This window comes from Rhizobium aouanii (genome assembly GCF_037002925.1).
Taxonomy (GTDB): domain Bacteria; phylum Pseudomonadota; class Alphaproteobacteria; order Rhizobiales; family Rhizobiaceae; genus Rhizobium; species Rhizobium aouanii.
In genome coordinates, this window is record NZ_JBAMYD010000014.1 from 112890 (window position 1) to 227471 (window position 114582).

Below are 114582 nucleotides of genomic sequence, written 5' to 3' on the forward strand. Positions count from 1 at the left end.
CCTGGACCGACGAGGAAATCGCCCGGCTCGACGCCGAGCTCGGCTTCAACGGCCGCATTCTGCGTGACGACTGGACCGGTCAGGCAAAAGTTCTGGCAGGGCGGGGCCGCAGGAAGAAATGAACTGTCCGGCCGTGTCAATCGGCCGGAAAAGATGGGCAAATCGGCGGACGGGCGGGGGCCTCAAGATGCCGGTGCGGGTTTCGGATCTCGAACACGCGACAGAGAATTTGGGCGACATCAGATGTCGGCAGGACGAAAGATCCCGCTTGGCAATGAGAGTGCTGCAAAAATAGGTTTGTTTGCCGTCATCAGGCAAACGGGAAACAGGACTGAGCGACGATGGCAAAACTGAAGATTGACGGCAACGAGATCGAAGTTCCGGATCATTACACGCTATTGCAGGCGTGCGAGGATGCCGGCGCCGAGGTTCCGCGCTTCTGCTTCCATGAGCGCCTGTCGGTTGCCGGCAACTGCCGCATGTGCCTTGTCGAGGTGAAGGGCGGCCCGCCGAAGCCGCAGGCTTCCTGCGCCATGAGCGTGCGCGACATTCGCGGCGGCCCGAACGGCGAACTGCCTGAGGTCTTCACCAACACCCCGATGGTCAAGAAGGCCCGCGAAGGTGTGATGGAATTCCTGCTGATCAACCATCCGCTCGATTGCCCGATCTGCGACCAGGGCGGCGAATGCGACCTGCAGGACCAGGCGATGGCCTTCGGCATCGACACCTCGCGCTATCAGGAAGACAAGCGCGCCGTCGAGGACAAGTATATCGGCCCGCTGGTCAAGACGGTGATGAACCGCTGCATCCACTGCACACGCTGCGTCCGCTTCACCACCGAGGTCGCCGGCATTTCCGAACTCGGCCTGATCGGCCGCGGCGAGGATGCCGAGATCACCACCTATCTCGAGCAGGCGATGACCTCCGAGCTGCAGGGCAACGTCGTTGATCTTTGCCCGGTCGGCGCGCTGACCTCGAAGCCCTTCGCCTTCACCGCGCGCCCGTGGGAGCTGAACAAGACCGAATCGATCGACGTCATGGATGCCGTCGGTTCGGCGATTCGCGTCGATACCCGCGGCCGTGAGGTCATGCGTATCCTGCCGCGCGTCAATGAGGCGATCAACGAGGAGTGGATTTCCGACAAGAGCCGCTTCATCTGGGACGGCCTGAAGACCCAGCGCCTCGACCGGCCTTATGTTCGCCGCGACGGCCGCCTGCAGCCCGCTACCTGGGCCGAAGCCTTCGGCGCCATCAAGGCCGCCGTCGGTGCCACCTCGGGCGAGAAGATCGGCGCGGTCGCCGGCGACCTCGCTTCCGTCGAGGAAATGTATGCGCTCTCCGAACTGGTGAAGTCGCTGGGGTCGGTCAATCTCGACTGTCGCCAGGATGGGGCGGCACTCGATCCGTCGCTCGGCCGTGCAAGCTATCTCTTCAACCCGACCATATCGGGCATCGACCAGGCCGACGCGCTGTTGATCATCGGCGCCAATCCGCGCTTCGAAGCAGCCATCCTCAACGCCCGCATCCGCAAGCGCTGGCGCCGCGGCAAGTTCCCGATCGGCGTGATCGGCGAGCCGGGTGAACTGCGCTACAGCTATGATTACCTCGGCGGCGGTCCGGACACGCTGAAGGATCTGATCGACGGTACCCACGCCTTCGCGGACGTGCTGAAGAATGCCGCCAGGCCGATGATCATCATCGGCCAGGGCGCCCTGTCGCGCACCGACGGCGCCGGCGTTCTCGCCAGTGCTGCCAAGCTCGCCGGCTCGGTCGGCGCGGTCGCCGAAGGCTGGAACGGCTTTGCCGTCCTCCACACCGCTGCCTCGCGTGTCGGCGGCCTCGATCTCGGCTTCGTGCCGGGCGCCAAGGGCGTCAATGCCGCCGAGATGCTGACGGCGATGGACGTGCTCTTCCTGCTCGGCGCAGACGAACTCGACTTCACCGCCAAGAAGGCCAAGCTCACCGTCTATATCGGCTCGCATGGCGATAACGGCGCGCACCATGCCGACGTCATCCTGCCGGCCGCAGCCTATACCGAAAAGTCCGGCACCTGGGTCAACACCGAAGGCCGCGTCCAGATGGGCAACCGCGCAGGCTTTGCGCCGGGTGACGCCCGCGAGGACTGGGCGATCATCCGTGCCCTTTCCGACGTGCTCGGCAAGAAGCTTCCCTTCGATTCGCTCAGCGAATTGCGTGTCCGGCTCTATGCCGCTTTCCCGCATTTCGCTGCCATCGACGAGATCGCCGAAACCGATAGCGCCCAAATTGCCGCAGTTGCGAAAAAAGCCGGCAAGATGAACAAATCCGGGTTTGCGTCGCCGGTGAAAGACTTCTATTTGACGAACCCGATAGCGCGTGCCTCGGCTGTCATGGCGGAGTGCTCGGCATTGGCCCGCAACAACTTCAAAGTCGCGGCAGAGTAAGGGCAGGGGACTATGGATTCTTTCTTTTCAAGCTATGTCTTGCCGGCGATCATCATGGTCGGCCAGTCGCTGCTGCTTCTCGTCTGCCTGCTCGTCTTCATCGCCTATGTGCTGCTCGCCGACCGCAAGATCTGGGCAGCCGTGCAGCTGCGCCGCGGCCCGAACGTCGTCGGTCCCTTCGGCCTGTTCCAGTCATTCGCCGACCTTCTGAAGTTCGTCTTCAAGGAGCCGATCATTCCGGCCGGCGCCAACAAGGCGGTGTTCCTGCTTGCCCCGCTGGTGACGGTGCTTCTGGCGCTGTCCACCTGGGCGGTGGTGCCGCTGGCCGACGGATGGGTGATCGCCAACATCAATGTCGGCATCCTCTATATTTTCGCGATCTCCTCGCTCGAGGTCTACGGCATCATCATGGGCGGCTGGGCTTCGAACTCGAAGTATCCGTTCCTCGGCGCGCTGCGCTCGGCGGCGCAGATGGTGTCCTATGAAGTCTCGATCGGTTTCGTCATCGTCACCGTGCTTCTCTGTGTGGGTTCGCTGAACCTGACCGATATCGTCAATGCGCAGCATACCGGCCTCGGCACTATGCTCGGCCTGCCGGCGTCGTTCCTCGACTGGCACTGGCTGTCGCTCTTCCCGATGTTCATCATCTTCTTCATTTCGGCGCTCGCCGAAACGAACCGCCCGCCCTTCGACCTTCCGGAAGCCGAATCCGAACTCGTCGCCGGCTTCATGGTCGAATACGGCTCCTCGCCATACATGATGTTCATGCTCGGCGAATATGCGGCCGTCTGCCTGATGTGCGCGCTGACGACGATCCTCTTCCTCGGCGGCTGGCTGCCCCCGGTCGATATCTGGATCCTCAACTGGGTCCCAGGCATCATCTGGTTCACGCTGAAGGCCTGCCTGGTGTTCTTCATGTTCGCGATGGTCAAGGCCTTCGTTCCGCGCTACCGCTACGACCAGCTCATGCGCCTCGGCTGGAAGGTCTTCCTGCCGCTGTCGCTCGCCATGGTCGTCATTGTTGCATTTGTGCTGAAACTGATGGGTTGGGCATGATGGTGCCTGCTCTCGTTTCTGGCAAAATTGGAGGTTGAAGATGGCAAGCTTGTCCGGCTCCATCAGCTCGCTGTTTCTCAAGGAATTCGTCGGCGCGTTCTTTCTGTCGATGCGCTATTTCTTCCGCCAGAAGGCGACGATCAACTATCCCTTCGAAAAGGGTCCGGTCTCCCCGCGTTTCCGCGGCGAGCATGCGCTGCGCCGTTATCCGAACGGCGAGGAACGCTGCATCGCCTGCAAGCTCTGCGAGGCGATCTGTCCTGCCCAGGCGATCACCATTGAGGCCGGTCCGCGCCGTAATGACGGCACGCGCCGCACTGTGCGCTACGACATCGACATGGTGAAGTGCATCTATTGCGGCTTCTGCCAGGAAGCCTGCCCGGTCGACGCGATCGTCGAAGGACCGAATTTCGAATTTGCGACGGAAACCCGCGAAGAGCTCTATTTCGACAAGGCGCGGCTTCTGGACAACGGAGATCGGTGGGAGCGGGAAATCGCCCGCAACATCGCGATCGACTCGCCGTACCGCTGATTGAGATTTTGAAATGCCGCGGTGGAGCTTAAGCGCTCCCTGTCGCGGTCAATATGCACAGGAGCTTTGCCGGTTAGCGCCAGGGAAAGCACCATCGGGCAGGGAAACTCCCGGCTGCCCGGGGGAAGATGAAAAAGGCACCAACATGGGTCTGCAGGCTCTATTTTTCTATCTTTTCGCCTTTGTCGCGGTGGCGTCGGCGTTCATGGTCATCTGGGCGAAGAACCCGGTTCACTCGGTTCTCTTCCTGATCCTGGTGTTCTTCAATGCGGCCGGCCTCTTCCTGCTGCTCGGCGCCGAATTCCTGGCGATGATCCTGCTTGTCGTCTATGTCGGCGCCGTCGCGGTCCTCTTCCTCTTCGTGGTGATGATGCTCGATATCGACTTCACCGAGCTGAGGGCCGGCGTTCTCGAATATGCGCCGATCGGCGGGCTGATCGGGGTGATCCTCGCAGCCGAACTGATCGTCGTCATCGGCGGCAGCGTCATCTCGCCTGAGATCGCCAAATCAGTCGCCATGCCGATACCGGCGCTGAGCGAGCGCACCAATACGGCCGCCCTCGGCGACGTGCTCTACACCAACTACGTCTATTTCTTCCAGATCGCCGGTCTGGTGCTTCTGGTCGCGATGATCGGCGCGATCGTGCTGACGTTGAGACACCGCACCAACATCAAGCGGCAGAATATTCCCAGACAGGTTGCCCGCACGCCCGCCACCGCCGTCGAGGTGGTTTCGGTCAAGCCCGGGCAGGGCGTCTAAAGGCAGGTCAAGGAACAAAGAACATGGTCATCGGACTTTCCCACTACCTGACGGTCAGCGCCATCCTCTTCACGCTCGGCGTCTTCGGCATCTTCCTGAACCGGAAGAACGTCATCGTCATCCTGATGTCGATCGAACTGATCCTGCTTGCCGTCAACATCAACATGGTCGCCTTCTCCTCCTTCCTGAACGACATCGTCGGCCAGGTCTTCGCGCTGTTCATCCTGACGGTCGCGGCTGCCGAAGCGGCGATCGGTCTTGCAATTCTCGTTGTCTTCTACCGCAACCGCGGCTCGATCGCGGTCGAAGACGTCAATATGATGAAGGGCTGAGTGGCTCATGTTCCTCTATAAGGCTATCGTCTTTCTTCCCTTGATCGGTGCGATCGTCGCCGGCCTTTTCGGCCGCGCCATCGGCGCCAAGGCTTCGGAATATGTCACCAGCGGCCTGATGATCATCGCCGTCATCCTGTCCTGGGTCGTCTTCTTCACCGTCGGCATGGGTCATGCCGAAGGCGGTCCGATCAAGGTCGAGGTGCTGCGCTGGATCCAGTCCGGCGGCATCGACGTCTCCTGGTCGCTGCGCGTCGATACGCTGACCTCAGTCATGTTGATCGTCGTCAACACGGTCTCGACGCTGGTGCATGTCTATTCGATCGGCTACATGCATACCGATCCGCATCGCCCGCGCTTCTTCGCCTATCTCTCGCTCTTCACCTTCGCCATGCTGATGCTGGTGACCGCTGACAACCTTGCTCAGATGTTCTTCGGCTGGGAAGGTGTCGGTCTCGCCTCCTATCTGCTGATCGGCTTCTGGTTCAAGAAGCCATCGGCGACGGCCGCGGCGATGAAGGCCTTCATCGTCAACCGCGTCGGCGACTTCGGTTTCGTGCTGGGCATTGCCGGCGTGTTCGTGTTGTTCGGCTCGATCAACTTCGACACCATCTTCGCCAATGCCTCGAACTTCGCCCCGCATGAAGGCGGCGGTGAGGCGAGCGAGGTGATCCTCAACCTCTTCGGCATGCAGCTCGACAAGGCGCATGCGCTTACCGGCATCTGCCTGCTGCTCTTCATGGGCGCGATGGGCAAGTCGGCTCAGTTCCTGCTGCACACCTGGCTGCCGGACGCCATGGAAGGCCCGACCCCCGTCTCGGCCCTCATCCATGCCGCCACCATGGTCACCGCCGGCGTCTTCCTCGTCGCCCGCATGTCGCCGCTCTTCGAACTGTCGCACGATGCGCTTGTCGTCGTGACCGTGATCGGCGCCATCACCGCCTTCTTTGCGGCAACCGTCGGCCTGGTGCAGAACGACATCAAGCGCGTCATCGCCTATTCCACTTGCTCGCAGCTCGGCTACATGTTCGTGGCGCTCGGGGTAGGGGCCTATGGCGCGGCGATCTTTCATCTCTTCACGCACGCCTTCTTCAAGGCGCTGCTCTTCCTCTGCGCCGGCTCGGTCATCCATGCCGTCGATGGCGAGCAGGACATGCGCTACATGGGCGGCCTGCGGCCGCATATTAAGTGGACGTTCCGTATGATGATTGTCGGTACGCTGGCAATCACCGGCGTCGGCATTCCTTTCACACCGGTCGGCTTTGCCGGCTTCTTCTCCAAGGACGTGATCATCGAGGCGACCTATGCCTCGCATTCGCCGGTCTCCGGCTTTGCCTTCGCGCTGCTGGTCATCGCGGCTCTCTTTACGAGCTTCTATTCCTGGCGCCTGATCTTCATGACCTTCTTCGGCAAGCCGCGCGCTTCGCACGAAGTGATGCACCACGTCCACGAGTCGCCCCAGGTCATGCTGGTGCCGCTCTATCTCCTCGCAATTGGAGCAGTTTTCGCCGGCTACTTCTTCGAAGGTCGGTTCTATGGTGAGGAATATGCCGAATTCTGGAAGGGGGCGCTCTTTACCGGCGCCGAGAACGAACTGGTCGAAGAGTTCCACCATGTTCCGGCGCTCGTGGCTTTGAGCCCGTTCATCGCCATGGTGCTTGGCTTCGTCACCGCCTGGTACATGTATATCCGCTCGCCGCAGACGCCGCGCATCCTCGCGCAACAGCACCGCGTGCTCTACAAGTTCCTGTTGAACAAGTGGTATTTCGACGAACTCTACGACTTCCTCTTCGTCCGCTCCGCCAAGGCGCTCGGCCGCTTCCTGTGGAAGAAGGGTGATGTCGGCGTTATCGACACCTACGGCCCGAACGGCGTCGCCGCTCGCGTCGTCGCCGTCACCGATCGCGTGGTCCGCCTGCAGACCGGTTACCTCTATCACTACGCCTTCGCCATGCTGATCGGCATCGCGGCGCTCGTTACCTGGATGATGCTCGGGAGTACCTTCTGATGACCGATTGGCCTATTCTTTCAACGGTCACCTTCCTGCCGCTCGTCGGCGTGGTGCTCCTGCTGTTGATGAACGGCGAGAGCGAAACCGGCCGGAAGAACGTGCTGTGGATCTCGCTGATCACCACCGTCTTCACCTTCATCGTCTCGCTCTTCATCTGGATCGGCTTCGACAATGCCAATCCGGGCTTCCAGATGGTCGAGAAGCATAACTGGCTCGGCACTGGCATCGGCTACCACGTCGGCGTTGACGGCATCTCGATGCTGTTCGTCATCCTGTCGACCTTCCTCATGCCCTTCTGCGTGCTGGCGAGCTGGCTCTCGATCGAGAAGCGCCTGAAGGAATACATGATCGCCTTCCTCATCCTCGAAACGATGATGATCGGCGTCTTCGTCTCGCTCGATATCGTGCTCTTCTACGTCTTCTTCGAGGCGGGCCTCATTCCGATGTTCCTGATCATCGGTGTCTGGGGCGGCAAGGACCGCGTTTATGCGAGCTACAAGTTCTTCCTCTACACGCTGCTCGGCTCGGTGCTGATGCTACTCGCCATCATGGCGATGTACTGGCAGGCCGGCACGACCGATATCACCGCGCTGCTCGCCTACAAATTCCCGCCGGCGCTGCAGACTTGGTTATGGCTTGCCTTCTTCGCCTCCTTCGCGGTGAAGATGCCGATGTGGCCGGTCCATACGTGGCTTCCCGATGCCCACGTTCAGGCGCCGACGGCTGGCTCGGTGATCCTGGCGGGCGTGCTTTTGAAGCTCGGCGGCTACGGTCTCATCCGCTTCTCGCTCGGCATGTTTCCGGTCGCGTCCGATTATTTTGCGCCGCTCGTCTTTGCCATGTCCGTCATCGCCATCATCTACACCTCTCTGGTGGCGATGATGCAGGACGATATCAAGAAGCTGATCGCCTATTCCTCCGTGGCCCACATGGGCTACGTGACCATGGGCATCTTTGCCGCCAACATGCAGGGCGTTCAGGGCTCGATCTTCCAGATGCTCTCGCACGGTATCGTCTCCGGCGCGCTCTTCCTCTGCGTCGGCGTCGTCTACGACCGCACCCACACCCGCGAGATCAACGCCTATGGCGGCCTGGTCAACAATATGCCGAAATATGCCGTGGCGATGATGGTCTTCACCATGGCCAATGTCGGGCTTCCCGGCACGTCGGGCTTTGTCGGCGAATTCCTGACGTTGATCGGTGTCTTCCGGGTCAATACCTGGGTAGCGCTCTTTGCCGCTACCGGCGTCATCCTCTCAGCCGCTTACGCGCTTTGGCTTTATCGCCGGGTGATCTTCGGTGCGCTGGAAAAGGAAAAGCTGAAGGCGCTGCTCGATCTTTCCAGACGCGAGCAGCTGATCCTTTACCCGCTGGTCGCGCTGACCATATTCTTCGGCGTTTACCCGGCTCCGGTCTTCGATGCGACGGCTGCCTCGGTGGATCTGCTGGTCAACAACTACACGGCCGCCGTGCACGCAGCGCAGAATGTTGCGCTGTCTATGAAATGATGACGGGACTTATTGGACATGACCGCTGAAACAATTCTCCTCAGTCTGCATCTTTCCGCGCCGGAGCTCATCCTCGCGGTCGGCGCCCTTGTCCTGTTGATGGTCGGCGTCTTCTCCGGCGAGCGGTCGGGCCTTCTTGTCACCGGCCTCGCCATCGTCCTGCTGCTGGCCTCCGGCCTGTGGCTGCTCTTCGTGCCGGCAGAGGGCCTTGCCTATGGCGGGGTCTACATGGCCGACGGCTTCTCGCGCTTCATGAAGCTGGTGGCGCTGATCGGTTCGCTGGTCGCCATATTCATGTCGATCGGCCACGCCCGCGAAAACCAGCTCGACAAGTTCGAGTTCCCGGTTCTCCTGGTACTTGCGACCCTCGGCATCCTGCTGATGATCTCGGCCAACGACCTGATCTCGCTCTATCTGGCGCTGGAACTGCAGTCGCTGGCGCTCTACGTCGTCGCAGCGATCAACCGCGACAGCCTGAAGTCGACCGAAGCCGGCCTGAAATATTTCGTCCTCGGCGCGCTTTCCTCCGGCATGCTGCTCTATGGCATGTCGCTGGTCTACGGCTTCACCGGCCACACCCACTTCTCCGAAATCGCCCAGGCGCTGTCCGTCGAGGGCGCGCGGTCGCTCGGCCTGATCTTCGGCCTGGTCTTCATCCTCGCCGGCATCGCCTTCAAGATCTCGGCCGTTCCCTTCCATATGTGGACGCCGGACGTTTACGAAGGCGCGCCGACGCCGGTGACCGCCTTCCTGGCCGCGGCACCCAAGGTTGCTGCCATGGCGATGATGACCCGCATCGTCATCACCGCTTTCCAGCCGGTTCTGGCGGACTGGCAGCAGGTCGTCGTCTTCATCTCGATCGCCTCGATGCTGCTCGGCTCGTTTGCCGCGATCGGTCAGAAGAACATCAAGCGACTGATGGCCTATTCCTCGATCGGTCACATGGGTTATGCGCTGGTCGGTCTTGCCGCCGGCAACCAGACCGGCGTCACCGGCGTCATGCTTTACATGGTCATCTACATGGTCATGACGCTCGGCAGCTTTGCGATCATCATGTCGATGCGCCGCAAGGACGGCACCGTCGTCGAAAATGTCGACGATCTCGCCGGCCTCTCCACAACGAACCCGTTCATGGCCGTGGTGCTGACGGCGCTGATGTTCTCGCTTGCCGGCATCCCGCCGCTCGCCGGCTTCTTCGCGAAGTACTTCGTCTTCGTTGCCGCCATCGAAGCCAAGCTCTATGCGCTCGCCATCATCGGTGTTCTCGCTTCGGTCGTCGGCGCCTACTACTATCTGCGTGTCATCAAGCTGATGTGGTTCGATGAGGCGACTGGCGAATTCGCCCGTGTCTCCGGAGCGCTGCGTCTGGTCTTCGGTCTCTCCGGTCTCTTCGTCACCGCCTATGTCCTCATCGGCGGCCCGATCGGCGGCGCGGCAGAGCTTGCCGCTGCGACGCTCTTTTGATGGCTTCCGACGGACGGCGCCGGATATCGCTCGGCGATTTCAGGCACGAGGCTCTGTCGGAAACATCGTCTACCAACAGCGAATGCCTCGCCCGGGCTCGGGCGGGCGATGGCGGCAATCTCTGGGTGACCGCCGAGAGGCAGACGGGCGGCCGCGGCCGCCGTGGCAGGCTCTGGGTTTCCGAGCGCGGCAATCTCTACGCTTCCCTTCTTCTGATCGACCCGGCGCCGATGGAGCGCCTGGGCTCGCTGCCGCTGGCGATCGCCGTTGCCGTGCACCAGGCGATCCGCAGGGTGCTGCCACTGGGCGCCGAGCCGCTCGAGGTCAAATGGCCGAACGATATCCTCATCGGTCGAAAGAAGACCTGCGGTATTCTCGTCGAAGGCGAGGGGTTGCCTGACGGCCGTTACGCGCTGATCGTCGGCATCGGCATCAATATCTCCGTGATACCGGACAATCCTCTCTACCCCGTCACCTGCCTGCGTCAGCAGGGAAGTGCGGCGTCACCGGAGGAACTCTTCGCGCATCTCTTCGCCGCCACGGCGGAAGTGCTTGAAATATGGGACAAGGGCCGCGGCATCGGCGAGATCACGGCGCTCTGGCGCGCGATCGCCTGCGGCATCGGCGAAAAGATTACGGTGAATTTGCCGGACCGATCGATTTCCGGACAATTCGCCGGAATTGATGATAATGGCTTGTTGATGCTCGATACCGGCGCTGGCAGGATAATGCCCATTGCTGCCGGTGATGTGTTTTTTGGATAGCGGAAAAAACAAAAATTATGGCGAAACAGGACGAACTGGTATTCCTGCCTCTGGGCGGTGTCGGTGAGATTGGCATGAATCTCGCTCTCTACGGCTACGGCCCGCCCGAGCATCGCCAGTGGATCATGGTCGATTGCGGCGTTACTTTTCCGGGGCCTGACCTACCGGGCGTCGACCTCGTATTGCCCGATATCCGCTTCCTCGCCAGCGAACGAAAGAACCTCAAGGCGATCATCATCACCCATGCGCATGAAGACCATTATGGTGCGCTCGCCGACCTTTGGCCCGGCCTCAACGTGCCGGTCTATGCCTCTGGTTTTACATCAGGTCTGCTCGAAGCCAAGCGCAATTTCGAGAAGGCTAAAATCGGCGAAGTGCCGGTGACGCCGTTCAAGGCAGGTGATACGATCAATGTCGGCCCCTTCAGCATCGAAGGTGTCGCCGTCAACCATTCGATCCCCGAGCCGATGTCGCTGATGATCCGCACGCCGGTCGGCAATGTCATCCATACCGGCGACTGGAAGATCGACCACGAGCCTTCGCTGGGCCCCCTGACCGACGAGACGCGTTTCCGCCAGCTCGGCGACGAGGGCGTGCTGGCGCTGATGTGCGACTCCACCAATGCGCTGCGCGACGGTGTCTCGCCCTCCGAGAAGGATGTGTCCGAAAGCCTGCGCAAGATCATCGAGGATGCCGAGGGCAGGGTGGCGATCACCACCTTCTCGTCGAATGTCGGGCGTATCCGCACCGTAACCGAGGCGGCCGAGGCGGCAGGCCGCGAAGTGCTGCTGCTCGGCAGTTCGCTGAAGCGCGTCGTCGACGTCGCCCAGGATGTCGGTCTGATGGAAGGCGTGAAGCCCTTCATCTCCGAGGAGGAATACGGCTATATCCCGCGTGACAAGGTCGTCGTCATCCTGACCGGCAGCCAGGGCGAGGCGCGGGCAGCTCTTGCCAAGCTCGCCCGCGACGAGATGCGCAATGTGGCCTTTGCGGCGGGCGATATCGTCGTCTTTTCCTCGCGCGCCATTCCCGGCAACGAGAAGGCGATCCAGGACATCAAGAACGGCCTCGTCGAGCAAGGCGTGCACATCATCACGGATACCGAGGCGCTGGTCCACGTTTCCGGCCATCCGCGCCGCAACGAGCTGCAGCGGATGTATGAGTGGACGCGGCCAAAGATCGTCGTGCCGGTGCATGGCGAGGCGATACATCTGACGGCCCACAAGGAGCTTGCCGAGCAATCCGGCATCGCGCTGGTGCCGCGGGTGCGCAACGGCGACATCCTGCGGCTGGCGCCTGGTCCCGTCGAGGTGATCGGCGAGGCGCCGCATGGCCGGATTTATAAAGATGGCACGCTGATCGGCGATTTCGACGAGATGGGTATCGGCGAGCGCAAGAAGCTCTCCTATGTCGGCCATGTCGCGGTTAACGTCGTGCTCGACGCCCGCTATGACATCGTCGGCGAACCCGACCTCATTTCGATCGGCCTGCCGACCTACGATGACGAGGGCGAGGATATGGAGGATACGCTCTTCGACGCGGCGGTCAGCGCCATCGAGAGCATTCCGCGCGCCCGCCGCAAGGATATCGACATGCTGCAGGAGGCCGTGCGCCGCGCCATCCGCTCGGCCGCGAACAACAGCTGGGGCAAGAAACCTCTTGTCACCGCCTTCGTTACCAAGGTCTGAGCATGCTCGGCCGGGTCAACCATATCGCCATCGCCGTGCCCGATCTGGCCGCGGCGACGGCGGCCTATCGCGATACGCTGGGCGCTGCCGTATCGCAGCCGCAGGCTCTGCCGGAACACGGCGTCACCGTCGTCTTCGTCGAATTGCCAAACGCCAAGGTCGAATTGCTGCAGCCGCTCGGAGCTAGCTCGCCGATCGCATCCTTCCTCGAAAAGAACCCGTCCGGCGGCATGCATCACATCTGCTATGAGGTGGATGATATCCTTCTTGCCCGTGACCGGCTGATCGAGGCGGGCGCCAGAGTGCTCGGCGACGGCCGGCCGAAGACCGGCGCGCACGGCAAGCCGGTGCTCTTTCTGCACCCCAAAGATTTCTTCGGCACGCTGATCGAACTCGAACAGGCCTGAGCCCTGCTGCGGCAGAGTGACCAGCAGGCGGCTAAACGCTTCGCTCGCTTTGAGTTGGTCGCCATTCTGCCGTATAAGGACGCGACATCAGCGCGGCATCAACGGGAACCATAATGCTCCAGATCTTTCTTCAGGGATTTGCCGTCTACTTCATCATCTGGTGGATGACGCTTTTTGCCGTTCTGCCGATCGGCCTGCGCACCCAGGCGGACGACAACGACGTCGTGCTCGGCACCGTTCCGAGTGCGCCCGCCCGGTTTCGCGCCGCTTTCGTGTTTTCGCTGACGACCCTGATTTCGGCCCTGGTTTACGGGCTCTGGTATGTCTGCGACACTTATTTCGGCTGGGGCTTCGATGCCCTGCCGCAACTCGCCCCCAGCTTCTATTGATCGTGGCTTTTGCTCAAACTTTGGGCAGATGTAAACCTATGGAACGCGAACTTCGTCATGCCAGCGTCATACTGTTTGCGGCAAAGAGCTCTCGTAACGGAATGAAGGTCATCCCCTAACGGAAGTCGGCCGGATTTTTGGATGGGATGGAGGCCGAAAAGCCAAAAAAAAACAAGGCTAAAAGCCTTGTTTTAAGTATCGCGTGATCTGTAACCGTTGCCGGGGCTGCGACGAGCGCGCCTAAGATCTGATCCTCCCAAGACTTGACCGCGAATTCGGCAAGAATTTAACTTCCTGCCTGTTTTGTGAGCTAAAACTAGCTCAAACATTGGGCTTTGTCATCTGCTTTTTTTGCATTTTTGCTACACTCTAGCAAAATTTTTCTGTTGACAAGATTTTCGTACAAGTCCTTATAAATACGCGCTTTTTCATGCCCTTTCATTTTGCGGGTGCGAACATGCGCTTCCGGGAGGTTGCCGGCATCCGTTGCGGGTTTCCTTCCTGCCGCGAAGCGGCTATGAACGCTCCCGACATTAACAATGGTCTTTCGATTCCGCCTGCTGCGGGATCTCAACTGCTCCGGAATCCGCCATGCGTCTGTCTCGCTATTTCATGCCCATCCTTAAGGAAAATCCCAAGGAGGCGGAAATCGTCTCCCATCGGCTGATGCTGCGCGCTGGCATGATCCGCCAGCAGTCGCAGGGCATTTATTCCTGGCTGCCGCTCGGCAAACGCGTGCTTGACAAGGTCAACGCCATTATCCGTGAGGAGCAGAACCGTGCCGGCGCCATCGAGCTTTCGATGCCGACCCTGCAATCGGCCGAGCTCTGGCAGGAGAGCGGCCGCTACGACGCCTACGGCAAGGAGATGCTGCGCATCAAGGACCGCCAGGATCGGCCGATGCTCTACGGCCCCACCAACGAAGAGATGGTGACGGATATTTTCCGCTCCTCCGTCAAGTCCTATAAGGACCTGCCTCTCAATCTCTATCATATCCAGCTGAAGTTCCGTGACGAGATCCGTCCGCGCTTCGGCACCATGCGCTCGCGCGAATTCATGATGAAGGATGCCTATTCCTTCGATCTGACGCGCGAAGCGGCGGAGCATTCCTACAACAAGATGTTCGCCGCCTATCTCAGAACCTTCGACAGGCTCGGCCTGCGCGCCATCCCGATGCGCGCCGATACCGGCCCGATCGGCGGCAAGCTCAGCCATGAATTCATCATTCTCGCCGATACCGGCGAATCCGAAGTCTTCTGCCACAAGGATTTCGTCGATTTCGATATTCCTGGTGAACACACCGATTTCGACAATGTCGAAGGCCTGCAGGCGATCTTCGACAAATGGACCTCGCTCTATGCGGCGACCTCGGAGATGCACGACGAGGCGGCTTTCAACGCCGTTCCTGAAGGCGACCGCCTGTCGGCGCGCGGTATCGAGGTCGGCCACATCTTCTATTTCGGCACGAAATATTCCGAGCCGATGGGCGCGAAAGTGCAGGGACCTGACGGCAAGGAACACTTCGTTCACATGGGTTCCTACGGTATCGGCCCGACACGCCTTGTTCCCGCCATCATCGAAGCATCGCATGATGATAACGGAATCATCTGGCCGGCGTCGGTCGCACCCTTCGATATCGTGGTGATCAACATGAAGGCGGGCGATCAGGCCTGTGACGATACCTGCGAGCTGATCTATGCCGCGCTGAGCAAGGCCGGTAAGGATGTGCTCTATGACGATACCGACGACCGGGCCGGCACGAAATTCGCGACCGCCGACCTGATCGGTGTACCCGTCCAGATCATCGCCGGCCCGCGCGCGGTCGCAAACGGCGAAGTGGAAGTGAAGGACCGCAAGACCGGCGCCCGCGAAACGATGACCATCGAAGCGGCGATCAATCGGTTCGTGGCTTAAGGAAACGGAGGCGAAATGGCAGAGGCAGCAGTGGACCGGAGTTCGAAATCCGGCTTGGGTCCGGCTGGCAAGCCATTTTCCACCTTCGAACGCCTTGTGGCGTGGCGTTATCTTCGCGCCCGCCGCAAGGAAGCGTTCATATCGGTCATCGCCGGTTTCTCCTTTGTCGGTATCATGCTCGGCGTTGCGACGCTGATCATCGTCATGGCCGTGATGAACGGCTTCCGCACCGAGCTCGTCTCGCGCATCCTCGGCATCAACGGCCACATGATTGTCCAGCCGGTCGACGGCCCCTTCACCGATTATCCTGTCCTCAGCAGCAAGCTCGCCGGCGTGCCCGGTGTCAAGATGGCGCTACCGCTCGTGGAAGGTCAGGTGCTCGCCTCCGCCCAAGCCGGCGGCAGCACCGGCGCTCTGGTGCGCGGCGCTCGCGCCGAGGATCTGACCAAGCTCAAGACGGTCTCCGACAACATCAAATCAGGCGACATGGTGGGTTATGCCTCCGGCGATGGCGTGCTGATCGGTAGCCGCATGGCCGATCAGCTTGGTCTGCGCGTTGGCGATCTCATTACGCTGACGTCACCAGATGGCGACATCACGCCGATGGGCGTCAGCCCTCGCATCAAGTCCTACAAGATCTCCGGCCTCTTCGAGATCGGCATGTCGGAATATGACTCCTCGATCATCTTCATGCCGCTCGAGGAAGCGCAGCTCTATTTCAATGCCGAGGGACTGGTGCAGTCGATCGAGCTCTTCGTCGATAATCCCGACGATATCGACGATCTGAGGCCCAAGGTGGAGGAAGCGGCCGGCCGCCAGATCGCCATCACCGACTGGCGCCAGCGCAACCAGACCTTCTTCTCGGCGCTGCAGGTCGAGCGCAACGTCATGTTCATGATCCTGACGCTGATCGTGCTCGTCGCGGCGCTGAATATCATCTCCGGCCTCATCATGCTGGTGAAGGACAAGGGCAGCGATATCGCCATCCTGCGCACCATGGGCGCCAGCGCCGGCGCGATCATGCGCATCTTTTTCATGACCGGGGCGGCGATCGGCATCGTCGGCACCATTGCCGGTGTGCTGCTCGGCGTCCTCGTCTGCGTCAACATCGAATCCGTCCGCCAGTTCTTCTCCTGGATCTCCGGCACCGTGCTCTTCAATCCGCAGGTCTATTTCCTCAGCCAGCTGCCGGCCGAGATGGATCTGAGCGAAACGATCTCGATCGTCGCCATGGCGCTGACGCTCTCCTTCATCGCGACCATCTTCCCGGCCTGGCGTGCCTCCAGGCTCGATCCGGTGCAGGCCCTGCGCTACGAATAAGGAATGCCGCCTTCATGAAACGCAACGTCGTTCTCCAGCTTACCGGCGTCCAGCGCCATTACGGGCAGGGCGGTACGCTGCTCTCGATCCTGAAGGGCGCGGATTTTTCGATATCGAAGGGGGAGATTGTCGCTCTCGTCGCCCCTTCCGGCACCGGCAAGTCGACACTGCTGCATGTTGCCGGCTTGCTGGAGCATCCGGACGGCGGTGAGGTCAATATCAACGGCCATGCCTGTGACGGTCTGAGCGACGAGAAACGCACCGCCATCCGCCGCAGCGAAATTGGCTTCGTCTATCAGTTCCACCACCTGCTGCCGGAATTCTCGGCGCTCGAAAATATCATGATGCCGCAGCTGATCGCCGGGCTTTCCTGGAAGGAAGCCGGAGAGCGGGCCGGCCAACTTCTCGATTATATGCGCATCGGCCATCGCGGCTCGCATCGCCCCGGCGAGCTTTCCGGCGGCGAGCAGCAGCGCGTTGCGATTGCCCGCGCCGTCGCCAATGCGCCGACACTGCTTCTTGCCGACGAGCCGACCGGCAATCTCGACCCTGAAACGGCAAGCTACGTCTTCGACGCGCTGGAAGCGCTGGTGCGCCAGTCCGGCCTTGCTGCCCTCATCGCCACCCATAATCACGAGCTCGCCCGCCGCATGGATCGGCGCGTGACGATATCCGATGGCAAGATCGTCGATTTCTGATGCATGTCGCCCAAAAGGGTGCAGCGGTTTTGGGATAACGTATGCACAAATCAAAGACTTAAAGCGCCTCGCATGAATCCGGATTGATGCGATACACTTTAAAGACTGCGGTCAGGGGATGACCAGCCCGCCGCGGTAGTCGAGCATATAGACCTTCTGGCCATCGACCATGATGCATTCGTGGCCGATGAACCGCTCGCAACCGCCTTCGCTGCTGTCGATATAGCGGCCGAAAGGATGGTCGAATTCCATCCCGCCAAGAAACCGGCCCTCGCGATACATCGCAGAAAGTGCCGTCTTGATCACCGTTCCTGCTGCTGCGCCGTCGATGAGCTTCGGGGCAATGACGCAGCCGAAATAATTCATCGCCCAGACGGGCTCGTCGGCAAGCCACACCACTTCCTGCCCGGCGAAATCGGTCCCGCCGAAATAACTGTCGAGATAGCGCCAGCCGCCGCGTTCGTAACCGATATCGTGGGAATTCGGCCGGCAGGACGTACGCGCCACGCCGCCGCCGACATAGGTCGCAGCCTTCGCCTCCACGACGAATTCGTTCAGCATCGTAATATCCAACATGTCGTTCTCCTCTCAGCCCGCCGATGCTGGCAAATATGCTGCGATGTGTAAAGAACGAAAGGGGAACGAAGACCAGAAATAAGCGGGCCGCCGTGGAGGCTGGCCGTCCAGGCGCCGTGACCGATCTGGGGCAGGCCGAGAAGGGAGCAACCTGCTGCCCGTCACGTCGAGTGCCGGCTCCCAGCAATCCGCAGGGGCACATTCCCGCATTTTTCGGACATAAGAAAGAAGGAAAAGATTCCTGTTGACAACGGAACATACATGGAACAAATTGAAAACATAACGAGTAAAGGAGAGCCCGATGACTGACATGATCCGTGATATCGCAGCATTCACCTCCATCGCAATGTTCGTTGCCAGCTTCTCGCTCATCGTGATTGCGCTCTAAACTTTTCAGGGGATCGCATGGTACTCATGCGGTCCGGCCGCGGGACTTCTTCTGGACATCATCGCCCTCTATGCCGACAATGCGTCCGATTCATTCGGGTGATTGGGAAGGCATGTCATGGCGGATACGGCAAAGGGTTCAACGGGTGAGGCGACCGGCGGCACGCCAGGCTTCATCCACCTGAGGGTCCATTCCGCCTATTCGCTTCTCGAGGGCGCACTGCCGCTGAAGAAGATCCTCTACAAGGCGACCGGCGACAGCCAGCCGGCGATTGCGATTACCGATACCAACAATCTGTTCGTCGCCCTCGAATTCTCCCAGAAAGCGATGGAAGACGGCCTGCAGCCGATCATCGGCTGTCAGGTCTCGATCGATATGGGAGACGGGTTGGAGACGGAAAAGCGCGGCAGCCAGCAGGCCCTGGTCAAGCTGCCGTCGATCGTTCTTCTCGCCGCGACGGATGCCGGTTACGAACGGCTGGTCGATCTCGTCAGCCGGGCCTATCTCGGCGGCGAAAGCAACCAGGCCGTTCATGTCAGCGCCTCCTGGCTGGAGGAGGCAGGCACGGAAGGGCTGATCGCATTGAGCGGCGCCTTGACCGGGCCGGTCGACGTGGCGATCAAGGAAGGCCATCCCGCTCAGGCGGAAGCCCGGCTGCTCACGCTGAAGCGCCTCTTCGGCGACAGGCTCTATGTCGAGCTGCAGCGGCACGGCACCTACGACAAGCGGCACGAGCAGAAGATTATCGGGCTTGCCTATGCCCACGACCTGCCGCTGGTTGCGACCAACGAGGCCTTTTTTCCGACCCGCGACGATTACGACGCCCATGATGCGCTAATGGCGGTCGCGCACAACGCCATCGTCTCCGACGACAGCCGCTTTCGCCTGACGCCGGATCACTATCTGAAGAGCCGGGCCGAGATGGTCAAGCTCTTCGCCGACCTGCCGGAAGCGCTGGAAAATACGATCGAGATCGCCACGCGCTGCTCCTTCGTGCTGAAGACGCGAAAGCCGATCCTGCCGCGCTTCACCGGTGCGACCGACGATGCCGAGGAGGCCGAACGCGCCGAGGCGAGCGAGCTGCGCCGCCAGGCGGTCGAAGGGCTGGACATGCGGCTTGCAACACTCGGCATGTCGCCGGGTTACGAGGAGAAGGATTATCGCGAACGGCTGGATTTCGAACTCAGCGTCATCGAGCGCATGCGTTTCCCCGGTTACTTCCTGATCGTTGCCGATTTCATCAAATGGGCCAAGCAGCATGACATTCCGGTCGGTCCCGGCCGCGGTTCGGGCGCCGGTTCGCTGGTCGCCTATGCCTTGACGATCACCGACGTCGATCCCTTGCGTTTTTCGCTGCTCTTCGAGCGCTTCCTCAATCCGGAACGCGTCTCGATGCCCGACTTCGACATCGACTTCTGCCAGGACCGCCGCGAAGAGGTGATCCGCTATGTCCAGGCCAAGTATGGCCGCGAGCAGGTGGCGCAGATCATCACCTTCGGTTCGCTGCAGGCACGCGCCGCCCTTCGCGATGTCGGCCGCGTGCTTGAGATGCCCTATGGCCAGGTCGACAAGATCTGCAAACTCGTGCCGAATAATCCCGCCAATCCGACGCCGCTGTCCAAGGCGATCGAGGAGGAGCCGAAGCTGCAGGAGGAGGCGGCAAAGGAACCGGTTGTCGCGCGCCTGCTCGACATCGCCCAGAAGATCGAGGGGCTTTACCGCCATGCCTCGACCCATGCCGCCGGCATCGTCATCGGCGACCGGCCGCTTTCCAAACTGGTGCCGATGTATCGCGATCCGCGTTCGGATATGCCGGTCACCCAGTTCAACATGAAATGGGTGGAGCAGGCGGGCCTCGTCAAGTTCGACTTCCTCGGCCTGAAGACGCTGACCGTGCTGAAGGTCGCGGTCGATTTCGTCGCCAAGCTCGGCATCAAGGTCGATCTCGCAGCCATTCCTCTCGACGACAAGAAGACCTACGAGATGCTGTCGCGCGGTGAGACGGTCGGCGTGTTCCAGGTGGAAAGTGCGGGCATGCGCAAGGCGCTGATCGGCATGAAGCCGGACTGCATCGAGGACATCATCGCGCTGGTGGCGCTCTACCGCCCGGGCCCGATGGAGAATATCCCGACCTACAATGCCCGCAAGCACGGCGACGAAGAGCTGGAATCGATCCATCCGATGATCGACCACCTGCTCAAGGAAACCCAGGGTGTCATCGTCTATCAGGAACAGGTGATGCAGATCGCCCAGGTACTTTCCGGCTATTCGCTGGGCGAAGCCGACCTTCTGCGCCGCGCCATGGGTAAGAAGATCAAGGCCGAGATGGACCAGCAGCGCGAACGCTTCGTCGTCGGCGCGGTCAAGAACGGCGTATCGAAACCGCAGGCCGACAATATCTTCGAACTGCTGGCGAAGTTCGCCAATTACGGCTTCAACAAGTCGCATGCCGCCGCTTACGCCATCGTCTCCTACCAGACGGCCTACATGAAGGCGCATTATCCGGTCGAATTCCTCGCCGCCTCGATGACGCTCGACATGTCGAATACGGAAAAGGTCAATGATTTCCGCCAGGATGCCAAGCGCCTCGGCATCGAGGTGATCGCACCCTCGGTGCAGACCTCCTTCCGCCATTTCGAGACCGGCGCCAACCGCATCTATTACGCGCTCGCCGCCCTCAAGGGTGTCGGCGAATCCGCCGTCGACCATATCGTCGAGGTGCGCGGCGACAAGCCCTTTGCCAGCATCGAAGATTTCTGCCTGCGCATCGATCCGCGTCAGGTCAATCGTCGCGTGCTCGAAAGCCTGATCTATGCCGGCGCCTTCGATTGTTTCGACATGGACCGCGCCCAGCTGGCAGCCGGCCTCGACCGTGTTCTCGGTTATGCCCAACGCGCCCAGGAGAACAAGCTGAGCGGCCAGTCGGACATTTTCGGCAGCACGCTGACGTCGGGGCCTGAGAAGATCTCGCTGCCGCCGTTCTCGCCCTGGCTCCCCTCCGAGCGGCTGCTCAAGGAATTCCAGGTGCTCGGCTTCTATCTGACAGCCCACCCGCTCGATTCCTACAACAACATCCTGCAGAAGATGCGGGTGCAGACCTTTGCCGAGTTTTCCGCCGCCATCAAACAGGGCGCGGCCAATGCCCGCCTTGCCGGCACCGTCATCTCGAAGCAGGAGCGCAAGACCCGCACCGGCAACAAGATGGGCATCATCGTCTTCTCCGATTCTTCGGGCCAGTTCGAAGCGGTGCTGTTTTCGGAAATGCTGAACCAGTATCGCGACGTATTGGAGTCAGGCAAATCCTTCGTGCTAACCGCGACGGGCGAGGAGCGGCCGGAGGGCATCGGCCTGCGCATCCAGACGATCCAGTCGCTGGAGGAAAAGTCACTGCAGATGCAGAAGGCGCTGCGCGTCTATGTCCGCGATTCCGGACCGCTGAGGATGGTCGCCGGCCATTTGAACGCCAAGGGTGATGGCCTCGTTTCCTTCATCGTCATCAAAGAGGATGGCAAGCGCGAGGTGGAAGTGGCGCTGCCGGAGAAATACCGCATCACGCCGGAGATTGCCGCCGCCCTTCGCGCCGCCCCCGGCGTCGTCGACGTTGAACTGGTCTGATCAGCCCCACGTCACCCGCGGGTGATGGTGATAAAATCCGTGCCTTCGCCGGTCTCCCGGCCGAGGCCGGTATCGGAGATCGTCAGCGTCGAGCCGGGCGCGATCAGGGCGTTGATCCTGCGGCGGGTCTCATCGGGGATGCTAATCCGGCTGAGCGAACGGGCGATCGGCTTGCCTGTGATGATCGAGCTTTCCTGATTGGTGATGCCGAGCCGCTTCATCGTTTCGCGGGAGAGATTGTTCGCGAGCGTGATGCTGAGCCATTCCGCTGTGCCGGCCTTTGCATCGACGGCATGCAACGTGAAGAAATGCGTGCCGAGCGCCAGTCCCGGATCGGCGATCGTCACCGGCGCTTCGAAGAGGGGCTTGAAGGCCTGCCGCACCATGATGACGCCGTTCGGCGGCTCGCCCTTGCCTGCCGCGGCATAGACTTCCCTGAGGAGCGTGTCTGAGACCAGGTTCCTGTCGGCGGCGAATTCCGTCGGCCGCAATGTCTTGAAAGCCTTGATCGCCTGCACGGTCGACGGACCGAGCAAGCCGTCCGGATTGCCGGCTGAAAAGCCGAGCTGGTTGAGCAGGGTCTGGATGTCGATCACCGTCTCGCGCAGTGTCCGTCGCGTAACGAGCATGCTGATCGGCTCGGACGGCGGCTCGGGTTCGGGCGCTGCAATCGGCGGCACGGCCGGCATCGGCATCGCAGCCGTGTCGTTCATCGCCACCTGTACCGGCTCCCCGAGGCCGTCGGGCATGGAGGGCCGCAGCTCGACATCCGAAAGCAGCGGCATCGCCGCCGGTCCTTGCCGATGGAAAAGCGTCGGATGGTCGATCGGTTGCGGCGCCAGTTCACCGTCGCTGATAATGACGGGGACACCGCGGTCGGTCATCCCATAGAGCATTTTTGCGAAGGTGCCGGGCATGCGCACGCAGCCATGCGAGGCCGGATAACGCGGCACCGAATTGGATTCGTGCAGCGCGATGCCGGACCAGGTCAGCCGTTGCATGAACGGCATCGGGGCGTTGGAATAGAGATTGGATTCGTGGTATTTCTGCTTTTCCAGCACCGAAAATATGCCGCTCGGCGTCGTGTGGCCGTCCTTGCCGGTCGAGACCTTCGAGGTCGCGACGACCTCGGTGCCATCATAGACCGCAAGCGACTGCTTGTCCTTCGAGACGATGATCTGCAGCGTGCGCCCATCCGCGGCAAGAGCGGGGTGCACGAGTGCGGTGGCCGACAGCAAGCCGAGGCCGAAGACGAGACGCGAGAACATGAGACCCAACCATACGCAATACTTGCCCGGCACATTATGGGACGAAGTTTAAGGAAGATTTTATAGGCCGGACCACCCGCAGGTTTCACGCGTTAGAGCGCCGCGCGTCTTCAGACGCGCTAAGGACGCTCTATCACTTTGAATCTGCGCATAATCCTTTCCGAAAATCGATTCCGATTTTCGGGGTTATGCGCTAGAACAGGATGATTTTAGGCCGGCTCGGCCTAAAATCTGAATCCTGTTCTACATTATATAGTTAGAGCATGATGTCGTCCGAAAACCGCTCACACTTTTCGGCATCATGCTCTAGCGATCGCGCTTGCCGCTGCCGAATGTATAGCCGGTCTCGACCGTCTTCTTGCCGAATTTGTCGCGCAGCTTGTCCATCGCCGCTTCGGCCGCCGCCCGCCGGCCCGATTGCCGGTCGATGAGATCGGGCGGATCGGCGCGGGCGGCATCGCCGAGATCGGTGACGCCGATGCCGATCAAGCGGAACTTCGTACCATCAGTCTCTTTTTCGAGAAGCTCGAGCCCGGTTCGGAAGATCCTGTCGGCAAGCTGGGTCGGGTCTTCGAGCTTGCGGTTGCGGGTGCGCGATTTGAAATCGGCGGTCTTCATCTTCAAGACCACGGTCTGGCCGGCAATGTCGTTTTTCTTCAGCCGCCAGGAGACCTTTTCGGAGAGGTTGCGCAGGATCGGCACCAGATCGTCATAACGCGAGATGTCGTCGAAGAAGGTGGTCTCGGACGAAACGCTCTTGGCCGCATCATTGAGATGCACGTCGCGGTCGTCGATGCCGCGCGACAGCCGTGCGAGCCGCTGGCCGATGCTGCCGTAGCGGCGCATCAGGTCGTTTTCCTCCATCTGCTGCAGCTGGCTGATGGTGCGGATGCCGTCCGCCTCCAGCGTCGCCGCAAAGGCCTTGCCGACACCCCAGATAGTGGTGACGGGACGCGGCGCCAGGAACTCGACCGCTTCCTCGCGGCCGATGACCGAAAAGCCGCGTGGCTTCTGCAGATCGGAGGCGACCTTGGCGAGGAATTTGCAATAGGAAAGCCCGACCGAAACGGTGATGCCGATCTCGCTTTCGATGCGGCGGGCGAATTTGGCGAGCGTGCGCGCCGGCGGATCGTGATGCAGCCTCTCGGTGCCGCCGAGCTCCAGGAAGGCCTCGTCGATCGAAAGCGGCTGCACCAGCGGCGTCAGATCCTGCATCATGGCGCGCACCTGGCGTCCGACCCGGACATATTTCTCCATGTCGGGGCGAATGACGATCGCTTGAGGGCAGGCCTCCAGCGCCTTGAACATCGGCATGGCCGAACGTACGCCGTGGATGCGGGCGATATAGCAGGCGGTGGAAACCACACCGCGTTTGCCGCCGCCGATAATGACAGGCTTGTCGGCAAGTTCCGGATTGTCGCGTTTCTCGACGGCCGCATAGAACGCGTCGCAATCGATATGGGCAAGCGTCAAGGCGTAGAGTTCGCGATGGCGCACGAGACGGGGGCTGCCGCAGGAAACGCAACGGCGCACCTCGCCCTTCTGCTCGGCAAGGCAGTCGCGACAGAAGCCGGGTGTCTTGTCAGGCGCGGGCGTCATGATGAGAACAAAGATTGAACGCCGGGACATTACGCCTTAAGCTTCCGAGTCTCAAGAGAGGGCGGGAGCTTTGCCTTTGGATAACGACCTTCGTTTCGAGCCGGTAACGCCAGAACGCTGGGACGACTTCGAAATCGTGTTCGGGCCGCAGGGTGGCTTCTATAACTGCTGGTGCGTCGCATTGCGCCTGCCGCATGCGGTGAGGACGAAGATGCCGGCCGACGAGCGCAAGGCGCATATGCGGGAGCGGATCAAGGCGGGTCCGCCGCCGGGCATCCTCTGTTATGCCGACGGCGCGCCGGTCGCCTGGGTGCAAGTCGGGCCGCGCCACGACGTACCGCAGTTCAATTCGCCGCGCACCGTCTCGCAGCCGCTGGAGGAAGGCGATGCGCATGATCCATCCATCTGGGCCGTCAGTTGCTTCTTCCTGCTGCCCAAACTGCGCGGCAAGGGAATGAGCAACCACCTGCTCGCCGGCGCGATCGACCATGCGCGGCGCCAGGGAGCGCGGCTGCTCGAAGCCTGTCCGATCGATCATGTGAAGCAATCGAAATCCGTGACGCTCTGCATCGGCTCGACGGCGATCTTCGATGCCGCCGGTTTCGAGACGATAGCTCGGCGCAAGGACGGCCGTCCGCTCATGCGGCTGGAACTGCGTGCGTGAAGGTGCCGGAAAGAAAATGCGCCTCGATCAGCTCGGCCGCATGCGTCCAGTCGGTGGCGCGGGTGATGTCGTCAGCGGCGGCCGGTGCGAAACGATGGACGGGCGAGTTCGGCATCAGGTGAATCAGCAGGCAATCGGCGACGTGATCCCTGACGGAATGCAGATTGCGCGCCATATCATCAATGAAGACGACGGGAAGGGAGCGGCTGGCATGCAATGCGTGAACGATCGGCCCCTTGGGTTGTTCGGTGGCAAGCAGCGGAAAGAGCAGGCCCATCCTGTCGAGCAGGCGACGGCGCTGGTTCTGGAACCGCGGCTGCATGGCTGTCAGGAAAAGCACATCGGCCTCTTCCGAAAGCCCGTCGAGCGTTTCGACGACGCGGTCGAGCGGCGTCTGCCACAGCTCTTGTGCCTCGAAGAATTCGTCGATCAGCCGGCTGACCTCTTGATCCTCGATCTCCACGCCGTCGGTTTGCGAGACGATGTTGCCGTGCAGCCGGAACGATCGCGGCAGAAACGCGTGACCCTGGCTCTGAAGGAAAAGCTGGAAGGGACCTATGAACTGCAGCACGACGTCGTCGACGTCGCAGACGATCAACGGCCGTTCGCCGAGGTGGATATGCGAGATGTCGAATTCCCCGGAGGTCACGGTCAGTATTCTCCGGAATCGAGGCCCGGTGACGAGAAATGCCGCCAGGCCGCCGTCACGGTCTCTGGGCTGATTCCGCTCGCCGCGCAGAAGGCCATGGCCGTCGGTTCGTGGTTCATCAGAAAATCCATCAAGCCGGCAAGGAATCCCGGATCGTTTACGGCGTTGCGCACCTGGCCGGGCGCCACACCCGTCAGGGCGAGGAAGCGGCCGAACATGTCGGGATCGTCGGCAAGCCAGCCGAGCACGGCGATCGCTGTCTCGTGCGGGTCGGCGGCCTGTTGTTTCGAAGTCTTGAAGTTGCTTTGCATTTCGCTGGGTAAGTTACCTTTTCTTCAACCAAATACCGGTAGCGTGCGCTATCGGTTTCACGCAGCTTTTGTCCGCATGTGCCTTTGTCATGGGACGAACCGCTGCGCGAACGGACGTAGGGACAGCTTGTCATGCCCAAACAGGTGATGATTGTAGAAGATAACGAGCTTAACATGAAGCTCTTTCGCGACCTCATCGAGGCGTCCGGTTATACGACGATCCAGACCAGAAACGGTATGGAGGCGCTCGATCTGGCGCGCAAGCATCGCCCCGATCTCATCCTGATGGATATTCAGCTTCCCGAAGTCTCCGGCCTCGAAGTCACGAAATGGCTGAAGGAAGACGACGAGCTGCACGTGATTCCCGTCATCGCCGTTACGGCTTTCGCGATGAAGGGCGACGAGGAGCGGATCCGCCAGGGCGGCTGCGAGGCCTATGTTTCCAAGCCGATCTCGGTTCCGAAATTCATCGAGACGATCAAGACCTATCTGGGCGATGCCTGACGCATCGGAAAGACGCTGATGACTGCGCGAATACTGGTGGTTGACGATATTCCGGCCAACGTGAAGCTGCTCGAAGCGCGGCTGCTTGCGGAGTATTTCGACGTGATGACCGCAGCCGACGGTTACACCGCACTGGCGATCTGCGAGCGCAACCAGGTCGATCTCATCCTGCTCGACATCATGATGCCCGGCATAGACGGTTTTGAGGTCTGCGAGCGGCTGAAGGCCAGCCAGAAGACCGCCCATATTCCAGTCGTCATGGTCACCGCGCTCGACCAGCCGACCGATCGCGTACGCGGCCTGAAGGCCGGCGCTGACGATTTTCTCACCAAGCCGGTCAACGATCTGCAGCTGATTTCCCGGGTGAAGAGCCTGCTGCGGCTGAAGACGTTGAGCGATGAGTTGCGTATCCGCGCCGACACCGCCCATACGATGGGCATCGATGACCTCACACGGGCAGGCGAGGGCCGCGCCGACGAGACCGCTCAGGTCCTGCTCGTCGACGGCCGCGCCAATTCGCAGGAGCGCATCATAAAGGCGCTGAAGCCCGTCGCCGACGTGCTTGCCCTCTCCGATCCGCAGGCCGCCCTCTTCGAGGCGGCCGAAAGCGCGTTCGATCTCGTCATCGTCAACGCCAACTTCGACGACTACGATCCGCTTCGCCTCTGCTCGCAGCTGCGCTCGCTGGAGCGCACCCGCTTCCTGCCGATCCTGATCATCACCGAGCAGGGCGCTGACGAAATGGTCGTGCGCGCGCTCGATCTCGGCGTCAACGACTACATCATCCGCCCGGTCGATCCCAATGAGCTGGTTGCCCGCAGCCTGACGCAGATCCGCCGCAAGCGCTATAACGACCGCCTGCGCGCCAGCGTCAAGCAGACGATCGAGCTTGCCGTGACCGATCCGCTGACCGGCCTTTATAACCGGCGCTATCTCGACAATCACCTGAACGTGCTCTTCAACCGTTCGATGGCGCGGGGCCGGCCGCTTTCTGTGCTGATCACCGATATCGACCGCTTCAAGCATGTGAACGACACCTACGGCCATGACGGCGGCGACGAGGTGCTGCGGGAATTTTCAAATCGCGTCCGGTCGACCATCCGCGGTGCCGATCTCGCCTGCCGCTACGGTGGAGAGGAATTCGTTGTCGTGATGCCCGACACCTCGCCGGAAATTGCCGCCGCCGTCGCCGAGCGCCTGCGTGCAGCGATCGAAAGCGCTCCCTTCATGCTGAAACACGCCGGGGGGGCGCTGAACGTCACTGCTTCCTTCGGCATCGCCTCGCGTATTGCGTCGGTACTGACCCCCGACCAGCTCATGAAACAGGCGGATCTGGCTCTTTACGAGGCCAAGAACACCGGCCGAAACCGTGTGGTCGCCGCGGCCGCGTAGCGAATCACTTGCTGCCATACGCGCCATTTGCGGGTTTTCCACTGCGGTAAGCCAATTGTTACCGATTTTTAATTTTCGCTTGCGCCACGCGGGGCGAAAATTTCGCAAGTCAATAGCCCAAAAATGGACTCGCCGCGTTGCTGCGGATGTGTTGCCGCGCGATAGTCTCGAAAGTGTCAGGCCGCAGCTCTAAATGAAATGAAGACTATAAAAAATGCCGGCCGCCGACAGGGTCAAATAGATTGCGGCGACGTCACCTCACGTAAGGGGAGGGGAGGCGTAAGTTGTTAAGCTATAGTGTCGAATTTCTTCGAAGAGCGAAATGCTACGCTTCGAGTTCAAGCAGAGCCGATCAATCTTTGTATGTCCCAAATCTGGACTTTTAACCATAGAATCAAGATCAGAAAATTCATCATTAAGAATTTGTTGATTTTCTTTCATTTTTGCGCAAATTATCGGCTCATAAGAGAAGCGCTCCCGTTGAGGAGTTGTCGATACCCCATGATGCTCAGGTCCGCCGCATCTCCTGGGTCGTGGGGTCGGTCGGCTAGTAGGCAAGTTATAGCGGTTCCTCGTGCCGTTTTGCATGCTGGCCGACCCCCTTTCAAGAAAACGCCGCCACTTCCCGAAGATGGAAGGGCGGCGTTTTGTCTGTTTGCGCTATCATTTTTAAAGACGATCAATCTGAGTAATAAAAAACGCGCAACCCGAGGGCGCGCGCTTTTTTGAAATCCGTCAGGCCAAGTGATTACTTGATCTTGGTTTCCTTGAACTCGACATGCTTCTTCGCAACCGGGTCGTACTTCGTCTTCGTCATCTTGTCCGTCATCGTGCGGCTGTTCTTCGTGGTGACGTAGAAGAAACCGGTGTCGGCCGTCGACAGCAGCTTGATCTTGATTGTTGTAGCCTTGGCCATGGTCGTCCTGCCTTTAAGAAAATGAAAGCCGTGGAAGCCGGATGGGCTCCACGGCAAATCCTGGCGCGAAACTACGAATCCCGCCCGAAAAGTCAAGCCCGTTTTCGAATGAACATCAGTCTGATGCCGGAAAGTAGGGCGTAAAGACCAAAGAAAGCGGCAATCGCCCAGGCAAAACCGTTATTTCCAGCGACATCGATCGCCGCACCGATCGCCTGCGGCCCGGCCACGGTTCCCATCGCATAACAGAAGACAAAGGCGGCATTGGCCGCTGCAAGATCGGAGCCCGTCAGCCGCGAGCCGAGATGGCTGAGGCCGACCGTATAGAGGCCTGAGACGCAGCCACCCCAGAAAAGCAAGAGCCCGGCCATCAGCAGCCAGTTGTTGAGCAACAGCGGCAACATCATCGAGCCGATGAAGCCCATCAGCGCCATGCCGGCCAGAAGCGGTCGTTTGTCGGCGATGCGGTCGGAAAGCAGCCCGAGCGGGATCTGAAAGATGACGTTGCCGACGCCCATCATGGTGAGCAGCAGTGCGGCCTGCGATTCGGTGAAATGGGCGCGCACGGCAAAGATCGGGAAAAGCGACAGCCCGCCCGCTTCGACAGCGCCGAAGATGAAGACCGCTGCCGTCGCCGTCGGCACCAAGAAAACGTAGCGCATGAAATGCAGCTCTGGTTTTTCCTCGAGCACCGGGCTTTCGTCGCGAGCGATGAAGATCGGGATGGCGGCAAGCAGGATGGCGCCGGCGCCGATCAGGAAGGGGAAGATGCCGTCGCTGCCGAGGATCGAAAAGAGCAGTGGTCCGGCCGCGAAGCCAAGGGAAAGCACCGTCGCATAGATGCCGAGAACGAAGCCGCGCTTGGAAGGCGGCGAAGCGGCGTTGATCCAGAATTCGGAGAGGATGAACAGCGTCGTCGTCGCGCCGTGGAAGGCGAAACGCAGCGGAAACCACATCCAGAAATCCTGGGCGTAATAGAAACCGAGCGCGCTCAACGCCGAAATCAGCACGGCCCAGATCATTGTCGGCGCCACGCCATATTTATGGGCGAGCTTGGTGGTGATCGGTGCGGCGGCCATCGCCGCGACCCCGGCCATTGCCGTGTTGAGCCCGATCAGGGTGGACGAGATGCCGCGTTTTTCGAGGATGATGCTGAGGAGGGGCAGACCGAGGCCGATTGCTATGCCAACGGCTGATATGGACGAGACGGCTGCCACCAGAGAAGGCCAATGGATTTCTTCGACATCGCCCGGTGTGCCGGTTCTCGGCTGAGACATTTATCCATCCTTAGAGAGGTGCGCGAACGAATCGGCCGATCCCGTCGGATAGATAGACACAGACGTGCCAAATCCAGGTGACGGATGCCGTTTCGCAGTATTTCCGATGTGAGTGAGCATCTGCGGAATGTAAAGCCCGTTCGGGCAAGAAATGCTTACCATGTCAGGTCTTGAGGATCGTCGGCTCCCGCATTTGGGTGGTGGTCGGTGGAGGGCTGGCACTACACGTTAAATATGTCTGGAAGGTGAAGGCGCTAATTCGGCCGGCCGGGGATGTCAAAATCGTCCGGACCGTCGCTCTCGCCACCGAAGCCGTGCATGCGCAGCGCCCATTGCAGGCCGATGACGCCGCCCTTGATCGGCTGGATCGAGGCAAGCGCGGTGATGACGGTGATCGGCGCCCAGATGGCCAGATGGACCCAGACCGGCAGCACGAAGGTCAGGTCGGTCAACATATAGCCGCCGACCACGACGTGGCCGAGGACGAGGATGACGATATAGGGCGGCAGGTCGTCGGCGCGTTGGTGATGCATCGCCTCGCCACAAGCGGCGCAATGATCGACCGGCTTCAGGAAGGCGCGAAAGAGCTTGCCGTTGCCGCAGGCCGGGCAGCGGTTCATCAGCCCGCGCATGATGGAGCGCCCAAGCGGACGCTCGACCTCGGGCGTATCGCCGTAGCGGGCGGCGGCCGGATCGGTCGGTGTGCTCATCGCATGTTCCTCTTCGGATCTAAAACACGTCGCGCGAAACTCTGCAGCGGTTTCGCGATAACGACATGCGTGAAAACAAGGACCTATAGCGCGGGAGCCAATCTGAAAGATTGCGACGCGCTTTAGTGCCGTCCGCGCGGCGGCCTCGTTCCAGGTTTCTTGCGAACCTGGCCCCTGTCGCGGCGCCCCGCCTTGTGGAAGGAACGCACCGCCGCCGGCATTTCGCGGCCCTCGCTGACCATCTCGAAACGCAGTGCGCCGGCAAGCGGGATCGCTTCGGCAAGTTTCACGGTGACGCTGTCGCCCAGGCGATAGCCAAGCCCGGTCTTTTCACCGGAGAGTGCCTGATGCGCCTCGTCATAGATGAAATAGTCGCTGCCGAGCGTAGATATAGGGACGAAACCGTCGGCGCCATAGTCTGGCAGGGCGATAAAAAGCCCCGATTTCGTTACGCCCGAAACCCGCCCGGCAAATTCCTCACCGACGCGGCCGCTGAGGTGGTGGGCGATCAGCCGGTCGACAGTTTCGCGCTCGGCTGCCATGGCCCGGCGCTCGAAGGTCGAGATTTCGGCGGCGATATCGTCGAGCGCTGCCTCTTCTTCGGGCGTGATGCCGCCTTCGCCGAAGCCGAGCGAGCCGACGAGGGCGCGATGCACGATGAGGTCGGCATAACGGCGGATCGGCGAGGTGAAGTGGGCATATTTCATCAGGTTGAGGCCGAAATGGCCGATATTCTCCGGGCCGTAGATCGCTTGGCTCTGCGAACGCAGCACCATCTCGCTCACCATGGTCTGATGCGGCGTGCCGTCCGCCTTCGCCAGAATGCCGTTGAAGTTGTTGGCGCGCATGTTGCCGCCCTTGGCAAGCGAGATGCCGAGCGTGGCCAGGAACTCGCGCAGGATTTCCTGCTTGGCAAGCGTCGGGCCGTCATGGATGCGGTAGATCAGCGGCTGACGCTTCTTTTCGAGCGTCTCGGCGGCGCAGACGTTCGCCTGGATCATCATCTCTTCGATCAGCTTATGCGCATCGAGCCGTGGCGGCACGACGACCCGGTCGACAGTGCCGTCGGGCTTCAGCAGGATTTTGCGCTCCGGCATATCGAGTTCCAGTGGCTGGCGCCGGTCGCGTCCGCGCTTCATCACCTCATAGGCGTGCCAGAGCGGCTTCAGGATCGGCTCAAGCATCGGTCCAGTCTGATCGTCCGGTTTCCCGTCGATGGCTGCCTGCGCCTGCTGGTAGGAGAGCTTGGCGGCACTCTTCATCATGATGCGATGGAAAGTGTGGCCGATCTTGCGGCCTTCCCCGGAAAAGCTCATGCGCACGGCGAGCGCCGGGCGGTCGACGCCTTCTTTCAGCGAGCAGAGATCGTTGGAGATGCGCTCCGGCAGCATCGGCACGACACGATCAGGGAAATAGACCGAGTTGCCGCGCTTCAGCGCCTCGCGGTCGAGCGGCGAATTGGGTCGGACATACCAGGAGACGTCGGCGATCGCGACGGTGACGAGGACGCCGCCGGGATTGTCGGACGAGGGATCGGGCTCGGCATAGACGGCGTCGTCATGGTCCTTGGCGTCGGCGGGGTCGATGGTGATCAGCGGCACGTCGCGCCAATCCTCGCGATGCGACATGCTGGCGGGCCTTGCGGCCTCCGCCTCGGCAATGACGGCCGGCGGGAAGACATGCGGGATGCCGTGCGCATGGATCGCGATCATCGAGATCGCCTTTTCCGAACCGACGGAACCGACGACGGAAAGCACCTTGGCACGCGGCAGGCCGAAACGGCCGAGACGGGCGATTTCGACTTCGACCAGATCGCCGTCTGTGGCGCCGCCGGTGAAGTCGGGATCGATGACCATCTCCTCGCCGCGCCGTTCGATCGGCAGCAGCCGGCCGCCGCCGCCGGGTGCTGTGCGGAAAACGCCCATCGAGGCGCCGCGGCGCCTGTCGATCACCTTGATGATCCGCGCCGTATAGGCCGGTCCGCCGCGATCGACAGCCGGGAAGATCTTCGCCAGGATGCGGTCGCCGAGCCCGGCGACGGGCGCCTTGCCCTTGCCCTGGCGGCCTGCCGGCGATTGCTGGCGGATGGCGACGGCGGGTGCCACGCCCTGGTCCTCCGGCCATTCCGCCGGCCGGCCGATCAGATCGCCGTCCTTGTCGCGTGTGGTAATATCGAGAACGGTGACAGGCGGCAGCGCACCGGGACGGATCAGGGACTTGCGGTTCTTCTGCAGCATGCCTTCCTGCTCGAGCTCCTGCAGCATCTGCTTGAGCTCGACCCGGCTGTCGCCCTTCAGGCCGAAAGCCTTGGCGAGTTCACGCTTGGACGCTTTCTGCGGATGATCGGCGATGAAGCGCAGGATCACCTCGCGCGAGGGCAGGGCGCCGTGGACGATGTTCAGCGGCTCGACGGCGGGAGCATCCTTGCCGGCGCGGCCGGTCTTGCCCGGGCGCTTGCCCGCAGGGTTCGTTCTCTCGCGCGGTATTCTGCTCACGTCAGCCCTTTTTCGATTTCGCGGGCGCTTTCGCCTTCGTTGCCTTCGGTTTGGCGGCCGTCTTGGTGCTCTTGGCTTCGGCGGCTGCGGCCTTCGGCTTGGCTTTCGCCTTGGCCGTCTTGCCCGCAGGGGTCTTGCCGGCCTTCTCGGCGATCAGCACAAGCGCCTCCTCGACGGTGATCGCCTGCGGATCCTTGCCCTTCGGCAGCGTGGCGTTGACCTTGCCCCAATTGACATAAGGGCCGTACTTGCCGTCGCGAACGGTGATGGCGCCGCCATCAGGATGATCGCCGAGCGTCTTCAGCGCCGCCGGCGTGCCGCGCGCACCCCGCCCTGGGGCCTGTTTCGCCTTTTCGGCGATAACAGTTACGGCGCGGTTGAGCCCAACCGAGAACACGTCCTCGACGGTTTCCAGATTGGCGTAGGAGCCGTCGTGCAGGAGGAACGGCCCATACCGGCCGATGCCGGACGAGATCATCTTGCCCGATTCGGGATGTTTGCCGATATCGCGCGGCAGCGAGATCAGCGCCATCGCCTTTTCATAATCGATGTCCTCCGGCTTCCAGCCCTTCGGCAGCGAAGCGCGTTTGGCTTCCTTGCCGTCGCCGCGCTGGATATAGGGGCCGAAGCGGCCGGAACGCAGCGTCAGCTCCTCGCCGGTCGTCGGATCGGTGCCGAGGTTCTTCGGCTCGTTGAGCGCAGCACCGTCTGCCTCTCCGCCGTTTTCGGAGGAAAGCTGGCGGGTGTAGTTGCAGTCCGGATAGTTCGAGCAGCCGACGAACGCGCCGTATTTGCCGAGCTTCAGCGACAGGTTGCCGGTGCCGCAGACCTGACAGATGCGCGGGTCGCTGCCGTCCTCCCGTTTCGGGAAGACGAGGGGTGCCAGTGCCTCGTTCAGCGAATCCAGCACGTTGGTGACGCGCAGTTCCTTGGTGTCCTCGATCTGGGCGAAGAAATCCTTCCAGAAATCGCGCAGCACCTGCTTCCAGTTCAACTCGCCGGCGGAAATCCGGTCAAGCTTCTCTTCGAGATCGGCGGTGAAGTCATATTCGACATATTTGGTGAAGAAGCTCTCGAGGAAAGCAGTCACCAGCCGGCCCTTGGCCTGCGGGATCAGTTTGCGCTTGTCGATCGTCACATAGTCGCGGTCGCGCAGCGTCGCGAGCGTCGCGGCATAGGTGGAGGGGCGGCCGATGCCGAGTTCTTCCATCTTCTTGATCAGCGAGGCTTCCGAATAGCGCGGCGGCGGTTCGGTGAAATGCTGCGTCGAATTGATCTTCTGCTTGGCGAGCGCCTCGCGCGCATTGATCTCCGGCAGGCGGCCATCCTCGTCGCCGTCGTCGCTCTGCTCGCCATCTTCCTTCTGGTCGGTATAGGCGGCGATGAAACCATCGAAGCGGATGACCGAACCGACGGCGCGCAGACCGGCCTTCTCTCCCTTGTTGTCGGCGGTGATTTCAGCCGTCGTACGCTCGATCTCGGCCGACGCCATCTGGCTGGCGATACCGCGCTTCCAGATCAGCTCGTAGAGCCGGATCTGGTCGGCATCGAGGAATTTGCGCACACGGTCGGGCGAGCGGTAGAAATCGGTCGGGCGGATCGCCTCGTGCGCCTCCTGGGCGTTCTTCGCCTTGGTCGAGTAGAAGCGCGGCTTTTCCGGCATGTAGCGCTCGCCGAACTGGTCGACGATGGCGCTACGCGCCGCGTCGATCGCCTCTGGCGCCATCTGCACGCCGTCGGTTCGCATATAGGTGATGAGACCGACCGTCTCGCCGCCGATATCGACGCCCTCATAGAGCCTTTGCGCGATCTGCATGGTGCGCGAAGCGGAGAAGCCGAGATTGGAGGAGGCGGCCTGCTGCAGCGTCGAGGTCGTAAACGGCGGTCCCGGGTTGCGCTTGACCGGTTTCGCCTCGACCGTGTCGACGACATAACTCGCACCTTCGAGCAACGCCTTCAGCCGGCCGGCATCCTCGCCGTTGCCGATTGCCCGCGGCTGCAGCCGTTTGCCGTTCGCCGAAACCAGTCTTGCCTCGAACTCGTCGCCGCGCGGCGTCTTCAGAAGCGCCGAGATGTTCCAGTATTCTTCCGAAATGAAGCGCTCGATCTCGGATTCACGGTCGCAGACGAGGCGAAGCGCTACCGATTGGACGCGGCCGGCCGAACGTGCGCCGGGCAGCTTGCGCCACAGTACCGGCGAAAGATTGAAGCCGACGAGATAATCGAGCGCGCGGCGCGCGAGATAGGCATCGACTAGCGGCACGTCGATGTCGCGCGGATCGGCCATCGCGTCGAGCACCGCCTTCTTGGTGATCGCATTGAAGACGACGCGCTTGACCGGTTTACCGTTCAGCACGCGCTTCTTGTTCAGCATGTCAAGAACGTGCCAGGAAATCGCTTCGCCTTCGCGATCCGGGTCGGTCGCGAGAAACAGGCCATCGGCGGACTTCACCGCGTCGGCAATGTCCTTCATCCGCTTGGCGGAGGCGCTGTCGACCTCCCAAAGCATTTCGAAATCCTGATCAGGAAGAACTGAGCCGTCCTTGGCAGGCAGATCGCGCACATGGCCGAAGGAGGCGAGCACTTTGTATCCCGGACCCAGATACTTATTGATCGTCTTGGCCTTGGCAGGCGATTCCACCACTACAACATTCATGATGATTCTCTAAAAAGGAAACGACGCCAGCGTTGAAGCCAGCGCGACACACACCGCAACATGGATATCGGCCCTCCGACATGGACAGGGAAATCGCCGCGGTCAAGGGGTTTGCTACAATTTTACCTCTTGTGTCTTCTGCAGCCGAAGGGAGAGTATCGATAGAATACAATTATAGATAGTCTGTCGAAGGTTTTCGACTCAGGGTTCGGCAATTCGCAAAGCCGCCGCCTGATGTCGTACCCAGGTTCAATCGGAAAGCGAGACGAGACCGCCCTGATGCCGGTGCAGCCTGCCTGATATATCGAGTTCCAGAAGGATGAGATAGACCGCGGATGCCGCGAGGCCGGTATGGCGGATGACGTCGTCGATCTCGACCGGCGTCGGCCCGAGCGCATCCATGATGCGGTTTCGATCGGAATCGCCGGGTGGCACCGACATTGCCTTGCCGTCAGGTGCCGGTTTCTCCGCCATCGATGATGGGAACAGGTCGAATTGCGCAAGCGGCGCCAGGGCCTCGATGACATCGGCGGGTGCGGTGACGATCGAAGCGCCGTCCTTCAGCAGGCCGTTGGTGCCATGGCAGCGCGGATCGAGCGGCGAGCCGGGCACGGCAAACACCAGGCGGCCGAACTCGCCGGCAAGCCGCGCCGTGATCAGCGAGCCCGAACGCGTCGCCGCTTCGATGACGACGAGGCCGAGCCCGATGCCGGCGATCAGCCGGTTTCGGCGTGGGAAGTCGCGGGCGCGGGGTTCCCAGCCGAAGGGCATCTCGCTCACCGCCAGACCATTGCCACCGGTTATCTCTTCGAGCAGGCCGATATTCTCCGGCGGGTAGGGCTGGTCGAGGCCGCCGGCGAGTGCTGCGATCGTGCCCGTGTCGAGGCTTGCCCGGTGGGCTGACGTGTCGATACCGCGTGCCAGGCCGGAGACCACGGTGTAACCCGCCCGGCCGCAGTCACGCGCCACCATCGCTGCGAATTTCGCGCCTGCGATCGAGGCGTTGCGCGAGCCGACGATACCGACGGCCGGTCGTTTGGCAGCGGCCAGCGCTCCCTTGACGGCCAGAAGCGGCGGCGCGCCGTCGATCTGCTTCAGCGCTTGTGGATAGTCCGGTTCACCGATGCCGACGAAGCGGGCGCCGAAGCGACGCGCCGCCTCCAGCTCCCGATGCGCCTCGGCCTCGCTGGCGATGCGGATTGCCCGTGTGGCGCCGCCGCGCGCCGAAAGCTCCGGCAGTGCGGCAAGTGCTGCCTCGGCCGAACCGAAATGATTGATGAGGTCACGAAAGGTGGCAGGGCCGACATTGTCGGAACGGATAAGGCGCAGCCAGGCAATTCTTTGCCGCTCGGTCAGCACGACGCCTTTTGGCCCGGCGCTCAGCGCATCCATTATCCCTTTGCCCCGATCTTGCTTTCCGTCCCGCCCATCAGGCGCGAAATATTCGCCTTGTGCTTCCAGTAGGAGATGAGGGTCATGATCGCCATCACAGCCGCAACCTTTTCGTTGCCCAGTATCCACAAGGCAACTGGAATGACAAGCATGGCAACCAGCGCCGACAGCGAGGAGTAGCGGGTGGTGAAGGCGACTGCCAGCCAGACGGCGGCGAAGAGCACGACCATGATCGGCGCGACGCCGAGCAGGGTGCCGATATAGGTGGCGACACCTTTGCCGCCCTTGAAGCCGATCCAGACCGGAAAGAGATGGCCGATGAAGGCGAAGAAGCCGGCGATGATCGCGGCTTCCTCACCGAGGAAATAGCCGACGACCCAGGCCGCGGCCGATGCCTTCAGCGCATCGAGCAGCAGCGTCGCCGCGGCGAGCGTCCGGTTTCCTGTTCTCAGCACATTGGTCGCGCCGATATTGCCGGAGCCGATGCTGCGCACGTCGCCGAGGCCGGCGGCGCGCGTGAGGATCAGGCCGAACGGTATCGAGCCGAAGAGATAACCGATAACGGCGGCGGCAAGCGCGATCGGCAGCGTGATCTGCCATGACATGAGATTGGATAACATATGCCCCCTCAGCCTCTCCGTGGCCTATCCTTGAGTCAGCCTTCTCCCGCTGGGGGATGGACGGCGATCGTGTCGGTTCTAAATTGCGTGGACAAGCTTTCCCGAGACGTATGTCGCGACCGCCCGCCCACTGAAGCGTGCATCCTCGAACGGCGTATTCTTCGAGCGGGAGAGAAGCATGTCTTTGGCGACAAGCCAAGGCTCATCGAGATCGATCAGCGCGATATCGGCCGCAGCGCCCGGCTTCAGCGTGCCGGCATTCAGGCCGAAAATCTGAGCGGGGCGGGTCGACATGGCGTCGATCAGGCGCATCAGGCTCACCTGGCCGCCATGATGAAGTCTGAGCGCTGCCGCCAGCATGGTTTCGAGGCCGATCGCGCCATCCTCGGCCTCGCCGAAGGGCAGGCGCTTCGTATCGACGTCCTGCGGGTCGTGCGAGGAGACAACGATATCGATCGCACCGCTCGCAAGGGCGTCGGCCATCGCCACCCGGTCGTCTTCCGGGCGCAGCGGCGGATAGAGCTTGAAGAAGGTGCGGTATTCGCCGATGTCGTTTTCGTTGAGCGCAAGATTGTTGATCGAGATGCCGCAGGTCACCTTGGCGCCGCGGTTGCGGGCGCGTTCGATCGCCTCGACCGATTCCGGCACCGAGATCATCGCGGCGTGATAACGGCCACGCGTCAGCTGCGCGATCCTCAAATCGCGTTCGAGCGGGATAAGCTCGGCTTCTTTTGGAATGCCGGAAAGCCCGAGCCAGCTGGCAAAAAGCCCCTCATGCATGACGCCGTTGGCGCCGAGATATTTGTCGCGCGTCTCGCAGCAGACGACGGCGCCGAATTCGCGCGCATAGGTCATGATCCGGCGCAGCACCTGCGTGTCGTGGACACTGGAATGCGCATCGGTGAAGGCGACGGCGCCCGCCTGCATCAGCAGGCCGATCTCCGTCATCTCCTCGCCGGCAAGGCCCTTGGTGATGGCGGCTGCCGGATAGACGTTGACGGTGGCCGTATCCCGCGCCGTCTTCTTGACGAATTCGACGAGCGCGATGTCGTCGATGATGGGATCGGTGTCCGGCATCATGATGATCGAGGTGACGCCGCCGGCGGCCGCCGCCCGGCTCGCCGAGGCGATCGTCTCGCGGTGTTCGCCGCCGGGTTCGCCGACATGGACGCGCGCATCGACGAGGCCGGGGGTCGCCACAAGGCCCGTGCAGTCGCGGATGACGGCGCCATCAGGTGCGCCCTGGTTCTGCGCCTTGTGGCCGGCGGCGAGAATCATGCCGTTTTCGGCTATGATCGTCCCGACCTCGTCGAGATTGCGCGACGGGTCGATGATGCGGACGTTCTTAAGGACGATCGGGTTGCTCATGCCATCATTCCATCGCTGCGGGGGCCCTGGTTCTGCGAGATGAGCAGCGTCTCCATGACGGCCATGCGCACGGCGACCCCCATTTCCACCTGTTCGGCGATCACGCTCTGCGGACCGTCCGCCACTTCCGAAGCGATTTCGACGCCGCGGTTCATCGGGCCGGGATGCATGACCAGCGCATCCTCCTTCGCCGCCTTCAGCGTTTCGGCGTCGAGCCCGTAGAAGTGATAGTATTCGCGCACCGAAGGCACGAAGGCGCCTGACATGCGCTCGCGCTGCAGCCGCAGCATCATCACCACGTCGGCGTCCTTCAGCCCTTCCTTCATCGAATGGAAGACCTCGACGCCCATCTCGGCTATGCCGGCAGGCAGGAGAGTCGCGGGCGCGACGACACGGACGCGGGCGCCCATCGCATTGAGCAGCAGGATATTGGAGCGCGCCACCCGCGAATGCAGCACGTCGCCGCAGATCGCCACGATGATGCGCGAAAGCTTGCCCTTGGCGCGGCGGATCGTCAGCGCGTCGAGCAGCGCCTGGGTCGGATGTTCGTGCTGCCCGTCGCCGGCGTTGACGACCGAGCAGGAGACCTTCTGGGCGAGAAGGGCGGCCGCACCCGCGCTCGAATGCCGGATCACCAGCACATCGGGGCGCATCGCATTCAGCGTCATCGCCGTGTCGATCAGCGTTTCGCCTTTCTTCACAGAGGAATTGCCGACCGACATGTTCATGACGTCGGCGCCGAGCCGCTTGCCGGCAAGCTCGAAGGAGGCCTGCGTGCGGGTCGATGCCTCGAAGAAGAGGTTGATCTGCGTCAGCCCGCGCAGCGTCGACGTTTTCTTTTCTCTCTGGCGGCTGATCTTGACGGCCTCATCGGCCTTGTCGAGAAGATAGGTGATATCCTGCTCGGTGAGGCCTTTGATGCCGATGAGGTGGCGGTGGGGGAAAAAGACCATGACCCTGCCTCTTGCTGTCTCTGGCGGGTCTATAAAGAGTGCTGCCCGCCGGGGCAAGCTTGTGCTGTGGGCAAAGGCTTATGTCCCCATGCATTTTCGCCCGAATTCCGATAGAGCAGAATGAACCGAATCATAACTTCCGGTTTCCCTTTGCCGGGTTCTTACACTAGAAGCGAATTATGACCTCCGCCAACCGGACTGACGACAAACTCGCAGAACTCAACCAGCCGAGCCTGTGGTCCGGCATCAACGCCTATCGGTCCGATCCGCTGATCGTCGACCTGACGGCGGCCCTGCCGCGCGGCATCCGCGAAGACCTGGAAAACATGGGCCGCTACGTCACCTCGCTGGAGGCGCAGGAGATGGCGCGCATGGCCAACCAGGGCGCCCCGCAGCTGCGCACCCACGGTCCGCGCGGTGAACGCGTCGACGTCGTCGAGTTTCACCCCGCCTGGCATGCGCTGATGCGCCGCTCCATGTCGGTCGGCCTGCATTCCTCCGTCTGGGATCCCCAGGCCGATACCGAGGCCAAGGACGAGGCCCACAAGGTTCGCGCCGCGCGGTTTTATCTGACGTCGCAGCTGGAATCCGGCCATCTCTGCCCGCTGACGATGACGAGCGCCTCCGTTGCGGCGCTCTCGGCTTCGCCCGCGGTCCAGAAGGACTGGGCGCCGAAAATTCTCTCGCGCAAATATGATTCGTCGAACAAGCCCGCCATGCAGAAATCCGCCGTGACCATCGGCATGGGCATGACGGAAAAGCAGGGCGGAACGGATGTGCGCGCCAACAGGAGCGCTGCCGAAAAGGTCAGCGAGGGCATCTACCGGCTGTCCGGACACAAATGGTTCATGTCCGCGCCGATGAGCGATGCCTTCATCATGCTGGCGCAGACGAAGGAGGGCATGGGCTGCTTTCTTGTGCCGCGCCTTCTGGAGGATGGCTCCGCCAACGGTCTGCAGTTCCAGCGGCTGAAGGACAAGGTCGGCAACCGCTCCAACGCCTCTTGCGAGGTCGAATTCTCAGACACGTTCGGTTTCCTGCTCGGGGGGCCGGACGCCGGCATCCGCACCATCCTCGACATGGTGACGCTGACCCGGCTCGACTGCGCGCTGGCCTCGTCAGGCATGATGCGCGCCTCGCTCGCCGAAGCCGTGCACCACACCCGCGGCCGCAGCGTCTTCGGCAAGATGCTCGTCAACCAGCCGATCATGACGCGCGTGCTCGCCGACATGGCGCTCGATGTCGCCGCCGCGACGGCACTCTCCTTCCGTCTTGCCGATGCCTTCGACAAGGCGCGCGGCAATGCCGAGGAAGCAGCCTATGCCCGCGTCATGACGCCGGTGGCCAAATACTGGTGCTGCAAGATCGCGCCGGCGCTGATCTACGAAGCGATGGAATGCATCGGCGGCAACGGCTACATCGAAGAGCGCCCGATCGCCCGCCATTACCGGGAGGCTCCGGTGAACGCCATCTGGGAAGGCTCCGGCAACGTCATGGCGCTCGACGTGCTGCGCGTGCTGAACCGCGGCAAGGATCTGTTCGAAACGGTCTTCGCCGGCCTTGCCCGCGATCTCGGCCCTGCCGGCAAGAAGACGATCGACGTGCTGCGCGCCGCAATCGCGCTTTGCGAACAGGACGAGGGTGCCGCGCGCCTGCTCGTCGAGCAGCTGGCGCTCGCCGCCGGTGCAGCCGAACTCTATCGCCTTGGGGCAGGGCGCATTGCCGATGCCTTCATCGAGACGCGTCTTGCCGGCGGCTGGCGCTCCACCTACGGCATGCTCGATTCCCGCTTCGACGCCAGCTACATCGTCGACCTGCTCTATCCCCCGGCCGCCTGATCGCAAGCAGGGGCAGGCGATCCCAAGGCCGAGACGCTCGGCCATCGGATCGAACTGTCGACGACGATCACCTTGTATCGTCCGACAGGTCGTGACGTATCTCGTCGAGGTCGTCTTCCCAGCCTATCCCCGCGAGATCTGCGATCGCATTTTTCCGCCGGTGCTTCTCGACAAGATTTCGCAAAGCCTGCTCGACAGTGGCCTTTTTCGTTGCCAATCCCGCGGCGGTCATTGCCGCGTCGAGCAAGGCATCATCGATATCGATATTCGTCCGCATGATCGCGCCCCATATGTGATCATCATAGAAGATACATATCCACGTCACGGCGGTTCAAGCTCGGCGACGATGCCGTTACCATAAACGAAAATCCGGCCGCGTAGCCGCGGCCGGATTTCAGTGTTTACGTCCGAAAATCAGCGTTCAGAAGAAGCCACGGCGCTGCCACCAGCCGGCTTTCTTCGGCTTGCCGTCATCGCCTTCGCCATTCTCGACGCGGGTGGATTTCACCGTTGGCTCGGAGGAGGAGATGTTGGATTCGCGGTTGGCGCGAACCGGCTTTGCTTCCTCCTGAACTGATGTTTCGAGATCGGCGGAGGCTTCCACCAATTCCGGTTCGGCCTCGGCCACAGGGGCCGTCTCTGCAACCGGTTCCTCGACCGGCGCTGCGGCCGGTTTGCGGCGGCCGCGGGCACGGGCGGGCTTTACCTCTTCGGTTATGACAGGCACGCTCTCGACGGCTGCCATCGCGGCCTGGCCTTCGTCGGCCTGTTCGGCAATCGCCTCGACCGCTACGGCTTCGCTCGGAGCGCCGTCGTTCGAAACGTCGTCGCCTTCGTCCTCACCGCCGCCATTGTCTTCACCGGCTTCGCCAGCCGTCAGTTCGGAGCCATCCTCGGCGCGATTGCGGCGGCCGCCACGCTTGCCGCGACGGCGGCGCTTGCGGCGCTGCGATTCCTCGCTTTCAGCGCGTGTCTCGGGCGTGGCCTCGGTGTTTTCATCACCTTCGCCGCCCTCGTCGTCACCGTCCTCATCCTCGTCGCCGGCTTCGCCTGCCGCTGATAGGGGTTGTTCGGCATTGCCGTTGCGGCCGCGGCGGCGCCTGCGGCGCTTGCGCTTGCGGTTGCCGTCAGCGTCGCCTTCCGCGCGTGCCGCGACGGGCCGCTCGGAAACGACCGGCTTTTCCTCAAGTTCCTCGTCTTCCTCCTCATCCACTTCGATGACGATATCGTCGTCGTCATCCTCGGGAATAGCTGCGAAGTTGAAGAGGGTTTCGATCTTGACCGGGTTTTCCACCGGTTCGCCGCGATCGATCGCGAAATGTTGCGCACCGACCGAGCCGTCCGCATCGATGATGATCGCAACGCCGAAGCGGCTCTCATAATCGACGATCGTCTGGCGCTTGTGGTTGAGCAGGTAGAGCGCGATGTCAGGCGTGGTGCGCACGGTGATGTTGTGCGTGGTGTTCTTGAGCAGATATTCTTCGATGCCGCGCAGGACATGCAGGGCGACGGAAGACTGCGAACGCACATGGCCGCTGCCGCCGCAATGCGAGCAGACCTGCGTGGTCGATTCGAGAACCGAAGCGCGGATGCGCTGGCGCGACATTTCGAGCAGGCCGAAATGCGAGATCCGGCCGACCTGGATGCGGGCGCGGTCGTTCTTCAGGCATTCCTTCAGCTTCTTCTCGACGGCGCGGTTGTTGCGCTTCTCTTCCATGTCGATGAAGTCGATGACGATCAGGCCGGCAAGGTCGCGAAGGCGAAGCTGGCGGGCGACTTCGTCTGCAGCCTCGAGGTTCGTCTGCAGCGCAGTGTCCTCGATCGAATGTTCGCGGGTCGAGCGGCCGGAGTTGACGTCGATCGAGACCAGCGCTTCGGTCTGGTTCATGATCAGGTAGCCGCCGGACTTCAGCGTCACCTGCGGCTGCAGCATGCGGTCGAGCTGAGCCTCGATGCCGGAACGCGAAAAGATCGGATGGATGTCGCGGTAGGGCTGAACCACCTTGGCATGGCTCGGCATCAGCATCTTCATGAAGTCTTTCGCTTCACGATAGCCTTCTTCGCCGGAAACGATGACTTCGCTGATATCCTTGTTGTAGAGATCGCGGATCGAACGCTTGATCAGCGAGCCTTCCTCATAGACGAGGCAGGGAGCGGTGGACGCCAGCGTCAGCGTGCGCACATTCTCCCAGAGGCGCATCAGATATTCGAAGTCGCGCTTGACCTCGACCTTGGTGCGGTTGGCACCGGCGGTGCGAAGGATGACGCCCATGCCCTGCGGCACCTCGAGCAGGCGCGCAATTTCCTTCAGGCGCTTGCGGTCGGCAGGATTGGTGATCTTGCGGGAAATGCCGCCGCCGCGCGCCGTGTTCGGCATCAGCACCGAATAGCGGCCGGCGAGCGAGAGATAGGTGGTAAGGGCTGCACCCTTGTTGCCGCGCTCTTCCTTGGCGACCTGCACGAGCAGGATCTGGCGGCGCTTGATGACTTCCTGAATGCGGTACTGCTTGCGCGGCTTGCGCTGCACGCGGTCCGGCACTTCTTCCATCGCGTCTTCGGCGCCGACGGATTCGATGACTTCCTCTTCGCCGTGATCGTCATCGTCGTCGTCGTCATCGTGGCGACGCTTGCTGGTATCGACGTCCTCGGAAATCGAGTCGGTTTCCACCATCGCAGCCATCGCGCCGCCGGTCGAACCGTCATCCTCATTGTCGACGCTCGAAGCGCCTTCGGCTTCGACGTCTGTGGGAACAGCATCCTCGGTCGCGGTCGTTTCGGCAACCGGTTCTACGACCTTCTTGCGGCTGCGGCGCGGCCTTGCCTTCTTGGCCGGCGCTTCCTCGGTGGCCTCGGGTGATGCCGCGGCCTCTACCGCTGCGGTCTCTTCCGTTGCGGCAGCCGTTTCCGGCGCCTCTGCCGGAACGATACCCACATCCGGCTGATCCTGTTTGGAAAGATCGACCATCGGCGCGGTTTCGACATGCTCGACGTCTTCGTCGCGGCGATGCTCCTCGGCCTCGGCCCGAAGCAGTGCCTGACGGTCGGCAAGCGGTATCTGATAATAGTCGGGATGGATTTCGGCGAAGGCCAGGAAGCCGTGCCGGTTGCCGCCGTAATCGACGAAGGCGGCCTGCAGCGAGGGTTCGACCCTCGTTACCTTTGCAAGATAGATGTTGCCGCGGATCTGCTTCTTGTGCTGGGACTCGAAGTCAAATTCTTCTATGCGGTTCCCGCGAACGACAACGACGCGCGTCTCTTCCTCGTGAGACGCATCGATAAGCATTTTGTCTGCCATGTAAGCTGTGCTCCTCGGCGTGGCCGCGAGAGCGCATTCCCGACTGCTGTTGAGACAGAAAGAATGCGGTCCACTGTGGCCGCGCCGGATAATGAAAGTCGCGCCTGATGCGAGGGGGAGGGCAGCAGCCAGACCGCAGCCGGAACCATTTCGGTCCGGGGCCTGTACACTTCAGATAAAACCTGCTGCGAAACCATCAACAACCAAGCGTGATCGACAAATACGAAGACCCGTTCGGGTCCGATGAGTTTGCTCCCTGAGAGCGTGGTGGCTGATCCACCAATGAATTCCGACAATAAGCCGGAAAATCAGGATCCAGTTCTAGGGATGAAGCGCATGAGACGGCGGACGATGACCGGTGTGGCGCCAGGTCCTGATCTGGCTGGCAGCCTTTGCGGCGACTCTATCCCGTCAACACTTTACCCTGAAATTCGTTGTATGTTTTCTGTGTCACAATAGCAAGGGAAAAGCCAAATGTGCCATAATATTGATGGATTTCGCAACGCATACAAACTGGGGATAAAGTGATCGCGATTCGGCAGGCTGCAGCGGGTGTTTCGTCACAGGACGTTGGCCGCAGCCGCGTCGGGTCCATCGCAATACAGATAGGGTGTGGCGGTTTATTGTTTAAGAGGGCTCGGATCGCGGCGAAATCCGCAGCGCGGCGATCGACATTCGCAAGGCGGGTTCTGGCGGCGCTTCTGGCTGCTAGTCTGCTGCCGGCCGCTGCCAGTTCTGTCGAGGCCAGGGATCCGCTGCTTGCCTATGGCGCGCGCATCGTCGGCGACGATGCAAGGACCCGCATCGTCATCGATTTCGATCGCGAGCCGCGTTTCTCCGTCCACTATATCGCCAATCCGGAACGCATCGTCGTTGACTTGCCGGCGACCGCCTTCGGTTTTCCGGCGAAGGATCTTGCCGCCCGCGGCCTGTTCAAGGATATCCGCTACGGCAAGATGGACGAAGAGAGCGCCCGCATCGTGCTGACGACGGCAGGGCCGGTGAAGCTGGCGCTTGCCAAGGTGCAGGCCGATGAGACGGGCAACGGCCATCGCCTCGTGCTCGATGCGGAGATGATCGACAAGAAGGCCTTTGCCGAACTGGTGAAGACGCAATCCTGGAGCAATCGGACTGAGGCGGCTCAGACGACGAGCGCCATTCCGGCACCGCAAAAGACTGCGCCCGGCGATTTCGTCATCGCCGTCGACGCCGGCCATGGCGGCATCGACACCGGCGCGATCGGCGTCGACACCAAGACCGAGGAAAAGCAGGTGACGCTCGCCTTCGCCAAGGCCTTGACCGACCGGCTGAACAAGGAACCGGGCATCAAGGCTTTCCTGACGCGCGAGGACGACGAGTTCCTGTCGCTTTCGCAGCGTGTGCTGATCGCCCGCCAGAACCATGCCGGCCTGTTCATTTCGCTGCATGCCGATACGCTGAAGCAGAAGGATATCCGCGGCGCAACCGTCTACACGATCTCCGACAAGGCATCCGACAAGCTCGCCGCCGACCTTGCCGAACGTGAAAACCTCTCCGATCAGATCGCCGGCAAGGAGACGATCGCCGAGCCGCCCGAGGTCGCCGACATCCTGCTCGATCTGACGCGGCGTGAGACGCAGGCCTTCTCGATCTCGCTGGCCGAGAGCGTGCTGAATTCTTTCAAGGATCAGGTCGGCACCATCAACAATCCGCACCGTCATGCCGGCTTCCGCGTACTGCAGGCCCCTGACGTGCCGTCGATCCTTCTTGAGATCGGGTTCCTCTCGAATGCCGAGGACGAGAAACTGCTGCTCGACGAGGCCTGGCGTGGCAAGATCGCCGGTCTCCTGACCGACGCAATCAAGCGATACCGCGCCGCCGTCATGGCGAATGGCGGCTGACGGCCGCCGCCCAAAATCTGTAGCGGTTGCGGCACGGCGGCCCTATAAAAACAAAGATTCATAAAAACAGAGATTTAAGTGCGCCGCATGAATCAAATTCTGAGCAAGATACCTCAGATTGGCGGCGGGAACGGGCGTTGCTTGGATGTGACAGTTCTAATGAAACGCCGCCACAGCCGTGAATGCGGCGCAGACAGCCCTATTTTGCTCACATTCGCGCCGTTACTCCGGCTTATGTTTCGTAAGCCTTGAGCGCGGAATCGGCTTGTGGCGGTAGCGCTCATGGAGTAAGCCGCGCAACGTGCAAATTGCCTTGATCTGTACAATCGTTGCGTCTGCGCCGATTGAAGATCGAAAAGACCGGTAGCTGATATATGGTTAGACTTTTTGGATATTTCTTCGGAATGGCCTGCGTCCTGTTTCTGGTCGCGGCGGCGGGTATTGCCATCTATCTCGCCAATGTCGCGAAGGATCTTCCGGACTATGCCGTTCTGAACAGCTACGCGCCGCCGGTGACGACCCGCGTCCATGCCGGCAACGGCGCTTTGATGGCCGAATATGCCAAGGAAAAGCGTCTCTTCCTACCGATCCAGGCGGTTCCCGACCGTGTGAAGGCGGCTTTCCTGTCGGCCGAAGACAAGAATTTCTACAATCATCCGGGCGTCGATCTCACCGGTCTCGGCCGCGCAATCCTCGTCAACCTGCAGAATTTCGGTTCCGGCCGCCGCCCGGTCGGCGCCTCCACAATCACCCAGCAGGTGGCCAAGAACTTCCTTTTGAGCTCGGACCAGACGATCGACCGCAAGATCAAGGAAGCGATCCTCTCCTTCCGCATCGAGCAGGCCTACAGCAAGGACAAGATCCTCGAACTCTACCTGAACGAGATCTTCTTCGGTCTGAATTCCTATGGCATCGCCGGCGCAGCACTCACCTATTTCAACAAATCCGTCACCGAACTGACCGTCGCCGAAGCCGCCTATCTGGCATCGCTGCCGAAGGGGCCTGCCAATTATCATCCGTTCCGCCATCCGGAAGCTGCACTCGAGCGTCGCAACTGGGTGATCGACCGCATGGTCGAGAACGGCTATGTCAGCCAGCCTGACGGCGAGGAAGCCAAGAAGCAGCCGCTCGGCGTCACCGCCCGCACCACCGGCCCCTCGCTCTTTGCTTCGGATTATTTCGCCGAAGCCGTGCGCCGCCAGCTGATCGACCAGTACGGCGAAAAAGTCCTCTATGAGGGCGGCCTTTCGGTGCGCACGTCGCTCGATCCGCAGATGCAGCTCGCCGCTCGCAAGGCGCTGCAGGACGGTCTGGTCACTTACGACGAGCGCCGCGGTTTCCACGGCCCGATCAAGCAGATCGACGCAAGCGGTGATTGGGGCAAGGCGCTAGCCGATATCCCCGCATTGTCCGATGTGCCGGAATGGCGGCTTGCCGTGGTGCTCGCCGTGTCAGACAGCACCGTCGACATCGGCCTGCAGCCGGCCAAGGATGGCAGCGGCAAGGTTGCGGCCGATCGCCAGCGCGGCACGATCGACGCCAAGAACATGCAATGGGCCTTCCGTTCGGCCGACGGCGGCCGCAAGACCACGAAATCGCCGGTCGGCGCCGTAGCCCCTGGTGACGTTGTCTATGTCGCAAAGCTCGGTGACGACGCGTCGACCTCCTATCGCCTGCAGCAGCCGCCGAAGGTGCAGGGTGGCCTGGTCGCCATGGATCCGAAGACCGGCCGCGTGCTCGCCATGGTCGGCGGCTTCTCCTATGCCCAGTCCGAATTCAACCGCGCCACCCAGGCGATGCGCCAGCCGGGCTCCTCGTTCAAGCCCTTTGTCTACGCCGCGGCGATGGACAATGGTTATACGCCGGCTTCGGTCATCATGGACGCGCCGATCGAAATCGTCTCGGGCGGCCAAGTCTGGAGGCCGGAAAACTATGGCGGCGAATCCGGCGGCCCGTCGACGCTGCGTTCGGGCATCGAGCATTCGCGCAATCTGATGACGGTGCGCCTCGCCAACGATCTCGGCATGAACATCGTCGCCGAATATGCCGAGCGCTTCGGCATCTACGATCACATGCTGCCGGTTCTTTCCATGTCGCTCGGCGCCGGCGACACGACAGTGCTGCGCATGGTCTCGGCCTATTCGGTCATCGCCAATGGCGGTAAGCAGATCAAGCCGACATTGATCGACCGCATCCAGGACCGCTACGGCAAGACGATCTTCAAGCATGAGGAGCGTCTGTGCCAGGGCTGCAATGCCGGTGACTGGCAGAACCAGGAAGAGCCGAATGTCGTCGACAATCGCGAAACCGTTCTCGATCCGATGACCGCGTACCAGATCACCTCGATGATGCAGGGCGTCATCCAGCGCGGCACCGCTGCCGGCAAGATTGATCTCGGCGGTCGCGACGTCGCCGGAAAGACCGGCACCACCAATGACGAGAAGGATGCCTGGTTCGTCGGCTTCACGCCGGATTTGGTCGCAGGCCTCTATATGGGCTTCGATACGCCAGGCCCGCTCGGCCGTGGCGGCACCGGCGGCGGTCTCTCTGCCCCGATCTTCAACGAATTCATGCAGGCGGTCGTCAAGGATACGCCGGAATCGAAATTCGTCATTCCATCAGGCATGAACCTAATCCCGATCGACCGCAAGACCGGCATGGCGGCTGGCGAAGGCGATCCGAACACCATCATCGAGGCCTTCAAGCCTGGCACCGGCCCGGCCGACAGCTTCTCCGTCATCGGAATGGACAGCACCATGGCGCCGGAGGAAATCCTGAAGACCTCGCCGCAGGCGAACCAGGCCGTCCAGACCGGCACGCCCGGCCTGTTCTGACGAGACCTGAATTTGTACGCCCGTCGCGGGCCTTTACATCCGCGGCGGGCGTCTCTATGTCACCAGCACCTAAGAAGACCGATACAGAGAAGCAGGAAAATGCGAGCGGAAATCGAAAACGTGGTCGATGAAACCAAGCAGGCTATCACCCTGCTGAGGAGGCATCTTTGACTGGGACCAGGCGATAAGACGGCTGGACTGGTTGAACAACAAGGCAGAGGATCCGAACCTCTGGAACGACGCTTCCGAAGCGCAGAAGCTGATGCGCGAACGCCAGCAACTCGATGACGGCATCAACGGCGTCAAGCAGCTCGAGCAGCAGCTGAACGACAATATCGAGCTGATCGAGCTTGGCGAGGAAGAGGGCGACCAGAGTGTTGTCAAGGAAGCCGAAGACACCCTGAAGGCTTTGAAGGCCGAGGCCGGGCGACGCCAAGTGGAAGCCATGCTCTCCGGCGAAGCCGATGGCAACGACACCTATCTCGAAGTCCATTCCGGCGCCGGCGGCACCGAAAGCCAGGACTGGGCGAACATGCTTTTGCGCATGTACACCCGCTGGGCCGAACGCCAGCGCTTCAAGGTCGAGCTTCTCGAAGTCCATGACGGCGAAGAGGCGGGCATCAAGTCCGCGACCCTGCTCGTCAAGGGCCACAATGCCTATGGCTGGCTGAAGACCGAATCGGGCGTGCACCGGCTGGTGCGCATCTCGCCCTACGACAGCAATGCGCGCCGGCACACCTCCTTCTCGTCGATCTGGGTCTATCCGGTTGTCGACGACTCGATCCAGATCGAGATCAACGAAAGCGACTGCCGCATCGATACCTATCGTTCGTCGGGCGCCGGCGGGCAGCACGTCAACACCACCGACTCGGCCGTGCGCATCACGCATATCCCGACGGGCATCGTCGTGCAGTGCCAGCAGGAGCGCTCGCAGCACAAGAACCGCGCCAAGGCGTGGGACATGCTGCGTGCCCGCATGTATGAAGCCGAACTGAAGAAGCGCGAGGACGCCGCCAGCGCCGAAGCCGCTTCCAAGACGGAGATCGGCTGGGGTCACCAGATCCGCTCTTACGTCTTGCAGCCCTATCAGATGGTCAAGGACCTGCGCACCGGTGTCGCCAGCAGCGCGCCGGATGACGTTCTCGACGGCGACCTGAACGAGTTCATGGAAGCAGCACTCGCTCACCGCATCAGCGGCGCCGCCGACGCGGTCGTCGAGGATGTCGACTGATAGGGTGCAGACGCGAAAGCCCTGAAAACGGGGCCAATTCGTCATATTCGGTGCTGTCCGGTTCGCGCGGGTAGTTGCCCCTCACCCTAACCCTCTCCCCGTAAACGGGGCGAGGGGACGTGCCCTGCGAGATCGAGAGGGGAACGGAAAGGTTGCGGCATTGTCCCTTCGCCCCGTTTACGGGGAGAAGGTGGCGGCAGCCGGATGAGGGGCTGATTTCGGCGATGTCGGCGGACTTTTCTTTGCTTTTCTTTTGCTCAGGCGATGACGTCGCTATCTCGAAACAGCGCTGCCGAAAGATCGGCGATCTCTTCATGAACGGCTGCGCGCTCGATGCCTGGGGGATCGGTAAAGAGTTCTGCCGCAAAAGCGAGGCCGAGCGCCGTGCCCTCTGGCACGAAGACATAATGTCCAAGGCCGCCACCGAAGATTTTAAGAGCGCTGCGCCGGAGCCGCGCATGCAGCCACGACGAACATTCTTCGGCGGGTGCCGCCCGGTCGGCATCGCCGACCAGGACAAGGGCAGGCACATCAACCGCTTTCAGGCTTTCCTCGCTGAAGCCGAGAACGGACCGGCCCGGCGCGCAGATGAGTGCGGCCTTGATTCTGTCGTCTCGGTAAGACTCCGACATCCGGGACCACGAATCGCGAAACACATCGCTGGTGCGCAGCAATGCCGGGATATGATCGGCAAGGTCGGGAAATTCCCTCGGTCCGCGCGCGCCACCCGGCTTCATCCTGGACGGTTCGAACTGCGAGAACTGGGCGACAGCGCCAAGCAGCAGCGTCACGCTATAGGCCCCGGCCGAAAATCCCGCTGCGAAGACGCTGTTCGTATCGATGTGGCCTGAGAAATCGCTGAGCCACGCATCGCAATGGTCGAGCATGTAGCTTAGATCAGGCGCCCGTTCCCAAAGGCAGGCGAAGCCATCAGCGCGATAGGGCTCGATGCCGGTATTGCCGTGATGGCTGACGCCGAGCGCTGCAGATCCGCGTTCTACCAGGCGTCGCGCCAGCCACTCCAGTCCGGCCGCGGATCCGCCGGTGCCATGCGACAGAAGGACAAGGGGATAGGGCACGGCCTCCGGTCGGATCGGTGCATTGCGGGCGACGGCCGCTTTCTGGAACCAGCTTCTTTCCGGGATCTCGCTTTCCCGCGCATCATCGGCGGCGGGGTACCAGAGGGACCAGTTGATGGGTCTGGGACCGGCGGCATCCCAATCCGACCTTTTCTCGTCGTAGAGAACGCCGTCACGAAAGCCCAGTTTCATTGCCCGGATGCCCCTTTGAACACGTCCCAGCCGTTAATTCGTCGCCTTCTCGACGGTGATGTCGCCGAATTCGTCGATCAGCACGGTCCAGCCATCCGGCTCCGCGGCAGGGTCTGTCTTCAGATAGACCGTGGCGAAGAGCCCTGGTTGCTTGATGATGCCGTTCGAATTCTCAGGGCGGATATCGGTCACGTAAGGCTTCAGTTCGCTGAATTCCTGCAGTTCGATGGTCGAGGCGATCGCCGGACCGGTCTCGGTCTGGGCAATCTGCTGCAGATAGACCTTCGAGGTCCTGTCCGGCTGGCGCACGGCAAAGAGCTTGTAGTAGCCGTGGCGCTGCGCCCCTTCTCCTTCGGGGTTAGCAACGCTCTCGGCGCCGGTCGGCGCCCGCTCTACATCAGGTGCGTTGCCGTCGTCCTCCCAATAGCCGGTGCTGGTCGCGAAAATCACCGATGCCGGCAGGAGGGCATCCTGCGCCGGCGCGGCCTCCGCCGTGGCGCTCCATCCCACAAGCAGGAGGCTGGTCATCAATATCCGTCGCATTGCCATCGTCTCAATCCTTGAACTGCTCGGCGAGAATACGGTCGGACCAGGAGCGGTCGGGATCAGAAAGAATGCGCGCCGTCACATGCTCCGACTGGGCGATGCGGATATGCAGCACCGACTTGACCTCGGTATTGTCGGCCACTGCGTTGACCGGCCGCTTCTCCGGCTCGAGAATGTCGATATCGACGGTCACCTTGTTCGGCAGCAGAGCGCCCCTCCAGCGCCGCGGCCTGAAAGCGCTGACCGGCGTCATGGCAAGCAGCGGCGCCTCGAGCGGCAGGATCGGGCCATGGGCGGAAAGATTATAAGCCGTCGATCCGGCAGGTGTCGCCACCATCAGCCCGTCGCAGATCAGTTCCTCCAGCCGGACGCGCCCGTCCACCATGACCCTCAGGTTAGCGGCCTGATAGGACTGGCGAAAAAGATAGACCTCGTTGATGGCGAGCGCCGTCGAGTTGGTGCCGTCGGCGTTGGCCGTCGTCATCTGCAATGGCCGAAAGACGTTTTCGACGGCGACGCAGATGCGCTCCTGAAGCTGGTCGGTCCGATAATCGTTCATCAGGAAACCGACCGAGCCGCGATTCATGCCGTAAACCAGCTTGCCGGAATTCATGGTGTTGTGCAGCGTCTGCAGCATGAAACCGTCGCCGCCGAGCGCGACGATGACGTCGGCTTCGTCTGCCGGGACGTCGCCATAGATGCCAATCAACTCCTCGCGCGCGGCAAGCGCCTCCGTCGTTGGTGAGGCGAGAAAGGAAAGCGTCTGAAATGAACGGCCCATGCAATGCCCTTTATGATGCTGCCCTAGCTAAAGGATAAAGGCCTTGCGCGACAAGGACGTTTTCTATCGCGAAGTGTTTTGAGCTGCAGCCGACCTGCCCGCGCGGTCGCGGATTTCCCCTTTACAGAATCACAGAATCTGCTAGTTGGGCAACTATTGCCCTTGTAGCTCAGTTGGTAGAGCACCTGATTTGTAATCAGGGGGTCCCGGGTTCGAACCCTGGCGGGGGCACCAGCCTACGCTCTGTGAGCTTCGGCTCGGCGAGCCGAAGAGAGCAGCTAAGTGGAGGCTGTCGCGTCGTAGTTCCGTCAGGAACGAAGGCGGACTGGTTCCAGAATGATCCGATTAGCTGCACCATCTTTTCCCCACGATACCGTCTGCTACCCCATAGTCTGGGTTCGATGCTGTTTGGCTCAATCGCACCGGCAGACTTTTCAGAAGGTTCATATCGGTTGATGAACCGCGCGTGAAGGGCTGCTTCAGCGCCAATTCAGCCGCGCCCGCCTATCTTCGCCTCATCATCAATGAGGAAACAGCCCGTGAAGCTCGCACATCTCTTTCTTGCCGCAACCATTTCCGTCGGTGCGGCTTTCGCGTCCGTCGCACCGGCGGCCGCCATGCCGGCCGAGCGGCCAGCGGTGACGGCGCAGGGCGATATCGTTCAAATTCGTGATGGCTGGCGAGGTGATCGCGACCGCGACGACCGTGGCTGGCGACGTGATCGCGACCGTGACGATCGTGGTTGGCGTCATGAGCGCGATTGGCGCCGGTCCGACTGGCGCGATGATCGCCGTCATTGGCGGCGGTGGCGTGCCGAGCGTTGGCAGGAGCGCCGCGAGTGGCGCGATCGCGATCGCGGCATGCCGTTCTGGCTCTACCGCAGCTGACGATAACGGCCCGGATCATCCGGGCCGTTACTTTAATGAGTGACGGGCTCGTTGACGCTCGCCTCGATCCTGATCTCCGTCCGCGTTCCTGCCAGAATTATTGCACCGGTCCCGGCGTCGCGGGGCCGGGCACTATCGGTGACAGGGGATCGGGCTGGTGGACGGGGTGCGACGTGTCCACCCAAATGATGCTGAGGATAATCACGACGAAGACCGCGATGAAGAGGATACCGAAAATCAGCGGTCGAATGGCCATGATAGGGATCGTTCCTTCTTGCTTCTGAGCCGGTCGCTGTGACCAATCATTGGCCGATCATAGTGCTCCGGGGTGTCATTCCAAGGCAAAAGTGGATTTTTCTGGCATCGGAGCCGGACTGCGGCAGCGGCGGACGAGCGAAAGCGGCCTGCCGCCTTCCAGAGCCGCGAGCGTGGGAATATAACGGATCATGACAATTCCCTATTGCCGCGACGACAGCGTCACGCGCCTTCTCAGACGCGCAAAGGACGTTGTAGCACTTTGAATGACTGCCTGCGGGCCAGCCTATGCCTTCAGGTGGAGCCGCGCCGCATAAAGCGCGATTGCCGCTGCATTCGAGACGTTGAGCGATTTGATCGAGCCCGGCATGTCGAGACGGGCAAGTGCGTTGACGGTTTCCCGCGTCTTCTGCCGAAGTCCCTTGCCCTCGGAGCCGAGCACGAGCGCCACTTTCTCGCCCGAGAAGGTGCCTTCGAGTGGCGCCGGCCCTTCCGAATCGAGGCCGATGGTGGAGAAACCGAGCTTGTGCAGTTCACCGAGCGCATCGGCGAGATTGGTGACCTGTATATAAGGTATCAGTTCCAGCGCGCCGGAGGCGGACTTGGCGAGCACGCCCGATTCGGTCGGGCTGTGTCGCTGGGTGGTGATCACCGCGCCGGCATTGAAGGCGACGGCTGAGCGCATGATCGCGCCGACATTGTGCGGGTCGGTCACCTGATCGAGGACGAGCAGGAGAGGGCTTTCCTTCAGCGCTTCAAGCCGGCGTACCGGAAGCGGCCGTGTTTCCAGCATGACGCCCTGATGGATCGCCTCGGGGCCGAGCACCTTGTCGATCTCCTGCGGAGAAACGATCTCGAAGGGCATGCCGAGCGCTTCGACGTCGACTTCGAGGCGCGCCAGCGCGTTCTGCGTCACGAACAGCTTGATCTTCTTGCGCTCGGGATTGTCGAGGGCCGCGCGCACCGTATGCAGGCCATAGAGATGCACCTGGTCGGGCGCAAGCGCCGGCGGCTTCCAGTCTTCGCCGCCGCGCTTTCGCTTCTGCGGCTGAGGCGTCGGAATCTCGCCGCGTTCGCGCTTGGCGTCACGGTGGGCGCGCCGCAGAGTGGCGTAATGTGTATCCTTGGCGGATGGGTCTGTCGCGGTCTTGCCGCCGGATTTGTTGTCTTTGCTCATGCAGCTTTATAGCCATGGCGTTCGCTGCCGCATAGGCTTTCTTTCATATGCCGGCTTTCGGTGGCGAATGAAATTTTTCGTGTTTTTTCCGTTGTCATCGTGTTGACAGACTGAAATGCTCCGGTCATATACGCGGCGCAGACGACGGGCAGCAACGCTTCGAAGTCTGACGAACTTGGTCTTGCGATCCGGACGAAAACTGGAGAGATGCCCGAGTGGTTAAAGGGGACGGACTGTAAATCCGTTGGCTCAGCCTACGTTGGTTCAAATCCAACTCTCTCCACCATTCGTCATCGGATCGGACCACCCCGCGGGTATAGCTCAATGGTAGAGCAGCAGCCTTCCAAGCTGAATACGCGGGTTCGATTCCCGCTACCCGCTCCAGTTTCCGTTACGCTACTTTATTCGACCGCTGCTGTGATAGTCCCCGAGATATCTCCGGCGCTGGCGGAGAAGCTGGCGATTGCGATTATCGACTGGTAGGGAAGGGCGCTCGACGCCGAACGTCTATAGCGCGTCTCCGGCGGTCAATGCGATTTTCTCTAAGATTTCAGCGATTTTCGAGGGGGCTTTGGCGAATCGCCTTGCAGGCGGCGAATTGTCTCCCATATGCGCTGTCAGGCCAAGTTTGGCGTCTGCAATTAAGTCTTGCGCAATGTCGCCGAAAGCCTTAAACGGCGGCACTAAACCGGTTCGCCGGGGCCACCATTTTCGTTCACAGGAAGCATTCAAATGGGAAAGAGTAAGTTTGAGCGCAACAAGCCGCACGTCAACATTGGCACGATTGGCCACGTTGACCACGGTAAGACGTCTCTGACGGCAGCGATCACGAAGTACTTCGGTGAGTACAAGGCGTACGATCAGATCGACGCGGCTCCGGAAGAAAAGGCGCGTGGCATCACGATTTCGACGGCCCACGTTGAATACGAGACGCCGGCCCGCCACTACGCCCACGTCGACTGCCCCGGCCACGCCGACTACGTCAAGAACATGATCACCGGTGCTGCCCAGATGGACGGCGCGATCCTGGTGTGCTCGGCTGCCGACGGCCCGATGCCGCAGACGCGCGAACACATTCTGCTCGCCCGCCAGGTCGGCGTTCCGGCGATCGTGGTGTTCCTGAACAAGGTTGACCAGGTTGACGACGCCGAGCTTCTCGAGCTGGTCGAGCTCGAAGTGCGCGAACTGCTGTCGTCCTACGACTTCCCGGGCGACGATATCCCGATCGTCAAGGGTTCGGCGCTGGCTGCTCTCGAAGATTCGGACAAGAAGATCGGCGAGGATTCGATCCGCGAACTGATGGCCGCTGTCGACGCCTACATTCCGACGCCTGAGCGTCCGATCAACCTGCCGTTCCTGCTGCCGATCGAAGACGTGTTCTCGATCTCTGGCCGCGGCACGGTTGTGACCGGCCGCGTCGAGCGTGGCATCGTCAAGGTTGGCGAAGAAGTCGAGATCGTCGGCATCCGCCCGACGACGAAGACGACGGTGACCGGCGTTGAAATGTTCCGCAAGCTGCTCGATCAGGGCCAGGCTGGCGACAACATCGGCGCGCTGATCCGCGGCGTCACCCGTGATGGTGTTGAGCGTGGCCAGATTCTGTGCAAGCCGGGTTCGGTCAAGCCGCACAAGAAGTTCATGGCAGAAGCCTACATCCTGACGAAGGAAGAGGGTGGCCGTCATACGCCGTTCTTCACCAACTACCGTCCGCAGTTCTACTTCCGCACGACCGACGTGACGGGCATCGTGACGCTGCCGGAAGGCACGGAGATGGTGATGCCGGGCGACAACGTCACGGTATCGGTCGAGCTGATCGTTCCGATCGCAATGGAAGAAAAGCTGCGCTTCGCGATCCGCGAGGGCGGCCGCACCGTCGGCGCCGGTATCGTCGCGTCGATCGTCGAGTAACTTTCGAGTTATCCGCAATTATGAAGACCCCGCTGGAAACAGCGGGGTTTTTCATTTTCATGGCTTCCTGTAGGTTTAACAGGTGTTGTAAAAATATCGTTAAATTGGCCTGTCACAGTATTTTGTTCATCTCACGTTCAGAAACCGGTTTGTGATTGGACCATTGTAGTCCAGACTCCTTCTTGCAAAGAGGAGAGCCCGGATGATTCCAAAGGCCACATTCGCTGCGACGATATTCGCGATGTATGTTTTCACGATGTTTTTCATCGCTGCAATTCCGCAAGAAGTAGTTCAGTCTGCCGTCGTGCAGATTGGCGAGGTAAGTGTCGTCAAGTGACGACCTTTGCCGAGCATCGCAGGGTTCTGCGGTGATCGGAAATAATCGGCCAGGTGCTCCCGGATAGGATGCTCCTGGCGACGCGGGGGTGAACCCTTGCGGGACGCTCGCTTGCTCTTCGCGCGGAAGCGTCTATCTATGCCTCCGATTTCATGACGCGGAGGATATTCCATGAAGAGACGTATTCTATTCACCGGCGGTTCGGGCAAGGCAGGTCGCCATGCGGTGCCGTGGCTCGTCAATGCCGGCTACGAGGTTCACAACCTCGATCTCGTGCCGCTGGATAGCCCCGGCGTCACCAATCTCATCGCCGACATCACCGATAGCGGTCAGGTCTTCAACGCGCTCTCGATGCATCGCGATTTTCCCGATCTCGACGCGGGCAGGGGCGTGCAGCCCTCCGACGCCGTCGTGCATTTCGCCGCCATCCCGCGCATCCTGATCAAGCCCGATAACGAAACCTTCCGCATCAACACGATGGGCACCTATAATGTCATCGAGGCGGCGGTGAAGCTCGGCATCCGGAAGATCATCGTCGCATCGAGCGAGACGACTTACGGCGTCTGCTTTGCCGAAGGCCATCGCGATTTCCACCAGTTCCCGCTGGAGGAGGATTATGACGTCAATCCGATGGATTCCTACGGCCTTTCGAAGGTGGTCAACGAAAAGACGGCGCGCGCCTTTGCCGAACGTTCGGGCTTCGACATCTATGCGTTGCGCATCGGCAACGTCATCGAGCCTGACGAGTACGAGAAGTTTCCGACTTATTTCGCCAATCCCGAGATGCGCAAGCGTATCGCCTGGAGCTATATCGACGCCCGCGACCTCGGGCAGATCTGCCATCTCTGCATCGAGAAGGACGGTCTCGGCTACCAGGTCTTCAACGCTGCCAACGACACCGTCTCTGCCAATACGCCATCGAAAGAGCTTGCGAAGCGATTCTTTCCGAACGTGCCCTTCACCCGCGAGATCGGCGAATATGAGGGCCTGCTCTCCAACCGCAAGATCCGCGAGGTGCTGGGTTTTAAGGAAGAACACGATTGGCGGAAATATGTGAAGGTCTGAACGGACCGTGGTTCCGCGATTGAAAGGCCGATCGCTCGCATATCAGGAGAATGGCTTTGAAAATCGAAAATCGTGCTTGCCAATCCCGTGCCGTCGTCTTAAAGGGAGCGCCATGCTTTTCAGCAGCGATTTGCGGGCCTTGGCCCTGGCGCTGAATGATCGGTATGAAGGGGTATAGCTCAGTTGGTAGAGCGGCGGTCTCCAAAACCGCAGGTCGTAGGTTCGAGCCCTACTGCCCCTGCCATTTTCCTTGATGCGGGACAGCGCGGACATGCTCGCGGCATTTCCGGTCGGGGATTGATTGGTGGTAAGTAATTTCGTTAAACTTCGGTTTCCCCCTTGTGTATTCGGAAATCGGTGTTTATTTAGGGTTCAACAGACACGCGGTGCGTGGGGCTGATAGTTTCAGCTTTACGCGCCGTAATTGCGTGGGCAGTCGATGGCATCAAAATCCAATCCGTTTGCGTTTCTGCAGCAGGTTCGCTCCGAGACGTCGAAAGTTACATGGCCGTCGCGCCGCGAGACCATGATCTCGACGGTCATGGTGCTGGTGATGGTGGTTTTCGCCGCGCTGTTTTTCTTTGCCGCTGACCAACTGATCGGCTGGGCTCTGAGCTTCGTGCTGAATACCGGCAACTGATACGGGTGGAAATGAAAATGGCGGCACGTTGGTACATCGTCCACGCATATTCAAATTTTGAAAAGAAGGTGGCTGAAGACATCGAGAACAAGGCTCGCCAGAAGGGGCTTGAGCATCTGTTCGAGAAGATCCTCGTGCCGACTGAAAAGGTGGTGGAAGTGCGTCGCGGCCGCAAGGTCGATTCCGAGCGTAAGTTTTTCCCGGGCTATGTCATGGTTCGTGCCAATCTGACCGACGAAGCCTACCATCTGATCAAGAATACGCCGAAGGTCACAGGTTTCCTCGGCTCCGACAATAAGCCCGTTCCGATTCCGGATTATGAAGCCGAGCGCATTCTCGGTCAGGTCCAGGAAGGTGTCGAGCGGCCGAAGGCCTCCATTACCTTCGAGATCGGCGAGCAGGTCCGCGTTTCCGACGGCCCGTTCGCGTCGTTCAACGGCACGGTTCAGGATGTGGACGAAGAACGTTCGCGCCTGAAGGTGGAAGTGTCGATCTTCGGCCGCGCAACGCCGGTCGAGCTGGAATACGCTCAGGTCGAGAAGGTCTGATTGCAGAAACTGGAAGCTGGCCCTTGCGGCCTGTTTCCTGCGGTCGTTGTCCGCACCCGCGTGGAAGGTGAGGGGTCTTAGCCGGACCCTAAGGATCCGCACCACGCAACCGCAGCCGCCGGAGAGATCCGGCATCACGGGCCGGGCGACCGGCCGTTCATGAAAGGCAGAGAGATATGGCTAAGAAAGTTGCAGGCCAGCTCAAGCTTCAGGTCAAGGCAGGATCGGCAAACCCGTCCCCGCCGATTGGTCCGGCGCTTGGTCAGCGTGGCATTAACATCATGGAATTCTGCAAGGCGTTCAATGCCGCCACGCAGGAAATGGAAAAGGGTATGCCGATTCCGGTCGTCATCACCTATTACCAGGACAAGTCCTTCACCTTCGCGATGAAGCAGCCGCCGGTCAGCTACTGGCTGAAGAAGGAAGCGAAGATCACGTCCGGTTCCAAGACGCCCGGCAAGGGCGCCAAGGCCGGCTCCCTCACCAAGGCTCAGATCAAGTCGATCGCAGAAGCCAAGATGAAGGATCTGAACGCAGCGGATATCGAAGGTGCAATGGCGATGATCGAGGGCTCTGCCCGCGCCATGGGCCTGGAAGTGGTGGGTTAAGATCATGGCTGGTAAGCGCACGCAGAAGATCAACGAAGGTGTTGATCCCACCAAGCTCTACGCTCTGACCCTGGCCATCGGCATGGTCAAGGAACGGGCTGTCGCCAAGTTCGACGAAACCATCGAAGTCTCGATGAACCTCGGCGTCGACCCGCGCCATGCGGACCAGATGGTTCGCGGCGTCGTCAACCTGCCGAACGGCACGGGCCGCACGGTTCGCGTCGCCGTCTTCGCTCGTGGCGCCAAGGCTGACGAAGCCAAGGCCGCCGGTGCCGATATCGTCGGCGCCGAAGACCTCGTCGAAATCGTCCAGGGCGGCAAGATCGAATTCGATCGCTGCATCGCCACCCCCGACATGATGCCGCTCGTCGGCCGTCTCGGTAAGGTTCTCGGTCCGCGCGGCATGATGCCGAACCCGAAGGTCGGCACAGTCACCATGGACGTCGCCGGAGCCGTCAAGGCTTCCAAGGGCGGCGCTGTCGAGTTCCGCGTCGAGAAGGCTGGCATCGTCCATGCCGGTATCGGCAAGGCCTCATTCGACGCCAAGGCTCTGGAAGAAAACATCCGCGCCTTTGCTGACGCCGTCATCAAGGCGAAGCCGGCTGGCGCCAAGGGCAACTACGTCAAGCGCGTGGCGATTTCCTCGACCATGGGCCCGGGCGTCAAGATCGAGCCCGGCTCGGTCACCGGTGCTCCGGCTGCGTAAGTTTATGGCCGGGCGTTAAGTCCGGCGACTGAATTTCCGGCCTCGCAAGGGGCCGGAATATTCCGGAGAAATCCGGAATCCTGTCCGAGATTGCAGGTGGTTTTCCCTTAATCACTGTGCCTGCATGAGACGGGTAAGACCCGAATTGCAAGAAGTTCGCTTCTAGGAACTCGGTTCGAGCCTTGGATGCCTTGTGCCTCTTTAGCCTTAATTGGCGCGAGAGCGCGGGGGGACAGGATCCTCAAGCGTCGCTTGGGATCTCTCATGATCCCAGGAGGCAAAAGGCAACCGGCGGGCCCATTCGGTCCCGCCAACTGGAGATAGGCAGTGGAAAGAGCGGAAAAACGCGAATTCGTCACGGAACTGAACGAAGTCTTCAAGGCTTCGGGCTCAGTTGTCGTGGCCCACTATGCTGGTGCCACAGTCGCGCAGATGAACGATTTTCGTTCGAAGATGCGCGCAGCTGGCGGTACCGTCAAAGTCGCGAAGAACCGCCTGGCCAAGATTGCCCTTCAGGGTACGGAAGCGGAAGGGATGTCCAATCTCTTCAAGGGTCAGACGCTGATTGCATACAGCACCGATCCGATCACCGCTCCGAAGGTCGTCATGGATTTCGCCAAGACCAATGACAAGATCATTGTTCTGGGCGGCGCCATGGGAACAACCACGCTCAACGCCGATGCAGTCAAGTCGCTTGCGACCCTGCCTTCGCTCGATGAGCTGCGTGCGAAGCTGCTGGGCATGATCCAGACACCGGCTACCCGCATCGCGGGGGTTGTTGCAGCACCGGCAAGCCAGCTTGCCCGCGTGTTTGCGGCCTACGCCAAGAAGGACGAAGCCGCGTAAGGCGGTTTTTCGCTGTTTATAATCAACCGGTTCGAACCGAACAAAAGGAACTAGTAAAATGGCTGATCTCGCAAAGATCGTTGACGACCTCTCCTCGCTGACCGTTCTGGAAGCTGCAGAACTGTCGAAGCTTCTCGAAGAAAAGTGGGGCGTTTCCGCTGCTGCTCCGGTAGCTGTTGCTGCCGCTGCCGGCGGTGCTGGCGCTGCTGCTGTCGTTGAAGAAGAAAAGACCGAGTTCGACGTCATCCTCACGGATGTCGGCGCCAACAAGATCAACGTCATCAAGGAAGTCCGCGCCATCACTGGTCTCGGCCTCAAGGAAGCCAAGGATCTCGTTGAAGCCGCTCCGAAGGCTGTCAAGGAAGGCGTCAACAAGGCTGAAGCCGCTGACATCAAGAAGAAGCTTGAAGACGCTGGCGCCAAGGCCGACGTCAAGTAATCTTGAACTGCTTTTGGGAGGCAGTATCTCTACTGCCTCCCATTTGCCGTTTTTCTGAACGAATTACCCAAAAGCCGCGTCGAAACGGCTTTTGGGTAATGGGTTCTTCAAAAGGATGGTCTCGCACCGAGGGCAGCACAGCAATCCGAGCTGAGCGTTTTCTGGGGTCGGACGAGATTGAACTACTCATTGATTGACGGGATCGACTGGCCATCGGTTCCCGTCCGTTGCAGGCCCGGGTGCAAGATTTTGAAGGAGCGACGATGGCTCAGACCCTTTCGTTCAACGGTCGCAGGCGCGTACGCAAGTTTTTTGGTAAGATCCCCGAAGTCGCAGAAATGCCGAACCTCATCGAGGTTCAGAAGGCGTCCTACGACCAGTTTCTGATGGTTGAAGAGCCGAAGGGCGGCCGACCCGACGAGGGTCTTCAGGCCGTCTTCAAGTCGGTTTTCCCGATCACCGATTTCTCCGGCGCATCCATGCTGGAATTCGTATCCTACGAGTTCGAACCGCCGAAGTTCGACGTTGACGAATGCCGTCAGCGCGACCTGACCTATGCTGCACCCCTGAAGGTGACGCTGCGCCTCATCGTGTTCGATATCGACGAGGATACCGGCGCGAAGTCGATCAAGGACATCAAGGAACAGTCCGTTTACATGGGCGACATGCCGCTCATGACCAACAACGGCACGTTCATCGTCAACGGCACCGAGCGCGTCATCGTCTCCCAGATGCACCGTTCGCCGGGCGTCTTCTTCGACCACGACAAGGGCAAGAGCCATTCGTCCGGCAAACTGCTCTTTGCTGCGCGCGTCATCCCCTATCGCGGTTCCTGGCTCGATATCGAATTCGACGCCAAGGACATCGTCTACGCTCGTATCGACCGCCGCCGCAAGATCCCTGTCACGTCGCTGCTGATGGCTCTCGGCATGGACGGCGAGGAAATCCTCGACACCTTCTACACGAAGTCGCTCTACAAGCGCGACGGCGAAGGCTGGCGCATTCCCTTCAAGCCGGAAACGCTGAAGGGTGCCAAGGCGATCACCGAGATGGTCGACGCCGATACCGGCGAAGTCGTCGTCGAAGCCGGCAAGAAGCTGACCCCGCGCCTGCTGCGCACGCTGTCCGACAAGGGTCTGAAGGCCCTCAAGGCGGCCGACGACGATCTGTACGGCAACTACCTCGCCGGCGACATCGTCAACTACTCGACGGGTGAGATCTACCTCGAAGCCGGCGACGAAATCGACGAGAAGACGCTTGGCATCATCCTGGCGAACGGCTTCGACGAAATCCCGGTTCTCGGCATCGATCACATCAATGTCGGCGCCTATATCCGCAACACGCTGACAGCCGACAAGAACGAGAACCGTCAGGACGCTCTGTTCGACATCTACCGCGTCATGCGTCCGGGTGAGCCGCCGACGATGGAATCGGCCGAAGCCATGTTCAACTCGCTGTTCTTCGATGCGGAGCGTTACGACCTCTCCGCCGTCGGCCGCGTCAAGATGAACATGCGCCTCGACCTGACCGTCGAAGACACCGTCCGCATCCTGCGCAAGGACGACATCCTGGCCGTGGTCAGGATGCTGGTCGAACTGCGCGACGGCAAGGGCGAGATCGACGACATCGACAACCTCGGCAACCGTCGCGTCCGTTCGGTCGGCGAGCTGATGGAAAACCAGTACCGTCTCGGCCTGCTGCGCATGGAGCGCGCGATCAAGGAACGCATGTCCTCGATCGAGATCGACACGGTCATGCCGCAGGATCTGATCAACGCCAAGCCGGCAGCCGCTGCCGTGCGCGAATTCTTCGGTTCCTCGCAGCTCTCGCAGTTCATGGACCAGGTCAACCCGCTCTCGGAAATCACCCACAAGCGCCGTCTTTCGGCTCTTGGCCCGGGCGGTCTGACCCGTGAGCGCGCCGGCTTCGAAGTCCGCGACGTGCATCCGACCCACTATGGCCGCATTTGCCCGATCGAAACGCCGGAAGGCCCGAACATCGGTCTCATCAACTCGCTTGCGACCTTTGCCCGCGTCAACAAGTACGGCTTCATCGAAAGCCCGTACCGCCGCATCGTCGACGGCAAGGTGACGAGCGACGTGCTCTACCTCTCCGCCATGGAAGAGGCGAAGTATTACGTCGCCCAGGCCAACGCCGAGATGAACGCCGACGGTTCCTTCGTCGACGAATTCGTCGTCTGCCGTCATGCCGGCGAAGTCATGCTCGCCCCGCGCGACAGCATGAACCTGATGGACGTCTCGCCGAAGCAGGTCGTTTCGGTCGCAGCCGCGCTCATCCCGTTCCTGGAAAACGACGACGCCAACCGCGCGCTCATGGGCTCGAACATGCAGCGTCAGGCAGTGCCGCTGTTGCGTGCCGAAGCTCCGTTCGTCGGGACCGGCATGGAGCCGGTCGTAGCCCGTGACTCCGGTGCCGCCATCGGTGCTCGCCGCGGCGGCGTGGTCGACCAGGTTGACGCGACGCGTATCGTTATCCGCGCCACGGAAGACCTCGAAGCCGGCAAGTCCGGCGTCGATATCTACCGCCTGCAGAAGTTCCAGCGTTCGAACCAGAACACCTGCGTCAACCAGCGCCCGCTGGTCACTGTCGGTGACGAGGTCAACCGCGGCGACATCCTCGCCGACGGCCCGTCGACCGATCTCGGCGACCTGGCGCTCGGCCGCAACGCACTCGTCGCGTTCATGCCCTGGAACGGCTACAACTACGAAGACTCGATCCTGCTCTCCGAGCGTATCGTTGCCGACGACGTGTTCACCTCCATCCACATCGAGGAATTCGAAGTGATGGCGCGCGACACCAAGCTTGGTCCTGAGGAAATCACCCGCGATATTCCGAACGTTTCGGAAGAAGCGCTGAAGAACCTCGACGAAGCCGGCATCGTCTATATCGGCGCCGAAGTTCAGCCGGGCGATATCCTCGTCGGCAAGATCACGCCGAAGGGCGAAAGCCCGATGACGCCGGAAGAAAAGCTTCTGCGCGCCATCTTCGGCGAAAAGGCCTCCGACGTGCGCGACACTTCCATGCGCATGCCGCCCGGCACCTACGGCACCATCGTCGAAGTCCGCGTCTTCAACCGCCACGGCGTTGAAAAAGACGAGCGCGCGATGGCGATCGAGCGCGAAGAGATCGAGCGTCTGGCAAAGGACCGTGACGACGAGCAGGCGATCCTCGACCGTAACGTCTACGGCCGTCTGATCGAGATGCTGCGCGGCCAGGCCTCTATTGCCGGCCCGAAGGGCTTCAAGAAGGGCAGCGAGCTGTCGAACGCCGTCGTCTCCGAATATCCCCGCTCGCAGTGGTGGATGTTCGCGGTCGAAGACGAAAAGGTCCAGAGCGAGCTCGAAGCGCTCCGCGGTCAGTACGACGAATCCAAGTCGCGCCTCGAACAGCGCTTCATGGACAAGGTCGAAAAGGTACAGCGCGGCGATGAAATGCCCCCTGGCGTCATGAAGATGGTCAAGGTCTTCGTCGCCGTAAAGCGCAAGATCCAGCCGGGCGACAAGATGGCCGGCCGTCACGGGAACAAGGGCGTCGTCTCGCGCATTGTGCCAGTGGAGGACATGCCGTTCCTCGAAGACGGCACGCATGTCGACGTCGTTCTGAACCCGCTCGGCGTGCCGTCGCGCATGAACGTCGGCCAGATCCTGGAAACCCATCTGGGTTGGGCTTGCGCCGGCATGGGTCGTCAGATCGGCGAACTGATCGACGCATACAAGGCCAATGGCAACATTGAGCCGCTGCGCAAGACCATCGGCGATGTCGTCGGAGACGGCCCCAAGGCCGAACAGGTCCACGAGTTCGACGATGACTCGGTTCTGCGTCTCGCCGACCAGTGGAAGCGCGGCGTTTCGATTGCGACGCCTGTTTTCGACGGCGCGAACGAAGCCGACGTCAACGACATGCTGCGTCTGGCAGGTCTCAAGGATAGCGGTCAGTCGACGCTCTATGACGGCCGTACCGGCGAGCAGTTCGACCGCCAGGTGACGGTGGGCTACATCTACATGCTGAAGCTCAACCACCTGGTCGACGACAAGATCCATGCTCGTTCGATCGGTCCTTACTCGCTCGTGACCCAGCAGCCGCTGGGCGGCAAGGCGCAGTTCGGCGGCCAGCGCTTCGGCGAAATGGAAGTCTGGGCGCTCGAAGCATACGGCGCGGCCTACACGCTGCAGGAAATGCTGACGGTGAAGTCGGACGACGTCGCCGGCCGCACCAAGGTCTACGAAGCCATCGTCCGAGGAGACGACACGTTCGAAGCCGGTATTCCGGAAAGCTTCAACGTTCTCGTCAAGGAAATGCGCTCGCTGGGCCTCAGCGTCGAGCTCGAGAACACCAAGCTTGACGAGGCGCAGGCAGCTCAGCTGCCCGACGCGGCCGAGTAAGCACTTGATAGGGCGTGCGCTGCCAATGCGGCGCACGCCGGTCCCACCGGGCGCCGTATCCGTGTCGGCCCGGAAGGGAAGTTTCGCCGCATCCAGCGGTTATTCTCGTTTAAGCGAGGGAGGCGGCTCCCGGGAATTTGCCGCCGACCATCGCATTTTGAGGGCGCTTTAGCCCATGAAGGAGACAGGCATGAACCAAGAGGTCATGAATCTTTTCAATCCGCAGGTGCCTGCACAGAATTTCGATTCTATTCGGATTTCGATCGCGTCTCCGGAGAAGATCCTCTCCTGGTCTTACGGTGAGATCAAGAAGCCGGAAACCATCAACTACCGTACGTTCAAGCCGGAACGCGACGGTCTGTTCTGCGCGCGCATCTTCGGGCCGATCAAGGACTACGAATGCCTGTGCGGCAAGTACAAGCGTATGAAGTACAAGGGCATCATCTGCGAAAAGTGCGGCGTCGAAGTCACGCTGTCGCGCGTTCGCCGTGAGCGCATGGGCCACATCGAGCTCGCAGCTCCCGTTGCCCACATCTGGTTCCTGAAGTCGCTGCCATCACGCATTTCGACGCTGCTCGACATGACGCTGAAGGATGTCGAGCGCGTTCTCTACTTCGAAAACTACATCGTCACCGAGCCGGGCCTGACCGCCCTGAAGGAGCACCAGCTCCTTTCGGAAGAAGAGTACATGCTCGCCGTCGACGAATACGGCGAAGACCAGTTCACCGCGATGATCGGCGCCGAGGCGATCTACGAGATGCTGGCCTCGATGAACCTCGAAAAGATCGCTGGCGACCTGCGCGCAGAGCTTGCCGACACCACGTCGGATCTCAAGCAGAAGAAGCTGATGAAGCGCCTGAAGATCGTCGAAAACTTCATGGAGTCGGGCAACCGTCCGGAATGGATGATCATGAAGGTCGTTCCGGTCATCCCGCCGGATCTGCGTCCGCTGGTTCCGCTCGACGGCGGCCGTTTCGCGACGTCGGATCTGAACGATCTCTACCGCCGCGTCATCAACCGTAACAACCGTCTGAAGCGCCTGATCGAGCTTCGTGCGCCTGGCATCATCATCCGCAACGAAAAGCGCATGCTGCAGGAATCCGTTGACGCGCTGTTCGACAACGGTCGTCGCGGCCGTGTCATCACCGGTGCCAACAAGCGTCCGCTGAAGTCGCTCTCCGACATGCTGAAGGGCAAGCAGGGCCGCTTCCGCCAGAACCTGCTCGGCAAGCGCGTCGACTATTCCGGCCGTTCGGTCATCGTCACCGGTCCGGAACTGAAGCTGCACCAGTGCGGCCTGCCGAAGAAGATGGCGCTCGAGCTCTTCAAGCCGTTCATCTATGCCCGCCTCGACGCCAAGGGTTATTCCTCGACCGTCAAGCAGGCCAAGAAGCTGGTCGAGAAGGAAAAGCCGGAAGTCTGGGATATCCTCGACGAGGTCATCCGCGAGCATCCGGTTCTCTTGAACCGCGCACCGACGCTGCACCGCCTGGGCATCCAGGCCTTCGAACCTATCCTGGTCGAAGGCAAGGCGATCCAGCTGCATCCGCTCGTCTGCACGGCCTTCAACGCCGACTTCGACGGCGACCAGATGGCCGTTCACGTGCCGCTGTCGCTCGAAGCTCAGCTCGAAGCCCGCGTGCTGATGATGTCGACCAACAACATCCTGCATCCGGCCAACGGCGCGCCGATCATCGTTCCCTCGCAGGACATGGTTCTCGGCCTCTACTATCTGTCGATCCTCAATCAGAACGAGCCGGGCGAAGGCATGGCCTTCTCCGATCTCGGCGAGCTGCATCACGCCCTCGAAAGCAAGGTCGTGACGCTGCACACCAAGATCCGTGGCCGCTTCAAGTCGATCGACGAGGATGGCAAGCCTTACTCGAAGATCTATGAGACGACGCCTGGCCGTCTGCTCATCGGTGAACTGTTGCCGAAGAACGGCAAGGTGCCCTTCGATATCTGCAACCAGGAAATGACCAAGAAGAACATCTCGAAGATGATCGACACGGTCTACCGCCACTGCGGCCAGAAGGACACGGTCATCTTCTGCGACCGCATCATGCAGCTCGGCTTTTCCCATGCCTGCCGCGCCGGCATCTCGTTCGGCAAGGACGACATGGTCATTCCGGATGCCAAGGCCAAGATCGTTGCCGACACCGAAAACCTGGTGAAGGAATACGAGCAGCAGTACAATGACGGCCTCATCACCCAGGGCGAGAAGTACAACAAGGTTGTCGACGCCTGGGGCAAGGCGACCGAAAAGGTCGCCGAAGAGATGATGGCCCGCATTAAGGCGGTCGAATTCGACGAGAAGACCGGTCGCCAGAAGCCGATGAACTCGATCTACATGATGAGCCACTCCGGTGCCCGCGGTTCTCCGAACCAGATGCGCCAGTTGGGCGGCATGCGTGGCCTCATGGCCAAGCCGTCGGGCGAAATCATCGAGACGCCGATCATCTCGAACTTCAAGGAAGGCCTGACCGTCAACGAGTACTTCAACTCGACCCACGGCGCCCGCAAGGGTCTGGCAGACACCGCCCTGAAGACCGCCAACTCCGGCTACCTGACCCGCCGTCTCGTCGACGTCGCGCAGGATTGCATCGTCACGCATGTCGATTGCGGAACGCAGACGGGCCTCACCATGACCGCCATCGTCGATGCCGGCCAGGTGGTTGCCTCGATCGGCGCCCGTATCCTCGGCCGCACGGCGCTCGACGATATCGATCATCCGGTCACGGGTGAGCGCATCGTCGATGCCGGCAAGATGATCCTCGAGCCTGATGTCGTCGAAATCGAAAAGGCCGGCATCCAGTCGATCCGCATCCGCTCGGCACTGACCTGCGAAATCCAGACGGGCGTCTGCTCGGTCTGCTACGGCCGCGACCTCGCGCGCGGTACGCCGGTCAATATGGGCGAAGCCGTCGGCGTCATCGCTGCTCAGTCGATCGGCGAGCCGGGCACCCAGCTCACCATGCGTACCTTCCACCTTGGCGGTACTGCAACCGTGGTCGACCAGTCGTTCCTCGAAGCCTCGTACGAAGGTACGGTGCAGATCAAGAACCGCAACATCCTGCGCAACTCCGATGGCAACCTCGTTGCCATGGGCCGCAACATGACCGTCCAGATCCTGGACGAACGTGGTGTCGAGCGGTCGTCGCAGCGCGTGGCCTACGGTTCGAAGCTGCATGTCGACGAAGGCGACAAGGTCAAGCGCGGCCAGCGCCTGGCAGAGTGGGACCCCTACACCCGTCCGATGATGACGGAAGTGGCCGGTACCGTTCAGTTTGAAGATCTGGTCGACGGTCTCTCCGTTCTGGAAGCGACCGACGAATCGACCGGCATCACCAAGCGTCAGGTCATCGACTGGCGTTCGACCCCGCGCGGCTCGGACCTCAAGCCGGCGATCGTCATCAAGGATGCCAGCGGCAATATCGCGAAGCTGTCTCGTGGTGGTGACGCCCGCTTCTTCCTCTCGGTCGATGCGATCCTATCGGTCGAGCCGGGCACGAAGGTCTCCCAGGGTGACGTTCTCGCCCGTTCGCCGCTCGAAAGCGCCAAGACCAAGGACATCACCGGCGGTCTGCCGCGTGTTGCCGAGCTGTTCGAAGCCCGTCGTCCGAAGGACCACGCCATCATCGCAGAGATCGATGGTACGATCCGCCTCGGCCGCGACTACAAGAACAAGCGTCGCGTCATCATCGAGCCGGCGGAAGACGGTGTCGAACCTGTCGAATACCTGATCCCGAAGGGCAAGCCCTTCCACCTTCAGGAAGGCGACTATATCGAAAAGGGTGACTACATCCTCGACGGTAACCCGGCTCCGCACGACATCCTGGCGATCAAGGGCGTGGAGGCTCTGGCCTCCTACCTCGTCAACGAGATCCAGGAAGTCTACCGCCTGCAGGGCGTCGTCATCAACGACAAGCACATCGAGGTGATTGTCCGTCAGATGCTGCAGAAGGTGGAAATCACCGATGCAGGCGACTCGACCTATATCGTCGGCGACAATGTCGACCGGATCGAGCTCGAAGACGTCAACGATCACCTGATCGAGCAGGGCAAGAAGCCAGCCTATGGCGATCCGGTTCTTCTTGGAATCACCAAGGCGTCGCTGCAGACCCCGTCCTTCATCTCGGCCGCGTCCTTCCAGGAAACGACCAAGGTGCTGACGGAAGCTGCGATCGCTGGCAAGACCGACGGCCTGCAGGGTCTGAAGGAAAATGTCATCGTCGGCCGCCTTATCCCGGCCGGTACCGGCGGCACCATGACCCAGATCCGCCGCATCGCCACGTCGCGCGACGAGATGATCCTCGAAGAGCGCCGCAAGGGCACGGGTGCTGCCGTCGCCACGCCGATGCTGCAGGACATGGCCGAAAAGGCTCCGGCTGCGGAATAATCCGCGGCTGAAGTCGATGAATTGAAAAACCGCCCGGAGCGATCCGGGCGGTTTTTCGTTTTTAGTCTGCTCTGATTGGGAGGGCGGGGAGGGAGGCCGCTGCTTTCCGCTTATGCTGCCTGTGGCGACCGGCAGCGTGAGCGGCGGCTCCCTTCAGTTGAACCGGATGATCGCGACTTCGCCTTCGACGGCGCCCTGGTAGGCAGATGCGTGCGGCTCTTCGGCCGGAACCTCGGTCAGCATGCCGATCTGGTCGAGATCTGCCTCGATGAAGCCTTCCTCGGCAAGGGCGTTCAAGGCCTCGCGTACAGCAGTGTCGTCGTCAGGCGCCTTCAGCATGATGTGCAGGTCGATGCCTTCGCTGGCGTCGGACTCGTAGCCCTTGCCGATGATGATGAAGATCATCGGGCCGTCGAAATTATTGTCGTTATCAGGTGTCGTGATCATCGCCTGTCCTTCGGCTCTTTGACGATTCGGTCGCTCGAATCCTGCTGTGAGGGCCGAACGCCGCAATTGCTGATTCCTTAACTGCTTTTGCTGCAATGCCCAAGTTTTTATCTTGGTGCACGCCCGTCAATTCGTCTAGAAGGATGAAACAGGGCGTTGGGCCGGCATATCAAGGCGATACGGCGAGTTTATTTCTTAACCGGCCTTGACGAGACGGGTGGAAACCAGTAGTACCCCGGCCATCAGATCCCATGTGAGGCTTGGCTGTTCGGGGCGACTCGCCCTGAAGTTCACCTCAAACAAGGTTCTAAACGCACGTTGAAGTCATGATGCTGCACGCACGACGCATATTCTATGCGTCCTCTGCTCCTTGTGGTCCATCTGCGGAAGCGGATCGGGCCATATTTTGCGCATTGACGGAAAGCATGCGTCACTGCCGGAGACGGCGCGAGTTCAAGCCCGCAAGGGTACTGAGATAAAACGTAAGGGATGGTTGAATGCCTACCGTAAACCAGCTGATCCGCAAGCCTCGCCAGGCGAACGTAAAGCGTAACAAGGTTCCCGCACTCCAGGAGAACCCGCAGAAGCGCGGCGTTTGCACGCGCGTCTACACGACGACGCCGAAGAAGCCGAACTCGGCTCTGCGTAAGGTCGCAAAGATCCGCCTGACCAACGGCTTCGAAGTCATTGGTTACATCCCCGGCGAAGGTCACAACCTTCAGGAACACTCCGTCGTCATGATCCGTGGCGGCCGCGTCAAGGACCTTCCGGGTGTCCGTTATCACATCATCCGCGGCGTTCTCGATACTCAGGGTGTCAAGAACCGCAAGCAGCGCCGCTCCAAGTACGGCGCGAAGCGTCCGAAGTAATTCGGTTTTTGAATAATCCGGCGCTGCGCGAGGTCCTCCGCGTCATGAAGCGCCTTAACGGTTGAAGAGACAAAATATGTCCAGACGTCATAAAGCAGAAAAGCGCGAGATCAATCCGGACCCGAAGTTCGGCGATCTCGTCGTCACCAAGTTCATGAATGCCATCATGCTCGACGGCAAGAAGTCCGTTGCTGAAAACATCGTCTACGGTGCGTTTGACGTTGTCCAGGGCAAGGCCAAGCAGGAGCCGCTCACGGTTTTCCATTCTGCGCTTGAGAACATTGCCCCGCACGTTGAAGTTCGCTCGCGTCGTGTCGGTGGTGCGACCTATCAGGTCCCCGTCGATGTTCGTCCGGAGCGCCGCCAGGCTCTTGCTATTCGCTGGCTGATCGCTGCTGCCCGCAAGCGCAATGAAACGACTATGGTTGACCGCCTTTCCGGCGAACTGCTCGATGCGTCCAACAACCGCGGCTCCGCCGTCAAGAAGCGCGAAGACACGCACAAGATGGCTGACGCCAACCGCGCGTTCTCGCACTATCGCTGGTAATTCCGAACGGTATCGAAAGGCAGTCCACAATGGCTCGCGAATATAAGATCGAAGACTACCGCAATTTCGGTATCATGGCGCATATCGACGCCGGCAAGACCACGACCACCGAGCGTATTCTTTATTACACCGGCAAGTCGCACAAGATCGGCGAAGTTCACGACGGCGCAGCCACGATGGACTGGATGGAGCAGGAGCAGGAGCGTGGAATCACGATCACCTCTGCTGCCACCACGACCTATTGGAAGGGCCGTGACGGCAAAATGCGCCGCTTCAACATCATCGACACTCCCGGCCACGTCGACTTCACCATTGAAGTCGAGCGTTCGCTGCGCGTTCTCGACGGCGCCATCGCGCTGCTCGACGCCAACGCCGGTGTTGAGCCGCAGACGGAAACCGTCTGGCGTCAGGCCGAGAAGTACAATGTTCCGCGGATGATCTTCTGCAACAAGATGGACAAGACCGGTGCGGACTTCTACCGCTCCGTCGAGATGATCAAGACCCGTCTCGGTGCGACGGCTGTCGTCATGCAGCTGCCGATCGGTGCGGAGACCGAATTCAAGGGCGTCATCGACCTGGTCGAGATGAACGCACTCATCTGGCGCGACGAGTCGCTCGGCGCCCAGTGGGATGTCGTCGAGATCCCCGAGGACATGAAGGCCAAGGCTGAAGAATATCGCGAAAAGCTGATCGAGACGGTCGTCGACATCGACGAAGCCGCCACCGAAGCTTACCTCGAAGGTATTCTGCCCGACAACGATCAGATCCGTGCGCTGGTTCGCCGCGGCACGATCGACGTCAAGTTCCACCCGATGTTCTGCGGCACTGCCTTCAAGAACAAGGGCGTGCAGCCGCTGCTCGACGCCGTCGTCGACTACCTGCCGTCGCCGATGGACATCCCGGCGATCAAGGGCATCGACTTCAAGACGGAAGCCGAAATCGAGCGTCATGCCGACGACAGCGAGCCGCTTTCCATGCTCGCCTTCAAGATCATGAACGACCCCTTCGTCGGTTCGCTGACCTTCGCCCGCATCTACTCCGGCAAGCTCGAAAAGGGCGCGTCGGTCATCAACACGGTCAAGGACAAGCGCGAGCGCGTCGGCCGTATGCTGCAGATGCACTCCAACTCGCGTGAAGACATCGAAGAAGCCTTCGCAGGCGACATTGTGGCTCTCGCCGGCCTCAAGGAAACCACGACGGGCGACACGCTCTGCGATCCGCTGAAGCCGGTTATCCTCGAGCGCATGGAATTCCCGGAGCCGGTCATCCAGATCGCCATCGAGCCGAAGACCAAGGGCGACCAGGAAAAGATGGGCCTCGCGCTCAATCGCCTGGCTGCTGAAGATCCGTCCTTCCGCGTCAAGACCGATCAGGAATCAGGCCAGACCATCATCGCCGGCATGGGCGAACTGCATCTCGACATCATCGTCGACCGCATGCGTCGTGAGTTCAAGGTCGAAGCAACCGTCGGCGCGCCGCAGGTTGCCTACCGTGAAACCATCACCCGGACGCATGAAGAAGACTACACGCACAAGAAGCAGTCCGGTGGTACCGGCCAGTTCGCGCGCGTCAAGATCGTCTTCGAACCGAACCCGGAAGGCGACGAATTTAAGTTCGAATCGAAGATCGTCGGCGGTTCCGTTCCGAAGGAATACATCCCCGGCGTCCAGAAGGGCATCGAAAGCGTTCTGTCTTCGGGTCCGCTCGCAGGCTTCCCGATGCTCGGCGTCAAGGCAACCCTCATCGATGGCGCCTTCCACGACGTCGACTCCTCGGTTCTCGCCTTCGAAATCGCATCGCGTGCCTGCTTCCGTGAAGCAGCCAAGAAGGCCGGCGCTCAGCTGCTCGAGCCGATGATGAAGGTCGAAGTCGTCACCCCGGAAGATTACGTCGGCGACGTTATCGGCGACCTGAACTCCCGTCGCGGTCAGATCCAGGGCCAGGAAAGCCGCGGTATCGCCGTCGTCATCAACGCGAACGTCCCGCTCGCGAACATGTTCAAGTACGTCGACAACCTGCGCTCCATGTCCCAGGGTCGCGCCCAGTACACGATGACCTTCGATCACTATTCGCCGGTCCCGTCGAACGTCGCAACTGAAATCCAGGCAAAGTATTCCGGTCAGAAGTGACCGGAATACCAATTGACCGATAACAAGAATTAGATCCCTTCGGGGACTAGCAAAACGGAGACCCGAAAATGGGAAAGAGTAAGTTTGAGCGCAACAAGCCGCACGTCAACATTGGCACGATTGGCCACGTTGACCACGGTAAGACGTCTCTGACGGCAGCGATCACGAAGTACTTCGGTGAGTACAAGGCGTACGATCAGATCGACGCGGCTCCGGAAGAAAAGGCGCGTGGCATCACGATTTCGACGGCCCACGTTGAATACGAGACGCCGGCCCGCCACTACGCCCACGTCGACTGCCCCGGCCACGCCGACTACGTCAAGAACATGATCACCGGTGCTGCCCAGATGGACGGCGCGATCCTGGTGTGCTCGGCTGCCGACGGCCCGATGCCGCAGACGCGCGAACACATTCTGCTCGCCCGCCAGGTCGGCGTTCCGGCGATCGTGGTGTTCCTGAACAAGGTTGACCAGGTTGACGACGCCGAGCTTCTCGAGCTGGTCGAGCTCGAAGTGCGCGAACTGCTGTCGTCCTACGACTTCCCGGGCGACGATATCCCGATCGTCAAGGGTTCGGCGCTGGCTGCTCTCGAAGATTCGGACAAGAAGATCGGCGAGGATTCGATCCGCGAACTGATGGCCGCTGTCGACGCCTACATTCCGACGCCTGAGCGTCCGATCAACCTGCCGTTCCTGCTGCCGATCGAAGACGTGTTCTCGATCTCTGGCCGCGGCACGGTTGTGACCGGCCGCGTCGAGCGTGGCATCGTCAAGGTTGGCGAAGAAGTCGAGATCGTCGGCATCCGCCCGACGACGAAGACGACGGTGACCGGCGTTGAAATGTTCCGCAAGCTGCTCGATCAGGGCCAGGCTGGCGACAACATCGGCGCGCTGATCCGCGGCGTCACCCGTGATGGCGTTGAGCGTGGCCAGATTCTGTGCAAGCCGGGTTCGGTCAAGCCGCACAAGAAGTTCATGGCAGAAGCCTACATCCTGACGAAGGAAGAGGGTGGCCGTCATACGCCGTTCTTCACCAACTACCGTCCGCAGTTCTACTTCCGCACGACCGACGTGACGGGCATTGTGACGCTGCCGGAAGGCACGGAGATGGTGATGCCGGGCGACAACGTCACGGTATCGGTCGAGCTGATCGTTCCGATCGCGATGGAAGAAAAGCTGCGCTTCGCGATCCGCGAGGGCGGCCGCACCGTCGGTGCCGGTATCGTCGCGTCGATCGTCGAGTAATTAGCGGCTGGGCCACCTGGCCCAAGGAAAGGATAGGGACGCCGATCTCGGTGTCCCTCTCGATCTTTGAAACCGGTGGCCCGCTAACGTAACTGAAGGTAAGTCGTGTCCCTAAGTGGTGACACGCGGATAACAGACACAAGGATAAAGTCGAATGAACGGCCAGAATATCCGCATCCGCCTGAAGGCGTTCGATCACCGGATTCTCGATGCCTCCACGCGCGAGATCGTATCGACGGCTAAGCGCACCGGTGCAAGCGTCCGGGGCCCCGTTCCGCTTCCGACCCGCATCGAGAAGTTTACGGTCAACCGGTCCCCGCACATCGACAAGAAGAGCCGCGAACAGTTCGAGATGCGCACGCATAAGCGCCTTCTCGATATCGTTGACCCGACCCCGCAGACGGTAGACGCGCTGATGAAGCTCGATCTCGCCGCCGGTGTCGATGTTGAGATCAAGCTCTGAGACCTCGGGTCTTCGGGCTGAGTGAGAAGGATTGAACCGATGCGTTCAGGTGTGATTGCACAGAAGGTGGGAATGACCCGCGTCTATAACGACGCCGGCGAGCATGTCCCGGTAACGGTACTGCGTATGGAAGGCTGCCAAGTCGTAGCCACGCGCACTGTCGAAAAGAATGGCTATACCGCAGTTCAGCTCGGTGCCGGCCAGGCGAAGGTGAAGAACACGTCGAAGGCGATGCGCGGCAACTTTGCCATTGCCAACGTCGAGCCGAAGGCCAAGCTGACGGAATTCCGCGTGTCGGAAGATCAACTGCTCGAGGTCGGCACTGAGATCAAGGCGGGTCACTTTGCAGCCGGTCAGCTCGTCGACGTGACGGGCACGACGATCGGTAAGGGTTTTGCCGGCGCCATGAAGCGCCACGGTTTCGGCGGTCTGCGTGCCACGCACGGTGTGTCGGTGTCTCACCGCTCGCACGGTTCGACCGGCTCGCGCCAGGATCCGGGCAAGGTTTTCAAGAACAAGAAGATGGCTGGTCACATGGGCCAGACGCGCGTCACGACGCAGAACCTGGAAGTAGTTTCGACCGACGAAGATCGCGGTCTGATCCTGATCAAGGGTGCTGTTCCTGGTTCCAAGGGTGCTTGGATCATCGTGCGCGACGCCGTCAAGTCGGCCGCGAAGTAAGGGAGCCAGATCAATGGAATTCAACGTCAAGACCCTCGAGGGAAAAGACGCCGGGAAGGTTTCCCTTTCGGACGCGATTTTCGGCCTCGAGCCCCGCGAAGACATTCTCGCCCGCGTCATCCGCTGGCAGCTTGCCAAGAAGCAGCAGGGCACGCACAAGGCTAAGGGCCGCGCGGAAGTTTCGCGCACCGGCGCCAAGATGTACAAGCAGAAGGGTACGGGCCGCGCCCGCCACCATTCGGCTCGCGCTCCGCAGTTCCGCGGCGGCGGCAAGGCTCACGGCCCGGTTGTCCGCAGCCACGAGCACGATCTTCCGAAGAAGGTTCGTGCACTCGGCCTTCGCCACGCCCTTTCGGCCAAGATCAAGGCCGATGACGTCATCGTCATCGACAACCTGGTTGCCACCGAAGCCAAGACCAAGGCTCTCGCGTCCGTTTTCGAGACGCTCGGCCTGACCAACGCCCTCTTCATCGGCGGCGCAGAGCTTGACGGCAACTTCAAGCTCGCAGCTCAGAACATCCCGAACATCGATGTTCTGCCGATCCAGGGCATCAACGTTTACGACATCGTGCGCCGCGGCAAGCTCGTGCTTTCCAAGGCTGCGGTTGAAGCGCTAGAGGAGCGATTCAAGTGACCGATCTTCGCCACTACGATGTGATCGTCTCTCCGGCGATCACCGAAAAGTCCACGCTGGTATCCGAAAACAACCAGGTTGTTTTCAATGTCGCCAAGCAGGCGACGAAGCCGGAAATCAAGGCTGCGGTCGAGGCGCTGTTCGGCGTCAAGGTCACGGCTGTCAACACTCTGCTGCGTAAAGGCAAGACCAAGCGGTTCCGCGGTTTCGTCGGCAAGCAGAAGGACGTGAAGAAGGCTGTTGTGACGCTGGCTGAAGGCCAGACGATCGACGTCTCCACCGGTCTCTGAGGTATAAGAAAATGGCATTGAAAACTTTCAATCCGATCACCCCGAGCCAGCGCCAGCTGGTCATCGTCGACCGCTCGGCCCTCTACAAGGGCAAGCCGGTCAAGGCGCTGACGGAAGGTCTGACCAAGAGCGGCGGTCGTAACAACCTCGGCCGCATCACCGCCCGCTTCATCGGCGGCGGTCACAAGCGCACCTATCGTCTGATCGACTTCAAGCGTCGCAAGTTCGACGTCGAAGGCACGGTCGAGCGTATCGAATACGATCCGAACCGCACGGCTTTCATCGCGCTGGTGAACTATGCTGACGGCGAGAAGGCTTATATCCTCGCTCCTCAGCGCCTCGCTGCCGGTGACAAGGTCATCGCTTCCGAGAAGGCTGTCGACGTCAAGCCCGGCAACACCATGCCGCTGCAGTTCATCCCGGTCGGCTCCATCATCCACAACGTGGAAATGAAGCCGGGCAAGGGTGGTCAGATCGCTCGCTCCGCCGGTGGCTACGCACAGCTCGTCGGCCGCGACCAGGGCATGGCGATCCTTCGCCTGAACTCCGGTGAACAGCGTCTCGTTCATGGCTCCTGCCTTGCTTCGATCGGCGCGGTCTCCAACCCTGATCACGCCAACATCAACGACGGCAAGGCCGGTCGTACCGTTTGGCGCGGCAAGCGTCCGCATAACCGCGGTGTCGTCATGAACCCGGTCGACCATCCGCACGGCGGTGGTGAAGGCCGCACCTCCGGTGGTCGCCATCCGGTGACACCGTGGGGCAAGCCGACCAAGGGCAAGCGCACCCGGTCGAACAAGTCGACCGACAAGATGATCATGCGCTCGCGTCATCAGCGTAAGAAGTAAGAGAGGAAGTCTCCAATGGCTCGTTCAGTATGGAAAGGTCCGTTCGTTGACGGCTATCTTCTCAAGAAGGCTGAGAAGGTTCGTGAAGGCGGTCGTAGTGAAGTGATCAAGATCTGGAGCCGTCGCTCCACGATCCTGCCGCAGTTCGTCGGTCTCACCTTCGGCGTCTACAACGGTAGCAAGCATATCCCGGTCAGCGTCAATGAAGACATGGTCGGCCACAAATTCGGTGAATTCTCTCCGACCCGCACCTACTACGGTCACGGCGCGGACAAGAAGGCGAAGAGGAAGTAACAATGGGCAAGGCAAAAGCCGAACGCCGGCTGAAGGACAACGAGGCGCAAGCAGTCGCCCGCACGCTCCGCGTCAGCCCCCAGAAGCTCAACCTGGTTGCTGCGGCTATCCGTGGCAAGAAGGTCGAGCGCGCACTCGCTGAGCTGGAGTTCTCCCGCAAGCGCATCGCAGGCGCCGTCAAGAAGACGCTCGAATCTGCGATCGCCAACGCCGAGAACAACCATGATCTCGACGTCGACTCGCTGGTTGTCGCCGAGGCCTATGTCGGCAAGTCGATCGTCATGAAGCGTTTCCACGCTCGTGGCCGCGGTCGCGCGTCGCGCATCGAAAAGCCCTTCGCGCACCTGACGATTGTCGTTCGTGAAGTGCAGGCAGCAGAGGAGGCCGCATAATGGGTCAGAAAATCAATCCAATCGGTTTCCGTCTCGGAATCAACCGTACATGGGATAGCCGCTGGTTTGCGGACAATGCCGAGTACGGCCAGCTGCTGCACGAAGACCTGAAGATGCGCAAGTTCGTCATGAGCGAACTGAAGCAGGCCGGGATCTCCAAGGTGGTCATCGAGCGTCCGCACAAGAAGTGCCGCGTCACGATCCACTCGGCACGTCCGGGCTTGATCATCGGCCGCAAGGGCGCTGACATCGACAAGCTCCGCAAGAAGCTGTCGGAGATGACCAATTCGGAAACGCACCTCAACATCGTCGAAGTGCGCAAGCCCGAAGTCGATGCGACGCTGGTCGCTCAGTCGATCGCCCAGCAGCTCGAGCGTCGTGTGGCTTTCCGTCGCGCCATGAAGCGCGCCGTTCAGTCCGCGATGCGTCTTGGCGCCGAAGGCATCAAGATCACCTGCGCTGGCCGTCTCGGCGGCGCTGAAATCGCCCGTACGGAATGGTACCGCGAAGGTCGTGTGCCGTTGCACACGCTGCGCGCCGACATCGACTACGGGACGGCTGAAGCAGAAACCGCGTTCGGCATCTGCGGCATCAAGGTCTGGATCTTCAAGGGCGAAATCCTTGAGCATGATCCGATGGCTTCCGAGCGCCGCGCGATGGAAGGTGACGCCCAGGGTCCGGCAAGCCGTGATCGTGACCGCGACAGAGACCGTCGCCGCGACAACGCTTGATAGCGCGCGTGGCAGAGAAGTTCGGAGAATAAGAAAATGTTGCAGCCAAAGCGTACCAAGTACCGCAAGCAGTTCAAGGGCCGCATCAAGGGCGTCGCCAAGGGCGGTTCTGACCTGGCATTCGGCGAATTCGGCCTGAAGGCACAGGAACCCAACCGCGTCAACGCGCGCGAGATCGAAGCGGCCCGCCGCGCGATCACGCGTTATATGAAGCGCGCCGGCCGTGTATGGATCCGCGTGTTCCCGGACGTTCCGGTAACCGCAAAGCCGACCGAAGTCCGTATGGGTAAGGGTAAGGGCTCCGTTGAATATTGGGCATGCAAGGTCAAGCCTGGCCGTATGATGTTCGAGATCGACGGTGTCAGCGAAGAAATCGCCCGTGAGGCGCTTCGCCTCGGCTCTGCCAAGCTCTCGGTCAAGACGCGCTTCGTTCAGCGCATTGCAGAGTAAGGGATTGAGCTCATGAAAGCCTCAGACGTTCGCGGGTTCACCGCCGACCAACTCAAGGACGAGCTTGCCAAGCTGAAGAAGGAGCAGTTCAACCTGCGCTTCCAGAAGGCGACCGGCCAGCTCGAAAAGTCCTCGCGCATCAACGAAGTCCGCAAGGACATCGCCCGCGTGAAAACCATTGCCCGCCAGAAGGCGGCAGAAGTTAAGGCCTAAAGGAAGAAAAATATGCCGAAGCGCATCCTGCAGGGCGTCGTCGTTGGCGACAAGAACGAGAAGACGGTAGTGGTTCGTGTCGAGCGTCGTTTCGCTCACCCGCTGCTCCAGAAGACCGTTCGTCGTTCCAAGAAGTACAAGGCCCACGACGAGAACAATCAGTACAAGATTGGCGATACCGTATCCATCGAGGAATGCGCGCCGATCTCCAAGGACAAGCGCTGGACGGTGATTTCCGCCCAGGGCAAGTAACAGAATTTTGCGCGAGGCCTTGCGTCTCGCCGAAATATCTGTATGAAGCAGCGTCAGAACGCTCGAATGCCGGGCGTTCTTTTGCTTTGAGCGCACGGAAGGTCCCGTTCGGGAAACCACCCTGGCACGATCGATCCCGCGCTATTCAGCTATTGCCGCGTCTGTGCTGCCGTCATGGCGGCTCGGCCGGCGAAAATTTTCATAAGCCGGAGTAGGGGGCTAGCCCAACCATTCCGGTAAACCAAGAAGGCGACCTGATATGATTCAGATGCAAACAAACCTCGACGTCGCGGATAATTCCGGCGCACGTCGTGTCATGTGCATCAAGGTGCTGGGCGGCTCGAAGCGCAAGTATGCCTCGATCGGCGACGTCATCGTCGTTTCGATCAAGGAAGCGATCCCGCGCGGCCGTGTGAAGAAGGGTGACGTGATGAAGGCGGTTGTCGTTCGCACCGCCAAGGACATCCGTCGTGCGGATGGCTCCGTCATCCGCTTCGACACCAACGCAGCAGTCCTCATCGACAACAAGAAAGAGCCGATCGGCACCCGTATCTTCGGACCGGTTCCGCGCGAACTTCGCGCCAAGAACCACATGAAGATCATCTCGCTGGCTCCCGAAGTACTGTAAGGAGCGAAGCGATGCAGAAGATTCGTAAGGGCGACAAGGTCGTCATGCTCGCTGGCAAGGACAAGGGCCGTACCGGCGAAGTTGTCCAGGTCATGCCGAAGGAAGATCGTGCCGTTGTTCGTGGCGTCAACGTCGTCAAGCGCCACCAGCGCCAGACGCAGACCCAGGAAGCCGGCATCATCAATAAGGAAGCCCCGGTTCACTTGTCCAACGTTGCAATCATCGACAAGGACGGCAAGCCGACCCGCGTCGGTTTCAAGGTTGTTGACGGCAAGAAGGTCCGTGTGGCCAAGCGTTCTGGAGAAGTGATCGATGGCTGAGGCAAAATATGAGCCGCGGCTCAAGAAGGAATATGTCGAGCGCATCCGCAAGGCGATGCAGGAGCAGTTCTCCTACGCCAACGAGATGATGATTCCGAAGCTCGACAAGATCGTGATCAACATGGGTATCGGCGAAGCGACCGCTGACTCGAAGAAGCCGACGGTAGCTGCCGCCGACCTCGCAGCGATTGCCGGCCAGAAGCCGGTCATCACCCGCGCACGTAACTCTATCGCAGGCTTCAAGGTCCGCGAACAGATGCCGATCGGCGCGAAGGTCACCCTGCGCGGCGCCCGCATGTACGAGTTCATGGACCGTCTCGTGAACATCGCGCTCCCGCGCGTTCGCGACTTCCGCGGCCTGAACCCGAAAAGCTTTGACGGCCGTGGCAACTTCGCCATGGGCATCAAGGAGCACATTGTGTTCCCTGAGATCAACTACGACAAGGTTGATCAGATGTGGGGCATGGACATCATCGTTTGCACGACGGCGACGACCGACGACGAAGCACGGGCTCTTCTGAAAGAGTTCAGCTTCCCGTTCCGTCAATAACCGTAACGACGAGCGTAGAAAAGGAACCTGACATGGCGAAGACAAGCGCAGTTGAAAAGAACAAGCGCCGCCGTACTACGGTCGCTAACCAGGCCGCCAAGCGGGCTGGGTTGAAGGCGATCATCATGAACCAGGCTCTTCCGATCGAAGAGCGGTTTAAGGCCTCGATCAAGCTGGCATCCCTGCCGCGTGATGGATCGAAGACCCGTATTCGCAACCGTTGCGAAGTTTCGGGGCGTCCGCGCGCATATTACCGCAAACTGCGCATGTCGCGTATTGCGCTGCGTGAACTCGGCAATCTCGGCAAGGTGCCGGGTATCGTCAAGTCGAGCTGGTAAGGAGCAGGTTACATGACAATGACTGATCCGTTGGGCGATATGCTCACTCGCATCCGTAACGGCGCTTCCCGCCGCAAGTCGTCGGTTTCGACGCCTGCTTCGAAGCTCCGTGCACGTGTTCTCGATGTTCTGCAATCCGAAGGCTACATCCGTGGCTACTCCGTTGTCGATTTCGGCAATGGCAAGTCGGAACTCAGCATCGAGCTGAAATATTATGAAGGCGCATCGGTGATCCGTGAGATCGGCCGTGTGTCCAAGCCGGGCCGCCGGGTTTATGTCTCGGTCAAGTCCATTCCGCAGGTCGCGAACGGTCTCGGCATTACCATCCTTTCGACTCCGAAGGGTGTGATGGCCGATCACCAGGCTCGCGAACAGAACGTTGGTGGCGAGGTTCTTTGCTCGGTCTTCTAAGATCGGGCAGGGATCTCCATAGCGAACAGACAGGATTGAAACATGTCTCGTATCGGTAAGAAGCCCGTTCAGGTGCCTGCTGGGATCACGGCTACGGTCGATGGCCAGAAGGTGACTGCAAAGGGCCCGAAGGGCGAGCTGTTTTTCGTTGCTAACGACGAAATCAGCCTCAAGCTTGAAAATAACGCCGTCGTCGTGACGCCGGTGAACCAGACCAAGGATGCGCGCGCAAAGTGGGGCATGTCCCGCACGATGATCGAAGGCATCTTCAAGGGCGTCAAGGACGGTTTCGAGCGCAAGCTTGAAATCAACGGCGTCGGTTACCGCGCCGCCATGCAGGGCAAGAACCTGCAGCTGGCCCTCGGTTTCAGCCATGACGTGATCTACGAGCCGCCGGTCGGTATCTCGATCGTTGTTCCGAAGCCGACGGAAATCGTCGTCAGCGGCATCAACAAGCAGCAGGTCGGTCAGGTTGCCGCCGAAATCCGCGAATATCGCGGTCCCGAGCCCTACAAGGGCAAGGGCGTCAAGTACGCTGACGAGCGGATCGTCCGCAAAGAAGGCAAGAAGAAGTAAGGATCACGCGAAATGGCTAGCAGGAAAGAAGCACTTGCACGTCGTGCCAACCGCGTGCGCCGTCATCTCAAGTCGGTGGCCAATGGCCGTCCGCGCCTGTCGGTTCATCGCTCCTCGAAGAACATCTACGCCCAGGTCATCGATGATGTGGCCGGCAAGACGCTTGCGTCTGCCTCCACCCTCGATAAGGATCTGCGCGGTTCTCTGAAGACCGGTGCCGATACCGCCGCCGCTACCGTGGTGGGCAAGCTCCTCGCAGAGCGCGCCTCGAAGGCCGGTGTTACGGAAGTCGTGTTCGACCGTGGCGCCTTCATCTATCACGGCCGCATCAAGGCTCTCGCCGAAGCGGCCCGCGAAGGCGGTCTCACCTTCTGATCAGTTTCCGGCCGGACGCCTCAAGCGCCGGCCGGATTTTCGCCGGACCGCAGGCACTCTCCGAAAGGGGAGGCTGATGCGGTCCACATTTGTTTGCCGATTGCACCCGGAAAAGAAAAAGGAAGAGGACAATGGCACAGGAAAGAAGGCCGCAGCGGGACGACCGCCAGAGCCGTGAAGAGCGCGATAGCGAATTCGTCGACAAGCTTGTCGCGATCAACCGCGTCGCCAAGGTCGTCAAGGGCGGCCGTCGTTTCGGTTTCGCAGCCCTCGTCGTCGTCGGCGACCAGAAGGGCCGCGTCGGCTTCGGCCATGGCAAGGCACGTGAAGTGCCGGAAGCCATCCGCAAGGCAACCGAAGCCGCCAAGCGCGAACTGATCTTCGTACCGCTGCGTGACGGCCGTACGCTGCATCACGACGTTCATGGCCGCCACGGCGCTGGCAAGGTTCTGCTGCGCTCGGCCAAGGTCGGTACCGGCATCATCGCCGGCGGCCCGATGCGCGCCGTATTCGAGACGCTCGGCATGCACGACGTCGTCGCCAAGTCGACCGGTTCGTCGAACCCCTACAACATGGTTCGCGCCACCTTCGACGCTCTGAAGCACCAGGTTCACCCGAAGGACATCGCAGCTCAGCGCGGCATCAAGTATGCAACGCTGCAGGCTCGTCGTAGCGCCTCCGGCAACGCCTCTGAAGAATAAGAGGAGTTTGACAGATGGCCAAGGCTACTAAGAAGGCTGAAGCGAAGACTGTCACGATCGAACAGATCGGCAGCCCGATTCGCCGTCCGGATGTCCAGCAGCGCACGCTGATCGGTCTCGGACTGAACAAGATGCACCGTCGCCGCACGCTGGAGGATACCCCTTCCGTTCGCGGCATGATCCGTGCTGTCCAGCATCTCGTTCGCGTCGTCGACGAGAAGTGAGACGGAGGAAACGCTCATGAAACTCAATGAAATTAAAGACAATGAAGGCTCGACCCACAGCCGCAAGCGCCTCGGCCGCGGTATCGGCTCGGGCTCGGGCAAGACTGGTGGTCGCGGCGTGAAGGGTCAGAAGTCCCGTTCCGGCGTCGCCATCAATGGCTTCGAAGGCGGCCAGATGCCGATTTATCGTCGCCTGCCGAAGCGCGGCTTCAACAACATTTTCGCTTCCGATTTTGTTGTCGTGTCGCTGGCCCGTATCCAGACGGCGATCGACGCCGGCAAGCTCGATGCCAAGACGACCGTTGACGCAGCTGCCCTCAAGGCTGCTGGTGTCATCCGCCGCGTCAAGGACGGCGTTCGCGTTCTCGCCGACGGCGAGATCAAGGCCAAGATCACCATCGTCGTTGCAGGCGCCTCCAAGCCTGCCGTCGAGAAGATCGAAAAGGCCGGCGGCACCGTGACGCTGCTTTCGGCTCCGGCTGCAGCCGAATAATAATCTGATGATATATCGCCCGGGGTGCTTCACACCGGGCGATTTTGCTCCCATATGTGGGCCTCACAAAAACTTGGCTGGCGCGCCCGCGTCATGCCGGTAAGACTCGAAAACAAGGGTGAGGCATGGGGTTGCGTTGCAATCCGTCCTAAGCCCGGTTTTGAATAATTTCATACTGATTCCGGGTCCGGTCTGTCCCCCAGAGACGCCGGAATTGGTAGCGCGGAGAAATGCATGGCTTCTGCAGCGGAACAATTGGCATCCAACCTCAATTTTTCGACCTTCGCCAAAGCCGAGGATTTGAAGAAGCGCTTGTGGTTCACACTGGCAGCTCTCCTCGTCTACCGACTCGGCACGCATATTCCGCTTCCAGGCCTCAATCCTGAAGCCTATGCCCAGGCTTTCCGCGGCCAGGCAGGCGGCATTCTCGGCCTTTTCAACATGTTTTCGGGCGGCGCCGTTGAGCGCATGGCGATCTTCGCGCTCGGCATCATGCCCTATATTTCTGCCTCGATCATCGTGCAGCTGATGACTTCGGTCGTGCCGGCGCTCGAAAACCTCAAGAAGGAAGGCGAGCAGGGCCGTAAGATCATCAACCAGTATACCCGCTACGGTACCGTTATCCTCGGTGCGCTGCAGGCCTATGGCATTGCCGCCGGCCTTGAAAGCGGCCAAGGCTTGGTCGTCGACCCGGGCTGGTTCTTCCGCGTCTCCACCGTTCTGACGCTGCTCGGCGGCACGATGTTCCTGATGTGGCTCGGCGAGCAGATCACCTCGCGCGGCATCGGCAACGGCATCTCGCTGATCATCTTCGCCGGCATCGCCGCCGGCCTTCCCACTGCTCTTGCCGGCACGCTCGAACTCGGCCGCACCGGCGCGCTGTCGACCCCGCTGATCCTGCTCGTGATCATCGTCGCGATCGCTGTCATCGCCATCATCGTCTTCGTCGAGCGCGCCCAGCGCCGGCTGCTGATCCAGTATCCGAAGCGCCAGGTCGGCAACCGGATGTTCCAGGGCGATACGTCCCACCTGCCGTTGAAACTCAATACATCAGGTGTCATTCCGGCAATCTTCGCATCGTCGCTGCTGCTTCTGCCGGCAACGATTGCGGGCTTTGCCAGCACCACGGCAATGCCCTCCTGGGCGACATCGATCGTCGCGGCCCTCGGTCATGGCCAGCCACTCTATATGGTGCTCTATGCGGCGCTGATCGCCTTCTTCGCCTTCTTCTATACGGCCATCGTCTTCAATCCGAAGGATACGGCTGATAATCTGAAGAAGCATGGCGGCTTCATTCCCGGCATCCGTCCGGGCGACCGCACCGCCGAATATATCGACTATGTGCTGACCCGAATCACGGTGATCGGCGCGCTCTATCTCGTCTTCGTCTGCATCCTTCCGGAGATATTGGTGTCGCAAACCGGCATTCCGTTAGCCCTTGGTGGGACTTCGCTTTTGATCGTGGTTAGCGTAACTCTTGACACGGTTGCACAGATCCAGGGTCACCTGATCGCGCAGCAATACGAAGGCCTGATCAAGAAATCGAAGTTGCGTGGAGGAAAGAGGGGGCGATGAGACTTATCCTTTTGGGGCCGCCGGGCGCGGGTAAGGGAACCCAGGCCCAGCGGATCGTGGAAAAGCACGGCATTCCGCAGCTTTCCACGGGGGACATGCTGCGTGCAGCGGTTAACGCCGGCACCGATGTCGGCAAGCGTGCGAAGGCGGTCATGGACGCCGGCAAGCTCGTCTCGGATGAGATCGTCATTGCCATCGTTTCCGAGCGTATCGATCAACCCGATTGCGCCAACGGCTTCATCCTCGACGGCTTCCCCAGGACGCTCGTCCAGGCGGACGCCACCGAGGCGATGCTGAAGGCAAAGGGTCTCGGCCTCTCCGTTGTCATTGAATTCCGTGTCGATGATGACGAGTTGATCCGACGTGTCGCCGGTCGCTACTCCTGTGCACAGTGTGGCAGCGTCTATCACGATACCGATAAGGTTCCGGCTGCCGAGGGCGTGTGCGACAAGTGCGGTTCCACGCACTTCAAGCGCCGGCCCGATGACACCCCGGAGACCATGACGGCTCGGCTGCAAGTCTACTACAAGGAGACCTCACCGCTGATCGGCTATTACCATGCCAAGGGCAAGCTCAAGTCCGTGGACGGCATGGCAGAAATCGATCAGGTGACGGCTGAGGTCGAAAGCATTCTTTCGAAGCTTTAAGGCTTTGAAAATAAACTTGGCGGAACGGTTGCTTTTCAGCAGTGATTCCGCTAAACACCGCGCCAACTCGCGACATTCCATGCGATCGGCGCGGATTTCCCAGGGAAGTCCGGGTGCGGTCGTTTTGACATGTTACGGACGTAAATCTGAACGGGCGGTTCTCAAGAGCCGCATAACGAAGCCCACTTGCCGGATGGCAACTGGAATGCAAGGAGAACAGGCGTGGCACGTATCGCTGGCGTCAACATCCCGACTGCGAAGCGCGTTGTTATCGCGCTGACCTACATTCACGGGATCGGTCCGAAATTCGCACAGGAAATCGTCGCAAAGGTCGGTATCCCGGCCGAACGTCGTGTGCATCAGCTGACGGACGCAGAAGTCCTTCAGATCCGCGAAGCCATCGACCGTGACTATCAGGTCGAAGGCGATCTTCGTCGCGATACCGCGATGAACATCAAGCGCCTGATGGACCTCGGCTGCTACCGCGGCCTGCGTCATCGCCGCGGCCTTCCGGTCCGCGGTCAGCGCACGCATACCAATGCCCGCACCCGCAAGGGCCCGGCAAAGGCAATCGCTGGCAAGAAGAAGTAATTTCCGGGAAACCGGGGTGGGGAGGCTGGCGGTCTGCGCCGGCCTCTTTTGAGTTTGGAGCGGGACCATATAGGCGCCGTTCCGGTGTAGCCGCTGGCATTACGGCGGTGAAGAGATCAACGAAAGGAATACCATGGCTAAGGAAGCCGTCCGCGTTCGCCGTCGCGAGCGCAAGAACATCTCGTCGGGTGTCGCTCACGTCAACTCGACCTTCAACAACACGATGATCACCATCACCGATGCGCAGGGCAATGCGATCGCTTGGTCGTCGGCTGGCGCCAAGGGCTTCAAGGGCTCGCGCAAGTCGACCCCGTTCGCTGCCCAGATCGCTGCCGAAGACTGCGCCAAGAAGGCCCAGGAGCACGGCATGAAGTCGCTGGAAGTCGAAGTCTGCGGTCCGGGTTCGGGTCGTGAATCGGCTCTGCGCGCGCTTCAGGCTGCAGGTTTCATGATCACGTCCATCCGCGACGTGACCCCGATCCCGCACAATGGCTGCCGTCCGCGCAAGAAGCGCCGCGTCTGATCATCGCTCTCGTCACCGGTGAGCGCCTGTGCGCTCCCGGTGGTTTTCAAGCTCGGTTGCCACGATTGGATGGTGGCAACGAACGGAAGGCAAACTCATGATTCAGAAGAACTGGCAGGAACTGATCAAGCCGAACAAGGTGGAGTTCTCCTCGAGCTCGCGCACCAGGGCGACGCTTGTTGCCGAACCGCTGGAGCGCGGCTTCGGCCTCACCCTCGGCAACGCGCTTCGCCGCGTTCTGCTCTCCTCGCTGCGCGGTGCTGCCGTCACGGCGGTGCAGATCGATGGCGTGCTGCATGAATTCTCCTCGATTCCGGGCGTCCGCGAAGACGTCACGGACATCGTGCTCAACATCAAGGAAATCGCCATCAAGATGGATGGCGATGATGCAAAACGCATGGTCGTGCGTAAGCAGGGCCCGGGTGTTGTCACGGCTGGCGACATTCAGACGGTCGGCGATATCGAAATCCTCAACCCCGAGCATGTCATCTGCACGCTCGACGAGGGCGCCGAGATCCGCATGGAGTTCACCGTCAATAACGGCAAGGGTTACGTTCCGGCCGAACGCAATCGTGCGGAAGATGCTCCGATCGGTCTCATCCCGGTCGACAGCCTCTATTCGCCGGTCAAGAAGGTGTCCTACAAGGTTGAAAATACCCGCGAAGGACAGGTTCTCGACTACGACAAGCTGAACATGACCATCGAAACCGATGGCTCGATCACCGGCGAAGACGCCGTCGCTTTTGCGGCGCGCATCCTCCAGGATCAGCTTGGCGTCTTCGTCAACTTCGACGAGCCGCAGAAGGAAACCGAAGAGGAAGCAGTCACCGAACTCGCTTTCAACCCGGCTCTCCTGAAGAAGGTGGACGAACTCGAACTGTCGGTCCGTTCGGCAAACTGCCTGAAGAACGACAACATCGTCTACATCGGCGACCTCATTCAGAAGACCGAAGCAGAAATGCTCCGCACGCCGAATTTTGGTCGCAAGTCGCTGAACGAAATCAAGGAAGTTCTCGCTTCCATGGGCCTGCACCTCGGCATGGAAGTGCCGGCATGGCCGCCCGAGAACATCGAAGATCTCGCCAAGCGTTACGAAGACCAGTACTGAGCGGCGTGAGGAAAAGTGTAAAGCGGTTTTCCGCTCGCACGCCGATCGCAAGAACATAACAAAAGGCAGGCTCTTTCGGCTGCCTTTCCCCGTCAAACAGCAGGCCGATCGCCTGCATGTGCCAGGAAACGGCAGGCCCATTTAGCGTAAGGGCACCTGCATTAAAGGAGAATAGCAATGCGCCATGGTAAAGCCGGCCGCAAGCTGAATAGAACTGCAAGCCACCGCAAGGCGATGTTCGCCAACATGGCGGCTTCGCTGATTACCCACGAGCAGATCGTCACGACCCTGCCGAAGGCCAAGGAAATCCGCCCGATCGTCGAGAAGCTCGTAACGCTCGGCAAGCGCGGCGACCTGCACGCTCGCCGTCAGGCGATCTCGCAGATCCGCGATGCTGCCGTCGTTTCGAAGCTGTTCGACACGATCGCAACGCGCTACGCCACCCGCAACGGCGGCTACCTGCGCATCATGAAGGCCGGCTTCCGCCAGGGCGACAATGCCGCCATGGCCGTGATCGAATTCGTTGACCGCGATGCCTATGCCAAGGGTGCTGCCGACAAGGCCCGCGTCGCTGCTGAAGAGCAGGCCGTCGCCGCTTAAATCTTCCGCTCCGGCGGAAACAAAACAGCCGGGCTCACAAAGCCCGGCTGTTTTTGTTTCTGATATGGTGACGGGACCGGCTCCATTGCGCAAAATCATTCAGGCTCGCTCCCCGCAGTTCCTTCGTCTCGCCGCCCTGTTTCTTGTCATCGTTCTCGGGCTGGCGCTCCGCAGGTTTGGCTATGCGGCCGATCTGCCTTTCATCGTCGTCATGTGGTGGCACTCTGGGGAGCGATGGGTTTATCTGCTCGTGGCGCTCATAGCCGCAAGGTCACGGCTCGACGCGTTTCGGCTGACCACGGGCAGGCGCCCTGCTGCTTGGCCGGATCTTTTCGCTTTGGAACCTGCTGGCTTATGCAATCGGCATGGCCGCGGCCTGCGCCTTTGATCCGGCACGCCGGACTGCGGTAAGCCTGCCGTCTCACGAGGCCGACGCCACTGCGCGATTGCGGGTCCGCCCTTTGCCCTTCTGCTTGTTGCGTGCGATCGGCCGGTAGGAGCGATAGAGGATGAGCGCGATGATCAGCCCGACATAGACGTATTGCTCCAGGTCGAGGATCTTGGTCGAGAGCGCGAAGTGCAGCGCCCCGCACGCGGCGATGATGTAGACGAGGCGATGCAGCCAGATCCAGTTCTTGCCGAGCCGGCGGATCGAGAAATTGTTGGATGTCAGCGCCAGCGGAATGAGCATCGCAAGTCCGGCCATGCCGAACATGATGAAGGGGCGCTTCAGCACGTCGTTGATGACGGCGGCAATATCCATCGCCTGGTCGAGCACCATGTAGACGGTGAAATGCATCAGCGCGTAATAGAAGGTCAGCAGGCCAAGCGCGCGGCGGTAACGCAGATAGTTCCAGCCGAAAAGGTCGCGGGCAGGGGAAACGGCAAGCGTTGCGATCAGGAAACGGATCGTCCAGATGCCGAGGAAGAGCTCGAAAGTCTTGACAGGGTCGGCGCCGAGCTGATCGGTCGCGCCGAGATAGAAAGTCCACGCCGCAGGCACGAGCCCGACGACATAAAGCAGCCAGACGGAGGCGGGCTGCCAGCGCTTCGGGAGGGCGAGCGACAGTTCCGCCATCAGAAATTCGCCTTCAGGTCCATGCCGGCATAAAGGCTTGCGACTTCGTCGGCATAGCCGTTGAAGGGCAGGGTGGGATGGCGGCTCGCGCCGAAGAAGCCGCTCTCGCCGATGCGCCGTTCGCTGGCCTGGCTCCAGCGCGGGTGGTCGACCTCAGGGTTGACATTGGCGTAGAAGCCATACTCCTGCGGATTGGTGACCTGCCATGTATTCTTCGGCTGCTGGTCGGTGAGCGTGATCCTGACGATCGACTTGATGCCCTTGAAGCCGTATTTCCACGGCACGACCAGGCGGATCGGCGCGCCGTTCTGGTTCGGCAGGGTTTCGCCATAGAGCCCGACGGCCAGCAGCGTCAGCGGATGGCGTGCCTCATCCAGGCGCAGACCCTCGACATAGGGCCAGTCGAGTGACTGGAAGAAACCCTTCTGCCCAGGCATCTCGTCTGGTCGCACCACAGTTTCGAAGGCGACGTATTTGGCGCTACCGAGCGGCTCCACCTTGTCGAGCAGCGACGCCAGCGGAAAGCCGTCCCAGGGGATGACCATCGACCAGGCCTCGACGCAGCGCATCCGGTAGGTGCGCTCCTCGATCGGGAATTCCTTGATCAGCGCCTCGAGGTCGAAGGTGCCCGGCTTGTTGACCATGCCGTCCACCTTAACCGTCCAGGGCAGCGGCTTGAAATCGCCGGAAAGAGCGGCGGGATCGCCCTTGTCGAGGCCGAATTCATAGAAATTATTGTAGGTCGTGACGTCCTTGATCGGCGTCGCCTTCTCGTCGACCTTGTACTTGCTCTCAACGGCGGAGAGGGCCGCAGCACTCGCCTTGCCGGCGCTGTAGAGCCCCATGGCGCCAAGCGCTGCCGCGCCGAGGAATTCACGACGCCGCAGATAGATCTGGCGCGGCGTGATCTCTGATGAGGCGATCTTCGTTGGGCGATAGGTTGGCATGTCGAAATCTCCTGGGCGGATTTCTACAATATAGTCTTTAAATGACCCGCCCGCATGTTCGGATTAGTGTCTAAGCCTTGAATATTACAGACGTGAAGCCAATTTTTTGTGTTCGGTCGTGATGGAATAGGCTGTAACAAAACGTCGCGTCGAACCGTATATGATCGATGCGCCTCATGGCGCTTCTCCCCGGCGTACCGGATTTGGGCTTCCCGGTAGTGACAGCCCCCGTCGATTGGATTAGGACAATTCAAAAAGCAGCGTTTGCCCGGCCTGCAGGCTCCATGCCGCCCGGCTTCGCCTGATAATTCCGACACGTTGAGGAAGACACTGATGCCAGTTTACCGTTCCAGAACCACGACCCATGGCCGTAACATGGCGGGCGCCCGCGGCCTTTGGCGCGCGACGGGCATGAAGGATTCGGATTTCGGCAAGCCGATCATCGCTGTGGTGAATTCCTTCACCCAGTTCGTGCCCGGCCATGTGCACCTGAAAGACCTTGGCCAGCTCGTTGCCCGCGAGATCGAGGCGGCCGGCGGTGTTGCCAAGGAGTTCAACACGATCGCCGTCGATGACGGTATCGCCATGGGCCATGACGGCATGCTTTATTCGCTGCCCTCGCGTGAGCTCATCGCCGACAGCGTCGAATACATGGTCAATGCCCATTGCGCCGACGCCATGGTCTGCATCTCCAACTGCGACAAGATCACTCCCGGCATGCTGATGGCGTCGCTACGCCTCAATATCCCGACCGTCTTCGTCTCGGGCGGTCCGATGGAAGCCGGCAAGGTCGTGATGCACGGCAAGACGCATGCACTCGACCTCGTCGATGCTATGGTTGCCGCTGCCGATGACAAGATCAGCGACGAGGACGTCCAGACCATAGAACGCTCGGCCTGTCCGACCTGTGGTTCCTGCTCCGGCATGTTCACTGCCAATTCGATGAATTGCCTGACAGAAGCCCTCGGCCTGTCGCTGCCCGGCAACGGCTCGACGCTTGCCACCCATCTCGACCGCAAGCGCCTCTTCGTCGAGGCCGGTCATCTTATTGTCGATCTCGCCCGCCGTTATTACGAGCAGGATGACGTCAAGGCGCTGCCGCGCACCATTGCTTCCAAGCAGGCCTTCGAGAATGCTATGACGCTCGATATCGCCATGGGCGGTTCCACCAATACGGTCCTGCACATTCTTGCCGCCGCCCATGAAGGCGAGATCGATTTCACCATGGCCGATATCGATGCACTGTCGCGCCGGGTGCCGTGCCTGTCGAAGGTCGCCCCCGCCAAGAGCGATGTTCACATGGAAGACGTCCACCGCGCCGGCGGCATCATGTCGATCCTCGGCGAACTCGACAAGGGCGGTCTCTTGAACCGCGATTGCCCGACTGTGCATGCCGAGACGCTGGGTGATGCGATCGACCGCTGGGATATCACCCGCACCAACAGCGAAACTGTCCGGAACTTCTATCGTGCCGCTCCCGGCGGCATCCCGACCCAAGTCGCCTTCAGCCAGGAATCCCGTTGGGACGATCTCGACACCGACCGCGAGAACGGCGTCATTCGCTCGGTCGAGCATCCCTTCTCCAAGGATGGTGGCCTTGCCGTGCTCAAGGGCAACCTTGCGATCGACGGCTGCATCGTCAAGACCGCCGGCGTCGATGAATCGATCCTGAAGTTCTCCGGCCCCGCCCGCGTTTTCGAAAGCCAGGATTCGTCGGTCAAGGCGATCCTTGCCAACGAGGTGAAGGCCGGCGACGTCGTCGTCATCCGCTACGAAGGTCCGAAGGGCGGCCCAGGCATGCAGGAAATGCTCTATCCGACGAGCTATCTGAAGTCGAAGGGTCTCGGCAAGGCCTGCGCGCTGATCACCGACGGCCGCTTCTCCGGCGGCACTTCCGGCCTCTCGATCGGCCACGCTTCGCCGGAGGCGGCAAATGGCGGCACGATCGGCCTGGTGCGCGAAGGTGACATGATCGATATCGACATCCCCAACCGCACGATCAGCCTGCGTGTCAGCGAGACCGAACTCGCCGCCCGCCGCGCCGAACAGGACGCCAAGGGCTGGTATCCCACAGAAGTACGCAAGCGCAACGTCACGACCGCGCTAAAGGCCTACGCCGCCTTCGCAACGAGTGCGGACCGCGGTGCCGTGCGCGATCTGAACGCCCGCTGACTCATCTGAACCGACGACCTACTAATTAGAAGTCAGGTGCTCTACCGACCGGTCGCTTTCAAAGCGGCCGGTTGATGTTTTTATAAGACTCGCCGAGTTGCTTCAGCCGCTCGTCATAGGCAGCCTTGATGCAAGTTGCATCTGCCCCGCATTCCTGCCGTTTCTTCAGCCAGGCCGTCTGTTCGTCCTGCAATGTTCCGCGCGAACCCATCGCCAGCAGGCCGGAGAGCAGCTCGAAAGTCGTCACCATCTTCACATCGGCGTCGTTGAGGGCGCGGTTGTCGCAGATCGCTTTTTCATCCGCCTTCAATTCTTTCGCATCGCAATCGAAGCTTGCTGCCTGTGCCAGGTTCGATCCAATGAGCAGGATCGCAAAGCCGAGGGCCGCTGTCGTCGTTCTTGTCGTGATCATTCATATGTTCCCATTGCTGCCGGCCAGGTTAGCTTCCGCAGTGCCAGAGCCAGGAAGATGATGCAGATGAGCCAGACGGCAAGGATGAAGATCAGTCCGACCCGGCCGGAGGGACGCTCGGTGCGCCTTGTCGCCTCCATACGAAGCTCGTTCATCACCTCTACTGGCACGAGCCGGATCGCCAGCATGATACCGAGCGGCACGATGAAGAGATCGTCGAGATAGCCGAGGATGGGGATGAAATCGGGGATGAGATCGATGGGCGACAGCGCGTAGGCGGCAACGGCGCCGGCCACCGCTTTGGCATGCCACGGTACGCGGGGATCGCGGGCGGCAAGCCATAGGGCCACGATGTCACGCTTCAGTGACTTCGCCCAGTTTTTGGCTTTTGATATCAGTTGCATGGCCAATCTTCCTGAATCAAATTCACAATGACTTCAACCGGTTTCCAAGACGCCCTCTCGCCTTGTTCTTCCATGCTTCCGCCCTCTTTCCTTTCTAGCGTCGGGCCGCAGAACAGGATGATTTTGGGCCGGTTCGGCCTAAAATCTGAATCCTGTTCGCTATTAAATAGTTAGAGCATGATGCCGTCCGAAAACCGCTCACACTTTTCGGCATCATGCTCTAAAACGTTGCTCAAGAGGATTCAAAAGGGATACCCATGCAAGGCCTGTTCAAGCGCGCCTCCGTCTCGCTATTTGCTCTCATGCTCGTTCTGCCGCTTGCTGCCCATGCGCAGACGGCAAAGGCCATACCCGAGAGCCAGATGCAGATGCAGCTCTCCTTCGCGCCGCTCGTCAAACAGACGTCGGGCGCCGTCGTCAATGTCTATGCGGAAAAGACTATCCGGCGGCAGTCGCCCTTTGCCGGCGATCCTTTCTTCGAGCAGTTTTTCGGCCAGCAGATGCCGAACCGTTCGGAGAAGCAGTCTTCGCTCGGCTCCGGCGTCATCGTCGAGGCGAACGGCACTGTCGTCACCAACAATCACGTCATCGAGGGCGCCGATGACATCAAGATTGCCCTCTCGGACGGCCGCGAGTTCCCCTGCAAAGTGGTGCTGCGCGATGATCGCGTCGATCTTGCCGTGCTGAAGATCGACACCACGGCAAGCTTTCCGGCGCTGCCGATCGGCAATTCCGATTCAGTCGAGGTCGGCGATCTCGTGCTGGCGATCGGTAATCCCTTCGGTGTCGGCCAGACGGTGACGAGCGGCATCGTCTCAGCGCTTGCCCGCAACCAGGTGATCAGGAACGAATTCGGCTTCTTCATCCAGACCGATGCCTCGATCAATCCCGGCAATTCCGGCGGCGCCCTGATGAACATGAAGGGCGAACTGATCGGCATCAACACCGCGATCTTCTCGCGCGGCGGCGGCTCGAACGGCATCGGTTTCGCCATCCCTGCCAATCTGGTCAAGGTCTTCCTCGCGTCTGCCGATGCCGGCGTCAAATCCTTCGAGCGGCCCTATGTCGGCGCAAGCTTCGATGCGGTGACCTCGGAAGTGGCTGAGGCGCTGGGGCTGAACAAGGCCCGCGGCGCGCTCGTCGTCAAGGTTTCGGAAGGTGGGCCGGCGGCCAAGGCCGGGCTGAAGGCCGGCGAGATCGTCACCGCCGTTGACGGGATTTCCGTCGAGCATCCCGACGCGCTGCTCTACCGGCTGACCACAGCCGGTCTCGGCAATTCGGTCAAGCTCACCGTCATCGAGAAGGGCCGCGAGGAGCAACTGCCGTTGACGCTCGCCCGCGCCCCGGAAACCTCGCCGCGCGACCAGCGCACCATCGGCGGACACACGCCGTTTACCGGCGCCGTCGTCGAGAACCTGTCGCCGCGTGTCGCCGACGAGCTGCGCATGCCGCCGGAATCGTCGGGCGTCGTCGTATCCGAGGTAAAGGAGGATTCGCCTGCTGCCCGTCTCGGTTTCGAACCGAAGGATATCATCGTCTCGATCAACGGCACCGATGTGAAGTCGACCAGCGAACTGTCCGAGATCGCCGATAGCGACCCCGGCTTCTGGCGGGTCGAGATCGAGCGCGACGGCCAGCGCATCCGGCAATTTTTCCGATGAGCAACGATCTCTTCGCGCCGCGCGTTCCGGAGGAGGTCGCTGCCAGGCGGCCGCTTGCCGACCGGCTGCGGCCGAAGACGCTTGCCGATGTCACCGGTCAGGAACATCTGACCGGGGAGGATGGCGTGCTGAAAAGGATGATCGAAAGCGGCTCGCTTGGCTCGATGATCTTCTGGGGTCCGCCCGGCACCGGCAAGACGACGGTGGCACGGCTGCTCTCGGGCGAGGCGGGACTGGCCTTCGAGCAGATATCGGCGATCTTCTCCGGCGTCGCCGATCTGAAGAAGGTGTTCGAGACAGCCCGTTTGCGGCGTATGGACGGCCGTCAGACGCTGCTCTTCGTCGATGAGATCCACCGTTTCAACCGCGCCCAGCAGGACAGTTTCCTGCCGGTCATGGAGGATGGAACCGTCATCCTCGTCGGCGCCACCACCGAGAACCCTTCCTTCGAGCTCAACGCCGCTCTGCTGTCGCGTGCCCGTGTGCTCACCTTCAAGTCGCATGGCGAGGAGAGCCTCGAGGAACTGTTGAAGCGTGCCGAGGCGATCGAGCAGAAGCCGCTGCCGCTGACGGAGGATGCCCGCGCCAGCCTGATCCGCATGGCCGATGGCGATGGCCGCGCGGTGCTGACGCTTGCCGAAGAAGTCTGGCGCGCAGCGCGCGAAGGCGAGAGCTTCGATACCGAAGGCCTGACGCGAATCGTCCAGCGCCGTGCCCCGGTCTACGACAAGGCGCAGGATGGCCACTATAATCTGATCTCGGCGCTGCATAAATCCGTGCGCGGCTCGGATCCCGATGCCGCGCTCTATTATCTCGCCCGCATGTTCGATGCCGGCGAGGATCCGCTCTATCTCGGCCGGCGGCTGGTGCGCATGGCGGTGGAGGATATCGGTCTTGCCGATCCGCAGGCGCTGGTGATCTGCAATGCCGCCAAGGATGCCTATGAGTATCTCGGCTCGCCGGAAGGCGAACTGGCGCTGGCCCAGGCCTGTGTCTATCTCGCCACCGCCCCGAAATCGAATGCTGTCTACACCGCCTTCAAGGCGGCAAGCCAGGCGGCAAAGCAGAACGGCTCGTTGCTGCCGCCGAAGCATATCCTCAATGCGCCGACCAAGCTGATGAAGGGCGAGGGTTACGGCGAGGGCTACCGCTATGACCACGACGAGCCGGATGCCTTTTCCGGCCAGGATTATTTCCCGGAGAAGATGGGCCGCCAGATCTTCTACGATCCGCCGGAGCGCGGCTTCGAGCGCGATATCCGCAAGCGGCTGGAATGGTGGGCAAAACTTCGCAAGGAGCGCAATCCGCGCTGAACCGGGCGAACCTCAGGAGGCGCGCGGCGTCTTCTGATTTGCCGGCGCGGCGATCACCTTGACGGAAGATTCCGCCAGCCCGTGATGACCTTCCATATCGACGATGACATGCCAGTGACCGCTTTCCGGAACGGCGATCTTGATCGGCGATTTGCGTGCCACGCCGCCGATATATTTGAAATCGAGAACCTCGGTGAACCGCTGGAAATTCGGGGCCGTCATCAGGCGGACATTGTTCACCGCATTCAACGACACCTCGATGATCGTTCCGGTGCGTTGTTCCCTAAGATCGTAATGGGTGAAGCGGAAATTCGGTTTCGGCATCGGTCTCGTGGCGTCTGAAGTCTCTGCGACAGTATTTTACCAGAACGCCGGTTAAAGAAAAGTTGGTCCATTCGAAGCGGGGCACGAAAATATAGGAACGGCATAAAGGCCGGTGCGAGAAATTCGAGGCGCGGTGTCGGAAAGACATGAGCACCGCCGTCCTTGCGGTATCGATGCAAACATGGGAGCAAGGACATGTCGAAGATGACGCTGATTTCGATGATCGCAACGGCTGCCGCATTCCTGGCAGCGCCCGGTATATCAGGCGCCGACAACGGCACGCCTGTTATAGAGGAGAAGAAGGCTGCAGCGCCGATTGTCAGGAAGGGAAGTCTGCCGGTCAACGGCATCGATTATTATTACGAGATCCGCGGCGAGGGCGAGCCGCTGCTGCTCCTTCACGGCGGCCTCGGGCAGATCGAGATGTTCGCGCCGGTCATGCCTGTTTTTACCGACCACCGGCAGGTAATCGCCGTCGATCTGCAGGGCCATGGCCGCACCCCGCTCGGCAAGCGGCCGATCGAGCTTCCGGCCATCGGCGCCGATCTCGCAATCCTGGTGAAGCAGCTCGGTTACGATAAGCTCGACGTCTTCGGCTATTCCTTCGGCGGCGGGGTGGCGTTGAACATGGCGGCGAACGCGCCCGACCAGGTGCGCCGGCTGGTGATCCTCTCGGCACCCTATGCGCAGAACGGCTTCTTCCCGGAAATGCTGCCGCAGCAGGCGGCCGTCGGCGCCGGTATGGCCGACATGATGAAGGACACGCCGATGTTCCTTTCCTACAAGGCGGTGGCGCCTGACGTTTCGGAATTTCCGAAGCTGCTCGACGCCATGGGCGCACTGATGCGCGAACCCATCGACTATAGCGATGCCGTCGCTAAGCTCACCATGCCGGTTATGCTGATCTATGGTGATGCCGACATGATCCGGCCCGAGCATATGATCGACTTCTACCACAAGCTCGGCGGCGGTCTGCGCGATGCGGGGTGGATGCGGGAAAACATGTCGAAGAACCGGTTGGCGATCCTGCCCGATCTTACCCACTACGAGACCTTCGCCTCGCCCCTCATGGCGAATATGGCGATGACCTTCCTCGATGGCGGCGGTAAGGCGCCGAACTGGGCCGAGCAGGTCGGAAAGTAAGCAAAGACGGCCGGGTTTTCCCCGGCCGCCTCTTTCCTCTGCAATCAGCCCCGCTGGTTTTCCCGATCAAGCTGGGTCACCAGCGCCAGGATCGTTTCCGAAACCGGCGTCGGCACGGCGCTCAGGCGTCCGAGCGCCACCACCATGCCGACCAGCGGCGTGATTTCGAGCGCTTTGCCGCCGATCAGATCCTGCAGCATCGATGTGCGCACGCCGCCGATATGGCGCGATTGTTCCAACCGCTGCTCGACGGTCATGCTGAACCGCGCACCCAAGGCCTCGCCGACGGCGCGGACCTCACTCATCACCTTGCCGACCGTCGACGAAAGGGCGGGATCCGCCATGATGTCGGTCATCAGCGCCCTGGTCAAAGCGCTGATCGGGTTGAAGGCGGCGTTGCCCATCAGCTTGCTCCAGATCTCGCCGCGGATATCAGCTGTCGTCGTAATGCTGAGGCCGGCGCCGGTCAGCACCGCGGCGATCGCCTCGAGATCGGGCGAGATGTCGCCGGAAGGCTCGCCGAGCACGAAGCGGCCGTTGTGGGAAAGCTGGATCTCGCCGGGGTTGATCACCTCGGCACCTTGATAAGCGACGCAGCCGATGACGCGCTCCGGCCCGATCAGCCGCCAGAGCCTGCCGCCGGGATCGAGCTCATCGAACTGCAGCTCGGCATGCCGGCTCTGGGTATCGCGGTGAAAATACCACCACGGGATGCCGTTGAGAATCATCAGAACGCGGGTGCCCTCCTTGAGGAGGCTTGCGATGCCTTCGGCAGCGGGTGCCAGCTGATGCCCCTTGAGGCCGGTGATGACGAGATCCTGCGGCGGCAATGTCCTGGGATCGTCAGTCGCGGTTAGGCGGACATTGAGCGGCCTTTCTGCATCGGCTTCGCGCAGGCTGATACCGTTGCCGCGAATGGCGTCGAGATGTGCCCCGCGCGCGACGACGGAGATGGTGGCGTCGTTTCCGGCCTGGCGTGCAAGCTTGGCGGCGATAGCGCCGCCGAGCGCCCCAGCGCCATAGATGCAGATGGACTTGATGGACATGCTCGCCTCTTCATGGTGGTGATCGAACCTAGATCTAGGCCATGAAAGGCGTAAGGCGAATGCTAATTTGCCGCAAGCAAGGCGAGAGGGGCGCCAGGCGGCGAGCCTTTTCGACGCTCGCATGCTGCTCTTCGATTATCGCTGCCGAACGGCCGGTCCTCTTCTCGCTCGCCAACATGCTGGCGGACCAAGCTCTCTGATATCAGCGAGAAGCGTTGACAGGGAAGAAATCGGCGCCGTCAGCGCGATCCGTCAAGCTGACTGCCATCTGCACGCATGCCGGCGATCGTCTCAAGCGCTTCAAAATAAACCGCCAGGTCGCGGGCAGGATCCGCCGGGAGTGCGGCCGCACGAAACACCTTGCCTCCTGTCGCTTCGACCCCTCCGTCGACCATCAGGTTGTCGGCCATCCCGTGATTTTCGATCGCAATGCCATCCGGTCCGCGTGGGCGCCCGCTCGTCTCATCGATATCGAGCCCCGCATACCAGATAGAGCGAACACGCAGACCATAGTCGTCGGGGTGATTGGTATAGGCAAAGACCGCTTTTCCCAGTGCAATCATGAAGCCGATCTCGTAGACCGTACCCGGGTCGGCGCTGACGCCTCGAAAAGGAGTGATGTTGGCAAGGCAGATCTCGGCTCGACGCATGGCGTCGTCGTTGCGTGCATAGATCTCTGCGGCCGTCCGCTTCACCGGCGTCTGGTTTTCGTCGCTGCCGGGACCGGTCGGCTCGAAGCCGACCTGGCGCGCCAATCGGCGTTTCTCGGCCATGATGGGCATGGCATCCGGAAGAAAGACTTCCGGGCCGGCAAGATAAATGGTGGTCATCGGTATCCTTCACTCACAAGCAAGACGAGGCGCCGGGGGTAGGGGGCAGCCAGGCACGTCGTCCATTTCCGACGGAAGCGCGGCAAATGGCAAGCCGTGCAGGCTGACATTGTTGAATTTTTAAAGCGCAGTCTGACGACCCCCCAGTGAACGGGCTGCTGCCGACTTTCATTCCAGGCACAGCGGAGGGACGTCCAGAGGATCCGCCCTATCTCCGTCATCGAGCAGCCGCCTGATATGGGCGGCCCTCAAGGCGGCCATCGACCGCACCCAGGCCCGGACGGGTGCGGGATGTTCGTGGAATGAAAAAGCTTGGGGTTCGCGCCTGTCACCCTTTTGACTCCGGTGGACGAACCGGCCAAAGATGCCGCCTTGGCCAGCATCGTCGGGAGAGGTTGATGAACGGTCGGATTTTGCCAGCTGGTATTCGAAGAGCCCCAAAGCGGCTCAAATGTCTGTTCCCCGCTTTGGCTGCGCTGATGCTGCTCGCCTCGACGGCGGTCGGGCGGGACATTGGGCCGCAAAGCCCGGCCTCGCGCGAACAGGTCGAAAAACTTGTCGGCCTATGGAAAGATCACTTTACCGGCGCCGATAGCCTGCAGCAGCGGCGGACGGCCTTCAGGACGCTGATGGAGACGACGCCGGGGCCGACGCGCATCCAGGTGCGGCAGGTCGATGCCGACGGCGTCGACGCCGAGCTGATGTGGCCTGCCCGTCTTCATCACCCGATCGGCCAAAGGGTGATCCTCTATATTCATGGCGGCGGCTTTTCCAGCGGCTCCATTCGCACACATAGCCTGCTTGCCGGCTCGCTCGCCAAGGCCGCATCCAGCGACGTTTTTCTCATCGATTATCGGCTGATGCCCGAATATGGCTATCCCGCGCAGATCAACGACGCGCTGACGGCCTATCGCTGGCTTCTCGACAATGGCTACCGGAGCGAGAATGTCATCGTGGCGGGAGACGGCGCCGGCGGCAATATTGCGATCGAGACGGTGCTGCGGCAGATGCGGGCGGCGAAACCGCTGCCGGCGGCGGTGATTGCGCTCAGCCCCATCACCGATCTTGCCGCGACGGGCGACTCGATGACATCAAATGCCAAAAGCGATCCGCTGGTCAGCAAGATGTCAATCGAGAGCTTGCGCAAGACCTATCTCGGCAGCCGATCTCCGACCGATCCCCAGGCGTCGCCGCTCTATGCCGACATGACTGGTTTTCCGCCGCTGCTGCTGCAGGTCGGCGCCGGCGAAGTCCTGCTGGACGACACGCTGCGGCTCGCCGACAAGGCGCGCCAGGCGGGGGTGGATGTCACCACCGAGGTCTGGCCGGGCATGCCCCATCAATGGCAGCTGTTTCCCTCTCTGCTCGACGATGCCGATCGGTCGAGCCAGAATATCGCCGAATTTGCGATCCGGCATTTTGCGGACAAACCGCAGGAGTAGGGGCGGCAGGACCAGGCGTCCCCTGGCACCTCCGTCATCGCATCATTGCGAGCGAGACGGTGACGGCGCCAGAGGCCGCTCGACTTCCCGGCCGACGCTGAGCGCCTTTCGCACATTCGGCTCCAGCCGCTCCATATAGGCGTGGTCGGGTGCAGCACCCAGCGCATCCAGCATTTTCGAGAAGAAACACCGGGCCGCTGCCGCAGCCGTGACGTCGAAGACATCGGCGTCGCTCAAGCCGTGCTTTTTTAGCCCGTCTATATCCTGCTGGGTCACCGACGTCGCATCGCGCGCCACCTTGGCGGCAAAAGCCATGATCGCGCGTTCGCCGGCATCGATCGGCGCCTTCTCCGTCTCGTTGACAACAGCCGTCAGCCCGTCGCTGGTGAAACCCTCGCGCAGCAGCACCGAGCCGTGCGCCAGCATGCAATAGGAGGATTTGAGCTCCTTGGCTGCCGCCAGCGTCACCAGTTCGTAGCGCCGCAAGCTCATATGACCGCGAATGCTCGAAAGCAGCGCCGCCCAGCTCTCCATCACCTCCGGCCGATGGCCGAAGGCCCGATACATGTTCGGCAGATAACCATAATTCGCCTCGGCCGACGCATACATCGACGTCGTCTTCTCGCTGGCGGATGCGTTGGGGGTGTGAATGAAAGCCATGGCATGATCCTCCTCTATCCGTGAGAAGGATAGGGTAGATAAGCAGGACAGCAATCCTGAAACGTCAGGCAGCGTCATTGGTCGCGGAAGCGTTACCACTTCTCTTGATCGGAAGAGTTACGGTGAATGTCGATCCGCATCCTCTTGCGCTTCGAACCTCTATCGAGCCGTTGTGCAGTTCGATGATCTGCTTCACCAGATTGAGGCCGATACCGGTTCCGGCAATGCCGGTCGAAGTCCGGGCACGAAAATAGCGCTGGAACAGCCGGGGCACGTCTTCGGCATCGATCCCCACGCCATCATCGCTGATCGAAACTTTGACGTTTCCCGTCTCTGCCCATGCGGTGACGCGAATTTCGGAGGTTCCAGGCGCGTATTTGACGGCATTGGAAAGCAGGTTGGTAAAGACCTGTCCCAAAGTCCGGGGATCGGCATCGATGAACTCCGGCAGCCCATCGATATCCAACACAAAGCTGTGCGACTTTGCGATCGTCGATTGCCGCTCGCAACAGGTTTTTATCAATGATCTCAAGGCGCAGGAATCGTAGTTGATATCGATCTTGCCGGTATCAAGGCGTCCGGCAGACAGGATGCTCTCCATAAGATCGACAATCCGGGTCACCGATGCGCGGATTTGATCGACCTTGTCGCTGAGAAATGGGGGCTCGACCGCCCCCCTTTTTCGCAGCAGCCGCTGGGCAGCAGCGTCGATGATTGCAAGCGGGGTCCTGAATTCATGGGATGCCATCGCTACGAACTGCCGTTGCAATTCGTTGATGTTGCGCTCCTGCGCCAGCATGCGCTCGAGTTCCCGCGCCTGCCGCTCGACTTCTGCCGTGCGGCTCCGCACCGTCGCTTCGAGCTGATCGTGATGCCGGCGCAGCTCTTCCGCCAGCCGGACGGTCTTGGTGACATCCTCATGGGTGGCCACGTATCCACCGCTTTGCATCGGATTATGGGTGATCTTGATAACGCGCCCATCGGCCAGGACAATGTTCTGGCTGGCCGGCGCACCGCGGGCTGTCGCTTCGAAGACCACATCAAAATAGGTCGTGGTATCGGCCGGGCCATTTCCCTCCCGGCTGCGATAGGCCAGGATATCCACAAGTGGTGTTCCCGGTTGCGTCAGCAGGTCCGGCAGATTGTACATCCGCGCGTAGGATGCGTTGCACAGTATCAGGTTCTTTGTTGAATCGAACATGCACAGCCCATGTGGCATGTTGCTGAGGGCTGCGTCGAACCGGCGATGTTGTTCGGTCAGGCTGTCTTCGACGCGAATGAGGGTCGAGATGTCTTCGTAGCTGAGGATCCAGCCTCCATCCTTCGACGGCGCGCAGGTCAATGCGACCATCCCTCCGTCGGAAAGGGCAAATTGAGACGTGGGCGGCCCCCCGATCGTCGTCCGCCGGGATGCCACTGCACGGCAATCGGCGGTGCCCGGCAATCCGTCGATATTCATGCCTTTGCGAATGGCGCCTTGCGGAAGGCCGAGAATATCAAGCGTGCGCGAATTGAAAGCCGTCACCGTACCGGCAGGATCAAGCAGAACGATACCCTGAGGCAGGCTCTCCAGAATGGATTCAAACGAGTGTGACATCATCCGGCCCTGCTTCAGATCTGGCGCGTTGCACGTATCCATAGCATTCGTCAGAAACGATAAAGTTTCGCTAATGTCTATCGGTGGGAATTGCTCGACGGAAGCCTGGAGATCCTCCTGTCGTTTTGAGATGGGCGAACCAGCGTTCCAGGGTGTTCAAGCTTGCATCGAGAGGCGTGGGAGCCTCTCCTACCATGTCAACGAATTCGTGGAAAAGCCGATGTGCTCCGAGAGGGGATCGCGCGCTCGATTTAGCCGAGTTTGGCGAGTTGCTCATCCAGAAGGTCAAGGCTGTCCTCTCCGACCTCGTTGACGTCACTCGGCATGGGCTCACCGGTCTCCTGGTAAACAAGCCAGGCAACATACATGATTGCCGTCGTCAGCGCGTTCCAGCCGTCTTCGCTGGGCTTGCCGACCGCCTCTGAGAGCCGACGGAGCGTCCCGCGCTCATCGTCGCTGTAGATAAGATCGGAGAAGTATCGGCCCGTCAGGCGTCCGCCATCACCCCAATTGCGGATTGCCGCCAAGGCGGCTTCGGCTTCGGGCGCATGAGGTTCGGTGCGCTCGATTTGTGCGACCAAAGACGCGGCGATGGCTGCCAAGCGCCGCGCCTGTTCGTGGCGGCAGAACGGTCAGCTCGGTGCGCAATTTCATGTCTCCATGGTCTCCACTGGGCTTGTCGCAACGTCTATTAACACAGAATAGAAGCCCTTCCTGCTTTTGCCGGAAGGTCCGCCGATTGCGCCGCATTGATCGCTTCGATGGAAATACCGGGCGAGCCTGAATCTTCCACATTTTTGCTGCCAACGCATCGGGCGGTTGTGCTCCACGCACGATTTTGCAGGTCGAAAAATATCGACATATGCCTCTCAGTCATGGTCATATTTTAGATCGTTCCAATTTTTAGGATGAGATTCCGGTAGTCGAGGAGGCGGAAATTTGCCGAATATGCTCCTACGAATAACGGCATGTTATAAATTTTACTTGACAGAATTGGAACGTTCCAAATATCTAAGGCGATCGGTCGATCGTTGGCGCCGGGAGGAAGATGTGACAAAGGCGCGGGTAACCGTCATTGACATTGCGAAGGCCGCAGGCGTCTCGAAATCGACGGTTTCGCTGGTGCTTCAGGGCTCCTCCCTGGTCAATGAGGGGACGCGTGCCAAGGTCAATGCGGTGATGCGCGAGCTGGGCTACGTCTACAATCGCGGCGCAGCCAATCTTCGGCAGGCCAGTGCCAAATCGAGGATCATCGGGGTCGTCGTGAACGACCTGACGAACAGCTTCTTTGCGGAACTGGCGGTCGGCGTCGATATGGTCGTTCAATCGGCCGGGTTCGTGCAGTTCCTGTCGAACACCAGTGAGAGCATTGACAGGCAGCGCGAGGTTGTCGCATCGATGCGGGAACATGGCATTTCAGGGCTCATCGTGTCGCCGGCGCGCGCCACCGATGCCGCAGACTTCAAGCCGCTTGTCGCCGCGGGGATCCCTGTGGTGGTCGTCGTGCGAAACCTGCCTGGCGCCAAAGTTTCGTCCGTCGTCTCCGACAACCAGGCGGGCATGATGTCCGCGGTCAAGCACCTGGCGGATCTCGGTCACAAGCGCATCGCTTTTCTCGGTGGTTTTCCCGACACCGCTGTCTTCGACGACCGCCTTGCCGGTTACCGAAGCGGCATGGAGGCAGGCGGGCTCGACTATCACCAAGAACTTGTCATCTCGTCGGCGCCTTCGCGAGCCGGCGGGGGAGAGGCGATCGGAAAAGCACTCGTTCTTGCCGACAAAGCCACGGCAGCCGTCTGCTTCAACGATGCCGTAGCCTTCGGTGTTTGCGACGGATTGCGTGCGCGCCGTCTGGAGCCCGGCTCCGACTTCGCGGTCGTGGGTTTCGACGACGTCATCGAGGCTCAGGCGGCGGTTCCTGCGCTTACGACGGTCTCGGTCGATCCGCAGGGCATTGGACGCCGCGGCGCGCAGCTGCTTCTCAAGCAGATCAATGCGGGCAAGGCCGAGGCGGAGACGGTGACAACAGCCGTTCGGCTGGTTGTCCGCGAGAGCTGCGGAGCCCGCAAGAGCGTAAAAATCGAAACAGGACTCTGAGTAACGCCGATGAAGAAGCATCTCACCCCGACCGAAGCAGCCGCGCTGATCCCGGATGGCGCTGTTGTAACGGTGTCTTCCTCGAGCGGTCTCGGTTGCCCGGACCTCATGCTGAAGGCGATTGGCGAGCGTTTCGATGCGACCGGCCATCCTCGTGATCTCACGACCCTCCATCCGATCGCTGCCGGCGACATGAGCGGCATCAAGGGCGTCGACCATATCGCCAAGAAGGGCCTGCTCAAGCGCATCATCGGTGGTTCCTATCCGTCCGGTCCGTCATCGTCAGAGCCGCCGCTGATCTGGCAAATGATCACCAATAACGAAATCCCGGCCTACAACATTCCCTCGGGTATCCTCTTCGACATTCATCGTGAAGCCGCAGCGAAGCGGCCGGGCGTCCTGACCAAGATCGGTATCGATACGTTCGTCGATCCCAAGCGGCAGGGTTGCGCGATGAACGGCCTGGCGTCGGAACATCCGGTGGTCAAGCGCGTGAGCTTCGAGGGCGACGACTGGCTGTTCTTTCCCTCGATCGCCCCTGAGGTCGCCATCATCCGCGCCACCACCGCCGATGAGCGCGGCAACCTGACATACGAACATGAAGGCGCCTATCTCGGCGGCCTCGATCAGGCGCTGGCCGCGCGCAACAACGGCGGCATCGTCATCGCGCAGGTCAAGCGGATCACCAAGGAAGGCTCGCTGAAGCCCCATGACGTTCGGGTGCCTGGAATGCTGGTCGATTATGTGATCGTCGATCCGGAACAGAAGCAGACGACGCAGACGCAATATGATCCGGCGATTTCCGGGGAGATCTTCCGCCCGCTCGATAGTTTCAGCGTTCCGGAGTTCAATGTTCAGAAAGTCATCGCGCGTCGTGTTGCGCAGGAACTGCAAGCGGGAAGCTGCGTCAATCTCGGCTTCGGCATATCGGCCAACGTGCCGCGAATTCTGCTGGAGGAGGGGCTTCACGGCGCGGTCACCTGGGTGATCGAGCAAGGCGCGGTCGGTGGCGTGCCGCTGCTCGACTTCGCCTTTGGCTGTGCCTCCAACGCCGACGCCTACATGCCGTCTCCCTATCAGTTCACCTATTTCCAGGGCGCAGGCTTCGATGCCTCGCTGCTGTCCTTCCTCGAGATCGGCAAAGACGGTTCGGTCAATGTCTCCAAGCTCTCCTTCCGGCCGCATGTGACGGCTGGCGCCGGAGGCTTCGTCGACATCACGGCGCGCGCGAAGAAGATCGTCTTCTCCGGTATGTTCAATGCCGGAGCGAAGCTCTCGATCGCCGATGGCGCCCTTCTGATCGAGAAGGAAGGTAAGCTGAAAAAGCTCGTGAACGAGGTCGAACACGTCACCTTCAGCGGCAGGCGCGCGATCGAGCAGGGGCAGGACATCACCTATGTCACCGAGCGGTGCGTGATGAAGCTGACGCCCGACGGCGTCGTCCTCACCGAGATTGCGCCCGGCGTCGATCTCCAATCCCACATCCTCGATCAGTCGGAGTTTCCGCTGATCGTGGCGCCCGACCTGAAAGTCATGGACGCGGCACTCTTCGCGGAGGCAAACATCGGCCTGTCGCTTCCAGAAAAAAAGGCACGGACGCTGGAGGGCAGCTTCCATGGCTAGCGGAACAGTCAGAATTGACGTCGATGGACATGTTGCGACGCTGACGATTTCTCGTCCGGAGAAGCTGAACGCGCTCGATCTCGACATGCTGAAAGCGCTGGCAGACGCGGCCGACGAAGTGGAGGCGACCGCCAATGTGCGCGCTGCCATTCTCACGGGCGAAGGAAAGGGCTTTTCCGCTGGCGGCGATATCAAGGCCTGGGGCGGAATGTCGCCTCAGGAGTTCGGTCATCTCTGGGTTCGGCATGGCCACCGTATCTTCGAGAGACTGGCGACGCTCCGGATGCCGCTGATCGCGGCTCTGAATGGCCATGCCCTCGGGGGAGGGCTTGAACTTGCAGGGGTCGCCGACATTCGCCTTGCCGAGGAACAGATCAAGATCGGTCTCCCGGAAACCGGCCTTGGCATGGTGCCGGGTTGGTCCGGGACCCAGCGTCTTGTGCGCCGGTTCGGGGCGCAGGCCGTCCGGCGCATGGCCTTGGGCGGCGAGATATTCACCGCCGAGGAGGCCCGCTTGCTCGGGATCGTAGACGCGGTTGTCCCCACTGGAAACGCGCTCACTGCTGCCAGGGAATATGCTGGGCGGATTGCCGCAAGGGGGCCGGCTGCGACGGAGATCGCGAAGTTGATGATCGCATCTGCAAACGGCGAAGACAATGGAACCGCGGTCGAAGCCCTGGGCTCGATCCTCGCTGCGAAGACCGGCGATCTGAAGGAGGGCGTCGCATCTTTCAGCGAGAAGCGCCCGGCAACGTTCAAGGGAGAATGGTAATGACGGTTCTCGTCAACCCCACCGCGCTCAGCGACCACAAAGCGCGTGATTTCAAGATGCTCATCGACGGCAAATGGGAGGCAGGGAGCTCCGATCCGATCGAGCGAGTCGCGCCAAGCCATGGTGTCGTGGTCAGCCGGTTTCCGACCGGCAGCAAGAGGGACGCCGAGCGTGCGATTTCCGCGGCACGCAAGGCTTTCGATCTTGGGCCGTGGCCCCGAATGACCGCTGCCGAACGTTCCGCGATCCTGCTCAAGGCGGCCGATCTGATCGCAGCGCGCGCAGAGGAGCTGGCATTTCTCGATGCTATCGAGGCAGGAAAGCCGATCACACAGGTGCGGGGAGAAATTGCAGGCTCCGTTGACATATGGCGCTATGCGGCGGCTCTTGGCCGCGACCTTCACGGTGAAAGCTACAACACGCTCGGCGACGGCACGCTCGGCGTCGTCTTGCGCGAAGCGATCGGCGTAGTGTCGATCATCACGCCTTGGAACTTTCCGTTCCTGATCGTCGGCCAGAAGCTGCCATTCGCCTTGGCCGCTGGTTGCACGACCGTCGTCAAGCCCTCCGAACTTACCTCAGGATCGACGCTGGTGCTGGGAGAGATCCTGCAGGAGGCAGGCATTCCGGATGGCGTCGTCAACATTGTCACCGGTACGGGACCCGAGGTCGGCGCGGTCATGACGTCGCATCCCGGCGTCGACATGGTGTCCTTCACCGGCTCGACCGGCGTCGGAAAGCTGACCATGTCGAATGCCGCACAGACGCTGAAAAAGGTCTCACTGGAACTGGGTGGGAAGAACCCGCAGATCGTGTTCCCGGATGCCGATCTCGATGCCTTCATCGATGCCGCGGTCTTCGGCGCATACTTCAACGCCGGCGAGTGCTGCAACGCCGGCTCGCGGTTGATCCTTCACAAGTCAATCGCTTCCGATGTCGTCAAGCGGATCGCCGAGCTGTCGAAGGCGGTGAAGGTCGGCGACCCGCTCGATCCCTCGACGCAGGTCGGCGCCATCATCACGCCTGAGCATCTGGAGAAAATATCGGGATACGTCACCGGCGCGAGGAGCAGCGGTGCCCGCGTCTCACATGGCGGCGAGACGCTCGATCTCGGCATGGGGCAGTTCATGTCGCCGACGATCCTCGAAGAGGTCACCCCTGATATGGCCGTGGCGCGCGAGGAAGTCTTTGGCCCGGTGCTTTCGGTGCTGACATTCGAGACGTCAGCCGAAGCGATCAGGATTGCGAATTCCATCGACTACGGCCTGTCAGCCGGTGTCTGGAGCCGCGATTTCGACACGTGTCTGACGATCGGCCGGTCGGTGCGGGCGGGGACGGTCTGGATGAACACCTTTATGGATGGTGCTTCGGAACTTCCCTTCGGCGGTTACAAGCAAAGCGGCCTCGGCCGTGAGCTCGGCTGCCATGCGGTTGAAGATTACACGGAGACCAAGACGCTTAACATGCATATCGGCAAACGCACCAGCTGGTGGATGCCGCAGACGGAAAAGCCGGCTTAGCCGGCGGCCGAACTACGCCCGAGGAGGGCGGGTGATTGGTGCGGGAATAGGTCCCGCATCTTCCAAGATGGAACTGGGAGGTTCTTCGATGAATAGGTTTCTGACTACGACTGCAGTGATCGCATTGGCTCTGGCCGGCGCCAGCGTGTCCGCCCACGCCGCCGACGTGAAGGAAGTGCAGATGCTGCACTGGTGGACGTCTGGCGGGGAGGCGGCGGCACTGAACGTCTTGAAGGAGGATCTTTCGAAGGAAGGGTTTGCCTGGAAGGACGTGCCGGTTGCCGGCGGTGGCGGCGATGCGGCGATGACGGCGCTGAAGGCGATGGTTGCGGCCGGCACCTATCCGACAGCCTCGCAGATGCTGGGTTATACCGTGCTCGATTATGCCGAGGCCGGGGTCATGGGCGACCTGACGGAGACGGCGAAGAAGGAAGGCTGGGACAAGTCGGTGCCGGCGGCCCTGCAGAAGTTCTCGGTCTATGACGGCAAGTGGGTTGCAGCCCCCGTCAACGTCCACTCGGTCAACTGGCTGTGGATCAACAAGGCTGTGATGGACAAGATCGGCGGTACCCAGCCGAAGACCTTCGACGACCTGATCGCCCTGCTCGACAAGGCGAAAGCTGCCGGCGTCATCCCGCTGGCGCTTGGCGGCCAGAACTGGCAGGAAGCGACGATGTTCGATTCCATCGTGCTGTCGACCGGCGGTCCGGAGTTCTACAAGAAGGCCTTCAACGACCTCGACGAGGAATCGCTGAAGTCCGACACGATGAAGAAGTCGTTCGATAACCTCGCCACGATCATCAAATATGTCGACCCGAACTTCTCGGGCCGCGACTGGAACCTGGCAACCGCCATGGTCATCAAGGGTGACGCGCTGGTGCAGG

108 protein-coding genes, 4 tRNA genes and 2 pseudogenes (2 of these 114 running past the window's edge) are annotated in these 114582 nt (G+C 60.9%); 82 read left to right on the forward strand and 32 right to left on the reverse strand.

From position 1 onward, the window contains the following. From V8P77_RS23700 to V8P77_RS23775, 16 genes are all read left to right on the forward strand, one after another. Nucleotides 1–122 carry the end of a helix-hairpin-helix domain-containing protein gene (locus tag V8P77_RS23700; protein ID WP_335914506.1) on the forward strand. 595 nt of this gene lie to the left of the window's left edge, so only the last 122 of its 717 coding nucleotides appear in the window; the start codon falls outside the window, past its left edge; it ends in the stop codon at nt 120–122. Between the two features lie 219 nt (nt 123–341). Further along, nucleotides 342–2423: an NADH-quinone oxidoreductase subunit NuoG gene (gene nuoG / locus V8P77_RS23705; protein ID WP_335914507.1), complete on the forward strand. Its 2082-nt coding sequence runs from the start codon at nt 342–344 to the stop codon at nt 2421–2423. Between the two features lie 12 nt (nt 2424–2435). Then, nucleotides 2436–3479, forward strand: coding sequence for an NADH-quinone oxidoreductase subunit NuoH (nuoH, locus tag V8P77_RS23710; protein WP_017959942.1), 1044 nt, complete (start codon nt 2436–2438; stop codon nt 3477–3479). Between the two features lie 40 nt (nt 3480–3519). Beyond that, a complete protein-coding gene (gene nuoI, locus V8P77_RS23715; protein WP_003547385.1) occupies nt 3520–4011 on the forward strand; it encodes an NADH-quinone oxidoreductase subunit NuoI in 492 nt (163 codons plus the stop codon). A 145-nt stretch (nt 4012–4156) separates the two neighbouring features. Then, on the forward strand, nt 4157–4771 hold the full coding sequence (locus tag V8P77_RS23720; RefSeq protein WP_003547387.1) for an NADH-quinone oxidoreductase subunit J: 615 nt from the start codon (nt 4157–4159) through the stop codon (nt 4769–4771). 23 nt (nt 4772–4794) lie between these two features. Then, complete coding sequence (nuoK, locus tag V8P77_RS23725; protein ID WP_003547388.1) at nt 4795–5103, forward strand: NADH-quinone oxidoreductase subunit NuoK; 309 nt, start codon at nt 4795–4797, stop codon at nt 5101–5103. 7 nt (nt 5104–5110) lie between these two features. Next, nucleotides 5111–7111 carry an NADH-quinone oxidoreductase subunit L gene (gene nuoL, locus V8P77_RS23730; protein ID WP_335914508.1) on the forward strand — a complete coding sequence of 667 codons (2001 nt, stop codon included), beginning with the start codon at nt 5111–5113 and terminating at the stop codon, nt 7109–7111. After that, the gene (locus V8P77_RS23735) at nt 7111–8622 is read left to right on the forward strand and encodes an NADH-quinone oxidoreductase subunit M (protein ID WP_335914509.1); all 1512 of its coding nucleotides are present in this window, start codon (nt 7111–7113) and stop codon (nt 8620–8622) included. Before nuoL ends, V8P77_RS23735 begins: the two co-directional genes overlap by 1 nt. An 18-nt stretch (nt 8623–8640) precedes the next feature. Next, a complete protein-coding gene (gene nuoN, locus V8P77_RS23740; protein ID WP_025394102.1) occupies nt 8641–10086 on the forward strand; it encodes an NADH-quinone oxidoreductase subunit NuoN in 1446 nt (481 codons plus the stop codon). Further along, a complete protein-coding gene (locus V8P77_RS23745) occupies nt 10086–10850 on the forward strand; it encodes a biotin--[acetyl-CoA-carboxylase] ligase (RefSeq protein WP_335914510.1) in 765 nt (254 codons plus the stop codon). Before nuoN ends, V8P77_RS23745 begins: the two co-directional genes overlap by 1 nt. A 17-nt stretch (nt 10851–10867) precedes the next feature. Then, nucleotides 10868–12538 carry a ribonuclease J gene (locus tag V8P77_RS23750; RefSeq protein ID WP_335914511.1) on the forward strand — a complete coding sequence of 557 codons (1671 nt, stop codon included), beginning with the start codon at nt 10868–10870 and terminating at the stop codon, nt 12536–12538. Between the two features lie 2 nt (nt 12539–12540). Further along, nucleotides 12541–12945 (forward strand): methylmalonyl-CoA epimerase, encoded by a 405-nt coding sequence (mce, locus tag V8P77_RS23755; RefSeq protein WP_335914512.1) that lies wholly within the window; start codon nt 12541–12543, stop codon nt 12943–12945. Nucleotides 12946–13058: 113 nt separating this feature from the next. Beyond that, on the forward strand, nt 13059–13334 hold the full coding sequence (locus tag V8P77_RS23760) for a DUF1467 family protein (protein WP_027665376.1): 276 nt from the start codon (nt 13059–13061) through the stop codon (nt 13332–13334). Between the two features lie 591 nt (nt 13335–13925). Continuing rightward, the gene (gene proS / locus V8P77_RS23765; RefSeq protein WP_335914513.1) at nt 13926–15248 is read left to right on the forward strand and encodes a proline--tRNA ligase; all 1323 of its coding nucleotides are present in this window, start codon (nt 13926–13928) and stop codon (nt 15246–15248) included. A 15-nt stretch (nt 15249–15263) separates the two neighbouring features. Further along, entirely contained in the window at nt 15264–16568 is a 1305-nt protein-coding gene (locus V8P77_RS23770) for a lipoprotein-releasing ABC transporter permease subunit (RefSeq protein WP_335914514.1), read from the forward strand. A 14-nt stretch (nt 16569–16582) separates the two neighbouring features. Continuing rightward, on the forward strand, nt 16583–17266 hold the full coding sequence (locus tag V8P77_RS23775; protein WP_335914515.1) for an ABC transporter ATP-binding protein: 684 nt from the start codon (nt 16583–16585) through the stop codon (nt 17264–17266). 111 nt (nt 17267–17377) lie between these two features. Here the strand turns inward: V8P77_RS23775 and V8P77_RS23780 are convergent, their stop codons facing one another. Further along, on the reverse strand, nt 17378–17842 hold the full coding sequence (locus tag V8P77_RS23780) for a DUF5680 domain-containing protein (protein ID WP_335914516.1): 465 nt from the start codon (nt 17840–17842) through the stop codon (nt 17378–17380). A 505-nt stretch (nt 17843–18347) separates the two neighbouring features. Here V8P77_RS23780 and dnaE point away from each other — a divergent pair. After that, nucleotides 18348–21845: a DNA polymerase III subunit alpha gene (gene dnaE / locus V8P77_RS23785; RefSeq protein ID WP_335914517.1), complete on the forward strand. Its 3498-nt coding sequence runs from the start codon at nt 18348–18350 to the stop codon at nt 21843–21845. Between the two features lie 11 nt (nt 21846–21856). Here dnaE and V8P77_RS23790 read toward each other — a convergent pair whose 3' ends face one another. Both V8P77_RS23790 and V8P77_RS23795 read right to left on the reverse strand, forming a co-directional pair. Further along, nucleotides 21857–23113 (reverse strand): L,D-transpeptidase family protein, encoded by a 1257-nt coding sequence (locus tag V8P77_RS23790; RefSeq protein ID WP_335914518.1) that lies wholly within the window; start codon nt 23111–23113, stop codon nt 21857–21859. A gap of 306 nt (nt 23114–23419) precedes the next feature. Continuing rightward, the gene (locus V8P77_RS23795) at nt 23420–24712 is read right to left on the reverse strand and encodes a DNA polymerase IV (RefSeq protein WP_335914551.1); all 1293 of its coding nucleotides are present in this window, start codon (nt 24710–24712) and stop codon (nt 23420–23422) included. A 76-nt stretch (nt 24713–24788) separates the two neighbouring features. On the opposite strand from V8P77_RS23795, the gene V8P77_RS23800 reads away from it, so the two are divergent. Then, on the forward strand, nt 24789–25376 hold the full coding sequence (locus V8P77_RS23800; RefSeq protein ID WP_335914519.1) for a GNAT family N-acetyltransferase: 588 nt from the start codon (nt 24789–24791) through the stop codon (nt 25374–25376). On the opposite strand, the gene V8P77_RS23805 is transcribed toward V8P77_RS23800, so the two are convergent. Then, nucleotides 25351–26025: a hypothetical protein gene (locus V8P77_RS23805; protein WP_335914520.1), complete on the reverse strand. Its 675-nt coding sequence runs from the start codon at nt 26023–26025 to the stop codon at nt 25351–25353. The two genes, V8P77_RS23800 and V8P77_RS23805, sit on opposite strands and share 26 nt — an antisense overlap. A gap of 2 nt (nt 26026–26027) precedes the next feature. Next, nucleotides 26028–26336: a DUF3572 domain-containing protein gene (locus tag V8P77_RS23810; protein WP_003558471.1), complete on the reverse strand. Its 309-nt coding sequence runs from the start codon at nt 26334–26336 to the stop codon at nt 26028–26030. A 132-nt stretch (nt 26337–26468) separates the two neighbouring features. Here V8P77_RS23810 and V8P77_RS23815 point away from each other — a divergent pair, with 132 nt between their 5' ends. After that, a complete protein-coding gene (locus V8P77_RS23815; RefSeq protein WP_003547430.1) occupies nt 26469–26840 on the forward strand; it encodes a response regulator in 372 nt (123 codons plus the stop codon). An 18-nt stretch (nt 26841–26858) separates the two neighbouring features. Next, a complete protein-coding gene (locus V8P77_RS23820) occupies nt 26859–28232 on the forward strand; it encodes a PleD family two-component system response regulator (protein ID WP_335914521.1) in 1374 nt (457 codons plus the stop codon). A gap of 748 nt (nt 28233–28980) precedes the next feature. Here the strand turns inward: V8P77_RS23820 and rpmG are convergent. The 9 genes from rpmG to V8P77_RS23865 form a co-directional block, all read right to left on the reverse strand. Continuing rightward, a complete protein-coding gene (rpmG, locus tag V8P77_RS23825) occupies nt 28981–29148 on the reverse strand; it encodes a 50S ribosomal protein L33 (protein ID WP_003547442.1) in 168 nt (55 codons plus the stop codon). 92 nt (nt 29149–29240) lie between these two features. After that, nucleotides 29241–30425, reverse strand: a complete 1185-nt coding sequence (locus V8P77_RS23830; protein ID WP_335914522.1) for an MFS transporter — start codon at nt 30423–30425, stop codon at nt 29241–29243. A gap of 254 nt (nt 30426–30679) precedes the next feature. Beyond that, the gene (locus tag V8P77_RS23835) at nt 30680–31135 is read right to left on the reverse strand and encodes a DUF983 domain-containing protein (protein ID WP_335914523.1); all 456 of its coding nucleotides are present in this window, start codon (nt 31133–31135) and stop codon (nt 30680–30682) included. 122 nt (nt 31136–31257) lie between these two features. Continuing rightward, on the reverse strand, nt 31258–33630 hold the full coding sequence (gene rnr, locus V8P77_RS23840; protein ID WP_335914524.1) for a ribonuclease R: 2373 nt from the start codon (nt 33628–33630) through the stop codon (nt 31258–31260). Between the two features lies 1 nt (nt 33631). Continuing rightward, nucleotides 33632–36286 (reverse strand): type I DNA topoisomerase, encoded by a 2655-nt coding sequence (gene topA / locus V8P77_RS23845; RefSeq protein ID WP_335914525.1) that lies wholly within the window; start codon nt 36284–36286, stop codon nt 33632–33634. A 249-nt stretch (nt 36287–36535) separates the two neighbouring features. Then, nucleotides 36536–37678: a DNA-processing protein DprA gene (dprA, locus tag V8P77_RS23850; RefSeq protein WP_335914526.1), complete on the reverse strand. Its 1143-nt coding sequence runs from the start codon at nt 37676–37678 to the stop codon at nt 36536–36538. Next, entirely contained in the window at nt 37678–38298 is a 621-nt protein-coding gene (plsY, locus tag V8P77_RS23855) for a glycerol-3-phosphate 1-O-acyltransferase PlsY (protein WP_072638785.1), read from the reverse strand. The genes dprA and plsY overlap by 1 nt, the downstream gene beginning before the upstream one ends. Nucleotides 38299–38376: 78 nt before the next feature. Then, entirely contained in the window at nt 38377–39666 is a 1290-nt protein-coding gene (locus V8P77_RS23860) for a dihydroorotase (protein ID WP_335914527.1), read from the reverse strand. Then, entirely contained in the window at nt 39663–40619 is a 957-nt protein-coding gene (locus V8P77_RS23865) for an aspartate carbamoyltransferase catalytic subunit (protein WP_151519421.1), read from the reverse strand. The genes V8P77_RS23860 and V8P77_RS23865 overlap by 4 nt, the downstream gene beginning before the upstream one ends. A gap of 179 nt (nt 40620–40798) precedes the next feature. On the opposite strand from V8P77_RS23865, the gene V8P77_RS23870 reads away from it, so the two are divergent. Next, entirely contained in the window at nt 40799–42457 is a 1659-nt protein-coding gene (locus V8P77_RS23870) for an acyl-CoA dehydrogenase family protein (protein ID WP_335914528.1), read from the forward strand. 67 nt (nt 42458–42524) lie between these two features. On the opposite strand, the gene V8P77_RS23875 is transcribed toward V8P77_RS23870, so the two are convergent. Beyond that, the gene (locus tag V8P77_RS23875; RefSeq protein ID WP_335914529.1) at nt 42525–42734 is read right to left on the reverse strand and encodes a type II toxin-antitoxin system VapB family antitoxin; all 210 of its coding nucleotides are present in this window, start codon (nt 42732–42734) and stop codon (nt 42525–42527) included. 144 nt (nt 42735–42878) lie between these two features. Further along, on the reverse strand, nt 42879–45752 hold the full coding sequence (locus V8P77_RS23880) for an Rne/Rng family ribonuclease (protein WP_335914530.1): 2874 nt from the start codon (nt 45750–45752) through the stop codon (nt 42879–42881). Nucleotides 45753–46375: 623 nt separating this feature from the next. Here V8P77_RS23880 and V8P77_RS23885 point away from each other — a divergent pair. From V8P77_RS23885 to prfB, 3 genes are all read left to right on the forward strand, one after another. Then, a complete protein-coding gene (locus tag V8P77_RS23885; protein WP_335914531.1) occupies nt 46376–47632 on the forward strand; it encodes an N-acetylmuramoyl-L-alanine amidase in 1257 nt (418 codons plus the stop codon). A gap of 374 nt (nt 47633–48006) precedes the next feature. Further along, on the forward strand, nt 48007–50466 hold the full coding sequence (locus V8P77_RS23890; RefSeq protein WP_335914532.1) for a penicillin-binding protein 1A: 2460 nt from the start codon (nt 48007–48009) through the stop codon (nt 50464–50466). A 99-nt stretch (nt 50467–50565) separates the two neighbouring features. Then, a protein-coding gene (prfB, locus tag V8P77_RS23895) for a peptide chain release factor 2 (RefSeq protein ID WP_128404385.1) occupies nt 50566–51697 on the forward strand; the annotation gives its coding sequence in 2 pieces (ribosomal slippage) (nt 50566–50634 and nt 50636–51697; 1131 coding nt in all). A 257-nt stretch (nt 51698–51954) separates the two neighbouring features. Here the strand turns inward: prfB and V8P77_RS23900 are convergent. From V8P77_RS23900 to V8P77_RS23910, 3 genes are read right to left on the reverse strand one after another with little or no spacing between them, the layout of a single operon-like run. After that, nucleotides 51955–52968, reverse strand: a complete 1014-nt coding sequence (locus tag V8P77_RS23900) for an alpha/beta hydrolase family protein (RefSeq protein ID WP_335914533.1) — start codon at nt 52966–52968, stop codon at nt 51955–51957. Between the two features lie 33 nt (nt 52969–53001). Further along, complete coding sequence (locus tag V8P77_RS23905) at nt 53002–53517, reverse strand: hypothetical protein (RefSeq protein ID WP_335914534.1); 516 nt, start codon at nt 53515–53517, stop codon at nt 53002–53004. A gap of 4 nt (nt 53518–53521) precedes the next feature. Next, nucleotides 53522–54295, reverse strand: a complete 774-nt coding sequence (locus tag V8P77_RS23910; protein WP_017959976.1) for an NAD kinase — start codon at nt 54293–54295, stop codon at nt 53522–53524. A gap of 158 nt (nt 54296–54453) precedes the next feature. Between V8P77_RS23910 and V8P77_RS23915 the strand changes: the two genes are divergently transcribed. Further along, nucleotides 54454–54529 (forward strand) — tRNA-Thr (locus V8P77_RS23915). Between the two features lie 305 nt (nt 54530–54834). Then, the gene (locus tag V8P77_RS23920) at nt 54835–55182 is read left to right on the forward strand and encodes a hypothetical protein (protein WP_027665401.1); all 348 of its coding nucleotides are present in this window, start codon (nt 54835–54837) and stop codon (nt 55180–55182) included. Nucleotides 55183–55723: 541 nt separating this feature from the next. On the opposite strand, the gene rlmB is transcribed toward V8P77_RS23920, so the two are convergent. After that, a complete protein-coding gene (gene rlmB / locus V8P77_RS23925) occupies nt 55724–56614 on the reverse strand; it encodes a 23S rRNA (guanosine(2251)-2'-O)-methyltransferase RlmB (RefSeq protein ID WP_335914535.1) in 891 nt (296 codons plus the stop codon). A gap of 201 nt (nt 56615–56815) precedes the next feature. Between rlmB and V8P77_RS23930 the strand changes: the two genes are divergently transcribed. From V8P77_RS23930 to rpoC, 14 genes are all read left to right on the forward strand, one after another. Beyond that, nucleotides 56816–56900 (forward strand) — tRNA-Tyr (locus V8P77_RS23930). A gap of 24 nt (nt 56901–56924) precedes the next feature. Beyond that, nucleotides 56925–56998, forward strand: a tRNA-Gly gene (locus V8P77_RS23935). A gap of 348 nt (nt 56999–57346) precedes the next feature. After that, complete coding sequence (gene tuf / locus V8P77_RS23940; RefSeq protein WP_012757012.1) at nt 57347–58522, forward strand: elongation factor Tu; 1176 nt, start codon at nt 57347–57349, stop codon at nt 58520–58522. A gap of 202 nt (nt 58523–58724) precedes the next feature. Beyond that, the gene (locus tag V8P77_RS23945; protein ID WP_003547509.1) at nt 58725–58859 is read left to right on the forward strand and encodes a hypothetical protein; all 135 of its coding nucleotides are present in this window, start codon (nt 58725–58727) and stop codon (nt 58857–58859) included. 171 nt (nt 58860–59030) lie between these two features. Continuing rightward, nucleotides 59031–59924 (forward strand): NAD-dependent epimerase/dehydratase family protein, encoded by an 894-nt coding sequence (locus tag V8P77_RS23950; RefSeq protein WP_335914536.1) that lies wholly within the window; start codon nt 59031–59033, stop codon nt 59922–59924. A gap of 168 nt (nt 59925–60092) precedes the next feature. Next, nucleotides 60093–60168: transfer RNA gene (locus V8P77_RS23955), tRNA-Trp, on the forward strand. 195 nt (nt 60169–60363) lie between these two features. After that, nucleotides 60364–60564: a preprotein translocase subunit SecE gene (gene secE / locus V8P77_RS23960; protein ID WP_003547514.1), complete on the forward strand. Its 201-nt coding sequence runs from the start codon at nt 60364–60366 to the stop codon at nt 60562–60564. Between the two features lie 17 nt (nt 60565–60581). Continuing rightward, nucleotides 60582–61112 (forward strand): transcription termination/antitermination protein NusG, encoded by a 531-nt coding sequence (gene nusG, locus V8P77_RS23965; protein ID WP_003547516.1) that lies wholly within the window; start codon nt 60582–60584, stop codon nt 61110–61112. Between the two features lie 176 nt (nt 61113–61288). Further along, nucleotides 61289–61720: a 50S ribosomal protein L11 gene (gene rplK, locus V8P77_RS23970; RefSeq protein ID WP_003547518.1), complete on the forward strand. Its 432-nt coding sequence runs from the start codon at nt 61289–61291 to the stop codon at nt 61718–61720. A 4-nt stretch (nt 61721–61724) separates the two neighbouring features. Further along, the gene (gene rplA / locus V8P77_RS23975) at nt 61725–62426 is read left to right on the forward strand and encodes a 50S ribosomal protein L1 (RefSeq protein WP_003547520.1); all 702 of its coding nucleotides are present in this window, start codon (nt 61725–61727) and stop codon (nt 62424–62426) included. A 327-nt stretch (nt 62427–62753) separates the two neighbouring features. After that, nucleotides 62754–63272, forward strand: coding sequence for a 50S ribosomal protein L10 (gene rplJ / locus V8P77_RS23980; RefSeq protein ID WP_003547522.1), 519 nt, complete (start codon nt 62754–62756; stop codon nt 63270–63272). Between the two features lie 58 nt (nt 63273–63330). Beyond that, nucleotides 63331–63711: a 50S ribosomal protein L7/L12 gene (rplL, locus tag V8P77_RS23985; RefSeq protein WP_025394140.1), complete on the forward strand. Its 381-nt coding sequence runs from the start codon at nt 63331–63333 to the stop codon at nt 63709–63711. Nucleotides 63712–63974: 263 nt separating this feature from the next. Beyond that, the gene (gene rpoB / locus V8P77_RS23990; RefSeq protein ID WP_028744174.1) at nt 63975–68114 is read left to right on the forward strand and encodes a DNA-directed RNA polymerase subunit beta; all 4140 of its coding nucleotides are present in this window, start codon (nt 63975–63977) and stop codon (nt 68112–68114) included. A 190-nt stretch (nt 68115–68304) separates the two neighbouring features. Beyond that, nucleotides 68305–72513 carry a DNA-directed RNA polymerase subunit beta' gene (gene rpoC, locus V8P77_RS23995; protein WP_335914537.1) on the forward strand — a complete coding sequence of 1403 codons (4209 nt, stop codon included), beginning with the start codon at nt 68305–68307 and terminating at the stop codon, nt 72511–72513. A gap of 153 nt (nt 72514–72666) precedes the next feature. On the opposite strand, the gene V8P77_RS24000 is transcribed toward rpoC, so the two are convergent. Further along, the gene (locus V8P77_RS24000) at nt 72667–72960 is read right to left on the reverse strand and encodes a hypothetical protein (RefSeq protein WP_003547528.1); all 294 of its coding nucleotides are present in this window, start codon (nt 72958–72960) and stop codon (nt 72667–72669) included. A gap of 497 nt (nt 72961–73457) precedes the next feature. Here V8P77_RS24000 and rpsL point away from each other — a divergent pair, with 497 nt between their 5' ends. The 32 genes and pseudogenes from rpsL to V8P77_RS24160 form a co-directional block, all read left to right on the forward strand. Then, complete coding sequence (gene rpsL / locus V8P77_RS24005) at nt 73458–73829, forward strand: 30S ribosomal protein S12 (protein WP_003547537.1); 372 nt, start codon at nt 73458–73460, stop codon at nt 73827–73829. A gap of 76 nt (nt 73830–73905) precedes the next feature. Then, nucleotides 73906–74376 carry a 30S ribosomal protein S7 gene (rpsG, locus tag V8P77_RS24010; RefSeq protein ID WP_011651422.1) on the forward strand — a complete coding sequence of 157 codons (471 nt, stop codon included), beginning with the start codon at nt 73906–73908 and terminating at the stop codon, nt 74374–74376. Between the two features lie 29 nt (nt 74377–74405). Then, entirely contained in the window at nt 74406–76505 is a 2100-nt protein-coding gene (gene fusA / locus V8P77_RS24015) for an elongation factor G (protein WP_018068032.1), read from the forward strand. Nucleotides 76506–76573: 68 nt separating this feature from the next. Then, nucleotides 76574–77749, forward strand: coding sequence for an elongation factor Tu (gene tuf, locus V8P77_RS24020; RefSeq protein WP_012757012.1), 1176 nt, complete (start codon nt 76574–76576; stop codon nt 77747–77749). 154 nt (nt 77750–77903) lie between these two features. Beyond that, nucleotides 77904–78212, forward strand: coding sequence for a 30S ribosomal protein S10 (gene rpsJ / locus V8P77_RS24025; protein ID WP_003547547.1), 309 nt, complete (start codon nt 77904–77906; stop codon nt 78210–78212). 39 nt (nt 78213–78251) lie between these two features. Further along, nucleotides 78252–78893, forward strand: a complete 642-nt coding sequence (gene rplC / locus V8P77_RS24030) for a 50S ribosomal protein L3 (RefSeq protein WP_003547548.1) — start codon at nt 78252–78254, stop codon at nt 78891–78893. A 13-nt stretch (nt 78894–78906) separates the two neighbouring features. Further along, a complete protein-coding gene (gene rplD / locus V8P77_RS24035; protein ID WP_003573800.1) occupies nt 78907–79527 on the forward strand; it encodes a 50S ribosomal protein L4 in 621 nt (206 codons plus the stop codon). After that, nucleotides 79524–79817, forward strand: coding sequence for a 50S ribosomal protein L23 (locus V8P77_RS24040; protein ID WP_003547550.1), 294 nt, complete (start codon nt 79524–79526; stop codon nt 79815–79817). The genes rplD and V8P77_RS24040 overlap by 4 nt, the downstream gene beginning before the upstream one ends. An 11-nt stretch (nt 79818–79828) precedes the next feature. After that, nucleotides 79829–80665 carry a 50S ribosomal protein L2 gene (rplB, locus tag V8P77_RS24045; RefSeq protein ID WP_003547551.1) on the forward strand — a complete coding sequence of 279 codons (837 nt, stop codon included), beginning with the start codon at nt 79829–79831 and terminating at the stop codon, nt 80663–80665. Between the two features lie 15 nt (nt 80666–80680). After that, the gene (rpsS, locus tag V8P77_RS24050) at nt 80681–80959 is read left to right on the forward strand and encodes a 30S ribosomal protein S19 (RefSeq protein WP_003547552.1); all 279 of its coding nucleotides are present in this window, start codon (nt 80681–80683) and stop codon (nt 80957–80959) included. A gap of 2 nt (nt 80960–80961) precedes the next feature. Beyond that, the gene (gene rplV, locus V8P77_RS24055) at nt 80962–81351 is read left to right on the forward strand and encodes a 50S ribosomal protein L22 (protein ID WP_003547553.1); all 390 of its coding nucleotides are present in this window, start codon (nt 80962–80964) and stop codon (nt 81349–81351) included. Next, nucleotides 81351–82082, forward strand: coding sequence for a 30S ribosomal protein S3 (gene rpsC, locus V8P77_RS24060; protein ID WP_003547554.1), 732 nt, complete (start codon nt 81351–81353; stop codon nt 82080–82082). The genes rplV and rpsC overlap by 1 nt, the downstream gene beginning before the upstream one ends. Before the next feature lie 36 nt (nt 82083–82118). Continuing rightward, nucleotides 82119–82532: a 50S ribosomal protein L16 gene (gene rplP, locus V8P77_RS24065; RefSeq protein WP_003573792.1), complete on the forward strand. Its 414-nt coding sequence runs from the start codon at nt 82119–82121 to the stop codon at nt 82530–82532. A 12-nt stretch (nt 82533–82544) separates the two neighbouring features. Further along, entirely contained in the window at nt 82545–82745 is a 201-nt protein-coding gene (gene rpmC, locus V8P77_RS24070) for a 50S ribosomal protein L29 (RefSeq protein WP_003547556.1), read from the forward strand. Nucleotides 82746–82757: 12 nt separating this feature from the next. After that, nucleotides 82758–82997, forward strand: a complete 240-nt coding sequence (gene rpsQ / locus V8P77_RS24075) for a 30S ribosomal protein S17 (RefSeq protein ID WP_003547557.1) — start codon at nt 82758–82760, stop codon at nt 82995–82997. A 259-nt stretch (nt 82998–83256) separates the two neighbouring features. Continuing rightward, nucleotides 83257–83625, forward strand: coding sequence for a 50S ribosomal protein L14 (gene rplN, locus V8P77_RS24080; RefSeq protein ID WP_003547558.1), 369 nt, complete (start codon nt 83257–83259; stop codon nt 83623–83625). An 11-nt stretch (nt 83626–83636) separates the two neighbouring features. After that, nucleotides 83637–83945, forward strand: a complete 309-nt coding sequence (rplX, locus tag V8P77_RS24085) for a 50S ribosomal protein L24 (protein ID WP_003547559.1) — start codon at nt 83637–83639, stop codon at nt 83943–83945. Further along, nucleotides 83938–84495 carry a 50S ribosomal protein L5 gene (rplE, locus tag V8P77_RS24090; protein ID WP_129418891.1) on the forward strand — a complete coding sequence of 186 codons (558 nt, stop codon included), beginning with the start codon at nt 83938–83940 and terminating at the stop codon, nt 84493–84495. Before rplX ends, rplE begins: the two co-directional genes overlap by 8 nt. Before the next feature lie 32 nt (nt 84496–84527). Next, nucleotides 84528–84833: a 30S ribosomal protein S14 gene (gene rpsN / locus V8P77_RS24095; RefSeq protein WP_003547561.1), complete on the forward strand. Its 306-nt coding sequence runs from the start codon at nt 84528–84530 to the stop codon at nt 84831–84833. 12 nt (nt 84834–84845) lie between these two features. Continuing rightward, complete coding sequence (rpsH, locus tag V8P77_RS24100) at nt 84846–85244, forward strand: 30S ribosomal protein S8 (RefSeq protein ID WP_003547562.1); 399 nt, start codon at nt 84846–84848, stop codon at nt 85242–85244. Nucleotides 85245–85286: 42 nt separating this feature from the next. Next, on the forward strand, nt 85287–85820 hold the full coding sequence (gene rplF, locus V8P77_RS24105) for a 50S ribosomal protein L6 (RefSeq protein WP_017963907.1): 534 nt from the start codon (nt 85287–85289) through the stop codon (nt 85818–85820). Between the two features lie 12 nt (nt 85821–85832). After that, on the forward strand, nt 85833–86195 hold the full coding sequence (rplR, locus tag V8P77_RS24110) for a 50S ribosomal protein L18 (protein ID WP_335914538.1): 363 nt from the start codon (nt 85833–85835) through the stop codon (nt 86193–86195). A gap of 131 nt (nt 86196–86326) precedes the next feature. After that, nucleotides 86327–86896 carry a 30S ribosomal protein S5 gene (rpsE, locus tag V8P77_RS24115; protein ID WP_003547565.1) on the forward strand — a complete coding sequence of 190 codons (570 nt, stop codon included), beginning with the start codon at nt 86327–86329 and terminating at the stop codon, nt 86894–86896. Nucleotides 86897–86910: 14 nt separating this feature from the next. Then, nucleotides 86911–87120 carry a 50S ribosomal protein L30 gene (gene rpmD, locus V8P77_RS24120; RefSeq protein WP_003547566.1) on the forward strand — a complete coding sequence of 70 codons (210 nt, stop codon included), beginning with the start codon at nt 86911–86913 and terminating at the stop codon, nt 87118–87120. 16 nt (nt 87121–87136) lie between these two features. Next, nucleotides 87137–87613 carry a 50S ribosomal protein L15 gene (gene rplO, locus V8P77_RS24125; protein ID WP_003547567.1) on the forward strand — a complete coding sequence of 159 codons (477 nt, stop codon included), beginning with the start codon at nt 87137–87139 and terminating at the stop codon, nt 87611–87613. A 234-nt stretch (nt 87614–87847) separates the two neighbouring features. Then, complete coding sequence (gene secY / locus V8P77_RS24130; protein WP_003547569.1) at nt 87848–89188, forward strand: preprotein translocase subunit SecY; 1341 nt, start codon at nt 87848–87850, stop codon at nt 89186–89188. After that, complete coding sequence (locus V8P77_RS24135) at nt 89185–89835, forward strand: adenylate kinase (protein ID WP_017963910.1); 651 nt, start codon at nt 89185–89187, stop codon at nt 89833–89835. Before secY ends, V8P77_RS24135 begins: the two co-directional genes overlap by 4 nt. Nucleotides 89836–90057: 222 nt before the next feature. Then, complete coding sequence (gene rpsM / locus V8P77_RS24140) at nt 90058–90426, forward strand: 30S ribosomal protein S13 (protein WP_011651425.1); 369 nt, start codon at nt 90058–90060, stop codon at nt 90424–90426. Nucleotides 90427–90559: 133 nt separating this feature from the next. Continuing rightward, nucleotides 90560–90949 carry a 30S ribosomal protein S11 gene (gene rpsK / locus V8P77_RS24145; RefSeq protein ID WP_003547577.1) on the forward strand — a complete coding sequence of 130 codons (390 nt, stop codon included), beginning with the start codon at nt 90560–90562 and terminating at the stop codon, nt 90947–90949. A 97-nt stretch (nt 90950–91046) separates the two neighbouring features. Further along, entirely contained in the window at nt 91047–92057 is a 1011-nt protein-coding gene (locus V8P77_RS24150; RefSeq protein ID WP_003547579.1) for a DNA-directed RNA polymerase subunit alpha, read from the forward strand. Between the two features lie 177 nt (nt 92058–92234). Continuing rightward, nucleotides 92235–92657: a 50S ribosomal protein L17 gene (rplQ, locus tag V8P77_RS24155; RefSeq protein ID WP_003558556.1), complete on the forward strand. Its 423-nt coding sequence runs from the start codon at nt 92235–92237 to the stop codon at nt 92655–92657. Between the two features lie 85 nt (nt 92658–92742). Then, a pseudogene (locus tag V8P77_RS24160) lies at nt 92743–93067 on the forward strand (DUF2809 domain-containing protein); the annotation flags it as partial. Between the two features lie 11 nt (nt 93068–93078). Here the strand turns inward: V8P77_RS24160 and msrQ are convergent. Beyond that, on the reverse strand, nt 93079–93735 hold the full coding sequence (msrQ, locus tag V8P77_RS24165) for a protein-methionine-sulfoxide reductase heme-binding subunit MsrQ (protein WP_335914539.1): 657 nt from the start codon (nt 93733–93735) through the stop codon (nt 93079–93081). Beyond that, the gene (gene msrP, locus V8P77_RS24170; protein WP_077976460.1) at nt 93735–94682 is read right to left on the reverse strand and encodes a protein-methionine-sulfoxide reductase catalytic subunit MsrP; all 948 of its coding nucleotides are present in this window, start codon (nt 94680–94682) and stop codon (nt 93735–93737) included. The genes msrQ and msrP overlap by 1 nt, the downstream gene beginning before the upstream one ends. A 333-nt stretch (nt 94683–95015) precedes the next feature. Here msrP and ilvD point away from each other — a divergent pair, with 333 nt between their 5' ends. Next, nucleotides 95016–96854, forward strand: coding sequence for a dihydroxy-acid dehydratase (ilvD, locus tag V8P77_RS24175; RefSeq protein ID WP_077976461.1), 1839 nt, complete (start codon nt 95016–95018; stop codon nt 96852–96854). Between the two features lie 58 nt (nt 96855–96912). On the opposite strand, the gene V8P77_RS24180 is transcribed toward ilvD, so the two are convergent. Both V8P77_RS24180 and V8P77_RS24185 read right to left on the reverse strand, forming a co-directional pair. Next, nucleotides 96913–97266, reverse strand: a complete 354-nt coding sequence (locus tag V8P77_RS24180) for a lysozyme inhibitor LprI family protein (protein ID WP_011651430.1) — start codon at nt 97264–97266, stop codon at nt 96913–96915. Beyond that, a complete protein-coding gene (locus tag V8P77_RS24185; RefSeq protein WP_335914540.1) occupies nt 97263–97670 on the reverse strand; it encodes a YkvA family protein in 408 nt (135 codons plus the stop codon). The genes V8P77_RS24180 and V8P77_RS24185 overlap by 4 nt, the downstream gene beginning before the upstream one ends. A gap of 257 nt (nt 97671–97927) precedes the next feature. On the opposite strand from V8P77_RS24185, the gene V8P77_RS24190 reads away from it, so the two are divergent. Together V8P77_RS24190 and V8P77_RS24195 are read left to right on the forward strand one after the other, a co-directional pair. Further along, on the forward strand, nt 97928–99331 hold the full coding sequence (locus V8P77_RS24190) for a DegQ family serine endoprotease (protein ID WP_335914541.1): 1404 nt from the start codon (nt 97928–97930) through the stop codon (nt 99329–99331). Next, on the forward strand, nt 99328–100644 hold the full coding sequence (locus tag V8P77_RS24195) for a replication-associated recombination protein A (protein ID WP_335914542.1): 1317 nt from the start codon (nt 99328–99330) through the stop codon (nt 100642–100644). Before V8P77_RS24190 ends, V8P77_RS24195 begins: the two co-directional genes overlap by 4 nt. A 12-nt stretch (nt 100645–100656) precedes the next feature. Here V8P77_RS24195 and V8P77_RS24200 read toward each other — a convergent pair whose 3' ends face one another. After that, nucleotides 100657–100968 (reverse strand): DUF1883 domain-containing protein, encoded by a 312-nt coding sequence (locus V8P77_RS24200; RefSeq protein ID WP_017960044.1) that lies wholly within the window; start codon nt 100966–100968, stop codon nt 100657–100659. Between the two features lie 195 nt (nt 100969–101163). Between V8P77_RS24200 and V8P77_RS24205 the strand changes: the two genes are divergently transcribed. After that, nucleotides 101164–102111: an alpha/beta fold hydrolase gene (locus tag V8P77_RS24205; protein ID WP_168282603.1), complete on the forward strand. Its 948-nt coding sequence runs from the start codon at nt 101164–101166 to the stop codon at nt 102109–102111. 44 nt (nt 102112–102155) lie between these two features. Here the strand turns inward: V8P77_RS24205 and V8P77_RS24210 are convergent, their stop codons facing one another. Together V8P77_RS24210 and V8P77_RS24215 are read right to left on the reverse strand one after the other, a co-directional pair. Then, a complete protein-coding gene (locus V8P77_RS24210) occupies nt 102156–103157 on the reverse strand; it encodes a ketopantoate reductase family protein (protein WP_335914543.1) in 1002 nt (333 codons plus the stop codon). A 239-nt stretch (nt 103158–103396) separates the two neighbouring features. Beyond that, complete coding sequence (locus V8P77_RS24215) at nt 103397–103987, reverse strand: nucleoside 2-deoxyribosyltransferase (protein WP_335914544.1); 591 nt, start codon at nt 103985–103987, stop codon at nt 103397–103399. A gap of 467 nt (nt 103988–104454) precedes the next feature. On the opposite strand from V8P77_RS24215, the gene V8P77_RS24220 reads away from it, so the two are divergent. After that, nucleotides 104455–105429, forward strand: a complete 975-nt coding sequence (locus V8P77_RS24220) for an alpha/beta hydrolase (protein WP_206105888.1) — start codon at nt 104455–104457, stop codon at nt 105427–105429. A gap of 42 nt (nt 105430–105471) precedes the next feature. On the opposite strand, the gene V8P77_RS24225 is transcribed toward V8P77_RS24220, so the two are convergent. The 4 genes and pseudogenes from V8P77_RS24225 to V8P77_RS24240 all read right to left on the reverse strand — a co-directional run bounded on the left by V8P77_RS24225 (nt 105472) and on the right by V8P77_RS24240 (nt 108569). Next, entirely contained in the window at nt 105472–106089 is a 618-nt protein-coding gene (locus V8P77_RS24225) for a carboxymuconolactone decarboxylase family protein (RefSeq protein ID WP_025394157.1), read from the reverse strand. 64 nt (nt 106090–106153) lie between these two features. After that, nucleotides 106154–107689, reverse strand: coding sequence for a sensor histidine kinase (locus V8P77_RS24230; RefSeq protein ID WP_335914545.1), 1536 nt, complete (start codon nt 107687–107689; stop codon nt 106154–106156). Nucleotides 107690–107937: 248 nt separating this feature from the next. Beyond that, nucleotides 107938–108340, reverse strand: a pseudogene (locus V8P77_RS24235) (Imm6 family immunity protein). Between the two features lie 37 nt (nt 108341–108377). Then, nucleotides 108378–108569, reverse strand: coding sequence for a hypothetical protein (locus V8P77_RS24240; RefSeq protein WP_222283629.1), 192 nt, complete (start codon nt 108567–108569; stop codon nt 108378–108380). Nucleotides 108570–108736: 167 nt separating this feature from the next. Between V8P77_RS24240 and V8P77_RS24245 the strand changes: the two genes are divergently transcribed. From V8P77_RS24245 to V8P77_RS24265, 5 genes are all read left to right on the forward strand, one after another. Continuing rightward, nucleotides 108737–109783 carry a LacI family DNA-binding transcriptional regulator gene (locus tag V8P77_RS24245; protein WP_131664185.1) on the forward strand — a complete coding sequence of 349 codons (1047 nt, stop codon included), beginning with the start codon at nt 108737–108739 and terminating at the stop codon, nt 109781–109783. Nucleotides 109784–109792: 9 nt separating this feature from the next. Continuing rightward, nucleotides 109793–111406 carry an acyl CoA:acetate/3-ketoacid CoA transferase gene (locus tag V8P77_RS24250; RefSeq protein WP_131664184.1) on the forward strand — a complete coding sequence of 538 codons (1614 nt, stop codon included), beginning with the start codon at nt 109793–109795 and terminating at the stop codon, nt 111404–111406. Then, the gene (locus V8P77_RS24255; protein WP_131664183.1) at nt 111399–112178 is read left to right on the forward strand and encodes an enoyl-CoA hydratase/isomerase family protein; all 780 of its coding nucleotides are present in this window, start codon (nt 111399–111401) and stop codon (nt 112176–112178) included. The genes V8P77_RS24250 and V8P77_RS24255 overlap by 8 nt, the downstream gene beginning before the upstream one ends. Then, nucleotides 112178–113698: an aldehyde dehydrogenase family protein gene (locus tag V8P77_RS24260; protein WP_132614936.1), complete on the forward strand. Its 1521-nt coding sequence runs from the start codon at nt 112178–112180 to the stop codon at nt 113696–113698. The genes V8P77_RS24255 and V8P77_RS24260 overlap by 1 nt, the downstream gene beginning before the upstream one ends. Nucleotides 113699–113786: 88 nt before the next feature. Beyond that, nucleotides 113787–114582: part of an ABC transporter substrate-binding protein coding region (locus V8P77_RS24265; RefSeq protein ID WP_335914546.1), annotated on the forward strand (this coding region is incomplete at its 3' end). 338 nt of the annotated region lie beyond the right edge of the window; the window shows 796 of its 1134 annotated nt.

Coding starts and splice junctions, on each gene's coding strand:
- nuoN (WP_025394102.1), top strand. CDS start 8,641: ATGACCGCTGAAACAATTCTCCTCAGTCTGCATCTTTCCGCGCCGGAG.
- msrQ (WP_335914539.1), bottom strand. CDS start 93,735: ATGGCGGAACTGTCGCTCGCCCTCCCGAAGCGCTGGCAGCCCGCCTCC.
- V8P77_RS24195 (WP_335914542.1), top strand. CDS start 99,328: ATGAGCAACGATCTCTTCGCGCCGCGCGTTCCGGAGGAGGTCGCTGCC.
- V8P77_RS24255 (WP_131664183.1), top strand. CDS start 111,399: ATGGCTAGCGGAACAGTCAGAATTGACGTCGATGGACATGTTGCGACG.
- nusG (WP_003547516.1), top strand. CDS start 60,582: ATGGCGGCACGTTGGTACATCGTCCACGCATATTCAAATTTTGAAAAG.
- rpoB (WP_028744174.1), top strand. CDS start 63,975: ATGGCTCAGACCCTTTCGTTCAACGGTCGCAGGCGCGTACGCAAGTTT.
- rpsK (WP_003547577.1), top strand. CDS start 90,560: ATGGCTAAGGAAGCCGTCCGCGTTCGCCGTCGCGAGCGCAAGAACATC.
- rplX (WP_003547559.1), top strand. CDS start 83,637: ATGCAGAAGATTCGTAAGGGCGACAAGGTCGTCATGCTCGCTGGCAAG.
- V8P77_RS24250 (WP_131664184.1), top strand. CDS start 109,793: ATGAAGAAGCATCTCACCCCGACCGAAGCAGCCGCGCTGATCCCGGAT.
- V8P77_RS24135 (WP_017963910.1), top strand. CDS start 89,185: ATGAGACTTATCCTTTTGGGGCCGCCGGGCGCGGGTAAGGGAACCCAG.
- nuoI (WP_003547385.1), top strand. CDS start 3,520: ATGGCAAGCTTGTCCGGCTCCATCAGCTCGCTGTTTCTCAAGGAATTC.
- V8P77_RS23830 (WP_335914522.1), bottom strand. CDS start 30,425: ATGTCTCAGCCGAGAACCGGCACACCGGGCGATGTCGAAGAAATCCAT.
- rpsE (WP_003547565.1), top strand. CDS start 86,327: ATGGCACAGGAAAGAAGGCCGCAGCGGGACGACCGCCAGAGCCGTGAA.
- ilvD (WP_077976461.1), top strand. CDS start 95,016: ATGCCAGTTTACCGTTCCAGAACCACGACCCATGGCCGTAACATGGCG.
- tuf (WP_012757012.1), top strand. CDS start 76,574: ATGGGAAAGAGTAAGTTTGAGCGCAACAAGCCGCACGTCAACATTGGC.
- V8P77_RS24000 (WP_003547528.1), bottom strand. CDS start 72,960: ATGATCACGACACCTGATAACGACAATAATTTCGACGGCCCGATGATC.
- rplV (WP_003547553.1), top strand. CDS start 80,962: ATGGGCAAGGCAAAAGCCGAACGCCGGCTGAAGGACAACGAGGCGCAA.
- V8P77_RS23795 (WP_335914551.1), bottom strand. CDS start 24,712: ATGACGCCCGCGCCTGACAAGACACCCGGCTTCTGTCGCGACTGCCTT.
- rplL (WP_025394140.1), top strand. CDS start 63,331: ATGGCTGATCTCGCAAAGATCGTTGACGACCTCTCCTCGCTGACCGTT.
- rpsC (WP_003547554.1), top strand. CDS start 81,351: ATGGGTCAGAAAATCAATCCAATCGGTTTCCGTCTCGGAATCAACCGT.
- rplD (WP_003573800.1), top strand. CDS start 78,907: ATGGAATTCAACGTCAAGACCCTCGAGGGAAAAGACGCCGGGAAGGTT.
- rpmG (WP_003547442.1), bottom strand. CDS start 29,148: ATGGCCAAGGCTACAACAATCAAGATCAAGCTGCTGTCGACGGCCGAC.
- rpmD (WP_003547566.1), top strand. CDS start 86,911: ATGGCCAAGGCTACTAAGAAGGCTGAAGCGAAGACTGTCACGATCGAA.
- rpsJ (WP_003547547.1), top strand. CDS start 77,904: ATGAACGGCCAGAATATCCGCATCCGCCTGAAGGCGTTCGATCACCGG.
- rpsQ (WP_003547557.1), top strand. CDS start 82,758: ATGCCGAAGCGCATCCTGCAGGGCGTCGTCGTTGGCGACAAGAACGAG.
- dprA (WP_335914526.1), bottom strand. CDS start 37,678: ATGGATGCGCTGAGCGCCGGGCCAAAAGGCGTCGTGCTGACCGAGCGG.
- V8P77_RS23950 (WP_335914536.1), top strand. CDS start 59,031: ATGAAGAGACGTATTCTATTCACCGGCGGTTCGGGCAAGGCAGGTCGC.
- V8P77_RS24225 (WP_025394157.1), bottom strand. CDS start 106,089: ATGGCTTTCATTCACACCCCCAACGCATCCGCCAGCGAGAAGACGACG.
- secY (WP_003547569.1), top strand. CDS start 87,848: ATGGCTTCTGCAGCGGAACAATTGGCATCCAACCTCAATTTTTCGACC.
- rpsL (WP_003547537.1), top strand. CDS start 73,458: ATGCCTACCGTAAACCAGCTGATCCGCAAGCCTCGCCAGGCGAACGTA.
- rpsS (WP_003547552.1), top strand. CDS start 80,681: ATGGCTCGTTCAGTATGGAAAGGTCCGTTCGTTGACGGCTATCTTCTC.
- V8P77_RS23905 (WP_335914534.1), bottom strand. CDS start 53,517: ATGGCAATGCGACGGATATTGATGACCAGCCTCCTGCTTGTGGGATGG.
- fusA (WP_018068032.1), top strand. CDS start 74,406: ATGGCTCGCGAATATAAGATCGAAGACTACCGCAATTTCGGTATCATG.
- V8P77_RS24205 (WP_168282603.1), top strand. CDS start 101,164: ATGTCGAAGATGACGCTGATTTCGATGATCGCAACGGCTGCCGCATTC.
- nuoL (WP_335914508.1), top strand. CDS start 5,111: ATGTTCCTCTATAAGGCTATCGTCTTTCTTCCCTTGATCGGTGCGATC.
- tuf (WP_012757012.1), top strand. CDS start 57,347: ATGGGAAAGAGTAAGTTTGAGCGCAACAAGCCGCACGTCAACATTGGC.
- rplC (WP_003547548.1), top strand. CDS start 78,252: ATGCGTTCAGGTGTGATTGCACAGAAGGTGGGAATGACCCGCGTCTAT.
- rplR (WP_335914538.1), top strand. CDS start 85,833: ATGGCTAGCAGGAAAGAAGCACTTGCACGTCGTGCCAACCGCGTGCGC.
- nuoH (WP_017959942.1), top strand. CDS start 2,436: ATGGATTCTTTCTTTTCAAGCTATGTCTTGCCGGCGATCATCATGGTC.
- V8P77_RS23735 (WP_335914509.1), top strand. CDS start 7,111: ATGACCGATTGGCCTATTCTTTCAACGGTCACCTTCCTGCCGCTCGTC.
- V8P77_RS23820 (WP_335914521.1), top strand. CDS start 26,859: ATGACTGCGCGAATACTGGTGGTTGACGATATTCCGGCCAACGTGAAG.
- rplA (WP_003547520.1), top strand. CDS start 61,725: ATGGCTGGTAAGCGCACGCAGAAGATCAACGAAGGTGTTGATCCCACC.
- rlmB (WP_335914535.1), bottom strand. CDS start 56,614: ATGAGCAAAGACAACAAATCCGGCGGCAAGACCGCGACAGACCCATCC.
- V8P77_RS23875 (WP_335914529.1), bottom strand. CDS start 42,734: ATGCGGACGAATATCGATATCGATGATGCCTTGCTCGACGCGGCAATG.
- V8P77_RS24230 (WP_335914545.1), bottom strand. CDS start 107,689: ATGATGTCACACTCGTTTGAATCCATTCTGGAGAGCCTGCCTCAGGGT.
- V8P77_RS23865 (WP_151519421.1), bottom strand. CDS start 40,619: ATGGTCTTTTTCCCCCACCGCCACCTCATCGGCATCAAAGGCCTCACC.
- rplB (WP_003547551.1), top strand. CDS start 79,829: ATGGCATTGAAAACTTTCAATCCGATCACCCCGAGCCAGCGCCAGCTG.
- rpsG (WP_011651422.1), top strand. CDS start 73,906: ATGTCCAGACGTCATAAAGCAGAAAAGCGCGAGATCAATCCGGACCCG.
- rplN (WP_003547558.1), top strand. CDS start 83,257: ATGATTCAGATGCAAACAAACCTCGACGTCGCGGATAATTCCGGCGCA.
- V8P77_RS24185 (WP_335914540.1), bottom strand. CDS start 97,670: ATGCAACTGATATCAAAAGCCAAAAACTGGGCGAAGTCACTGAAGCGT.
- nuoK (WP_003547388.1), top strand. CDS start 4,795: ATGGTCATCGGACTTTCCCACTACCTGACGGTCAGCGCCATCCTCTTC.
- V8P77_RS23860 (WP_335914527.1), bottom strand. CDS start 39,666: ATGAGCAACCCGATCGTCCTTAAGAACGTCCGCATCATCGACCCGTCG.
- V8P77_RS23835 (WP_335914523.1), bottom strand. CDS start 31,135: ATGAGCACACCGACCGATCCGGCCGCCGCCCGCTACGGCGATACGCCC.
- msrP (WP_077976460.1), bottom strand. CDS start 94,682: ATGCCAACCTATCGCCCAACGAAGATCGCCTCATCAGAGATCACGCCG.
- V8P77_RS24240 (WP_222283629.1), bottom strand. CDS start 108,569: ATGACCATGACTGAGAGGCATATGTCGATATTTTTCGACCTGCAAAAT.
- rpsH (WP_003547562.1), top strand. CDS start 84,846: ATGACAATGACTGATCCGTTGGGCGATATGCTCACTCGCATCCGTAAC.
- V8P77_RS24200 (WP_017960044.1), bottom strand. CDS start 100,968: ATGCCGAAACCGAATTTCCGCTTCACCCATTACGATCTTAGGGAACAA.
- rplK (WP_003547518.1), top strand. CDS start 61,289: ATGGCTAAGAAAGTTGCAGGCCAGCTCAAGCTTCAGGTCAAGGCAGGA.
- rplP (WP_003573792.1), top strand. CDS start 82,119: ATGTTGCAGCCAAAGCGTACCAAGTACCGCAAGCAGTTCAAGGGCCGC.
- V8P77_RS24210 (WP_335914543.1), bottom strand. CDS start 103,157: ATGTCCATCAAGTCCATCTGCATCTATGGCGCTGGGGCGCTCGGCGGC.
- V8P77_RS24180 (WP_011651430.1), bottom strand. CDS start 97,266: ATGATCACGACAAGAACGACGACAGCGGCCCTCGGCTTTGCGATCCTG.
- topA (WP_335914525.1), bottom strand. CDS start 36,286: ATGAATGTTGTAGTGGTGGAATCGCCTGCCAAGGCCAAGACGATCAAT.
- mce (WP_335914512.1), top strand. CDS start 12,541: ATGCTCGGCCGGGTCAACCATATCGCCATCGCCGTGCCCGATCTGGCC.
- V8P77_RS23720 (WP_003547387.1), top strand. CDS start 4,157: ATGGGTCTGCAGGCTCTATTTTTCTATCTTTTCGCCTTTGTCGCGGTG.
- V8P77_RS23880 (WP_335914530.1), bottom strand. CDS start 45,752: ATGGCAGACAAAATGCTTATCGATGCGTCTCACGAGGAAGAGACGCGC.
- rpsN (WP_003547561.1), top strand. CDS start 84,528: ATGGCGAAGACAAGCGCAGTTGAAAAGAACAAGCGCCGCCGTACTACG.
- rplO (WP_003547567.1), top strand. CDS start 87,137: ATGAAACTCAATGAAATTAAAGACAATGAAGGCTCGACCCACAGCCGC.
- rplE (WP_129418891.1), top strand. CDS start 83,938: ATGGCTGAGGCAAAATATGAGCCGCGGCTCAAGAAGGAATATGTCGAG.
- rplQ (WP_003558556.1), top strand. CDS start 92,235: ATGCGCCATGGTAAAGCCGGCCGCAAGCTGAATAGAACTGCAAGCCAC.
- V8P77_RS24190 (WP_335914541.1), top strand. CDS start 97,928: ATGCAAGGCCTGTTCAAGCGCGCCTCCGTCTCGCTATTTGCTCTCATG.
- V8P77_RS23890 (WP_335914532.1), top strand. CDS start 48,007: ATGGTTAGACTTTTTGGATATTTCTTCGGAATGGCCTGCGTCCTGTTT.
- V8P77_RS23775 (WP_335914515.1), top strand. CDS start 16,583: ATGAAACGCAACGTCGTTCTCCAGCTTACCGGCGTCCAGCGCCATTAC.
- V8P77_RS24260 (WP_132614936.1), top strand. CDS start 112,178: ATGACGGTTCTCGTCAACCCCACCGCGCTCAGCGACCACAAAGCGCGT.
- V8P77_RS23770 (WP_335914514.1), top strand. CDS start 15,264: ATGGCAGAGGCAGCAGTGGACCGGAGTTCGAAATCCGGCTTGGGTCCG.
- dnaE (WP_335914517.1), top strand. CDS start 18,348: ATGGCGGATACGGCAAAGGGTTCAACGGGTGAGGCGACCGGCGGCACG.
- rpmC (WP_003547556.1), top strand. CDS start 82,545: ATGAAAGCCTCAGACGTTCGCGGGTTCACCGCCGACCAACTCAAGGAC.
- V8P77_RS23750 (WP_335914511.1), top strand. CDS start 10,868: ATGGCGAAACAGGACGAACTGGTATTCCTGCCTCTGGGCGGTGTCGGT.
- V8P77_RS23760 (WP_027665376.1), top strand. CDS start 13,059: ATGCTCCAGATCTTTCTTCAGGGATTTGCCGTCTACTTCATCATCTGG.
- proS (WP_335914513.1), top strand. CDS start 13,926: ATGCGTCTGTCTCGCTATTTCATGCCCATCCTTAAGGAAAATCCCAAG.
- V8P77_RS23745 (WP_335914510.1), top strand. CDS start 10,086: ATGGCTTCCGACGGACGGCGCCGGATATCGCTCGGCGATTTCAGGCAC.
- V8P77_RS23790 (WP_335914518.1), bottom strand. CDS start 23,113: ATGTTCTCGCGTCTCGTCTTCGGCCTCGGCTTGCTGTCGGCCACCGCA.
- V8P77_RS23810 (WP_003558471.1), bottom strand. CDS start 26,336: ATGCAAAGCAACTTCAAGACTTCGAAACAACAGGCCGCCGACCCGCAC.
- V8P77_RS23870 (WP_335914528.1), top strand. CDS start 40,799: ATGACCTCCGCCAACCGGACTGACGACAAACTCGCAGAACTCAACCAG.
- V8P77_RS24150 (WP_003547579.1), top strand. CDS start 91,047: ATGATTCAGAAGAACTGGCAGGAACTGATCAAGCCGAACAAGGTGGAG.
- secE (WP_003547514.1), top strand. CDS start 60,364: ATGGCATCAAAATCCAATCCGTTTGCGTTTCTGCAGCAGGTTCGCTCC.
- V8P77_RS23910 (WP_017959976.1), bottom strand. CDS start 54,295: ATGGGCCGTTCATTTCAGACGCTTTCCTTTCTCGCCTCACCAACGACG.
- V8P77_RS23815 (WP_003547430.1), top strand. CDS start 26,469: ATGCCCAAACAGGTGATGATTGTAGAAGATAACGAGCTTAACATGAAG.
- V8P77_RS23900 (WP_335914533.1), bottom strand. CDS start 52,968: ATGAAACTGGGCTTTCGTGACGGCGTTCTCTACGACGAGAAAAGGTCG.
- plsY (WP_072638785.1), bottom strand. CDS start 38,298: ATGTTATCCAATCTCATGTCATGGCAGATCACGCTGCCGATCGCGCTT.
- rpoC (WP_335914537.1), top strand. CDS start 68,305: ATGAACCAAGAGGTCATGAATCTTTTCAATCCGCAGGTGCCTGCACAG.
- V8P77_RS23780 (WP_335914516.1), bottom strand. CDS start 17,842: ATGTTGGATATTACGATGCTGAACGAATTCGTCGTGGAGGCGAAGGCT.
- V8P77_RS24215 (WP_335914544.1), bottom strand. CDS start 103,987: ATGACCACCATTTATCTTGCCGGCCCGGAAGTCTTTCTTCCGGATGCC.
- V8P77_RS23945 (WP_003547509.1), top strand. CDS start 58,725: ATGATTCCAAAGGCCACATTCGCTGCGACGATATTCGCGATGTATGTT.
- rplF (WP_017963907.1), top strand. CDS start 85,287: ATGTCTCGTATCGGTAAGAAGCCCGTTCAGGTGCCTGCTGGGATCACG.
- nuoG (WP_335914507.1), top strand. CDS start 342: ATGGCAAAACTGAAGATTGACGGCAACGAGATCGAAGTTCCGGATCAT.